Origin of the sequence: Paenarthrobacter sp. CAP02 (genome assembly GCF_040137855.1) — a bacterium.
GTDB lineage: Bacteria > Actinomycetota > Actinomycetes > Actinomycetales > Micrococcaceae > Arthrobacter.
The window spans coordinates 413719-529061 of sequence record NZ_JBEEII010000001.1 but is presented as its reverse complement, the minus strand read 5'-3'; the positions used below and the strand labels follow the sequence as shown (position 1 = coordinate 529061).

General features: G+C 62.7%; 101 protein-coding genes and 3 tRNA genes (1 of these 104 running past the window's edge). 58 read left to right on the top strand and 46 right to left on the bottom strand.

The annotated features are described in order from the left end of the window. The 3 genes from ABHM97_RS02650 to ABHM97_RS02640 all read right to left on the bottom strand — a co-directional run. Window positions 1-741, bottom strand: the 5' portion of a protein-coding gene (locus ABHM97_RS02650) for a D-2-hydroxyacid dehydrogenase family protein (protein ID WP_349469479.1). It extends 264 nt beyond the left edge of the window; the window shows 741 of its 1005 coding nt (coding positions 1-741); its start codon is at window positions 739-741; its stop codon lies off the left edge, out of view. A gap of 155 nt (window positions 742-896) precedes the next feature. Next, on the bottom strand, window positions 897-1694 hold the full coding sequence (locus ABHM97_RS02645) for a glycerophosphodiester phosphodiesterase family protein (RefSeq protein WP_349469537.1): 798 nt from the start codon (window positions 1692-1694) through the stop codon (window positions 897-899). 20 nt (window positions 1695-1714) lie between these two features. Next, a complete protein-coding gene (locus tag ABHM97_RS02640) occupies window positions 1715-1963 on the bottom strand; it encodes a hypothetical protein (protein WP_235518031.1) in 249 nt (82 codons plus the stop codon). A gap of 74 nt (window positions 1964-2037) precedes the next feature. Here ABHM97_RS02640 and ABHM97_RS02635 point away from each other — a divergent pair, with 74 nt between their 5' ends. Next, a complete protein-coding gene (locus ABHM97_RS02635; RefSeq protein ID WP_349469478.1) occupies window positions 2038-2952 on the top strand; it encodes an SDR family oxidoreductase in 915 nt (304 codons plus the stop codon). Beyond that, window positions 2949-3851 (top strand): methyltransferase family protein, encoded by a 903-nt coding sequence (locus ABHM97_RS02630; RefSeq protein ID WP_349469477.1) that lies wholly within the window; start codon window positions 2949-2951, stop codon window positions 3849-3851. Before ABHM97_RS02635 ends, ABHM97_RS02630 begins: the two co-directional genes overlap by 4 nt. On the opposite strand, the gene ABHM97_RS02625 is transcribed toward ABHM97_RS02630, so the two are convergent. Next, window positions 3848-4657, bottom strand: coding sequence for an HAD family hydrolase (locus tag ABHM97_RS02625; RefSeq protein ID WP_235518036.1), 810 nt, complete (start codon window positions 4655-4657; stop codon window positions 3848-3850). The two genes, ABHM97_RS02630 and ABHM97_RS02625, sit on opposite strands and share 4 nt — an antisense overlap. A gap of 51 nt (window positions 4658-4708) precedes the next feature. Here ABHM97_RS02625 and ABHM97_RS02620 point away from each other — a divergent pair, with 51 nt between their 5' ends. After that, window positions 4709-5770: a glutathione S-transferase family protein gene (locus ABHM97_RS02620; protein ID WP_349469476.1), complete on the top strand. Its 1062-nt coding sequence runs from the start codon at window positions 4709-4711 to the stop codon at window positions 5768-5770. Between the two features lie 3 nt (window positions 5771-5773). Here ABHM97_RS02620 and ABHM97_RS02615 read toward each other — a convergent pair whose 3' ends face one another. Beyond that, window positions 5774-6709 carry a carbohydrate kinase family protein gene (locus tag ABHM97_RS02615; RefSeq protein ID WP_257370011.1) on the bottom strand — a complete coding sequence of 312 codons (936 nt, stop codon included), beginning with the start codon at window positions 6707-6709 and terminating at the stop codon, window positions 5774-5776. Between the two features lie 40 nt (window positions 6710-6749). Next, the gene (locus ABHM97_RS02610; protein ID WP_211710383.1) at window positions 6750-7571 is read right to left on the bottom strand and encodes an alpha/beta hydrolase fold domain-containing protein; all 822 of its coding nucleotides are present in this window, start codon (window positions 7569-7571) and stop codon (window positions 6750-6752) included. A 110-nt stretch (window positions 7572-7681) separates the two neighbouring features. Here ABHM97_RS02610 and ABHM97_RS02605 point away from each other — a divergent pair, with 110 nt between their 5' ends. From ABHM97_RS02605 to ABHM97_RS02595, 3 genes are all read left to right on the top strand, one after another. Further along, on the top strand, window positions 7682-8788 hold the full coding sequence (locus ABHM97_RS02605; protein WP_144649037.1) for a GTP pyrophosphokinase: 1107 nt from the start codon (window positions 7682-7684) through the stop codon (window positions 8786-8788). Window positions 8789-8809: 21 nt separating this feature from the next. Next, window positions 8810-10306 carry a SulP family inorganic anion transporter gene (locus ABHM97_RS02600; RefSeq protein WP_349469474.1) on the top strand — a complete coding sequence of 499 codons (1497 nt, stop codon included), beginning with the start codon at window positions 8810-8812 and terminating at the stop codon, window positions 10304-10306. Between the two features lie 95 nt (window positions 10307-10401). Further along, on the top strand, window positions 10402-11388 hold the full coding sequence (locus ABHM97_RS02595; protein WP_349469473.1) for a bile acid:sodium symporter family protein: 987 nt from the start codon (window positions 10402-10404) through the stop codon (window positions 11386-11388). Here ABHM97_RS02595 and ABHM97_RS02590 read toward each other — a convergent pair. After that, complete coding sequence (locus tag ABHM97_RS02590; protein ID WP_349469471.1) at window positions 11385-12389, bottom strand: LacI family DNA-binding transcriptional regulator; 1005 nt, start codon at window positions 12387-12389, stop codon at window positions 11385-11387. The two genes, ABHM97_RS02595 and ABHM97_RS02590, sit on opposite strands and share 4 nt — an antisense overlap. A 130-nt stretch (window positions 12390-12519) precedes the next feature. Between ABHM97_RS02590 and ABHM97_RS02585 the strand changes: the two genes are divergently transcribed. After that, the gene (locus ABHM97_RS02585) at window positions 12520-13767 is read left to right on the top strand and encodes a D-arabinono-1,4-lactone oxidase (protein WP_349469470.1); all 1248 of its coding nucleotides are present in this window, start codon (window positions 12520-12522) and stop codon (window positions 13765-13767) included. Window positions 13768-13853: 86 nt separating this feature from the next. Here the strand turns inward: ABHM97_RS02585 and ABHM97_RS02580 are convergent, their stop codons facing one another. Genes ABHM97_RS02580 through ABHM97_RS02565 form a run of 4 tightly spaced genes read right to left on the bottom strand, consistent with a single transcriptional unit; the run spans window position 13854 to window position 19418 of the window. Beyond that, on the bottom strand, window positions 13854-15617 hold the full coding sequence (locus ABHM97_RS02580) for an acetyl/propionyl/methylcrotonyl-CoA carboxylase subunit alpha (protein WP_349469468.1): 1764 nt from the start codon (window positions 15615-15617) through the stop codon (window positions 13854-13856). Between the two features lie 7 nt (window positions 15618-15624). Then, window positions 15625-17256 carry a 5-oxoprolinase subunit B/C family protein gene (locus ABHM97_RS02575; protein WP_349469467.1) on the bottom strand — a complete coding sequence of 544 codons (1632 nt, stop codon included), beginning with the start codon at window positions 17254-17256 and terminating at the stop codon, window positions 15625-15627. A 6-nt stretch (window positions 17257-17262) separates the two neighbouring features. After that, window positions 17263-18612 carry an MFS transporter gene (locus ABHM97_RS02570; RefSeq protein ID WP_349469466.1) on the bottom strand — a complete coding sequence of 450 codons (1350 nt, stop codon included), beginning with the start codon at window positions 18610-18612 and terminating at the stop codon, window positions 17263-17265. 47 nt (window positions 18613-18659) lie between these two features. Then, window positions 18660-19418 (bottom strand): LamB/YcsF family protein, encoded by a 759-nt coding sequence (locus tag ABHM97_RS02565; protein ID WP_349469465.1) that lies wholly within the window; start codon window positions 19416-19418, stop codon window positions 18660-18662. A gap of 109 nt (window positions 19419-19527) precedes the next feature. Here ABHM97_RS02565 and ABHM97_RS02560 point away from each other — a divergent pair, with 109 nt between their 5' ends. Continuing rightward, window positions 19528-20226 carry a GntR family transcriptional regulator gene (locus ABHM97_RS02560; RefSeq protein WP_349469464.1) on the top strand — a complete coding sequence of 233 codons (699 nt, stop codon included), beginning with the start codon at window positions 19528-19530 and terminating at the stop codon, window positions 20224-20226. Here the strand turns inward: ABHM97_RS02560 and ABHM97_RS02555 are convergent, their stop codons facing one another. Next, complete coding sequence (locus ABHM97_RS02555) at window positions 20227-20952, bottom strand: LysR family substrate-binding domain-containing protein (protein WP_349469463.1); 726 nt, start codon at window positions 20950-20952, stop codon at window positions 20227-20229. It lies immediately after the preceding gene. Window positions 20953-20985: 33 nt separating this feature from the next. Here ABHM97_RS02555 and ABHM97_RS02550 point away from each other — a divergent pair, with 33 nt between their 5' ends. Continuing rightward, window positions 20986-21435 (top strand): DUF5997 family protein, encoded by a 450-nt coding sequence (locus ABHM97_RS02550; RefSeq protein ID WP_349469462.1) that lies wholly within the window; start codon window positions 20986-20988, stop codon window positions 21433-21435. Between the two features lie 56 nt (window positions 21436-21491). Here ABHM97_RS02550 and ABHM97_RS02545 read toward each other — a convergent pair whose 3' ends face one another. After that, a complete protein-coding gene (locus tag ABHM97_RS02545; RefSeq protein ID WP_349469461.1) occupies window positions 21492-21875 on the bottom strand; it encodes a VOC family protein in 384 nt (127 codons plus the stop codon). Between the two features lie 104 nt (window positions 21876-21979). On the opposite strand from ABHM97_RS02545, the gene ABHM97_RS02540 reads away from it, so the two are divergent. Beyond that, window positions 21980-22531 carry a hypothetical protein gene (locus ABHM97_RS02540; protein ID WP_349469460.1) on the top strand — a complete coding sequence of 184 codons (552 nt, stop codon included), beginning with the start codon at window positions 21980-21982 and terminating at the stop codon, window positions 22529-22531. Window positions 22532-22614: 83 nt separating this feature from the next. Here the strand turns inward: ABHM97_RS02540 and ABHM97_RS02535 are convergent, their stop codons facing one another. The 3 genes from ABHM97_RS02535 to ABHM97_RS02525 all read right to left on the bottom strand — a co-directional run bounded on the left by ABHM97_RS02535 (window position 22615) and on the right by ABHM97_RS02525 (window position 26473). After that, window positions 22615-24126, bottom strand: coding sequence for an APC family permease (locus ABHM97_RS02535; protein ID WP_349469459.1), 1512 nt, complete (start codon window positions 24124-24126; stop codon window positions 22615-22617). Between the two features lie 23 nt (window positions 24127-24149). Continuing rightward, complete coding sequence (locus ABHM97_RS02530; protein ID WP_235518064.1) at window positions 24150-25016, bottom strand: universal stress protein; 867 nt, start codon at window positions 25014-25016, stop codon at window positions 24150-24152. An 83-nt stretch (window positions 25017-25099) separates the two neighbouring features. Beyond that, entirely contained in the window at window positions 25100-26473 is a 1374-nt protein-coding gene (locus tag ABHM97_RS02525) for a flavin monoamine oxidase family protein (RefSeq protein WP_349469458.1), read from the bottom strand. 108 nt (window positions 26474-26581) lie between these two features. On the opposite strand from ABHM97_RS02525, the gene ABHM97_RS02520 reads away from it, so the two are divergent. From ABHM97_RS02520 to ABHM97_RS02500, 5 genes are all read left to right on the top strand, one after another. Continuing rightward, a complete protein-coding gene (locus ABHM97_RS02520; protein ID WP_349469457.1) occupies window positions 26582-27298 on the top strand; it encodes a TetR/AcrR family transcriptional regulator in 717 nt (238 codons plus the stop codon). A 76-nt stretch (window positions 27299-27374) separates the two neighbouring features. Next, complete coding sequence (locus ABHM97_RS02515) at window positions 27375-27980, top strand: helix-turn-helix domain-containing protein (protein ID WP_349469456.1); 606 nt, start codon at window positions 27375-27377, stop codon at window positions 27978-27980. Beyond that, entirely contained in the window at window positions 27973-28881 is a 909-nt protein-coding gene (locus ABHM97_RS02510) for an EamA family transporter (RefSeq protein WP_349469455.1), read from the top strand. The genes ABHM97_RS02515 and ABHM97_RS02510 overlap by 8 nt, the downstream gene beginning before the upstream one ends. Before the next feature lie 109 nt (window positions 28882-28990). After that, window positions 28991-30118, top strand: coding sequence for an L-talarate/galactarate dehydratase (locus tag ABHM97_RS02505; RefSeq protein ID WP_349469454.1), 1128 nt, complete (start codon window positions 28991-28993; stop codon window positions 30116-30118). Window positions 30119-30128: 10 nt separating this feature from the next. Continuing rightward, window positions 30129-30827, top strand: a complete 699-nt coding sequence (locus ABHM97_RS02500; protein WP_349469453.1) for a FadR/GntR family transcriptional regulator — start codon at window positions 30129-30131, stop codon at window positions 30825-30827. A 216-nt stretch (window positions 30828-31043) separates the two neighbouring features. Here ABHM97_RS02500 and ABHM97_RS02495 read toward each other — a convergent pair. Continuing rightward, window positions 31044-31126: transfer RNA gene (locus ABHM97_RS02495), tRNA-Leu, on the bottom strand. 372 nt (window positions 31127-31498) lie between these two features. On the opposite strand from ABHM97_RS02495, the gene ABHM97_RS02490 reads away from it, so the two are divergent. Genes ABHM97_RS02490 through pknB form a run of 7 tightly spaced genes read left to right on the top strand, consistent with a single transcriptional unit; the run spans window position 31499 to window position 41077 of the window. Then, a complete protein-coding gene (locus ABHM97_RS02490) occupies window positions 31499-32248 on the top strand; it encodes an FHA domain-containing protein (protein ID WP_349469452.1) in 750 nt (249 codons plus the stop codon). A gap of 5 nt (window positions 32249-32253) precedes the next feature. Further along, a complete protein-coding gene (locus ABHM97_RS02485) occupies window positions 32254-32733 on the top strand; it encodes an FHA domain-containing protein FhaB/FipA (RefSeq protein WP_235518677.1) in 480 nt (159 codons plus the stop codon). A 3-nt stretch (window positions 32734-32736) separates the two neighbouring features. Further along, window positions 32737-34425, top strand: coding sequence for a PP2C family protein-serine/threonine phosphatase (locus ABHM97_RS02480; protein ID WP_349469451.1), 1689 nt, complete (start codon window positions 32737-32739; stop codon window positions 34423-34425). Continuing rightward, window positions 34422-35852 carry an FtsW/RodA/SpoVE family cell cycle protein gene (locus ABHM97_RS02475; protein WP_257369989.1) on the top strand — a complete coding sequence of 477 codons (1431 nt, stop codon included), beginning with the start codon at window positions 34422-34424 and terminating at the stop codon, window positions 35850-35852. The genes ABHM97_RS02480 and ABHM97_RS02475 overlap by 4 nt, the downstream gene beginning before the upstream one ends. Next, a complete protein-coding gene (locus ABHM97_RS02470) occupies window positions 35849-37306 on the top strand; it encodes a penicillin-binding transpeptidase domain-containing protein (protein WP_349469450.1) in 1458 nt (485 codons plus the stop codon). Before ABHM97_RS02475 ends, ABHM97_RS02470 begins: the two co-directional genes overlap by 4 nt. Then, a complete protein-coding gene (locus tag ABHM97_RS02465) occupies window positions 37303-39156 on the top strand; it encodes a protein kinase domain-containing protein (protein ID WP_349469449.1) in 1854 nt (617 codons plus the stop codon). The genes ABHM97_RS02470 and ABHM97_RS02465 overlap by 4 nt, the downstream gene beginning before the upstream one ends. Window positions 39157-39166: 10 nt before the next feature. Then, the gene (pknB, locus tag ABHM97_RS02460) at window positions 39167-41077 is read left to right on the top strand and encodes a Stk1 family PASTA domain-containing Ser/Thr kinase (protein WP_349469448.1); all 1911 of its coding nucleotides are present in this window, start codon (window positions 39167-39169) and stop codon (window positions 41075-41077) included. 96 nt (window positions 41078-41173) lie between these two features. Here the strand turns inward: pknB and ABHM97_RS02455 are convergent, their stop codons facing one another. Together ABHM97_RS02455 and ABHM97_RS02450 are read right to left on the bottom strand one after the other, a co-directional pair. Continuing rightward, window positions 41174-41815, bottom strand: a complete 642-nt coding sequence (locus ABHM97_RS02455; protein ID WP_349469447.1) for an aminodeoxychorismate/anthranilate synthase component II — start codon at window positions 41813-41815, stop codon at window positions 41174-41176. 170 nt (window positions 41816-41985) lie between these two features. After that, window positions 41986-42813, bottom strand: coding sequence for a class E sortase (locus ABHM97_RS02450; RefSeq protein WP_349469536.1), 828 nt, complete (start codon window positions 42811-42813; stop codon window positions 41986-41988). Between the two features lie 156 nt (window positions 42814-42969). Between ABHM97_RS02450 and ABHM97_RS02445 the strand changes: the two genes are divergently transcribed. The 6 genes from ABHM97_RS02445 to ABHM97_RS02420 all read left to right on the top strand — a co-directional run bounded on the left by ABHM97_RS02445 (window position 42970) and on the right by ABHM97_RS02420 (window position 46348). Then, a complete protein-coding gene (locus tag ABHM97_RS02445; RefSeq protein ID WP_235518085.1) occupies window positions 42970-43224 on the top strand; it encodes a cell division protein CrgA in 255 nt (84 codons plus the stop codon). A gap of 44 nt (window positions 43225-43268) precedes the next feature. After that, the gene (locus tag ABHM97_RS02440; protein ID WP_349469446.1) at window positions 43269-43778 is read left to right on the top strand and encodes a methylated-DNA--[protein]-cysteine S-methyltransferase; all 510 of its coding nucleotides are present in this window, start codon (window positions 43269-43271) and stop codon (window positions 43776-43778) included. Then, window positions 43778-44308, top strand: coding sequence for an RNA polymerase sigma factor (locus ABHM97_RS02435; RefSeq protein WP_235518088.1), 531 nt, complete (start codon window positions 43778-43780; stop codon window positions 44306-44308). The genes ABHM97_RS02440 and ABHM97_RS02435 overlap by 1 nt, the downstream gene beginning before the upstream one ends. Continuing rightward, the gene (locus tag ABHM97_RS02430) at window positions 44305-44931 is read left to right on the top strand and encodes a methylated-DNA--[protein]-cysteine S-methyltransferase (RefSeq protein WP_349469445.1); all 627 of its coding nucleotides are present in this window, start codon (window positions 44305-44307) and stop codon (window positions 44929-44931) included. Before ABHM97_RS02435 ends, ABHM97_RS02430 begins: the two co-directional genes overlap by 4 nt. Window positions 44932-44954: 23 nt before the next feature. Continuing rightward, entirely contained in the window at window positions 44955-45641 is a 687-nt protein-coding gene (locus ABHM97_RS02425; protein ID WP_349469535.1) for an alpha-ketoglutarate-dependent dioxygenase AlkB family protein, read from the top strand. A gap of 107 nt (window positions 45642-45748) precedes the next feature. Continuing rightward, window positions 45749-46348 (top strand): DNA-3-methyladenine glycosylase I, encoded by a 600-nt coding sequence (locus tag ABHM97_RS02420; RefSeq protein ID WP_349469444.1) that lies wholly within the window; start codon window positions 45749-45751, stop codon window positions 46346-46348. A gap of 1050 nt (window positions 46349-47398) precedes the next feature. On the opposite strand, the gene ABHM97_RS02415 is transcribed toward ABHM97_RS02420, so the two are convergent. Both ABHM97_RS02415 and ABHM97_RS02410 read right to left on the bottom strand, forming a co-directional pair. Beyond that, complete coding sequence (locus ABHM97_RS02415) at window positions 47399-48253, bottom strand: rhomboid family intramembrane serine protease (protein WP_349469443.1); 855 nt, start codon at window positions 48251-48253, stop codon at window positions 47399-47401. Window positions 48254-48262: 9 nt separating this feature from the next. Then, entirely contained in the window at window positions 48263-48805 is a 543-nt protein-coding gene (locus tag ABHM97_RS02410) for a peptidylprolyl isomerase (protein ID WP_235518095.1), read from the bottom strand. A 153-nt stretch (window positions 48806-48958) separates the two neighbouring features. On the opposite strand from ABHM97_RS02410, the gene ABHM97_RS02405 reads away from it, so the two are divergent. Both ABHM97_RS02405 and ABHM97_RS02400 read left to right on the top strand, forming a co-directional pair. After that, a complete protein-coding gene (locus ABHM97_RS02405) occupies window positions 48959-49903 on the top strand; it encodes a hypothetical protein (RefSeq protein ID WP_349469442.1) in 945 nt (314 codons plus the stop codon). Between the two features lie 121 nt (window positions 49904-50024). Beyond that, window positions 50025-50900 carry a glycosyltransferase family 2 protein gene (locus tag ABHM97_RS02400; protein ID WP_235518098.1) on the top strand — a complete coding sequence of 292 codons (876 nt, stop codon included), beginning with the start codon at window positions 50025-50027 and terminating at the stop codon, window positions 50898-50900. A 17-nt stretch (window positions 50901-50917) separates the two neighbouring features. Here the strand turns inward: ABHM97_RS02400 and ABHM97_RS02395 are convergent, their stop codons facing one another. The 12 genes from ABHM97_RS02395 to dnaA form a co-directional block, all read right to left on the bottom strand. Then, window positions 50918-51826, bottom strand: a complete 909-nt coding sequence (locus ABHM97_RS02395) for a DMT family transporter (protein ID WP_349469441.1) — start codon at window positions 51824-51826, stop codon at window positions 50918-50920. Window positions 51827-51970: 144 nt separating this feature from the next. Beyond that, a tRNA-Ala gene (locus ABHM97_RS02390) sits at window positions 51971-52046 on the bottom strand. Between the two features lie 70 nt (window positions 52047-52116). Next, window positions 52117-52272 carry a DLW-39 family protein gene (locus ABHM97_RS02385; protein ID WP_235518101.1) on the bottom strand — a complete coding sequence of 52 codons (156 nt, stop codon included), beginning with the start codon at window positions 52270-52272 and terminating at the stop codon, window positions 52117-52119. Window positions 52273-52283: 11 nt separating this feature from the next. Continuing rightward, window positions 52284-52357, bottom strand: a tRNA-Ile gene (locus tag ABHM97_RS02380). Window positions 52358-52470: 113 nt separating this feature from the next. Next, a complete protein-coding gene (locus tag ABHM97_RS02375; protein WP_235518102.1) occupies window positions 52471-53190 on the bottom strand; it encodes a DUF3566 domain-containing protein in 720 nt (239 codons plus the stop codon). After that, the gene (gene gyrA / locus ABHM97_RS02370; RefSeq protein WP_349469440.1) at window positions 53187-55856 is read right to left on the bottom strand and encodes a DNA gyrase subunit A; all 2670 of its coding nucleotides are present in this window, start codon (window positions 55854-55856) and stop codon (window positions 53187-53189) included. Before gyrA ends, ABHM97_RS02375 begins: the two co-directional genes overlap by 4 nt. 61 nt (window positions 55857-55917) lie before the next feature. Continuing rightward, window positions 55918-57996, bottom strand: coding sequence for a DNA topoisomerase (ATP-hydrolyzing) subunit B (gene gyrB / locus ABHM97_RS02365; protein WP_349469438.1), 2079 nt, complete (start codon window positions 57994-57996; stop codon window positions 55918-55920). Window positions 57997-58333: 337 nt separating this feature from the next. Then, window positions 58334-58888: a DciA family protein gene (locus ABHM97_RS02360; RefSeq protein WP_309993366.1), complete on the bottom strand. Its 555-nt coding sequence runs from the start codon at window positions 58886-58888 to the stop codon at window positions 58334-58336. Beyond that, window positions 58875-60068: a DNA replication/repair protein RecF gene (gene recF / locus ABHM97_RS02355; RefSeq protein ID WP_349469437.1), complete on the bottom strand. Its 1194-nt coding sequence runs from the start codon at window positions 60066-60068 to the stop codon at window positions 58875-58877. Before recF ends, ABHM97_RS02360 begins: the two co-directional genes overlap by 14 nt. A gap of 23 nt (window positions 60069-60091) precedes the next feature. Next, entirely contained in the window at window positions 60092-61009 is a 918-nt protein-coding gene (gnd, locus tag ABHM97_RS02350; protein ID WP_257370076.1) for a phosphogluconate dehydrogenase (NAD(+)-dependent, decarboxylating), read from the bottom strand. A 16-nt stretch (window positions 61010-61025) separates the two neighbouring features. Further along, window positions 61026-62150: a DNA polymerase III subunit beta gene (gene dnaN / locus ABHM97_RS02345; RefSeq protein WP_167268168.1), complete on the bottom strand. Its 1125-nt coding sequence runs from the start codon at window positions 62148-62150 to the stop codon at window positions 61026-61028. 563 nt (window positions 62151-62713) lie between these two features. Continuing rightward, window positions 62714-64132: a chromosomal replication initiator protein DnaA gene (gene dnaA / locus ABHM97_RS02340; protein ID WP_211710336.1), complete on the bottom strand. Its 1419-nt coding sequence runs from the start codon at window positions 64130-64132 to the stop codon at window positions 62714-62716. A gap of 465 nt (window positions 64133-64597) precedes the next feature. On the opposite strand from dnaA, the gene rpmH reads away from it, so the two are divergent. The 8 genes from rpmH (at window position 64598) to ABHM97_RS02300 (ending at window position 70210) form a co-directional block, all read left to right on the top strand. Further along, window positions 64598-64735, top strand: a complete 138-nt coding sequence (rpmH, locus tag ABHM97_RS02335) for a 50S ribosomal protein L34 (protein WP_011776797.1) — start codon at window positions 64598-64600, stop codon at window positions 64733-64735. A gap of 41 nt (window positions 64736-64776) precedes the next feature. After that, window positions 64777-65187, top strand: a complete 411-nt coding sequence (rnpA, locus tag ABHM97_RS02330; RefSeq protein ID WP_211710335.1) for a ribonuclease P protein component — start codon at window positions 64777-64779, stop codon at window positions 65185-65187. Next, window positions 65117-65590, top strand: a complete 474-nt coding sequence (gene yidD, locus ABHM97_RS02325) for a membrane protein insertion efficiency factor YidD (RefSeq protein WP_235518110.1) — start codon at window positions 65117-65119, stop codon at window positions 65588-65590. The genes rnpA and yidD overlap by 71 nt, the downstream gene beginning before the upstream one ends. 16 nt (window positions 65591-65606) lie before the next feature. Further along, on the top strand, window positions 65607-66587 hold the full coding sequence (yidC, locus tag ABHM97_RS02320) for a membrane protein insertase YidC (RefSeq protein ID WP_257369971.1): 981 nt from the start codon (window positions 65607-65609) through the stop codon (window positions 66585-66587). Continuing rightward, window positions 66587-67138: a Jag family protein gene (locus tag ABHM97_RS02315; RefSeq protein ID WP_349469436.1), complete on the top strand. Its 552-nt coding sequence runs from the start codon at window positions 66587-66589 to the stop codon at window positions 67136-67138. The genes yidC and ABHM97_RS02315 overlap by 1 nt, the downstream gene beginning before the upstream one ends. 6 nt (window positions 67139-67144) lie before the next feature. Then, window positions 67145-67795 carry a 16S rRNA (guanine(527)-N(7))-methyltransferase RsmG gene (gene rsmG, locus ABHM97_RS02310; RefSeq protein ID WP_257369970.1) on the top strand — a complete coding sequence of 217 codons (651 nt, stop codon included), beginning with the start codon at window positions 67145-67147 and terminating at the stop codon, window positions 67793-67795. Window positions 67796-67882: 87 nt separating this feature from the next. Continuing rightward, window positions 67883-68935, top strand: a complete 1053-nt coding sequence (locus tag ABHM97_RS02305) for a ParA family protein (protein ID WP_235518116.1) — start codon at window positions 67883-67885, stop codon at window positions 68933-68935. A 66-nt stretch (window positions 68936-69001) separates the two neighbouring features. After that, the gene (locus ABHM97_RS02300; RefSeq protein ID WP_349469435.1) at window positions 69002-70210 is read left to right on the top strand and encodes a ParB/RepB/Spo0J family partition protein; all 1209 of its coding nucleotides are present in this window, start codon (window positions 69002-69004) and stop codon (window positions 70208-70210) included. A gap of 5246 nt (window positions 70211-75456) precedes the next feature. Here ABHM97_RS02300 and trxA read toward each other — a convergent pair. From trxA to ABHM97_RS02275, 5 genes are all read right to left on the bottom strand, one after another. After that, entirely contained in the window at window positions 75457-75783 is a 327-nt protein-coding gene (trxA, locus tag ABHM97_RS02295; RefSeq protein ID WP_235518120.1) for a thioredoxin, read from the bottom strand. 23 nt (window positions 75784-75806) lie between these two features. After that, window positions 75807-76763 (bottom strand): thioredoxin-disulfide reductase, encoded by a 957-nt coding sequence (gene trxB / locus ABHM97_RS02290; RefSeq protein ID WP_257369967.1) that lies wholly within the window; start codon window positions 76761-76763, stop codon window positions 75807-75809. A 228-nt stretch (window positions 76764-76991) separates the two neighbouring features. Then, window positions 76992-78674 (bottom strand): ABC transporter substrate-binding protein, encoded by a 1683-nt coding sequence (locus tag ABHM97_RS02285; protein ID WP_349469434.1) that lies wholly within the window; start codon window positions 78672-78674, stop codon window positions 76992-76994. Window positions 78675-78814: 140 nt separating this feature from the next. Beyond that, window positions 78815-80821, bottom strand: a complete 2007-nt coding sequence (murJ, locus tag ABHM97_RS02280; protein ID WP_349469433.1) for a murein biosynthesis integral membrane protein MurJ — start codon at window positions 80819-80821, stop codon at window positions 78815-78817. 26 nt (window positions 80822-80847) lie between these two features. Continuing rightward, window positions 80848-81351 (bottom strand): NUDIX hydrolase, encoded by a 504-nt coding sequence (locus ABHM97_RS02275; protein WP_090822121.1) that lies wholly within the window; start codon window positions 81349-81351, stop codon window positions 80848-80850. A gap of 196 nt (window positions 81352-81547) precedes the next feature. On the opposite strand from ABHM97_RS02275, the gene ABHM97_RS02270 reads away from it, so the two are divergent. The 5 genes from ABHM97_RS02270 to ABHM97_RS02250 all read left to right on the top strand — a co-directional run bounded on the left by ABHM97_RS02270 (window position 81548) and on the right by ABHM97_RS02250 (window position 87451). Continuing rightward, on the top strand, window positions 81548-83017 hold the full coding sequence (locus ABHM97_RS02270) for a CCA tRNA nucleotidyltransferase (RefSeq protein ID WP_349469431.1): 1470 nt from the start codon (window positions 81548-81550) through the stop codon (window positions 83015-83017). After that, entirely contained in the window at window positions 83014-83595 is a 582-nt protein-coding gene (locus tag ABHM97_RS02265) for a histidine phosphatase family protein (protein ID WP_257369963.1), read from the top strand. The genes ABHM97_RS02270 and ABHM97_RS02265 overlap by 4 nt, the downstream gene beginning before the upstream one ends. Window positions 83596-84204: 609 nt before the next feature. Then, entirely contained in the window at window positions 84205-84345 is a 141-nt protein-coding gene (locus ABHM97_RS02260; RefSeq protein WP_235518131.1) for a hypothetical protein, read from the top strand. A gap of 168 nt (window positions 84346-84513) precedes the next feature. Beyond that, the gene (locus tag ABHM97_RS02255) at window positions 84514-86019 is read left to right on the top strand and encodes a glycosyltransferase family 87 protein (RefSeq protein ID WP_349469429.1); all 1506 of its coding nucleotides are present in this window, start codon (window positions 84514-84516) and stop codon (window positions 86017-86019) included. After that, window positions 86012-87451 carry a phytoene desaturase family protein gene (locus ABHM97_RS02250; RefSeq protein WP_349469428.1) on the top strand — a complete coding sequence of 480 codons (1440 nt, stop codon included), beginning with the start codon at window positions 86012-86014 and terminating at the stop codon, window positions 87449-87451. The genes ABHM97_RS02255 and ABHM97_RS02250 overlap by 8 nt, the downstream gene beginning before the upstream one ends. Window positions 87452-87460: 9 nt before the next feature. Here the strand turns inward: ABHM97_RS02250 and ABHM97_RS02245 are convergent, their stop codons facing one another. Then, window positions 87461-88066, bottom strand: coding sequence for an NAD(P)-dependent oxidoreductase (locus ABHM97_RS02245; RefSeq protein WP_349469427.1), 606 nt, complete (start codon window positions 88064-88066; stop codon window positions 87461-87463). 83 nt (window positions 88067-88149) lie between these two features. Here ABHM97_RS02245 and ABHM97_RS02240 point away from each other — a divergent pair, with 83 nt between their 5' ends. Then, a complete protein-coding gene (locus ABHM97_RS02240) occupies window positions 88150-88545 on the top strand; it encodes a winged helix-turn-helix transcriptional regulator (protein ID WP_235518135.1) in 396 nt (131 codons plus the stop codon). Here ABHM97_RS02240 and ABHM97_RS02235 read toward each other — a convergent pair. Together ABHM97_RS02235 and ABHM97_RS02230 are read right to left on the bottom strand one after the other, a co-directional pair. Continuing rightward, window positions 88542-89240 carry an ABC transporter ATP-binding protein gene (locus ABHM97_RS02235; RefSeq protein WP_349469425.1) on the bottom strand — a complete coding sequence of 233 codons (699 nt, stop codon included), beginning with the start codon at window positions 89238-89240 and terminating at the stop codon, window positions 88542-88544. The two genes, ABHM97_RS02240 and ABHM97_RS02235, sit on opposite strands and share 4 nt — an antisense overlap. A gap of 29 nt (window positions 89241-89269) precedes the next feature. Continuing rightward, window positions 89270-90349: an ABC transporter permease gene (locus ABHM97_RS02230; RefSeq protein WP_349469424.1), complete on the bottom strand. Its 1080-nt coding sequence runs from the start codon at window positions 90347-90349 to the stop codon at window positions 89270-89272. A gap of 193 nt (window positions 90350-90542) precedes the next feature. On the opposite strand from ABHM97_RS02230, the gene ABHM97_RS02225 reads away from it, so the two are divergent. From ABHM97_RS02225 to ABHM97_RS02195, 7 genes are all read left to right on the top strand, one after another. Then, on the top strand, window positions 90543-91823 hold the full coding sequence (locus ABHM97_RS02225) for a sensor histidine kinase (protein WP_349469423.1): 1281 nt from the start codon (window positions 90543-90545) through the stop codon (window positions 91821-91823). Then, window positions 91820-92476 (top strand): response regulator, encoded by a 657-nt coding sequence (locus ABHM97_RS02220; protein WP_349469422.1) that lies wholly within the window; start codon window positions 91820-91822, stop codon window positions 92474-92476. The genes ABHM97_RS02225 and ABHM97_RS02220 overlap by 4 nt, the downstream gene beginning before the upstream one ends. Before the next feature lie 180 nt (window positions 92477-92656). Then, a complete protein-coding gene (locus tag ABHM97_RS02215) occupies window positions 92657-96508 on the top strand; it encodes an NPCBM/NEW2 domain-containing protein (RefSeq protein WP_349469420.1) in 3852 nt (1283 codons plus the stop codon). Between the two features lie 169 nt (window positions 96509-96677). Continuing rightward, on the top strand, window positions 96678-98606 hold the full coding sequence (locus ABHM97_RS02210; protein WP_349469419.1) for a penicillin-binding transpeptidase domain-containing protein: 1929 nt from the start codon (window positions 96678-96680) through the stop codon (window positions 98604-98606). Between the two features lie 68 nt (window positions 98607-98674). Then, on the top strand, window positions 98675-100357 hold the full coding sequence (locus ABHM97_RS02205) for an ABC-F family ATP-binding cassette domain-containing protein (protein ID WP_211710299.1): 1683 nt from the start codon (window positions 98675-98677) through the stop codon (window positions 100355-100357). A gap of 187 nt (window positions 100358-100544) precedes the next feature. Next, window positions 100545-101312 (top strand): DeoR/GlpR family DNA-binding transcription regulator, encoded by a 768-nt coding sequence (locus ABHM97_RS02200; protein ID WP_349469418.1) that lies wholly within the window; start codon window positions 100545-100547, stop codon window positions 101310-101312. Then, entirely contained in the window at window positions 101309-102496 is a 1188-nt protein-coding gene (locus tag ABHM97_RS02195; RefSeq protein ID WP_235518147.1) for an MFS transporter, read from the top strand. Before ABHM97_RS02200 ends, ABHM97_RS02195 begins: the two co-directional genes overlap by 4 nt. Before the next feature lies 1 nt (window position 102497). On the opposite strand, the gene ABHM97_RS02190 is transcribed toward ABHM97_RS02195, so the two are convergent. Continuing rightward, window positions 102498-103145 (bottom strand): phosphatase PAP2 family protein, encoded by a 648-nt coding sequence (locus ABHM97_RS02190; protein WP_349469417.1) that lies wholly within the window; start codon window positions 103143-103145, stop codon window positions 102498-102500. 60 nt (window positions 103146-103205) lie between these two features. Between ABHM97_RS02190 and ABHM97_RS02185 the strand changes: the two genes are divergently transcribed. From ABHM97_RS02185 to ABHM97_RS02165, 5 genes are all read left to right on the top strand, one after another. Continuing rightward, window positions 103206-104708 (top strand): bifunctional phosphatase PAP2/diacylglycerol kinase family protein, encoded by a 1503-nt coding sequence (locus ABHM97_RS02185; protein ID WP_349469416.1) that lies wholly within the window; start codon window positions 103206-103208, stop codon window positions 104706-104708. Window positions 104709-104859: 151 nt separating this feature from the next. Further along, window positions 104860-105804 carry an ABC transporter ATP-binding protein gene (locus ABHM97_RS02180; RefSeq protein ID WP_349469415.1) on the top strand — a complete coding sequence of 315 codons (945 nt, stop codon included), beginning with the start codon at window positions 104860-104862 and terminating at the stop codon, window positions 105802-105804. Between the two features lie 2 nt (window positions 105805-105806). Beyond that, complete coding sequence (locus tag ABHM97_RS02175) at window positions 105807-106658, top strand: ABC transporter permease (protein ID WP_349469414.1); 852 nt, start codon at window positions 105807-105809, stop codon at window positions 106656-106658. A 9-nt stretch (window positions 106659-106667) separates the two neighbouring features. Continuing rightward, on the top strand, window positions 106668-107957 hold the full coding sequence (locus ABHM97_RS02170) for a sensor histidine kinase (RefSeq protein WP_235518156.1): 1290 nt from the start codon (window positions 106668-106670) through the stop codon (window positions 107955-107957). Further along, entirely contained in the window at window positions 107954-108646 is a 693-nt protein-coding gene (locus tag ABHM97_RS02165; protein ID WP_235518157.1) for a response regulator, read from the top strand. The genes ABHM97_RS02170 and ABHM97_RS02165 overlap by 4 nt, the downstream gene beginning before the upstream one ends. Here ABHM97_RS02165 and ABHM97_RS02160 read toward each other — a convergent pair. After that, window positions 108640-108822, bottom strand: coding sequence for an HAD hydrolase-like protein (locus tag ABHM97_RS02160; RefSeq protein WP_349469534.1), 183 nt, complete (start codon window positions 108820-108822; stop codon window positions 108640-108642). The genes ABHM97_RS02165 and ABHM97_RS02160 overlap by 7 nt on opposite strands. Before the next feature lie 434 nt (window positions 108823-109256). Between ABHM97_RS02160 and ABHM97_RS02155 the strand changes: the two genes are divergently transcribed. Then, window positions 109257-109706 (top strand): Lrp/AsnC family transcriptional regulator, encoded by a 450-nt coding sequence (locus ABHM97_RS02155; protein WP_235518158.1) that lies wholly within the window; start codon window positions 109257-109259, stop codon window positions 109704-109706. Window position 109707: 1 nt separating this feature from the next. Here the strand turns inward: ABHM97_RS02155 and ABHM97_RS02150 are convergent, their stop codons facing one another. Genes ABHM97_RS02150 through ABHM97_RS02140 form a run of 3 tightly spaced genes read right to left on the bottom strand, consistent with a single transcriptional unit; the run spans window position 109708 to window position 113562 of the window. Next, a complete protein-coding gene (locus ABHM97_RS02150; protein WP_502921244.1) occupies window positions 109708-111060 on the bottom strand; it encodes an aspartate ammonia-lyase in 1353 nt (450 codons plus the stop codon). A 32-nt stretch (window positions 111061-111092) separates the two neighbouring features. Continuing rightward, window positions 111093-112523, bottom strand: coding sequence for an aldehyde dehydrogenase family protein (locus ABHM97_RS02145; protein ID WP_349469412.1), 1431 nt, complete (start codon window positions 112521-112523; stop codon window positions 111093-111095). Next, window positions 112516-113562 carry a homoserine dehydrogenase gene (locus tag ABHM97_RS02140; RefSeq protein ID WP_349469411.1) on the bottom strand — a complete coding sequence of 349 codons (1047 nt, stop codon included), beginning with the start codon at window positions 113560-113562 and terminating at the stop codon, window positions 112516-112518. The genes ABHM97_RS02145 and ABHM97_RS02140 overlap by 8 nt, the downstream gene beginning before the upstream one ends. Before the next feature lie 287 nt (window positions 113563-113849). On the opposite strand from ABHM97_RS02140, the gene ABHM97_RS02135 reads away from it, so the two are divergent. Continuing rightward, window positions 113850-115292 carry an amino acid permease gene (locus ABHM97_RS02135; protein WP_349469410.1) on the top strand — a complete coding sequence of 481 codons (1443 nt, stop codon included), beginning with the start codon at window positions 113850-113852 and terminating at the stop codon, window positions 115290-115292. Window positions 115293-115343 lie beyond the last annotated feature (51 nt).

Genomic DNA, 115343 nt, shown 5'->3' with positions numbered 1-115343 from the left:
CAACAGTCCCTCCGGGCCCAGAAGCCGGAGTTCCTTGGCTCCCACAATGCCCTCCGTACGCTCCGACAACCGGAGGTGCAGCGTGACCACGTCGGACTCGCGGAACAGCTCCTCTTTTGTCACCTTCCGGGCACCCGCAGCTTCGGCTGCTTCGGCAGTGAGGTTTTGGCTCCACGCCAGGACGTCCATCCCAAAGGCCTTGGCGTAGCGGGCCATCCGGGAACCGATCTTACCCAAGCCCACAATGCCGAGCGTCTTCCCTTCGAGTTCGAATCCGACGCCCGTTTGCCACTCCCCTGCCCTGAGCGAGTTCTCCTCCACAGGAAGGTTCCGGGCAAATGCCAACAGGAGCGCCCATGCCAACTCCGGTGCCGCCGCCGGCGAACCAGCCGTACCGCACACCACAATCCCGCGCTCCTTTGCCGCTTCCATATCAATGGCGGCGTTGGCCATGCCCGTAGTCACCAGGAGCTTGAGGTTCGGCAGGGCATCCAAGGCACTCTGCGGGAAACGGGTGCGTTCGCGCATCGCCACAATGATGTCGAAAGGCGCCAAGGCGGCCACGGCCTGCTCCTCCGAAACGAAAGGTGCGCTGAAGACGCTGACCTTCACGTCGTCGTCGAGCAGTGACTCCCACGGGGCGTAATCCCCGGAGACCTGCTGGTAGTCATCAAGGATCGCTAAACGGAACAGGGTCACGCCAATCTCCCTCGCGCTGTGGCTGCTGGTACTGACCACCATCTCACGTAGGTTTTTGGGTGTCAGCCCAACCCGTAGGGCACGGTCGAAACGGTAGGAATGTGAGCGAGGGTCCACGGGAAACGGTAGGGATGTGAGCGAGGGTCCGGTTTCCCCGACGCTCGCTCACATCCCACCCGCTTCAACCCAACGCTCGCTCACACCCACTCGCCGCGACGGACCAGGACTTCCTTGAGGAGGTCGAGCCGGTCGGACACGATGCCGTCCACCCCGAGATCCAGCAGCCGGTCCATTTCCGCGGGCTCGTTGATGGTCCACACATGCACCTGCAGGCCCAGCCGATGGGCGCGTCGGACGAAACCCGGAGTCACCACGGGCAGCCTTCCGTAACGGACGGGCACTTGGAAAACGTCGACGCCGGCAAGCAGCTTGCGTGCCAAAGTGGCGGGCAGGACAGGGCCAAGAAGAACAAAAAGCGCCGTCAGAGTGCTGCCGGCCGAGGAGACCACACGCCGTGATAACAGCCGAAGGACGGCCCGGCGGCGCTTGTCCGAAAAGCTCGTGACCAGGACCCGATCATGGACCCCGTGTTTCTCAATGGCCTCAGCCAAGGGGCGCACCGAGTTCCAGTCCTTGACATCCAGGTTCAGCCGGGCGTCCGGCAACGAGGTAACCAGCTCGTCGAACGTTGGCACCGGCTCCACCCCGCCAATGCGCGCCTTGGCAACTTCTGCGGCGGTCAGTGAGGAGACGGTGCCCACGGAATCGGTCACCCGGTCCAGGGACGAGTCGTGGAAAACCAAGACCACGCCATCACGGGTGGTGTGCACGTCCGTTTCCAGGTGCGCCGTTCCCAATTCCACGGCAGCTTTGAAGGCTGGCATGGAATTTTCCAGGCCGTCCAACGAGAAACCCCGGTGCGCGAAGGCCAAAGGGCCAGCGGAACCGTCCTTGCGGAGGAAATAGGGCAGCGTCACACCCGTAGCGTAGCCGATGTCCGCCCCGAAGAACTGCGTCAGGCCTCCTGCGGAACGATCGCGACGCCGTCGCTGACGTGCACCAGCGTCCGGCCGCGACCGCCGTCGAGCTCCACCCAAACTGCTGTGGCGTCTCCGGTGACGGCGTCCACCACACCTGCGGACTCGTAACCGGGGGTGAGCGTGACTTTGACCCGGTCACCCTGCCGCAGCGAGCGCCAGTGATGGTCCGGTTCGATGCGCCGCAACGGCGCAGTGGTGAAATCGTTGATCCTACGCTTTGCCATGGTTCCCCTGCACCTTCGACGAGCTAACAAGTCCGTGGCTGAAAGCCTACGGGTGCCACGTGAACGCCGGTTGTATGGAGGCTGGGAACTCGGTGACAGCTGCGGCCTGCGAAACTAGGGGCATGACTGTATTGATTGCCGGGTGCGGCGACCTCGGAGCCGAAGCCGGGCTTCGCTTTGCCGCCGCCGGCCGTGAGGTTGTCGGCCTGCGGCGGTCGCCCGAAAAGCTGCCGCCCCAGATCCGTGGAATGTACGCGGACCTCGCCAAGGACCTGCCGGAGTTGCCCTCGGATGTGGACATTGTGGTGATTGCCGTGGCAGCCGATACCTCCACCGAGGAGGCCTACCGCGCGGCCTACCTGGACGGTACCGGCAACGTGCTGAACGCACTGGAGCGGCAAGGATTGGAGCCGCGCCGCATCCTCTTCGTCTCCTCCACGGCTGTGTACAAGGATTCCGGCGGGGCTGTGGTGGACGAGTCCACGGCCACGGAGCCGACGCGCTTCAGCGGAAAAGTGCTGGTGGAGGCCGAGGAATTGCTGTTCTCCCGGACCCGAGGCACCAGCACAGAGGCCATCTCGTTGCGCCTGGGCGGCATCTACGGACCGGGACGCACGCGGCTGATTGACCAGGTCCGCACAGGACAAGCGGTCATTCCCGCCCGGCCCCGGCACACCAACCGCATCCACAGGGACGACGCCGCAGCCATGATCGTCCACCTCACCACCATGGACCAGGCTCCGGATCCGGTTTACATAGGCGTTGACGATCACGCGGCAGAAATGGGCGAGGTCATGCGGTTTCTCGCTGCTGAACTGGGCTGCCCGGAACCCCCGACGGCGGCACCCGGCGACGCGTCCGACGCCGGCCCTGGCGACAAACGCTGTTCGAACAAGCGTGTACGGGCCACCGGGGTCGAACTCACCTTCCCCACATACAAGGAGGGCTACCGCGCCCTGCTGGCGGGCGAGGGCGTGCGGCACCCGTGACCGGGCCTGCGTGGGGGCGGGCCTACTTTGCCGCGCAGGCCGTGGCGGGGGCTGCCTGGTGGATCTCAGTTTTTGCCCTGCCATTGATCCGTGAATCAACGCTTGGACGGTTGGATCCTGTCATGGTTGCCTGTGTGGATATCCCGCTGTTCGTTGTGGCATCGGCCGCGGCAGCCTGTGGCAGCAAGGCAGCGGCTGTCATCGCCACCGCCTGGACCTGCTTGGTCACCGTAGCGTTGGCAGGCTACGCCACCATCAGCACCGAAGCAGGGTGGGGCGTTGTGGCCATGGCCGCCGCGTCCGCATGTTCCATCGTGGCGCTCTGCCTCGTTGCCTACGGACGCGTGCCATCTGAGTGGGTTCTCCGCGGTCCGTTCGCGTTCCGCCCAGCAGCGCAACGCCCCACGGCAGCTCCTCATGTCGCTACGACGTTCGTGCAACTCGCGCTCTTCTGGAGCTTCTTCCTGGGAGTGATTCCCCTCGCGATCTCGGCACTGGAGAACCGCTGGGCTGTTGACCTTCCGATCCCTGCCATCGCTGGCGTGATAGGCGCGGTCCTCCTGGTACTTGCCAGCGCACTGGGCATCTGTTCAGCACTGGCCATGTCCACCCTTGGACAGGGCACGCCGCTGCCTTCCGCGATGCCCAACCGCTTGGTCATCTCCGGGCCGTACCGCTGGATCAGGAACCCGATGGCTCTCGCAGGAATCGTGCAGGGCGCTGCCATCGGACTCATGCTGGGATCGTGGCTGGTGGTCGCTTACGCGGTGATTGGCTCGCTGGTGTGGAATTACGCAGTGAGGCCCCACGAAGAAGCTGATCTCCGCCGACGGTTCGGCACAGACTTTGACCGCTACTGCGACAACGTCCGTTGTTGGGTCCCGCGGTTCGGAAACTAAACCCGCTGTTCGGTGAGTTTCGCCTCAAGAACCTGGGCCACGCCGTCGTCGTCGAAGTGGGGAGCCTGCTGGCCGGCGGCAAGAATGGCCTCCGGGTGTCCGCTGGCCATCGCGTAGCCGTGGCCTGCCCATCGGAGCATTTCAATGTCGTTGGGCATGTCTCCGAACGCCACAACGTCTGCGGCCTCGATCCCCAGCGACTCGGCGTACTTGGCCAGGGTGACGGCCTTGTTGATGCCTTGGACGGACATTTCCAGCATCGCCGTGCGTGGAGCCGAATGCGTCGTGCTCACCAAATGGGCGACTGCCGGCTGCACCTCGGCAAGGAAATCGTCAGGGGTGCCCTTCCGGGTGATCGCCAGGAACTTTACGACGGCGTCATCCGCCGTCAGCGTCTCGTCCAGCGGCCGGGGGGTGAACTCGGCAAGCAGCTCACTGGTTTCGTTCTCGATGAAGCCCGGCTCCAGTTGGAAACCTGTCAGGGTTTCGACCGCGAACAGGGCATCGGGCCTGATGGACTTGATGATGCGGCGGGCCTCAAAGACTGACGCGGCGTCCAGGACGCACGAGGAAAGTGCTTTTTCGGTTTCCAAATCCCACACGACCGCGCCGTTGGAACAGATCACGATTCCGCTGTGGCCGAGCTGCTCTTGGAGCGGGTAAAGCCACCGCGGCGGCCGGCCCGTAACGAAGACCAGTTCCACCCCTGCGTCACGGCACGCCTGGAATGCCTTGATGGTCCGGTCACTGATTTTGCCGTCGTGACCGAGGATGGTGCCGTCAATATCGCTTGCTACGAGCCGCATCAATCCAGTCTACGTGGGCGCGAACACGCGAAGGCAGCATAGTCTGGGGCAATGACTGAGAAGACCAGCGAAGTCGAAGAACACAGCACACGCGGCGCGTATGTCACCGGCGGTGAGTTCAACCGGGACACGAATTACATTGAGGACCGCATCACCCGCGATGGCGCACCCGGACCTGACGGAGAACCGGGCTGGCCTGTCGAACCGGGACGGTATCGCCTCATCGCAGCGCGGGCATGTCCGTGGGCCAACCGAACTGTGATTGTCCGCAGGCTCCTTGGGCTCGAAGACGTCATCAGCCTCGGCCAGCCAGGACCCACGCACGACGCCCGCTCCTGGACGTTCGACCTCGATCCGGACGGCAAGGATCCCGTGCTGGGCATTGAGCGGCTGCAGGAGGCGTTCTTCCGCCGCTTCCCGGATTACCCCCGAGGCATCACTGTTCCGGCCATTGTCGATGTCCCCAGCGGATCAGTGGTCACCAACAACTTCCCCCAGATCACTCTGGACTTCTCCACGGAATGGACGGAATTCCACCGGCCCGGCGCCCCGCAGCTCTATCCGGAACACCTGCGCGAGGAGATCGACCTGGTCAACAGGCGCGTCTTTACCGAGGTCAACAACGGCGTGTACAGGTGCGGGTTCGCGGGCTCACAGGAGGCCTACGACGCCGCCTACGAACGGTTGTGGACGGCCTTGGATTGGCTGGAGGAACGGTTGACGACCCAGCGCTACCTGGTGGGCGACACCATCACGGAGGCCGACGTCAGGCTCTTCACCACCTTGGCCCGCTTCGATGCCGTCTACCACGGACACTTCAAGTGCAACCGGAACAAGCTCAGCGAAATGCCTGCCTTGTGGGGCTACGCCCGGGACTTGTTCCAGACGCCGGGCTTCGGCGACACCATCGATTTCGTGCAGATTAAGCAGCACTACTACATAGTGCACGAGGACATTAACCCCACGCAGATCGTTCCTGCCGGCCCGGACCTGTCCGGGTGGCTTACCGACCACGGACGCGAGGCCCTGGGCGGCAACCCCTTTGGTGAGGGCACCCCACCGGGCCCGGTCAAGGCCGGTGAAGAGGTAGCCGCAGGGCACGGGGCCGGCTAGCTCCTAAGCCGCACCCTGGTTGAGCTCGGCGCGGGTCGGGGGGTTGGCCCCGGCCCGCGAGACCGTGACAGCGGCAGCACGCGTTGCATGATCCAGGATCGCGGCGAGTGTCTCCGCAGGCATGGCCCGGAGCGCGTCCCTGTTCTGCGCCCCGTCCAGCCCGTGGTCCACAATCGCGGACAGCAGCCCGGCCATGAACGAGTCCCCCGCACCCACAGTGTCCACGACGTTCACGGAGGGCGCGGCCACTTCCGTTTCCCCGGCCCGTGTGATCCCCCATGGCCCGCGTGATCCACGGGTCACCACCACCAACGCAGGTCCTTCGTCGCCGCCCAGGGCCAGCCAACGGCGCGCGGATTCCGTCGGATCGACGCCGGGATACAGCCATTCGAGGTCCTCGTCAGAGGCCTTTACGACGTCGGACAGCACCACGAAGCGTTCGGCTTGCCTACGTGCGTAGTCGACGTCCGTGATGATGCTTGGACGGCAGTTGGGATCGAAGCTGATGGTGCTGGCCGGGTGGGCATGCTCGACGGCGGCAAGCACCTCCGCAGCGCCGGGCTCCAAAGCTGTGGCGATGGAACCTGTGTGGAGCAGGGTGGTGCCCTGCAGCATGAGCGGCAGCCGCGGGGCGAGCCCAGGCAACTCCCAGGCGAGGTCGAACGCGTAGGTGGCGGCGCCGTCGTCGTCGATTTCAGCGGTGGCGACGCTGCTTGGTTTGTCGTCCGGCGGCAGCGGCACCATCACCGAACTTGAACGCAGGTGCGCGGCGATCGAGTCGCCGTAAGCGTCGCGGCCGTACCGCCCGATGAACTGGACGGGGTGGTCCAGGCGCGCCAACCCGACTGCCACGTTGAGCGGGCTCCCGCCCACATGCGCCTCGATTCCAGAGGAGCGTTGAACGACGTCCACCAGGGCTTCACCAATGACAGTCAGCATGGGACCACTCTGCCAGAGCGCGGCCTCCGCAGCCCAACAATTACGAGAGCAATCGCTGCACCAGCTCGCGGCACTTCTTGTAAGCCACTGCCTTGGGATCGATCAGGTCGAAATGGTCGCCGGGCACGCGCAACAGTTGGGCCGCGCTACCGGCAGCCGTGGCCGCAGCAACGTAGGCCTCGGACTGGCTTGCAGGAACGTCCTCGTCTTCCGTGGCGTGCACGGCATAGACGGGGACGTTGATGGGCAGCAAACTCATGGGATCCGCGTATTTATGCCGTTTGGGGAATCTGGCCGAATCACCGCCCATGAGGTTGCAGACTGCGCCGTTGCTGAGGTTGAGCTTCTCCGCGGCCGCAAGGTTGAGCAGGCCGGACTGGCTCACCACGCCTGTCAGGTGGACCGCGTTGTCCTCGGGTGAGCGCACCAGTTGGCGGTCGGCGTCGGGAGTTCCTATGGCCGAAAGCCGCTCACGACCGGCGGCCCAGACAGCAAGGTGACCGCCGGCCGAATGCCCGAGTGCCACCACTTTGCCCAACTGGAGGTCGTGGTCGCCCGCGATTTCGGACAGATGGTCGATGCCGGCCAGGATGTCCTCGAAAGTATGGGGCCAACCACCGCCGTTCCCTGCCCGCCGGTATTCAAGGTTCCAGGCCGTGATGCCATGCGCTGCAAGGTCCCGCGCAAGGGGCTCACCGAGCTCCGCACCGTACTGCGAGCGCCAGTAGCCGCCATGGATCACAACGGCGACTCCACCGGCAGCTGCTGATGCGCCGCGATGGTTCCCGTTGTTCGGTTCAGGTATGAAGAGTTCGCCCCACTGACTGGGGTGTTCGCCGTAGCTGTACTTGTGCCGCAACATTGCGCCCTCCTTTGTACTGAGCCTATCGTGACGATCCGGAAGTTTGGCTAGGGGCACCCCGACGGCGAGTGGCCGGGTTCAGTGTCGGACCCGACCCGTAAGCTGGGGGCATGGCAAGCAATTGGGACAGCCTGGACCAGGACCAGCGCGACGCAGTGGACGCGAACGTGGCCCTCTACGAGCGGGTTCGTCCCGCCCTCAAGCGCGTTACCCGCGATGTCCTGCTCACGTTGAGGGACATGCTGAACGACGCCGAAGTCACGCCGTTGTTCGTCACGGGACGGACAAAGACCGTGGAGTCGTTCCGGGAAAAGATTTCCCGGACGGATGATCCCTTGGAGCCGGGCGGTCCGCGGGTCCTCAAGTTCCCGGACCCTTTCCGCACGTTGAACGACATGGTGGGCATCCGCGTCATCACCAAGCTGCCCGCCGAAAACGCTGCGGTAGCCAACATCATCAAGCGGCAGCGCCAGCTCTTTGATTGCCGTGGCGACCGCGAGAAGGACATCGGCTCCATCGAGTCCGGGACCTACGGCTACTCCAGCCGCCACCTGATCCTTCGTACTATCCAGAACGAGGCCGTCAAGGAGTACCAGCACGTCTTCAATCCGGACATGCCGGCCAACGGCAGCTATTTCTTCGAATGCCAGATCCGTACCGTGTTCGCGCACGCCTGGAGCGAGATTGAGCACGACATCCGTTTCAAGGCCGAAGATCCACGCGCCTGGACACCCCATTTCGACCGTCAGTTCACAGCAACCGCGGCAATGTTGGAAACGGTGGAGAGCGCCTTCGCCGACCTCCATGAGCGCTACGAGGAAGTCCGCAGCTACTGGGACCTGGAGGGTGAGGGCGGTTCGCCCCTGACTCCCAACCGGGTTCGTGATGTCTGGCGGACGCTCCTTCCCCACGTTGACCGTAAAGTTGATGACGACTGGGGATGGGCCGCCGAGTTGCTTGCCGCCCACGGACTGACCAAGACCGTGGAACTGGCTGGGCTGCTCAGCGCCAACCGGATCACCGAGGTCCGCAAGGCCCTGGACCACCGCTACTCCCCCGGCCCCGACCGCCTCCTGGATGACCTCCTGCTGTGGCAGTACGGAACCGAACACATCGATCTCACCGCCGAGGCGCCCGACGTCGTTCCGCACCCGCGGCGCGACAGCCTCCAGCGGCGTCTTAAGCAGATTGAGCGCTACCGTCAGACTGCTTTGTAAAGACCGCCCCTGTAAGGACCCATGACTCCCGAGCAACTCATGTCACTGCGGGTGACGTTCCGTTCGCCCCGCCGCCTGCTGACGGAATCCCTAGCGGGACTCGTGGTGGCTTTGGCACTCATCCCCGAGGCCATTGCGTTCTCCGTGATTGCCGGGGTGGATCCGCGGATCGGGCTGTTTGCCTCGTTCACCATGGGCGTGGTGACCGCACTGGTGGGAGGCCGTCCCGCCATGATCTCCGCGGCAACCGGGGCGGTGGCACTGGTGATCGCTCCGGTGATGAAGGAACACGGACTCGACTACCTGATTGCCACGATCATCCTGGCCGGGGTTTTCCAGATCATCCTGGCGGTGCTGGGGGTGACACGGCTGATGCGTTTCATCCCGCGTTCGGTGATGATCGGTTTCGTGAATGCACTGGCCATCCTGGTGTTCATGTCGCAAATGCCGGAACTCTTCAACGTCCCTTGGGCGGTGTATCCGATCGTCATCGTGGGATTGGTGATCGTGTTCCTTCTGCCGCGCTTCACCAAGGCTGTTCCTGCTCCCTTGGTGGCGATTGTGCTCATCACCTTGGTCACTGTGCTTGGTGGAATCGACGTTCCGACCGTGAGCGAGAAGGGCGAACTCCCGGACAGCCTCCCGGGCTTCTTCCTGCCCAACGTCCCCTTGAACCTGGAGACGTTCCGGATCATCGCACCCTTCGCCTTGTCCATGGCCTTGGTGGGTCTGCTGGAATCGCTCATGACCGCCAAGCTGGTGGACGACATCACGGACACCCGTTCAAACAAGACACGGGTCTCGTGGGGCCAAGGTACGGCAAACATCGTGACCGGGTTCCTGGGCGGCCTGGGCGGATGCGCCGTCATCGGGCAGACCATGATCAACGTCAAAGGCTCGGGGGCACGCAGCCGGCTGTCCACGTTCCTTGCAGGCGTTTTCCTCCTGGTGTTGGTGGTCGTCTTGGGTGACGTTGTGGGAATGATCCCCATGGCAGCCTTGGTGGCCGTCATGATCTTCGTTTCCCTGATCACCTTCGACTGGCACTCCGTGCGGCTTTCAACCCTGAAGCGCCTCCCGAAATCCGAGACTGCGGTGATGCTGTTGACCGTTGCCGCTGTGGTGGCGACACACAATCTGGCGGTGGGAGTCGGCGTCGGCGTTCTGACCGCAATGGTGCTGTTTGCGCGGCGGGTGGCCCATTTTGCGACAGTCGAGCGGACCGAACTGGAGCTTAACGGAGAGACCGTGGCGACGTACACGGTAGACGGTGAACTCTTCTTCGCCTCATCCAACGATCTCTACACCCAATTCGACTACGCAAAGGATTCCTCAGAAGGCATAGATCGCGTAGTTATCGATCTCCACGGCTCGCACATCTGGGATGCGTCTACGGTGGCCGTGCTCGATTCAGTGACTGAGAAGTATCGCAACCACGGGCGCGAGGTCGAATTCATCGGACTCAACGAGGCCAGCGTGCGCATGCGGGAGCGCCTGGCAGGGAAGCTCAACTCCTGACCCAACCGGGGATGAGACGACGGTCATCTGACATATACACGGCCGCGAATGTAACGAAGTCGTCCCTGCCGCGCGCCAAGTGTGAGCATGGATGAATGCTTGAGGCAACCAATACCCCGTCAAAGACCCAAGAACCCGCGAACGCAGCCCTTGCCGCTGAGGCCAAGATTGCGCGTATTGCCGTGACGGTGTTCCCGCTGCTGGTGGTGGCAGCAGGTGTCCTCGGGTTCCTGCTGCCGGATGTCTTCAAACCCATGGGCCCCGCAGTCCCCTACCTGCTCGGCACCATTATGTTCTGCATGGGCCTGACGTTGACCCCACCGGACTTTGCCTCGGTTGCCCGCCGCCCCTGGGCCGTGGCACTGGGTATTGTGGCGCACTACGTGATCATGCCCGGCGCCGGCTGGCTCATCGCCGTTCTTCTGCAATTGCCGCCGGAACTGGCCGTGGGCCTCATCCTGGTGGGCTGCGCTCCGTCGGGTACTGCTTCGAACGTCATGGCCTTCCTTGCCAAGGGCGACGTTGCCCTCTCTGTGGCCGTCGCCTCGGTTTCGACGCTGATCGCACCCCTTGTGACACCGGCACTGACGCTGTTCCTGGCGGGCTCCTTCCTGCACATCGACGCCGGCGCCATGGTCCTGGACATCGTAAAAACCGTCTTGCTGCCGGTCATCGCAGGCCTGCTGGCCCGCTTGTTCCTTTCCAAGCTGGTCGCAAAGGTCCTTCCGGTACTCCCCTGGGCGTCCGCCGTCGTGATTTCCCTGATCGTGGCGATCGTCGTGGCGGGCAGCGCCAGCAAGATCGTTGCTGCCGGCGGAATTGTCTTCCTGGCAGTCGTCCTCCACAACGGCTTTGGCCTGGGGTTGGGCTACCTGGCCGGCAAACTCGGCCGCTTGGACGACAAAGCCCGCCGTGCCCTCGCATTCGAGGTGGGCATGCAGAACTCGGGGCTGGCTGCCACGCTGGCTACCGCCCACTTCGGCGCACTGGCTGCGCTGCCGTCGGCGGTGTTCTCCCTGTGGCACAACATTTCAGGTGCGATCGTTGCAGCTTGGTTGGCCCGCCGTCCGCTGAAGGACTAGTTCCGGGTGGTGCCGCGCCGGTGCAGTTTCCACGGCGAGGCCACCCGGACGCCGGCTGCGGGAGTGGTGCCAGACAGGCGATCCAGGAGCATATGGACCACCTTTTCGAAGATCGGGTCCGGTCCCACGGTGGTCAACGCGGGATCGTATTCCTGGCCCTCCGTTGAGTTGCCCACACCGAGTATTTGGATATCTTCAGGCACCCGAAGGCCCAGCCTGTAGGCGGCTCGGATGGCCTGCAACGCCTCCATGTCGTCGGTGCAGAGCATGGCGGTGGGGCGGTTAGGCATCTGGAGCAGCTCGAGCGCCGACCGGTACGCGGTAGCCGGGTGATGGTTCGATGTCCTGACCAGCGATTCGTCGATCGGAATTCCGGCCCTCTCGAGCCCGGCAGCGTATGCGGCATAGCGGCTCTTCCTGCGGCCCGCCGGATCGGCCCTGCGGATGCAGGCGATCCTGCGGTGGGACGCGGTGAGGAACTCCATGCACTCCCTCAGCCCAGCCTCCGATTCAGGGGCCAGGACGTCGAATCCCTGCGGTTTCATGGTCCCCGAGATCACCACTTGGGCAACCCCGCGGCGGGCCAGCTCCGTGACCGTCTGGTCCTCGGACGTCGCCTCCGGGAAGTAACCGATGATCACACCGTCGGCACCGCCGGACATCATGAACTGACGCCAATCGTCGCCCAACAGGATTACGGGCTGAAACCCATGCACAGGCAGGATCCTTGCGGCCGTTGTTGCCAAGGCCCGGTCCCAAGGCCACTCGAGGTTCCCGATCGACACCGCCACGACGTCCGTCTTGCCCCGACGCATTCCCCGGGCAGCCTGATTTGGAACATAGCCCAGCTCTTTAACCGCTGCCAGCACCCGGTCCTGGGTGGGCTGGCTGATCCGGGTTGTGCCGCCGTGCCGGCCGGAGAGCACGTACGACACCGTGGTCAGCGATACGTCCGCCGCCATCGCAACGTCACGGATGGTGGGCTTGGATCCCTTGCTCACGGGGCAACTCCTGGTAGACGGCGCATTCCCTGAACTCTATCTTCAACCAGTTGGACTCCCCTTGACGCAATTAGTTGAGAGCGTTAACAATTACGGGAGTTATCTGTATCCCAAGCTGGAAGATCATTCAATGAAGAACTGGGCAGGAAACCTCGAGTACTCCTCCACGGAAGTGCACCGCCCCACATCGGTTGGCGAGCTGCAGGAGCTCGTCGCCAATGCGTCCCGCATCAAGGCTCTCGGCTCCCGGCATTCCTTCAACACCGTCGCCGACACGGACGGGACCCACATCCTGCTCGACGCCTTGCCTCAGGAAGTTGTCCTCAACAAAGACAAGGGGACCGTCAAGGTCAGCGGCGGGATCAGCTACGGCGCGCTGGGACGCGCGCTGGAGGAACAGGGATACGCCATCCACAACCTCGCATCGCTTCCCCACATCTCCGTCGCCGGCGCCATCCAAACAGGCACGCACGGCAGTGGGGTCAACAACCCCTCCCTGGCTGCCGCCGTCGTGGGCGTTGACATTGTGCGCGCCTCCGGCGAGCTGGTGACACTCACCGCGGACGACGACGAATTCCTCGCCAGCGTGGTGGGCGTGGGTGCCCTGGGCATTGTGACGGGATTGGAGCTTGCTGTCAGGCCCAGCTACGAGGTCCGCCAGCGTGTCCTCACTGATCTCTCCTGGGACGGCGCCCTGGCGAACTTCCACACCATCGCGGCCAGCGCCTACAGCGTCAGCTTCTTCACGAATTACACCGGAGACACGATCCCGCAGGTGTGGTTCAAGGCGCTGGACACCGAAGCTCCCCTCGCGGACCTGTTCGGCGGGACGCCTGCGACCGCGGCACTGCACCCCCTGCCTGATATGTCCGCCGAGAACTGCACCGAGCAGCTGGACGTCCCCGGAAAGTGGCTTGACCGCCTGCCGCACTTCCGGCACGAATTCACGCCAAGCAATGGCGAGGAACTCCAGAGCGAATTCCTGCTGCGCCTGGACCAGGCGCCTGCGGCACTACAGGCTGTCCGAGGCCTGGCGGCCACGTTGGCACCGCTGTTGTTCATCTCCGAAATCCGCACAGTGGCCGCGGACGAGTTCTGGCTCAGCCCCTTCTACCAGCAGCAAAGCGTAGCGCTGCACTTCACGTGGAAGCCCCTGCAGGCCGAGGTGGAGGCGGTACTCCCCGAACTCGAGGAAGCGCTGCGTCCGTTCGGTGCCCGGCCGCACTGGGGCAAACTCTTCACCCCCAGCCAGTACGACTTTGCCGCTCTCTACCCCCGTTTCGAGGACTTCCGTGCGCTCGTCCAAGCGAACGACCCCACGGGCAAGTTCCGCAACGGTCTCCTGGACAGCGTGCTGGGCGTAGCCGTCACGTCCTAGCTGTACACCTGGCCCGTTGCCGGCCCGCTGTTCCGTTGCTGGCCAGCGACGGAACAGCGGGTTGGCAACGCGATAGGCGAGGGCTCCTACTCGATGTGGGCCAGGACAGCGCCCGCCGTAACAACTCCGCCAGCGGCCGACACTACCTCTGACAGGGTGCCCGTCCGGTGCGCGGGCACCTGGGTTTCCATCTTCATGGCTTCCAGGACAACCAACGGATCACCGGCGGTAACCTCGGCTCCCGGGTCGACGAGCCACTTCACCACTGTGCCCGCCATGCTGGAGACCAAGGCCGATTCGGCGGGTGAGTCGCCGACACTTGAAACAGAACCAGGCGTATCGGTCGATGTGGAGAAGGCCGGAACGCCCTGCCCTGACCGGGCCCAACCGTCCAACAAATCGGCTGGAAGACCCACGGCGAGCCTCTTGCCATCAACGTCAACGGTGATCGTTCGCCGTTCTCCGTCCGGGGCCACCACGTTGTACTCGGGATCCACGGGGATTTTGTCGGCAAAGTCGGTTTCGATCCACCGCGTGTGCACCCTGAGTCCGGCAGCGGAGGCGAAGTCCTCGGACTCCAGGACGGCCCGGTGGAACGGCAAAACGGTGGCCAGACCGGTGATGGTGATTTCGCCGAGGGCACGGCGGGCACGGCGCAGAGCCTGCTGCCGGTCGGCTCCGGTGACGATCAGCTTGGCCAACAGCGAATCAAACTGCGGCGCAACGAACGAACCGGAGCGTACACCGCTGTCCAGACGGATGCCCGGTCCGGTGGGTGCCTCGAAGAGAGCCACTGTGCCCGGTGAGGGCAGGAAGCCTCGGCCCACGTCCTCCGCGTTGATGCGGAACTCAAAGGAGTGTCCGCGTGCCACGGGATCCTCGGTAATGCTCAACGGCAACCCTGCAGCGATCCGGAACTGTTCCTGCACAAGATCAATTCCAGCGGTTTCTTCCGTGATGGGGTGCTCAACCTGGAGGCGGGTGTTGACCTCGAGGAAAGCTACGGCGCCATCTGCTGAGACCAGGAATTCCACCGTTCCGGCACCGTAGTAGCCGGCTTCGCGGACGATTGCCTTGGCGGCGCTGTAGATACTGCTTCGCTGGGTGTCGCTCAGGAAGGGCGCTGGAGCTTCCTCCACGAGTTTCTGGTGTCGACGCTGAAGGGAGCAGTCACGTGTGCCCACCACCACCACGTTGCCATGGACGTCCGCAATGATTTGGGCCTCGACGTGGCGCGGCCGGTCCAGATACTGCTCCACGAAGCATTCGCCGCGACCGAATGCGGCCACGGCTTCACGGACGGCGGAATCGAAGGCTTCCTCCACTTCGGCGAGTTCGCGAACCACCTTCAGTCCGCGGCCGCCACCACCAAAGGCAGCCTTGATGGCGATGGGAAGTCCGTGTTCCTCAGCGAACGCCCGAGCCTCGGCGGCCGAAGAAACCGGGCCGTCGCTGCCGGCAACAAGGGGAGCTCCGGCGCGGACGGCGATTTCGCGGGCCGTGATCTTGTTGCCCAACTGCCGAATCGACTCCGGCGAGGGACCGATCCACTCGAGTCCGGCGTCGAGCACTGCCTGTGCGAAATCGGCGTTCTCGGAGAGGAAACCGTATCCGGGGTGGACGGCGTCCGCGCCGGACTGCTCCGCCACCGCGAGCAGCTTCCCGATGTTCAGGTAGGTCTCTGCGGGAGAGTTTCCGCCCAGGCTGTAGGCTTCGTCCGCAGTGGCAACGTGCAGGGCATCGGCGTCGATGTCCGCGTAAACGGCCACCGAGGCGATGCCGGCGTCGTCGCAAGCACGGGCGACGCGGACGGCGATTTCGCCACGGTTCGCGATCAGGACCTTGCGCATCAAATACTCACTTCTCTGGGGTGTTCGTAAAAGTCGTTGAATCCGGAACGAACCGGAATCGGATTCGTCCGCCGATGGGCACCTGCGCGGCGCGGTCCAGGTGTTCATCGCGCACCACTCCGATCACCGGATAGCCGCCGGTAATGGGATGGTCCGCCAGGAACAGCACGGGCAGTCCGGCGGGCGGGATCTGGAGGGCTCCGGCCATGGTGCCTTCGCTGGGCAGTTCACCTTCGCGGCTACGCTCCAGCGGGGTGCCGTCCAAACGCATGCCCACCCTGTTGGACTGCGGCGTGACCACCCATTCCTGGGAGCACAGCGAATCAAGCGCCTCCTGGTCGAACCAGTCGGCCCGGGGTCCGGGAACTACGTCCAGCTCCGTGACGCCGGTGCCCGGGAATTCGGGTTGCAGTTCGGGGCTGCCAACAGCAGTGGAAACGGTAGCTTCGCCCACCGGGAGCATCTGCCCAATAACCAAAGGAGCCGGGCCGATCCCGGACATCGTGTCCGCCGAACGGCTACCCAGGACCTCGGGAACGTCTACTCCGCCCCGGATGGCCACGTAATTTCGAAAGCCGGACTCGGGGGCACCCAGGGTGAGTACTTCGCCGTCGAGCAGCGCGAACGGCGTGGACATTGCGACGGTGCGCGCGGCGGCGCCCTCAGATTCAACCCACGACGGCGGCTGGATGGCCAGCGTCGTCGGCGCACCTGTCACGGCAATCACTTGGTCGCCGACTGCCTCGATAGTCAGCCCGCCGTTGACGCTTTCAATGCCGGCGGCCGAGGAACCATTCCCCACCAAGCGGTTGGCCCGTCGCAGTGAAGCCCTGTCCAAGGCACCGGCAGCAGAGACACCCAGCGGACCGAAGCCGCGGCGCCCCAGGTCCTGGATGAGGCTCTGCGCACCCGGGTTGAGGATCCTCAGTCCCGATTCCGCGTGGCGCTCCGCTTCGGGCTCAGGCAACGTCGAAGCACTGCTCGTGACAATTTCGCGGACGGCCCGGTACTGCACCCGGTCGCCGGGACGAACCAAGGCAGGCTGGGACCTTTCCAGGTCCCACATCCTGGCACCGGTCCGGCCAATCAACTGCCACCCACCGGGCGAACGGCGGGGGTAAACGGCGGAATACTGCCCGCCCAGGGCCACGGATCCCGCGGGAACCGCTGTGCGTGGTGACGGACGACGAGGAACCGTGAGTGCCTCGTTCTCGCCCACCATGTAGCCAAAACCGGGCGCGAAGCCAGCGAAGGCCACGGTCCAGATCTGGCCCGTGTGGGCGGCAATAACACCATCCACGCTCAGGCCGGTCAGCTCCGCGACATCGGCGAGGTCGTCGCCGTCGTACACGGTGTCGATGACCACCAGTCCGGAATCTGCAATCCCGGGCGCGCTGAGTTCCAACTCCAGGAGCCGGGCGCCGATAGCGCGGGTGGCCGCAGCGGATTCGCCTACCACCATCACCGTTTCCGCGGCGGCCAGCACATCAACCTGGCCCGGCAAGGGTGCCTTGTAGAGCATGTCTTGCAGGGCAAGGACATCCTGCAGGCCATCGAGCTCGGCCAGGACTGCACGGGTGCCGACCGGCCTGACCGAGCGAACCCTTTTTGCGGTGGTGGTGTGCATTACGGTTTCCATCTTTCGCTACGCCGCCGGCTGAGCGTGCGTCCCCTGCATCAAGCGAACGTCTTCTTCAGGCTTGGGGTCCCGGCCCAGGAGCATGCCCACGATCGTGACGACTGCCGCGACGAGGATGTAGACGGCGATCAAATACCAGCCACCGCCCGCAGCACCATAGAGCGCCGTGAAGATGATGGGGGCGACGGCTCCGCCGATCACACCGGCCAGGGTGTAAGCCAGCGAGCTGCCGGCGTAACGCAGCCGGGCCGGGAACTGCTCGGTGATGAAGGCCGCCTGGGGTCCGTACATGAAGGCGTGAAGAGCCAGGCCGATCACGGTTCCAATGGTCAGCATGGCGACAGACTTGCCCTGGATCATCAGGAAGAACAGCGGGATGTAGGCTGCGGTTGCCGCTGCTGCAATGCCGTACACCCAGCGTCGGTTGAAGCGGTCAGTAAGAGCCCCGGCCAGCGGGATCAGGAAGAGCTGGAAAGCGGAACCGATAAGGATGGCGGACAGGACATTTCCTGTGGTCATGCCCAGCTGCTTGGTGGCGTAGACGGCCACGAACACCGTGAAGAGCGCGTACAGGATGTCGGGGCAGACGCGTGAGAGTGCTGCTGCCACCAATGCCTTGGGCTCCGTGGTGAAGACTTCCTTGATGGGGGCCTTGGGGCGGTCCCCCTGAGCCTGGATGGCCTTGAACACCGGGGTTTCCTCAAGCTTGAGGCGAATGATCAGGCCGAACACCACCAAGAGTGCTGAGGCGAGGAAGGCCACACGCCAGCCCCAGGAAAGGAAGGCTTGGTCGCTGAGGGTAGCGGCGAGAACGGCGAGGACGCCATTGGCCATCAGGTTGCCCGCCGGCGGGCCGATCTGCGCTGCCGAGGACCAGAAACCACGCTTGTTGGGGTCACCGAACTCGCTCGACAAGAGGACTGCGCCGCCCCATTCGCCACCGACGCCGATGCCCTGGGCCAGGCGCAGCAGCACAAGGATTGTTGGAGCTGCCACGCCGATCACGGAGTAGTCTGGCAATGCTCCGATGAGGACGGTGGCCACCCCGATCAGGACAAGGGTGAAAACAAGGACGTACTTGCGGCCGATCTTGTCTCCCAGGCGGCCAAAGATGACACCGCCAATCGGACGGGCCAGGTAGCCAACCGCGAAGGCTGAGAACGAGAGCAACAGCGCCACGAATTCGTCATTGCCCGGGAAGAAGATCTTCGGGAAGACGAGTGCAGACGCCACAGAGTAGATGGCGAAGTCGTAGTACTCCAGCGAGGTGCCGGTGAGGCTGGCGACGTACGCCTTAAGCGCACCTGGCGGCGGCTTCCTTGTCGCTGCCTTGGCTGCGTTGTTGGTGCTGGTCATGATGACCTCCGGGGGGATGAGGGATGGTGCGGGGCGCCCGGGGTGGGCTAAAGGAACGAGCCGACAGTCACGCCGGCACCGCTGAGGGCGGATTTCACTGCGGTAGCCATGGCAACGGCTCCGGGTGAGTCACCGTGGACGCAGATGCTTTCTGCGCGGATGTTCAGGATGGAACCGTCCGTGGTCCTGACGGACTGTTCGGTGGCCATCCGCAGGACGTGCTCCGCAACGTCGGCGGGATCGTGCAGAACAGCACCTGGCTGATTGCGCGAAACGAGCGTTCCGTCGGGGTTGTAGGCGCGGTCCGCGAATGCTTCGGCCACGCCACGCAGCCCGGCGTCTTCAGCGAGGCGGAGGACTTCGGAGCCTGGGAGGCCGAGGATCGGAAGGTTGGGGTCTACCGATTTCACGGCTTCGACGACGGCGCGCGCCTGGGCGGTGTGTTTGACGATCGCGTTGTAGAGACCGCCGTGGGGCTTCACGTACTGGACGCGGGCTCCGGTGGTGGCGGCCAGCGCTTGCAGCGCTCCGATTTGGTACACAACGTCGTCTGCCAGCTCCACTGGATTGATGTCCATGAACCGCCGACCGAAGCCTGCGAGGTCGCGGTACCCAACGTGGGCGCCAATTACGACGCCGGCCCGCACCGCCTTCTCGCACGTGCTGCGGATGACGCTGGGATCGCCAGCGTGGAATCCGCAGGCGACGTTGGCGCTGGAGACCGACTCAAACATGGCCGCGTCATCGCCCAGCGTCCAGCGGCCGAAGGATTCGCCGACGTCGCTGTTCAAATCGATGATTGCCATGATGTGATCCCTGCCTCGTGATGCGCGTTACATCAAGGATGCACCAAACCGCTGGATTGTTCAACAATCCAGCGATCCTGATTTTCGGCAATCGTGTAATTTTGGTTTCATGGCCAGTGCAGATCAGGAATCAAGCGAACAAGCTGGCTTTGATGGCGCCCGCGCCAGGATGCGGCTCCGGGTTCCGTCCGTGGCTGAACGCGTCGCCGAAGAACTGCGTTATCAACTGGCCGAGGGCTTCCTCGTACCGGGCGCCAAGCTCACCGAAGCCACCATCGCCGAGGACCTGGGCGTCTCCCGCAACACTGTCCGTGAAGCGTTCGCCGAACTGGCCGCTGAACGGCTCCTCCTCCGCCAGCCCAACAAAGGCGTCTACGTCGCCACCCTTGAGGCCGGCGATATCCACGACGTCTACACCGTCCGCCGCGCCATCGAGGTCAGCTCCATCCGGGCGGGTGGCTCGCCGGAGCGCATCGCTGCCGTCAGGGCCGCCGTCGACGAGGGAAAGCGCGCGGCAGCGGCCAACGACAACGAAGGCCTGGGCAGCGCCAACCAGCATTTCCACGGAGCGATCGTTGCCCTGGCCGAAAGCAACAGGCTGGACACGATCATGGCCCAGATCCTGGCGGAAATGCGGCTCTACTTTCACAAAGCCACCATGAACGCCCACTTCTACAGCGACTGGCTGGCCGAAAACGAGCAGATCTGCGCAGCGCTGGAAGCCGGCCACTTGGAAGAGGCCGGGGACCTGCTCCTGGCCTACCTCAACCGCTCCGAGCAGCAGCAGACCGCAATCCACGGGGACTAGTCAGCGCTTGCCCTTCTTGCGCGAACCCTTGCCGCGGCCCTTGTCCGGATTCGGGGCATAGCGCTGCGCGACAGCGGGCTTCTTGGGACCGCCACCGCGGCGATCCGGCTTGGGAACCTTCTTGGGCTTCTCTTGCTGGGCAGACGGCTGCCTGGAGCTTTGCGCCGTACGGCCGCGCACGATCCCGATGAATTCCTCGATGACCGGATTATCCGTGCCCACCAGCCACGCAAGGCCGATCTGGGTTCCGGGAGCACCAGTAAGGCGGCGCATCACCGTGTCCTTCTGGTTCAGGTGCCTGGCCACGGACATCGGCAGGATCGCCAATCCGGCCCCTGACGCGACAACCTGCAGCGCCATGTCAGGGCCGCCCATTTCGTCGATGTCCAGGAAGTTTTCCTCGGCAAGGTCGTCCAGGGCGACTTCCTCGAACACAGAGATCTCGTGTCCCTTGGGAGCTACCACCACCGGCTGCTCTTCGTACAGGGGGATGACGTTGAGGCCTTCCCGGTCCACGGGCAACCGGACAAAGCTAAGGTCCGCTGAACCATCACGCAGCACCGAAAGCTGGGCGGCGTCGTCGGACATGAACGCGCGCAAGGGGTAGTCCGGCATCCGCTCTTCCCACCGGCGGATCCATTTCCCAGGCGTCACCCCTGCAACATAGGCGAACCGGAGGCCCGGTTGGGTTTCGGCGGATTCGTGGGATTCTTCAGCGGCTGGCACACACTCACAGTACCGGCCAGATACCCTTGAAGCATGACTCCCAAAGACTCCCAGTCCATGAAGCCGGCCACCGTTGCCAAGAAACTCGGCATCTACCTGCCGGCGACACCGCAGGAGTTCCAGGATTCATCGATCTCCCGCGACGAATTCGCCGAACTCCAGGCCAACCCGCCGGAGTGGCTCGCCGAACTGCGCCGCAACGGCCCCCACCCGCGGCCGGTTGTAGCGCAGAAGCTGAACATCTCCATCAGTGGCCTCGCCCGCGGCGGCGTGGAAGAAGCGCTCACGACGGCGGAAATCACCGAGCTGCTCCAGACCCTCCCGCAGTGGCTGGTCACCGAAAGGGCCACGCAGGCCGCGGTCCGCAGCGAAGCCCAGCGCGTTAAGGACGAGGCCCACAAGAAAGCCGCGACTAAGGAAGCCAGGGAGAACGCCGCCGCCAAGCGCGACGCCCCCAAGTCTTCCAAGCGGGACCACGCGTAGCCTTCAGCAGTGCGTGGCCGGGACCTAGGGTCCCGGCCACTGCTTTTTAAGCGGTGCTAATCCTGATGAAGCTGGACGAAGTTGCCGCAGCCGTCGTCAAATACTGCGCTGACGCCGGAGGGGTCCTCAGCGGGCTCACTCTTGAAGGTGACCCCAGCGGCGAGCAAGCGCTGGTACTCGGCCCGCACATCGGGCACGCCCAAAACCACTGCGGGCATCCCTGCCTGGTAGACGGCGTTCATGTAGTTGGCACCAATGGGGTTGTCACTCGGTTCCAGCAACAACCCGGGCGAGCTGTTGTTGTCCGCCCCAGGATCCTTAATGATGAACAGGTTGTACTCTGGCATGGCCATAAGCGTCTCAAAGCCCAAAATCTCCGTGTAGAACGCGTGAGCTGCTGCGGGGTCCTTGACATGGATGCTGCACATTTTCAGTCTCATGCGCCAAGGCTACGCCCCGGGTCCGACACCACAGCCCTCGCGCCCACCGAGGCACTGGCGCATACTGAAATCAAAGCCATGTGATGTCGCCTGGAGGTGGTCCGATGCCCGCCATGATGCTCCTTTGGGGTGCTGCCCTGGTTCTGGCAAGCGCAGCAACCACGTACGCGCTGCACAGGAAGGCGGTGCATGGTCGCGGCCCGGAGCCTGATGGGATCTTCTGGGACCTCTTCGGAGGATCGGTGGTGATCCTTCCCGCCATCCTGGTCCCGGCAGTCCAGTGGTCCCCCGCCGGCCTCATCATGGTCCTGGTGGGAGTGGCTACCGTTGGCGGAACCCTGGCGAGTATCCGCAAAGTGGAGCGTATCCACGCAGCCGAACCCCGGCGTCGTGCTGGTTTTGTCCAGGACACCGCCCGCCACCAGAACCTCCTCCGGCAGTGGCAGAGCTACGAGCTTGACCCGGGCCGGACCATCGACTTTCCGGCGATGTCGGACGTCAGGATCACCGAAACGGCGATGCTCGCCCGGGCCCTGCGCGAGGCGGAATACTGCAAGGTGACCGCCGGCACGGACTACAGGTCCGCCGTCGAGCGCCTGGCCGAAGCCCTGACGGCGGCAGAACGGGCTGCGGGAGTCCCAGAACCTACGTTGTGAGGCCCACTCTGCGCCCCAAAGCGTGGATTTAGCGCGCAGAGCGGGCCCCACAACGCGCACCTAGAGGCGGGCGCGCCCCAGGTTTACGCCCGGGTCAGCACCTTGCCCTTGAAAAACTCGGGCCGCAGCCGGTACATCACCAGCATGATCGCCACGCCCAGCAGGATCACGCCCATCCCCAGGATGAACACCAGGCCCACCCCGCCAACGGATGATCCGGAGCCATATTCCGGGTCCATCGAGTCCATGGCGGTCTTCACGAACATGACCAGCAGGATCACCCCGCCCACCAGAGGCGCAAGGAACTTGAAGAAGAAGGCGCGCACGCTGCTGAAAGCCACGGCCCGGAAGAACCAGACGCAGGCCAGGGCCGTGATGCCGTAGTAGAAGCAGATCATCATGCCCAGCGCCGTGATGGTGTCCCAAAGGGCGTTTTCCGAGACCGTCCGGGTGATCACGTAGAACGCCGCTGCGGCGATTGCAGCGGCAATCGTGGCGAAGCTGGGCGACTTGTACGTGGGGCTGATTCGCCCGAACCGCGGCGAGATGGCGCGGTAGTGGCCCATGGCCAGCATGGTCCGGGCCGGGGAAACAAACGTGGACTGCAGGGACGCCGCCGAACTGCTCAGGATGGCCAACGACATGAGGATCGCGAACGGCCCCATCACCGGACCCGCCAGGACAGCGAAGATGCTGGACTGGTTTTCGGGGTTCCCGGCGCCCAGACCGGTGTCACCGACGCCCGCGAAAGACAGGGTGGCCAGCGCAACGGTCATGTAGATGATGACGATGACGAGCACCGTGATGGTTGCGGCACGGCCCGGGGTCTTCTCCGGGTTCTTGGTTTCCTCATTCATGGTCAGGGTGACGTCCCAGCCCCAGTAAATGAAGATCGAGAGCGACACACCTGCTGCGAACTGCGAGAACGAGTCCACCGCGAAAGGGTTGAACCAGTCGGGCGAAATGGCTGTGGCATCAAACGCGGTTCCGTTGGCAACGTGCGCGAACGCCGATACTGCGAACCAGCCCAGGACCAGCAGCTGGAAGGCCACCAGCACGTACTGCACGCCCTTGGTGGTCTCCATTCCACGATAGGAAATCCAACACGCAATGGCGATGAACACCAACGTGGTGGCGATATTCAGGGGCAGAATCTTGCTCAGGTCCGCTAGGGACGGATTACTGAAAAGCTGGCCGAGCATCAGGTAGAAGAAGTCCACTGCAACGGCCGCAAGGTTGGACAACACGATGATGGTCGCTGCGATCAGCCCCCAACCACCCATCCACCCGATCCACGGCCCGAAGGCGCGCGTCGCCCACGTGAAGGAGGTGCCGGCGTCGGGCATTGCGTTGTTCAGTTCGCGGTAACCGAGCGCCACCAGCAGCATGGGGCTGAAGCCCACCAGGAAGATGGCGGGAAGATGCACGCCCACTTCCGAGACCGTGGGGCCCAACGCTGCGGTGAGGGTATAGGCGGGCGCGATGCAGGAAACACCGATCACGACGGCGCCGATCAGGCCCACCGATCCGGCTTTCAGTCCCTTTTCACTCAGGGAAGATTCTTTCGACTGGACCGTCTTTGGTGCAGTTGACATGGGTATTGCCTCTCAGGCGATTGCTATGAGCTTTGTCGCGTGTAGTCGCGGGGGACCACAATCATGGGAACGGGTAGGGCACGCAGGATCCGGTTTGCGGTGGTGCCAAGGAAAGTGGCCCGGTGCTGGGCGAGGCGGCTGGAGCCGATCAACAGGATTTCGCCGTCTTCCCAGTCAAGCCGGTCCACAGCTTCCTCGATGGTTCGGCCCTTGGCCACCACGATCTCGGGTTCAGTCAGCAGCTCATCCGCGGATGAACTTTCGACGGCGGCAATCCGCTGGGCGGCATGCATCCATGCCGCGTCGAGCAGCTCAGGCGAGTCACCGCCGTCGAGTGCCAACAGGGAGACGAGCCGCAGCGGAAGGCCGCGATCACGCGCCGACTCCACAGCAAGGTCCAGGAGCTCATCGGCTCCGGGTCGCGTGCCGAAACCGCAGCTCATCCGGGTGATCGGTTCCGTGCGACGGTATCCGTGCGGTGCCAGGGCAACCGGCAACGGCGCCGAGTGGAGCAACGCACCAGCCACCGAGCCAATCGTGAAGCGCTTGAGCAGGCCACTGTTGGTGGCTCCGATCACCAGCGCCGCAGCATCCATCTCCACGGAGGCATCAATCAACGTCCGGGCTTCGGAATCGCCGCGGCGGATGTGGCCCCGCGCGGTAATGTCCGCCGGGACCAGGGCCAGGCCTTCGTCCAGCCAACGCTGCGCTTGCTCGTTGAGGATGTCGTCGTAGCCGGTTTCCGGCGGGTAGACGGCGTTGAAGGGAGAGTCCTCGGGGATCACCAGGACCAGGTCAAGGCTCACATCGTGGTTCCGGGCAAGCGCTACGGCGAGGTGGACGGCGTCGTGCCCCCTCGCGTTGGCGGTGTACCCCACTACGTAGCGCATGGCTCCCTTTCGATTCTTAAACAGTGCTGCCGACAGTCCGGGGACGGCACTTCCCCCGGACTGCCGGTTGCGTAACTCTGGGGCTAGACCGCTACCGAAGCGAGCTTGTTGGCTTCGACGATGCGCGCGGCGGTCGCCTGGCCCATCCGGACTGCGCCGTCGACGTGCTGGTAGCCCTCGGCTGCCAGGTCCGACGAGGACCAGTAGATCGGGCCGACGTTGGCGTGCTGGTCCTTGCCGTAGCGGTGCAGGCCGCCCAGGTCGTAGCTGGAGGCGTAGGCACCGCGGGTCCATTCCTCGGAGCCCCAGTCGGACTCGTAGTAGACCTCAGGGGTGAGGGCCTTGTCGCCCAGGAATCCGGCGATGGATTCGAGGATGGCCTTCTTGCGGTCCTCGGCGCTCAGCTCGAACACGGCGTCGGCCTTTTCGTCGGAGACGAAGCCCACCAGGGTGCCGCGGGTGTCACCGTGGTTGGTGTTGTCGTAGACCTCCTGGACCAGTGCGCCGGCGCTGAAGCCGGTGCCGGAGAGTCCGTCTTCACGCCAGAAGGGGGTCTCGTAGACGGCGTGCACCTTGATGACCAGGCCCAGCGACTGGTGCTGGTGCATCTGGTGCTGGCGGCGCGGCAGCGGCGGGTTGAAGGAGACACGCGAGTAGAGGTTCGGCGGAACAGCCATGATCACGTAGCGCGCGTTGACCGTGGCCTGCTCGGACACCACGGTGACCTTGTTGTCTTCCCAGTTGATGGTGCGCACAGGGCTGTTGAGGATGACGTCGGAACCCAGTTCTGCTGCCTGCAGCAACGAGACCTGCTGCATGCCGCCCACCACGCGCTTGTCCAGGATGAAGTCCTCATCCGTCAGGTGGCTGAAGCTGCCCGCAGAAGCAGCCATCAGTACTGCCTGAAGTGCGGAGAAGGCGTGGGCGGGCTTGGTGAGCATGCCCCCGGCGATGAAGAGGCCGATGTTGTTGCAGGCTTCCTCGTCGCTGGAGTTCTGGCGGAGCCAGTGGTGGAAGGAGATGGTGTCCAGCTCGCGTGCCTTGGGGTGGGCCCAGGGCTCGGTGGGGCCGATTTCGGCAGCCAGTTCGTCAAGGATGGCCACCAGCTTGTCCATTTCGACCTTGGTGGTGTCGTTGACCGGGAAGGAGTCGCCGGTGTACCGGGTGCGCTTGCCGTCGGCGCCGATGTAGACGGACTCGCCGTCGCGGTAGCGCGAGTACATCTCCAGTCCGAGCTCTTCCAGCAGGGCCATGAGGGCCGTCTGGTCCGGTGAAACCCACTGGCCGCCGATCTCCAGCATGGCGCCGTCGATGGTGTCGGTCCAGGTGCGGCCGCCCACGCGGTCGCGTGCTTCGAGCACTGCGACGCTGAGTCCGGCCTTCTTCAATTCGCGTGCCGCCGTCAACCCTGACGGTCCGGCACCGACGATTACAACGTCGCGATCAAGATTCTGCATGATGTCCTCTCCGTGGCCGTCCGGTGGCGGCTGACCAATAAATGAATGCCATTCATTTATATCCAATAGTAGCCGCCCTGACCCCGGCTGTGAAGACCCGGTGGAATAATGCTGGGGACACAGGCAGCAGAAAGGCTCCCGATGCCCGCACCGACTCCCGCAACGTCCGCCACTCCGGCGCGCCCTGTACGCCGCCGCGCCGGCAGGCCAACGGCGGCGGTCCTGGACCAGGGCGGCATCACGACGGCGGCCCTGGAGTTGATCGGAACCAAGGGTTACAACGGACTCACCATGGCCGCGTTGGCCCGCTCACTGGGTGTCGCACCATCCGCCCTGTACAACCACGTCTCCTCGAAGGACGACGTGCTCATCCTGCTCATGGACCACCTGGCCGCGATGGTGGACGTCTCGGCATTCGGCAGCGAACCATGGGAATCCGCCGTTCGTCGCTGGGCCTGGTCCTACCGCGATGTCTTCTCTGAGCACACTCCCCTGATTCCGATCATCGCGGTGCTGCCCGTTGCGAACGCCCCCAAGACACTCGCCATGTACGAGTCCGTCACTGCGGGCTTCCGCGAAGCCGGGTTCCCCGAGGACCGCATCATTTCCGCGATCGTAGCGCTTGAAGCGTTTGTGTTCGGCGCCGCGTACGACGTCACCGCTCCGGACGACATTTTCGACGCCGGCAGCCTCGCCAGCCAGGTCCCCAACTTCACCGCGGCCGTGGACCGACTGGCACTGGAACAGCATGCCCGCCCCACTGACGTTGCCTTCAGCCTGGGACTCGAGGCGCTGATCAGCGGCTTCGGGGCGTTGCGCGCCTGACGTTTGGCGAGGGGGCCGCCCCTTCAGATTCACCGCGGAATACTCATTGCCAAGATAGTGCACTATGCTGCACTTTGTGGAAGACAATGCAGAAACTTTGGCGCGGGCAATCGGCGAACGCGTAAAACAGGAACGCAAGGGCCGGGACTGGACACTCGACCAACTGGCGGAAATTGCGGGGGTCAGCCGCCGCATGGTGGTCAATGTGGAGCAGGGTGCGGTTAATCCGAGCATCGGAACCCTGCTGCGGCTCAGCGATGCCCTGGGTGTCGGGCTACCCGCCTTGGTTGAGCCTCCAGCATCGCGGTCGGCGAAAATCACCCGGTCCGGTGAGGGCACCGTGCTCTGGACCGGTCCCTCCGGAGGCCGCGGCGTCCTGGTCGCGGGCACCGAGTCTCCCGACGTCGTCGAGCTTTGGGACTGGACACTGGCGCCCGGCGAACGGCACGAAAGCGAAGCGCACTCCGCCGGTACCCGCGAGCTGCTGCAGGTTCTGGAAGGCTCGCTGACGGTGAGCGTCTCGGAGGAAATCCACGTACTCAGCATGGGCGACGCCTTAACCTTCTTTGGCGACGTCGGCCATGCGTACTCCAATGACTCCCAGCAGCGCACTCGGTTCACCCTGACCGTCCTGGAACCAGGGGTCGGCGCAGCACATCGGACGGAGACCCCGAATGCGTGACCGTTTGTCCGGCACCATCGGCGGCCTGCCGCCATGGTCAATGGCCGTTGCCGCGATGATGGCGGTGCAGCTCTCGAATGCCCTGTCTGTTGCAGTCATTCACCAGGTGGGACCCGCAGGCACGGCCTGGCTGCGCATGTGCTTTGGCGTCGTGTTTTTGTGGCTGGTGAGCCGTCCGGCCATCCGGTCACTGCGACGCCGCGACCTGCCCGCGTTGATCGCACTCGGAGTGGTCACGGGCTTCATGACCACATTCTTCCTTGCCGCCGTCGAGCGCATCCCACTGGGAACCGCCGTCGCCATCGAATTCCTGGGTCCCCTCACCGTGGCCGGCCTCATGAGCAAGCGCCGGAAGGCGCTTATCTGGCCACTCCTCGCCTTCATGGGTGTGGTGCTGCTGACGGAGCCGTGGCACGGCACCATCGACATGGCCGGCGTGGGATTCGCCCTTGCGGCCGGGACATGCTGGGGGCTGTACAACGTACTCACCCAACATGTTGGCGATCGTTTCGGTGGCATCAGCGGACTCTCGCTCACCATTCCGGTCGCCGCCCTGGCCACGCTGCCCATTGGCTTGCCGCAGGTCCTCGGAGGATCCCTTGAGTGGTGGGTGCTGCCTGTTGCAGCCGGGATTGCGCTGATAACTCCGGTGATTGCTTTCGGGCTGGAGATGCTTGCCCTCCGGCGCATGACACACACCGCTTTTGGCACGCTGCTGTCCATTGAACCGGCGTTTGGCGTGCTGATCGGTGTGCTCGTTCTGGCCCAGGCGCCCAGCGTCCTGCAGCTTGTTGGGGTCGCCCTGGTTGTGGTTGCGGGGACTGCGGCGCAGCAAGGTGGCCGCCGGTCTCCCACGCCGACGATGACGACTGACGTTCCGGCGTCGCCCGCGGCCCCCTAGGTCTTCGGGCTGCGCCTGCCCGGTGAAGGCGCAGTGGGTTTTGATCGGCAGAAAGGGTTGTAGAATAAGTAACCAACTTGTATTCTAAGTGAAACCACTTAGGAGAACCATGAGCACCGTAGATCTGATCCGCCACATCAAGCTATCCACCGCCACGCTTCCCCTCACCGTGCCGATCAGCGACGCCAAGGTCTTCACAGGCCGCCAGAAACCTATGACCGAAGTGGTGTTCCTTTTCGCCGAGATCACCACGGAACAGGGACACACCGGCCTGGGCTTCAGCTACTCCAAGCGTGCAGGCGGCCCTGCGCAGTATGCCCACGCCAAGGAAGTGGCGGAAGGAATCATCGGCGAGGACCCCAACGACATCGGCAGGATCTACACCAAGCTCCTCTGGGCCGGCGCCTCGGTGGGACGCTCGGGGGTGGCAACCCAGGCCCTTGCCGCCATTGACATCGCGCTCTACGACCTCAAAGCCAAGCGCGCCGGACTCCCTTTGGCCAAGCTGCTGGGTTCCTACCGCGACTCCGTCCAGACATACAACACCTCCGGCGGCTTCCTCAATGCCACCCTGGACGAGGTCAAGGAACGCGCCACGCAGTCCATCGATGAAGGCATCGGCGGCATCAAGATCAAGGTGGGCCTGCCCGATTCCAAGGAAGACCTGCGCCGCGTCGCTGGAATCCGCGAACACATTGGCTGGGACGTGCCACTCATGGTGGATGCCAACCAACAGTGGGACAGGGCCACCGCCCTGCGCATGGGCCGCCAGTTGGAGGAATTCAACCTGGTCTGGATTGAAGAACCCCTGGACGCCTACGACTTTGAAGGCCACGCACACTTGGCCCAGGTGCTGGACACCCCCATCGCCACGGGCGAAATGCTGGCCTCCGTGGCCGAACACAAGGGCCTTATCAACGCGAACAGCTGCGACATCATCCAGCCGGACGCGCCCAGGGTCGGAGGCATCACCCAGTTCCTCCGGCTCGCGGCCCTCGCGGATGAACGAGGCCTGGGCCTCGCGCCCCACTTTGCCATGGAAATCCACCTCCACTTGGCCGCGGCGTATCCCCGCGAGCCCTGGGTGGAACACTTCGACTGGCTGGACCCGCTGTTCGAGGAGCGCCTCGAAACCAAGAACGGCCGCATGATCGTCCCGGACCGTCCCGGACTGGGCGTCACACTCAGCGGGCAGGCCCGCGCCTGGACAAACGAAGCCGTGGAGTTCGGCGCGTAATCTTGAACCCATGAGCCGAAACCTGACCGCGGATCTCGCCGCCGACCTTCGAAACCGCATCGTCGACGGCGCCATCCAGCCAGGTGAGAAGCTCCCCAGCGAAAACACCCTCATCAGCGAATTCGGGGTGAGCAGGACCGTCGTCCGTTCGGCCCTGACCCGGCTGCAGGCCGAGGGACTTGTTGAAACCGAACGTGGGCGGGGCAGCTTTGCGCTGACTCCGCCCGCCGACGGTCCCTCGCCGGCGCCCGGAACCCGCCCGGTCTCCAGCATGGAGGACCGGTTGCAAATGCTGGACTTCCGCGTTGGGGTGGAAACAGAAGCCGCTTCCCTGGCCGCACGCAACCACAGCGAACGCCAGCTCAAGGCCGCGCACGGCGCCTTGGAGCAATTCATCGCCAGCGCAGGCCACCCGGCCCACTCCATGAAGGCCGACTTCGAATTCCACAGGGCCATTGCGGCCGCCACCGGCAACCCCTTTTATACGGACTGCATCTCAGCATTGGGACAAACCATGATCACGATGCCCCGCCCGCGCCTGGTCACCACCGAGGATCAGGACTCCCCGGAGCGCTTCGCGCAGGTGGTCCACGAGCACACCTCTATATACACATCAATCGCGGAGGGAGATCCGGTGGCTGCCGCGGCAGCGATGCGCCTGCACCTGAATAACTCACGACGCCGGTTCACGGGTTCCGCGCGCGGCTGACAGTTCCGCGCGGCTCACCCCGCGCACCCTTGGCCCACGTCGGACCGCCAAATCCGGCCCTTGTTCGAAATCCCTGCGCTGCATCCCCGTGGCTGGCCCGTATATCCGTTGTTGCCCAGCAACGGATGAGCGGGTTGCCAACGACCTTGTGGGCGTAAAGGTAAGAGGACAAAACAGAAGAGCCCCGATCCTAAGACCGGGGCTCTTTCCTTTGCGTGCGCGAGGGGGGATTTGAACCCCCACACCCTTTCGGATACTGGCACCTGAAGCCAGCGCGTCTGCCGTTCCGCCACTCGCGCGCAACTTCTTTTTCCGGACTTCAGCAGGTTTCCCAGCTTTGTTTCCTTCAAAAGCAGCGAGATCAAGCATAACGGACATTCGCTTGAAAACACCAATCGGGGCGCCAAGCGGGTCCCGCACACCACCTTCACCCGGCAAAATTCCCTCAACAACGGCTGAATCCCACGGAAATTTCTCGCCCCGGCAGCCGCGCCAGCAAGGGCCCGGAGAGAACTTTTCCGGGTCGTAGGGCGTTGTGGATTAAGGCCATTCCCAGTCAGTCCCAGTAGTATCGGGGAGTGGAAGGGCCGTCAGGCGCGCACTTCGCTGTGTGCGCACTCGGACTATCGGACAGGCACAACAGGTGCCGCGGCAAGGAAAGGAGAACGACCATGGGTTTGCTGGACAAAGTCGAGCGCGGCATTGAAAAAGCCGTCCGAAACGTCTTCTCCACGGGGTCGCGGGCACGTGTTGAACCGGTGGAGATCGCGAGCAAGCTAAGGCGCGAACTGGACAACAAGTCCATCACCATCGCCGCGGGCCGCACCCTGGCTCCCAATGTTTTCGATGTCCTCCTGAGCGATGAGGATTTCGCAAGGGCACAGGAGTGGGGAACTCCCCTGGCCGAGGAACTGTGCGATGTTGTGATCCAGCACGTCCGCAGCCAGGGCTACACGCTTCAGGGTGCTGTCCGGATTTCGTTCCGTCGTAACGATGAGGAGCGCGCCGGCCATTTTGAAATCACCTCCCGGACCGAGAAGCAGTCGAATGATGCAACGCCGGCCGTCCAGGCCCCTCGCAGCCATGTTCCCGCAGCTCCCGCCCGGCAGCCCACCCGTCTCCAGCCCGTCCTCGACATCGGTGGACAGCGATATTCCCTCAATGCCCGGTCAGTAGTGCTTGGCCGTTCATCGGAAGCCGACATTCTTGTGGATGACACCGGCGTTTCGCGGAAGCATCTTGAGATCCGCACCGAGAATGGCAGCACGTGGGCCGTCGATATGGGTTCCACCAATGGCAGCTACGTCAACGGACACAAGGTAAACGGCAGCGTAGAGCTTACTGACGGCTCAACCATCACGATGGGACGTACCAAGATCATTTTCCGCCTCCTCCCCCAAGCCCCGGGTGGCCACGCGTGAACGACATCAGCGAACTGACCATTACAGCGCTTCGCTTCGGGTTCCTCCTGCTGCTCTGGATCCTGATCTTCAGCATCGTGTCCACCATGCGCCGCGACTTCCAGATTGGCCGCAAAGCCGTGACGGGCGTTCCCACAGCCCGGGAAGTACGCAAGCACCCGGAACTGGCCGCGTCACCGCCGCCGCCAATCCAGCATGCACGCACTTTGGTGGTCACGGAAGGCCCCCTCAAGGGCACTACGGTCCCCTTGGCAGCGAGCCCCATTCTGCTCGGCCGTGCACAGGAAGCCACGTTGGTCCTCGAGGACGATTACGCCTCGGGGCGTCACGCCCGCCTCTTCCCGCAGGGCAGCCGCTGGTTCATCGAGGACCTTGGCTCCACCAACGGCACCTACCTGGCCGATCAACAGCTCACCCGCGCTTTGCCGGTTGAACTTGGCGTCCCCGTGAGGATCGGCAAGACGGTCATTGAATTGAGGCCGTAGTCCATGGCCGCCCCCGAGACCCCCGACGGCAAGGACACGCCCGCGGAGCGCCCGCTCATCATGCGCTACGCCGCGCGTTCGGATGTCGGTCGGATCCGCTCCAAGAATGACGACTCCGCATACGTGGGCCGCCATCTTGCTGTCGTGGCCGATGGCATGGGTGGCCACGCTGGTGGTGACGTCGCCTCAGCCTCAACGGTCCTGGACATGATCCACCTTGATCATGACAACTATCCGGAGGGCGCAGACAGTGTCCTGGCCGACGAGATCCAGACGGCAAACTCGCTGCTGTCCGAGCTCGTCCACCAAAACCCCAAGCTTTCCGGCATGGGCACCACGGTCACCGCCCTGCTGCTCGAGGACCGCAAGCTCCACTTCGCCCACATTGGCGACTCCCGCGCTTACCGCCTGCGCAACAAGAAATTTGAGCAAGTCAGCGTTGACCACACGTTTGTGCAGCGCCTCATCGATGAAGGCCGCCTTCGCCCCGAAGAAGCGGAAACACATCCCCACAAGAACGTCCTGATGCGCGTACTCGGCGACGTCGATGCCAGTCCCGAGCTGGATCTGGATGTCCTGGACGTCGAACCCGGCGAACGCTGGCTGCTGTGCTCCGATGGCCTCAATTACGTTGCGGGCCACGTGGTGGAGCGCATGGTGCGCGAGACCAAGGACCTGCGCGAATGCGCCGACATCCTGGTTGACCTCACGTTGGAAGCCGGCGCACCGGACAACGTCACCGTAGTGATGCTGGAAATAGCGGAAGAGACCGACGACGACGTCAGCACGGCCGCCGTCGACATCGTCCCGGCAGCGGCGCTTGCCTCGTTCGACGACGAAGCCGACTCAGTGACCGCCTCCAAGTCACCGGACGGTCCCGCCGCAAGCAAAGCTGCTGAGGACTCCCAGGACAGCCCCGCTGCGAAGGCTGCCCAGATCGCAGAGCCTGGATCGTCCTTCAGCGCGGGCGACCCGACCACGACGGACAAGGATGCGGAATCATCCGAATCGTCCGATTCGGGAGAACCCCCGGCCACTACCGACCCCCATCTTGGCGAGCATCTGTCCGCGGAGGTTTTGCGCGAGGAACTCGCCAGCCGCCCCCACGAGCTGGTTGGAGCAGCGGCCACGGCAGCGGAGACCGGATCAATTCCAACTGTCGCGGGCCGAACGGTGGCCCGTCGCGCGGCAACGGTCCTGACCCACAAAGCCGAGCAGGACCGTGCGGACGCTGAGGAGCCGCCTCGTCGTCGCGTTCGATGGCTGATGCCGGCGGTTGCCGCCGTCGTTGTCCTTGGCGTCGTAGTAGGCCTTTGGCTCGGCTATGCGTGGACCCAAACCCGGTACTACGTGGGCGAATACGACCAGCGGGTAGCCATCTTCAACGGAATTTCCCAGAGGCTCGGCCCCATTCAGCTTTCCCGGCTTGAAGCCGTCACAGATATCAGGGTGGATTCATTGCCGGAATACGGCCAGCAGAGCGTACGCCAGACCGTGCCCGCGGGCGACCTCCACGATGCCCAGGGCATTGTGGAGAACTTGAAGAATACGGGCAGTGCTTCAGCCAACTGCCCCACAAAGGGGCCCAAGCCGACGCCGTCGCCGACCATCAGCGTTCCCGTACCCAGTACCGCCGCAGTCGCGACCCCGAGCCCCTCGCCCATCCCCACATCCTGTGAGGCGGCCAAATGACGCAGGTTGAAACCGCCCCCAAGCCCCGCAGGAATGTTGAGCTGATCCTCCTCGTCCTGGCACTTTCCGTGGGTATCGGTGCCAGCGCCTTGGTAAGTATCAACTCGAAAGTTGGGCTGGACAGCGATTTCTGGTTCCAGTCCAGCCTTCTCGCGGTGGCCGCCCTGGCCTTCCACGTGGTGCTGAGGCTGCGCGCCCAATATGCAGACCCGGTAATACTTCCCATCGTCGTGGCCCTGAACGGCCTCGGCTTGGCCCTCATCCACCGGATGGACGGACCCGGGGATGACACTGGCAATAATCAACTGCGTTGGACCCTCATCGCGATGGCTGTGTCCATTGCCGTGATCTGGTTCCTTAAGGACCACCGTGTCCTGCGCCGCTTCACCTATATATCGCTGGCAGTGAGTGCGCTCTTGCTGCTTATGCCGTTGATCCCTGGCATTTCTGCCGGTGAGATCCTGGGCGCACGCGTTTGGATCCGGCTTGGACCCATGACCTTCCAGCCGGGTGAAATCGCCAAGATCACCTTGGCTATATTCTTCGCCGGGTATCTTTCGTCCAACCGTGACCTGATCCTCCTGGCCGGCCGGAAGATCGGTCCCATGCAGTTCCCGCGGTTCAAGGACCTCGGCCCCATGATTACCGCTTGGCTGGTGAGCATCGGCGTGTTGGTTTTCCAGCGCGACCTCGGTTCCTCCATCCTCTTCTTCGGCCTGTTCATCGTCATGATCTACGTGGCCACCAGCCGTATCTCCTGGGTGGTTATCGGCGTCCTGCTGATTCTGGGCGGCGGCTTCGTCGCCTCGCAGATTTTCTCCCACGTGGCATTCCGCATCGACAGCTGGATCAACGCATTCACCCCGGAAGTCTTCGGCAGATCGCCCGGCGGCAGTGGGCAGATTGTCCAAGGCCTCTTCGGCATGGCTGACGGCGGTCTGGTAGGCACAGGACTTGGACAGGGCCGACCGGATCTGGTGCCCTTCGCCAACAGCGACATGATCGTGGCGCTTATCGGCGAAGAACTCGGCTTGATCGGCCTGTTCGCCGTGGTGATGTTGTATCTCCTGCTCTTCACCCGCGGTTTCCGCGCCGCCTTGGGAACACGCGATGCCTTCGGAAAACTGCTGGCCTGCGGCTTGTCCTTTGCCATTGCCCTCCAGTGCTTCGTCGTCATCGGCGGCGTCACCCGCCTGATACCCCTGACGGGCCTCACCACGCCGTTCCTGGCTGCGGGTGGTTCCTCGTTGCTGGCCAACTGGATCATCGTCGGCTTGCTGCTGATGATCTCCAATACCGCCCGCGGCCCCGTGGATACAACCCCCATGGTCAACAAACCCCCAGCAACCGGCAGCAACCCAGTCGTCCGTAAACCGGCCACAGGCCAGACACCCAGCGCACCAACAGAGGCGGTGAAGCAACAATGAACCAGGCAATCCGCAGTTCCTGGATGGCCGCCGTCGCCATGTTCGCGCTGATCCTCGGTGCCATCAGCTACGTCCAGGTCATTGGGGCCGATGACCTCAACTCCAACCCGTGGAACCAGCGCGCCATCCTCGCATCGTTCTGCAATGACCGTGGTGCCATTATCGTGGGTGGAAAGCCGGTTGCGGAGTCTGTCCCCGGGACAGAGTCCTGCGCTTTCCAGCGCAAGTACAACCAGCCCGAGCTTTACGCAGGTGTCACCGGATACTTCTCCAAGTTCTACGGATCCACCGGCCTGGAGCAGTCCATGGGCGATACCCTTGCCGGAAACTCCGACCAGCTTTTCCTGGACCGCCTCAGCCAGATGTTCCTCGGCAATGAGCCCAAGGGTGCTTCCGTGGAGCTGACATTGGATCCGGAGATCCAAAAGCTGGCCTACGACCTCATTCCCGACGGCCAGCGCGGCTCAATCGTTGTCACTAACCCCAAAACTGGCGCGATCCTGGCCATGGTGTCCAAGCCGTCGTACGATCCCAACCTGATCGCGTCACACGACAGGGCAACTGCGGACGCCAGCTACGCCGCTGCGAACCAGATTCCAGGGATCAACCTGAACCAGAACGTCAGTGGGCCTACCGGCAACCTGCTCTCGCCCGGGTCCGTTTTCAAGCTCGTCGACACCGCAGCGGCACTGAACTCGGGCAAGTACAACAAGGACAGCGAACTTCCCAACCCCTCCAGCCTGCCGTTGCCGGGTTCCAGCGCGAGCCTCCCCAACTACGCCGGCGGTAACTGCAACGTCCGGGAGACGGCGTCGTTCGTTTTTGCTTTGGAGCAGTCCTGCAACACGCCATTCGCCAGCATCGCGCTGGACCTTGGCCAGGATGCCATCCGCGACCAAGCCAAGAAATTCGGCTTCGGCGAGAACTTCGGCGATCAACTCAAGCTCCAGATGGCACCCAGCATCTTCCCCCAGGACCTCGACCAGGCACAGCTCGCCCAGTCGGCTGTAGGTCAGCGTGACGTCAAGGCCACCCCGCTCCAGATCAACCTGATGACGGCGGCCATCGCCAACGGCGGGGTGCAGATGAAGCCGAGCCTGGTGAAGACTGTTCGCGCTCCGGACCTTCGCGTCATCAGCGAAACCAAACCTGAGGCCCTGCGCACCAGCACCACGGCCCCCATCGCCAGCCAGATCACTGAGTGGATGACCAGTGCGGTGGACAACGGCATTGCCAAGGGTGCAGCGGTTCCCGGTGTGAAGGTGGCCGGCAAGACCGGAACCGCGGAGCTGGGGGATTCAGGTTTGAACAACTCATGGTTTACCGGGTTCGCCCCGGCAAACGACCCGCAAGTGGCCGTCACCATCGTCATGGAAGGTGTGGATGTGCTCAGCGGTGCCAAGCTAACCAGTCCGAACGCAAAGAAGATTTTTGAGGCGGTGTTGAATAAGTGAGGCCTACTTCGGGAATCACACTCGGCGGCAGGTTCCAGCTGACCAGTCGCATTGCGATTGGCGGCATGGGCGAGGTCTGGAAGGCCAAGGACCAGATCCTGGGCAGGATCGTAGCCATCAAGGTGCTAAAAGAGGAGTACACGGGGGACCCCGGCTTCCTTCAGCGTTTCCGTGCCGAGGCGCGCCACACAGCCCTCCTCAACCACGTAGGCATCGCCAACGTCTTCGATTACGGCGAGGAGGCCGGTTCGGCGTATCTCGTCATGGAGCTCGTACCGGGCCACCCGTTGAGTGGCATCCTGGAACGCGAGCAGGTTCTGTCCCCGGACATGACTCTTTCGATCATCGCCCAGACTGCCCGCGCCCTCGCGGTTGCGCATGCCCAGGGCCTGGTTCACCGCGACATCAAGCCGGGCAACCTGCTGATCACCCCGGACAACCGAGTCAAAGTCACCGACTTCGGCATCGCGCGCCTGGCTGACCAGGTGCCGCTAACCCAGACCGGCCAGGTCATGGGTACCGCCCAGTACCTGGCTCCTGAACAGGCCACCGGCCAGACTGCCACCGGCTCCTCGGATATCTACTCGCTGGGTGTTATCGGTTACGAGTGCCTGACGGGTCACCGTCCGTTCTCCGGGGAATCACAGATCGCCATTGCCCTCGCCCAGGTCAACGACGCACCGCCGCCCCTGCCGGAGACGCTGCCGACGCCTGTCCGCGCACTCCTGATGTCCATGCTGGCCAAGGACCCCAAGAACCGCCCGGCCAACGCCATTAAGCTGGCTGAGGCGGCCGAGGCCATCCGCAACGGCGACATCGCCACCGCCCACGCTGCCGTTCCCGGGATGCTGCTCTTCGAAAGCACCACTGGCCCCATCACGGCGCCCGTCGATACCGCAACGGCACCCACCGGCGTCGTCACCTCGCCTTACGGCAAGGAGCAATCGTCGACGGCGACTTCCGCGCTTCCGGTGCTGGGCGCCGGCGCCGCCGGTGCTGCACTGGGGGCTGCTGCTGCATCCTCTGACAACGCCCTGACCCGTGCCAACGCGCTGGAAGCGGAACGCCAACTGAACGACGAAGAGGAAGTCATCTACACCGATGACGAAAACTTCGACGACCCCGAGCCGGAACGCAAGAAGCGCAGTCCGTGGACGTGGCCGCTCGTTGCCCTGATCCTGTTGGTACTTTTTGCGCTGGTTGGCTTCCTGATCTCACAGTCCGGATTCTTCTCTCCCAGCCCTGCACCCAGCGAGATCACCTCTACAAGCCCCAGCCGGAGTGCAAGTCCCACACCGACGTCGGCTTCCCCTAAGCCTTCGACTACGCCAACGTCCGAGGCGCCTTCACCCACGCAGTCAACGCCGCAGACCATCAACCTCATCCCTGCGGAATACCTCGGCAAGCCCTTCGACACGGTCAGTGCACAACTCGGTGCACTCGGACTGCAGGTCAGAGGGGAGCAGGTCTTCGATGACCAAGCTGCTGTAGGGATCGTGACCGGCATTGACCCTTCAGGTGCCGTTCAGCCGGGCGAGGTCATCACCGTCCAGTACTCGAAGGGTCCGCAGGCTCCGCCGACGGTTGCTGTTCCCACCATCGCTCCCGGTGCCAGCGAAGCACAGGTCAGGGCTACCTTGGAGGGCGCGGGCCTCAAGTGGATCCCGGGGGATCCCGTCAACGGCGCCGTGGGCCAGCAGCCTGGCACCTTCGTTCGGTCGTCCCCGGCGGCAGGAACCGAGGTTAATGCAGGTTCCACAGTCACGTACTTCCTGGCCAAGAACGTTGCTCCCACCAACCCCAACACCCCGAGCGCCAACCCCAGCGCTTCCGGAAACCCGAAGAACTAAGTAAGCCATCATGTCCACGCCCCGGCCCGGTCCTGCACATCGAGAGGAGAGCACACCTGTGTCTTCACAGCGCATCCTCAATTCCCGCTACGAGCTCGGTGAGCTCATAGGCCGGGGTGGCATGGCAGACGTCTATCGCGGCACGGACACTGTTCTGGGTCGGACCATTGCCGTGAAGGTGCTGCGTGCCGATCTTGCCCGCGATCCACAGTTCCAGGCTCGGTTCAAGCGCGAAGCCCAGGCTGTGGCGGCGCTCAACCATCCCTCCATCGTGGCCATCTTCGATACGGGCGAATACTCCGTGCCGGGCGGCCCCGGGGAGGACGTCCGGGTGCCCTACATCGTGATGGAGTTCGTCTCCGGACGGACCCTGCGCGACATGATCAAGGCGAACGAACTGGGTGTCGAGGACTCCATTGGCTACACGCTTGGAGTCCTCGGAGCGCTGGAGTACAGCCACCGGGCAGGAATCGTCCACCGGGACATCAAGCCGGCCAACGTCATGGTCTGTGCGGATACCGGGGATGTGAAGGTCATGGACTTCGGCATTGCCCGGGCCATGGCTGATTCTGCGGCAACCATGACGCAGACCCAGGCCGTGGTGGGGACAGCACAGTACCTTTCACCGGAACAGGCCCGTGGCGAGACGGTGGATGCCCGGAGCGATCTCTACTCGGCCGGGTGCCTCTTGTACGAGCTGCTGACCAGCAGGCCCCCTTTTGTCGGCGACAGTCCCGTATCCGTTGCCTACCAGCACGTCCGCGAAACCCCTGACCCTGCCAGCGCCCACAATCCTGACGTTTCCGAGGCACTGGACTCCGTCCTGGCCAAGGCCCTGCAGAAGAACCGGACAGACCGTTTCCAGGACGCCGCATCCTTCCGACGAGCACTGCGCGCAGCCAGCAACGGCATCCCCGTTCCGGTCCTGCCGGCCAGCGAGGCCCCCACGGACCCGAACGACCTCGTGGAACCGGAAGACCCTGCCACGCAGCTCTTGAGTGCCACGGCCGTGGGTTTCCTTGACGTGGACCAGTTCAAGGACCAACCCGTAGAGCAAGCCCAAGAGGAAGCACTGCCCCTGGGCCTCCCAGCAGAACGTGAGCCAACAGCACGGCAGAAGTCCCGCCGTCGGGCCTGGACCGCCACGTTGGTAATCTTCACGCTCCTGGTGCTTGCCGGCGGCGGCTTTTGGCTTTACAGCCTCATGAATATGCAGCCACCGCCCCCGGCAAAGATTTCTGTTCCTGCGGTGACCAACATGACCGAGTCCCAGGCAATCCAGGAGATCTACTCGGCAAAGCTGGTTCCCAAGAGTGTGCGCGAACCCAGCGACAGTGTCGCCAAGGACATGGCCATCGGGACTGCACCGGTAGCCGGAGCCATGCTGGACCAGAACGCCGAGGTGATCCTGAAGATCTCCAGTGGGCCCAGTTCGGTAACCATCCCAGCGAACATTGTGGGTCGCACCGAAGGCGACGCCCGGGAGGCCTTGCGCAAGCTGGGCATTACCGGAGACATCGTTTCGGTCCGCACACATAGCGCCACCGTTCCCGTGGGCCTGGTCATCAACACAGGACCAGCACCCGGCGGAGCCATCGCCGCGTCATCCAAGGTGGAACTGCAGATTTCTTCCGGCAAGGTCCTCATGCCCCAGCTGATCGGACTTCCGCTGGCAGAGGCAGAAGGCGCCCTCAAAGCCAACGGCTTGGTCATGCAGGTGGTGGAGCAGGAGAACTCCGAGGTGGCGGCCGGCACCGTAACGGGTCAGAGCGAAGCGTTCAATACCGAAGTGGACCAAGGCAAGACAGTCATCGTGACAGTAGCCAAGGCTCCGGTAGTGCCTACACCCACCCCGACGCCAACGCCGACTCCGACCGACACGGACAAAGCCACGCCGAAGCCGACGCCCACCAAGAAGTAGCGGCCGGCGCTGTCGCTATCCGCCGACCTCCGCGTGCTGCTCCTCCGTCGCTTTGACGCACGCTTCCGGTACCGAATGCGGCCGTACTTTACGTCCTTACTGCTTGATCAGCGGGCTCAGCTTGGCTGCGCGTTCCGCGGCTCCGGTCATGCCCAAGGACTCGAGCCAGTTGCCCAGCATCTGGTAGCCGCCTTCCGTCAGCACGGATTCCGGGTGGAACTGGACGCCGCACAGCGGAGCAGTCTTGTGCTGCAGGCCCATCACGACGCCATTGGTGGTTTCAGCGGTGATTTCCAGGACATCCGGGATGGAATCGCGCACAGCCGCCAGGGAGTGGTAGCGCGTTGCCGTGACGGGCGACGGGAGGCCGCTGAACACGCTTTTGCCTTCGTGCCGTACCGGAGAAGTCTTGCCGTGCATGAGCTCGGGCGCGTGCGTCACCACACCGCCGTAGGCCTCCGCGAGGGCCTGGTGTCCCAAGCACACGCCGAACATGGGTTTGCCGGCTTCCCCGCACCATTTAATGAGCTCGATGCAGACGCCGGCCTCAGCAGGGGTGCCGGGACCCGGCGAGACGAGGACGCCGTCGCGGGTAGAGGCGAGCTCGATTGCCTCAGCAAGTGTGACGTCGTCATTGCGGACAACCGTGGTCTCTGCCCCAAGCTCCTGCAGATATCCCACCAAGGTGTAAACGAAGCTGTCGTAGTTATCCACTACAAGGATTTTTGTTGTGCTCATGGTTGTTGCAGTAAACCAATCGTTGAGTCAGTCAAAGCGGTGAATTGGGAAAACCATGGAAAGAGGAACTCCACCATCAGTACCAGTGCTACGGCCACCAGTACCAAGCATGTCACGATCCTGACCCAGACGGGCCCGGGCAGATTACGGAAGATCCACGCGTACATCCGCTACCCCTTTCCGTTTGCCTTGGCTACTTGGGCGGCGATTTCCGACGGCGGACCGGCCGAGGCAGGTTGCCAGCTGTCCAGCAACGAGTAGGCGATGATTCTTTCCTGGGACCCGAAGCGGGGGTTGCAGCTGGTCATGGTGAGGATACTCTCCTTGGGCTGCGCACCCGGCTGGGTAGGGACAGGCATCAGGACATCCGTTCGGTCCGGCGTGACGATCTGGTTGTTCCGGAAAGCGTAGGTGTAGTACCCGTCGGCCGTTTGCACATAGATCTTGTCCCCGGGAACAAGGGTGTGGATGTTATCGAGGACGGCGCCGTGGGTTTGCCGGTGGCCCGCAACGGCGAAGTTGCCCAGGGCGCCGGGCATGCTGGTGCTTCCATAGTGGCCCAGCCCCAGCGTGTCCAACACACCGGAATCGGTTCCCTCGATGATGGGCCTCGTGTAGTCCGCGCCGAAACGGGGGACATACATGATGCCGATCGTCTTGCCGTATCCGGGCGCAGTTCCCACTACGGGTTGACCGAAATTCGCGGGATCAGCAGGAGCGGTGGGGGCCAGCGGACCCTTGAATTCCTGCGCGAAGTCGTGGATCGCTTCAGTCTGCTTGGCGTCAGCTTCCACGTTGGTCCACCATAGTTCCCAGCCAACGAACAGCAACAGGACGACCCCTGCCGTAATGAGGAGTTCGCCCAGGATCTGGCTGATCTTCCGGATAACATCGGAAGCGCGGAGCCGTTTTTTGGGATGGCTTCCCTTGTCGCTGCGGCGGGACGGCACGGCCGGGTCAGCCGTCATCTGCTGGTGCGCCACAGGGTCTCCTCGGATAGTGCACGGGCGGCGCGGGCTGCACCTGAGTTGCGGCTAGACTTGACAGCTAGAACGAACCCGGAACGCCGTGTGGCCGATAACCGCTGGAAATTTCCTTCCTGCAGGATACCAAGGCTGGCCGAAACGGGTGCCAACCGAACAGCAGGAGGATCCGTGCCCGAGTCCAAGCCCCGCAAGCGGCCCACCAGTCAGGCCCCGCAGACTTCGGCCGCGAAGCAGTACAAGCCCAACCCGGTTTGGTACAAGGCCGTGATGTTCGGACTCATGATCCTCGGACTTCTCTGGATCATCACTTTCTACATCACTCAGGGTCAGTTCCCGGTTCGGGACTGGGCGTCATGGAACATCGTGGCCGGCTTCGGTATTGCGATTGTGGGCTTCCTGATGACCACCCGCTGGCGCTCCTAGGAACCCGCACCTCACATTTCCGTGCCCGTGAACGTCTACAGGATATGAGTAACCGGCACACCACCATGGAGTCCCCGTTGGGGCAGTTGACCCTGACTGCACGCGGGGAGTTCCTGACGGGTATCTTCTACGAAGGGCACTGGCATATGCCCCCACAGGAGTACTTTGGCGTTCCCACTGGCGTCGAAGATCCAGTATTCGCCGAGGCCCGGGTAGAGCTCGAAGAATACCTTGGCGGCAGCCGAACGGATTTTGACATCCCTTACGACGCCGGCGGAAACGCCTTCCAGCAGAGGGTCTGGGACCGGTTGAAACATATACCTTTCGGGGAAACAGTGACCTACGGCGAGCTCGCGGCTGAGCTTGGCGACCCCCATCTTGCCCAAGCTGTTGGATCAGCTGTCGGCCGCAACCCCATAAGCATCATCATTCCGTGCCACCGGGTGGTGGGCCGGAATGGACAACTGACCGGATACGCCGGCGGTCTTCGCAACAAGCGTTACCTTTTGGACCTCGAGGAGCCGGCAGTGGTCAGGGAAGGCAAGCTTTTCTGATGCAGCCCCGGCAGTTGGCCACCAAGAAGCCGTTCGAAGCAGTCGTCCAGGAACAGGGCGCCACCGTACTCCGGGTGTGCCGCGCAGTCCTGGGTGTTCATGACGCTGACGACGCCTGGTCCGACACTTTCCTGGCAGCCCTTCAGTCCTATCCGGCACTCCCGGCGGGAGCCAATGTGCAGGCATGGCTGGTAACCATCGCACATCGCAAATGCGTCGACCACCTGCGGGCCGGTAACCGTCGTGCTTTGCCAACCGACAACCCTCCTGAGCAGTCGTCCCGCCTGGGCATTCCGGGTGGAGGCCACCCCGAACTCCTCGACGCCGTCGCCCACTTGCCCCCGAAACAACGGCAAGCAGTGGCCTACCACTACATAGCGGGGATGCCGTATAAGGACATCGCGGAACTCCTTGGCGTTACCCCTGAAGCCGCGCGCCGGTCCGGAGCGGATGGCGTGAAAGCCCTCCGCGCGGCGCTTGCCCCCAAACCAGTGCTGGCACATTCATCCCCGAAGGGAGACAGCAAATGACCCTGGATCCAAGCCCCGACCTTGCCGAGGTCAACCAGCTCCTGACACCCACGTTCGGAGACGTGGAGCCTGCCCTCGCCAGTCTTCACGCGAGATTGGCCCGCGATGCCCAGCTGCTCCACACCTTGGACGTTGCCTACCGGGTGGTTGATTCGCCGGTGGGAAAGCTCTTGCTGGCAGCAACAGACCGTGGAATCGTACGGGTGGCCTTCGAACGGGAAAACCATACTGACATCCTGCAGGTCCTCGCGAACACCATCAGTCCCCGCATCCTCGAGGCGCCGGCGCGCCTGGACAACGCTGCACGGCAACTCGACGAGTACTTCAGCGGAATCCGCAAGGAGTTTGACCTTGTGCTGGATTTCCGGCTGACCCGCGGGTTCCGCCTCAACGTGCTCCAGCACCTGCCCAGGATCGCGTACGGGGAGACTGAGAGCTACGCTGAGGTGGCCCGGGCCGCAGGCAGCCCCAACGCGGTGCGCGCCGTCGGAAGCGCGTGCGCTACCAACCCGTTGCCGGTGATTGTTCCGTGTCACCGCGTCGTGAAATCCGACGGCAGCTTTGGCGGCTACCTCGGGGGTTCGGAGGCCAAACGCGCACTGCTCTCCTTGGAGGCCGCGTGAACGACGACGACGCCCTGTTCCCCTTGGAGCTGGTACAGCCGGAAACGCACGACGCCGGTCCCCGCCTGGTCGCGCCGGGTGCAGTCCACGTCCCTGGCTGGCTTACGGAGGAACAGCAACGGTGGATAGTCGCGCGCTTCGCTGATTGGACCCAGGGACCGGTGCCCCTGCGCGCGGCCACCCTGCCCGGCGGTCACCAAATGTCCGTGCGTACCGTTTGCCTGGGTTGGCATTGGCAGCCCTACAAGTACACGCGGGAAGCTACTGACGTCAACGGTCGCCCTGTCCTCGACTTCCCGGACTGGATGGTGCGCTTGGGCCGTAAGGCGGTCGCTGCTGCCTATTCCACAGATGGCGTGGAGAACGGCTCGGCTCCTGCAGAGGCTTACGCTCCCGATGCGGCCTTGGTGAATTTCTACGATGACGGTGCTGCCATGGGCATGCACCAGGACAAGGACGAGCGTTCTGACGCTCCGGTGGTGTCCCTCAGCATTGGGGACTCGTGTATCTTCCGTTTCGGCAACACGAAAACACGCACCAAGCCCTACACCGACGTCGAACTTCGATCCGGGGATCTCTTCGTCTTTGGCGGTCCGTCCCGGTTCGCCTATCACGGCATACCCAAGGTCCTGCCTGGCACTGCGCCCGCGGATTGCGGCCTCACTCATGGCCGGATCAACATCACCATGCGGGTTACAGGATTGTCGTAAGCCCGGAGTAGGGACAACGCTTCAATGTCAGCGCGTAGGGGCAGAATATCCCGGGAAGCTAAATTACCTGCCGGCCGTGTGGCTGGCGCGGCCGCAGAGGAGCGTTCATGACCCCGGACACCGGCACCATCATCGGTGAGGACGGCCTGGCCCGTCCCCTGTGGGCTGCCTCGGATCCCCTCATGCAGGCCTACTACGACCATGAATGGGGTATGCCGGTCCGCGATGAACAAGGTTTGTATGAGCGGATCAGCCTCGAAGCTTTCCAGGCTGGTCTCTCGTGGGCCACTATCCTCCGGAAGCGGGATGCTTTCAGGAGGGCCTTCCTGGACTTCCACCCGGAGAGCGTGGCGGCCTTTACGGAAGCGGACGTCGAACGGCTCATGCTGGACGCAGGGATTGTCCGTAACAGGCTGAAGATCAAGGCTGCCATCACCAATGCAAAAGCCACTATCGCCTTACGCGAAGAAGGTGGCCTGGTGGACTTTGTTTGGTCCTTCCAACCGGCAAGTACCCCGGCGCCGCGTACCTTCGCCGATATCCCCACGACCTCCCCTGAGTCGATTGCCTTATCCAAGGCATTGAGGAAAAAGGGCTTCGCCTTCGTCGGCCCAACCACGATGTATGCACTCATGGAGGCGATAGGAATTATCGACACTCACCTGTTGGACAGTCACCGGCGGGGCACTTCCGGGGTGTGGTCCTAAAAGGCAGGCATGCCAGGACCACTGACAGCACCACGCCACACTGCTTTCCACAGAAGTGCGTAACTTTATCCACAGGCGTGGATAACTTCTGTGGACATCCAAGGACTTACGCTGCTTATCCCTGCGATGCTGCCGATCGGCGGTCGGCGGACTCCGGGGGACAGTTATACCCACTGTGCATCGAGCTGTGGATAGTGCTCCAAGCTTCACCGAAAGTTCAACGACTCCGCATTGCCTGCGTTGCCAAAACCAGGTTCGATGGCACGGCAAGTGAATGAGGCCGTCGTGTACGCCGACTGGTTGCCGCTGCCTCGGAGGGCGGGCCCGGATCCCATCACTGGAACACTTACCCACTTAACAACAGGCCAGTACCCACAAGTTATCCACAATTGGGGACAACGTGTGGGTTTCACCTAGGTTAGCCCCGGCATTCCGGGGTTTTCGCCGCCCCTTAAGGCCTGAACTACAGCCATGTAAGTTATTAACAGTGTTGATAAGCCTGTTGATAGATACAGCACCACGCCGCAATTAACAGGGTTGTCCACACCAGGCCTAAAACCCCTCTACTTTTCCACATATGCAGGACTATCGGGGACAAAGTTATCCACAGGTGTGGACAGATCCATGCCATTCGGGGGATATCTAGCGCATTCGCCGCCTGTTGAAAGCCTTTGATGTAGAACTACAGCCGTGTAAGTTACTCACAGTGTGGATAAGTCCTGTGGAAAACTAGCACCAAGCCCGCATCGGCCGTCCATGACAGACCACTCGTTGATGACCCATGATGAAAACGGACTTCAAGGCTTCCTTCACCGACGCTCGGGATAAGTCGCGGTGGGACTAGACACTGACGACCATGGTTCCGGACTGGCTCGGCGCGGAGCACATGGACACGGCTCAGGAAGCGCTCACCAGGAAGAGAGGCGGGGAAGCGCCGAAAGATAAAGAGGTACGCCTGGAAGCGATCTATCTAAGCGATCCACGGCGCTCTGCTCCGGGGAAGCTCAGGACGATCCTGCGGCAGCCAGTCGCCGTAATAGGACAGTGGTGTCAGCCGGCAGTGACCCGGACCAACGTTGCAATGGCCAACAGTGCCACCACGAGGACAAGTCCACCTGTTTGAAGCAGGGCCTGGTTTTTACCCCGCGGGGCGTACGCAATGACACCGGCGGCCAGACCTCCGGCGATCAAGCCGCCCAGGTGTGCCTGCCAGGCGATGGTGGGAACAAAGAACCCAATGGCTCCATTGATGGCGATCAGAACCCACAGTTGCTTGGTTTCGCCACCTCTGTGGCGTTGCACCACCAGCATGGCTCCGAAGAGTCCGAAGATGGCCCCGGATGCTCCGACCACGCCCACTACAGGAAAGCTTGGCGTGAGCAGCAGATAGCCCACGGAGCCACCAACTGCTGAGATGAGATACACCGCAAGGAATCGGATGCGCCCGAGCAAAGGCTCAAGGGCTTGCCCAAAGATCCAGAGCGTGTACATGTTCAGGACAATGTGCAGGAGGAATCCCTGCGAATGCAGGAATGCCGATGTCAGCATCCGCCAAGGTTCGGTGTCCGCGAAGATGTTGGCGAACGCGAAATTTTGGAAGATGACATCGCCCGGGAGCACCCACTGGAGGATGTAGACCAGCACGCACACACCGATGATCAGGTACGTCACCAGTGGGCGGCCAACGGCCAAGGTGCCGCCATAGGGCGACTTGTACTCCGGCGTCGAACGTTTTTGTTCGTTGACGCAGTCAACGCATTGGAACCCGACGGCGGCCGCCCGCTGGCACTCCGGGCACGCGGGGCGCCCGCAGCGCTGGCACCGCACGTAGGAGGGCCTGTCCGGGTGCCTGGGGCACACCGGAACATCAGCAGACGGCTCAGCCGACGGGATTCCGTAACTCATGAATGCAGGCTAGAGCTGTTCGATATCGATGCTGGTGATGACGACGTCCTCAACGGGGCGGTCGCCCATGCCCGTACGGACGGCTTCGATGGAGTCCACAACCTTGCGGGATTCTTCGTCCGTCACCTCGCCGAAGATGCTGTGCTTGCCAAACAGCCAGTCGGTGTTAACGGTGGTGATGAAGAACTGTGACCCGTTGGTGCCCTTGCCCATCTGGATTCCGGCGTTTGCCATGGCCAGCTTGTACGGCGCGTTGAAGGTCAGTTCCGGGTGGATTTCATCGTCGAACTGGTAGCCCGGTCCGCCGACGCCGCGGCCCAGGGGATCGCCACCCTGGATCATGAAGTCCTTGATGATGCGGTGGAAAATCGTGCCGTTGTACAGCGGCGTGCCGGTCTTGTCCTCGCCCGTTTCCGGGTGGTTCCAGGACTTTTCGCCCGTGGCCAAGCCAATGAAGTTGGCGACCGTCTTGGGCGCGTGGTTGCCGAAGAGGTCAACCTTGATATCGCCGAGGGTCGTGTGGATCGTTGCTTTTGCGGTTGCGATGGTCATGGCCCCATTCTTCCATGCAGGGTCAACGCCTTTGGAGTTGTAAAGCCGGTTCCGCGCTCGGTGAAATCCGTGCCTAATCCGGCAGATGAATAGCCGGTGTTCGCCAAGCGACGTAGGCTAGCAACAAACCAGCATGTGTATCGGGAGGTAGTTGTGAAGAAATCAGACCGTATTGCCCGCGACATCGAACAATCCGTAGCGGACGGTGTGGAAAACGCCCGCGACTGGGCCGCACCCCGCGTGGAGGCTGCCGTGAATTGGGCTGTTCCTCGCATCCAGCACGGCATTGATACCGCTTCCCCCAAGATCCAGGAGGGGCTGAAGACTGCTGCACACAAGGCCGCAGACGGGGTTGCTGTTGTGACGCCCCGGCTCCAGGACGGCCTTGCGCAGTTGGCGCCGAAGATCCATGACGCAGTGGAAGATGCCACTCCCAGGATTCAGGAAGCCCTCAACAAGGCAACCCCCGTTTTGGGCCAGGCCCGGGACAAAGTGGTGGATGAATACCTCCCCAAGTTGTCCGAGCAGCTCGGTCAAGCGTCTGTTGCCGTCCACCACGCCCTGGAGAACGCCCCTGCGCAGGTTGATGCCGTAGCCCAGAAGCTGGTGGACTCCGGAGTTGTCCACAGCGTGCAGGAGCAGGCCCAAGCCACTGGCAAGCAGATCAAGGCTGTCGCGGACGAAGCCGGCAAGGCTGTCAGCACCAAGCTGGGCAAGGAACCAAAGCCCAAGAAGCGTGGCTGGTTGATCGTCACGGTCATCGCTGCCGCTGCGGCTGCAGGCGTGGCTGCCTGGAAGGCTTCCAAGCCTGTTGAGGATCCGTGGAAGACGCCGTCACCGGTAACTCCTTCGCCCGTTCCCGCTGATGCTGCAGCTTCGGCCACCGCATCCACCGCGAGCGAGGCCAAGGCCCCGGAAACCAACTCCGAGGACGCCACTGCCGAGGCTGAGCAGGCCACCAAGGACGCCCTCGAGAACGTTGGGGACGCCAGCGCCAAGGTCGCAACCGACGCCAAGACTGCGGTCAAGAACATCGCTGCGAGCCTGCACAAGGACACTGACGCTTCGGACTCCCAAAGCAAGGGCGCCCACAGCTAACTCAAGCTGTTCGTACCCTCTCTAAGGGGATCCCGGCCAATGCCGGGGTCCCCTTAGTGTTTCCCCGCATGTCACCAAAGCCTCCTTCGGTGCACCTGCCGTGGGTGTTAGATTTGGAGGGATGTCAGCCGATAGACCCGTTGCGGGTTCCCTCAAGGATGCTCCGGAGCCGCCGGACGTATCCATTGTCATCCCGGCGTATAACGAGGAAAGCGTTATTCGCCAGTGCCTCATCGCGGCCATTTATCAATCAGTCCCGGCAGCCGAAATCATCGTCGTGGACAATCTGTCCACGGACCGAACGGCCAGGATCGTGCGGCAGATGCAGCAGGAGTACCCGGAAAGCCCCATCATCCTTCTCCAGCAGTCTGCCTCGCAGGGACTCATTCCCACCCGGAACTTTGGCCTTAATCACGCCACCGGAGAAGTAGTGGGACGGATCGATGCCGACTCCGTCCTCGAACCCGATTGGGTTGAGCAGGTCCAGAAAGCATTCACGGATCCGACCGTCGCCGCCGCCACCGGCCCCGTGGTCTACTACGACATGCCCATGCGGCGCTTCGGACTCAAAGCCGACGACAAGATGCGCCAACTCATGTTGCGGCTGGCCAAGCACCAGTACCATTTCCTCTTCGGTTCAAACATGGCCCTTCGCCGCTCCGCATGGGAAACCATCCGCGATGAGGCTTGCCTGGATCCGAAGGACGAGATGCACGAGGACATCGATCTGTCGCTGCATCTTTTCGATCACGACCTCAAAGTGCAGTACCTGCCGCAGATGGTCTCCGGCATGTCCGCACGCCGGCTTGAGGACTCGCCCCGCGACTATCGCTACTACGTCCAGCGGTTTGATCGCACGTACAAAGCCCACAATGTGAAGAAGATGGCCCTGAAAGCACCCATGGTGGTGTTCTTCTCCGTGTACTTCCCGGCCAAGCTGTTGCGCGCCATCCACACTGCCAACTCCGCCCAGGGCGTGCGGCGCGGCGGGATTTAACGCACGACGCCGGGAGGCTAGTCGGTGCCCAGCTCAGCTTCGCGCCGGTCTGCTTCGGGCCGTCCACGGCGCTGACCGGCCACCACCACTGCCAGTCCAACCAGAATCAGCGCCAATCCCGCGTATGTGCCGGCCGGCAGCGTTTCATTCAGGAAGACTGCTGCGAGGATCGCCGCACCCGGAATCTCCAACAGGATAATCATCGACACCAGCAACGGACTCATCGTGGCCAGCAGGTGGTTGAAGGCTGTGTGTCCCACCAGCTGCGCGCAGACGGTGATGGCAATAATCCCCAGCCAGCCTCCGGCGTCGAACCCTACAAGGGGCTGGCCGCTGACGGCAGCCAGCACCGCAACGATAGCGGCGCAGATGCCGTAGCAGAGGGTGGTGTAGGTGCCGATACCCATCGACTGGCGGGCTTTCCCGCCTGCCAGGGTGTAGAGGCCCGCCAGCGCGCCGCCAGCAAGCGCCAGGAGGTCGCCCAGCAGCGCCTCGGGCGAGGAACCCATGTCGAACCCAGTAATGGCCACCACGCCGCCAAACGCAATCCCCAGGCCCAGCAGCACAGGCCAGCGGTGCCTGGTGCCGCGGAACAACTGGAAAACGGCGATCCACGCCGATTGCAGGCATACCAAGGCCGTAGCCGCAGCAACCGACGTCAGTTGCAGGGCCGTGATGAAGCAGGCGAAGTGGAAGGCCAAAGCGACAGCGGCCGTCACGGACCAGCCAAGCTCCCTGCGTGTGATCTTCCCGAAAGCCTTGGGCTCGCGAACAACCACAGGGGTGGCCATGACCAAAGCCCCGATTGCGTTGCGCCAAAAAGCGATGGCCAAAGCGGTCACGGAGGTGGCCCCCAAGGTGCCGGCCATCAGCGGGCCGGAGGAGGCGACTCCCAGTACCCCGAGGGCGGCGATGAGAAGGGTCACGGATCAACCTTAGTGTGACGGCGACTCACCCGAGGGACGCCTTGTCCGTTGTGGAGCGAATACTGCCCCCGCCATGTTCCCGGTCGGGAAAGCAACGAGGTTAAATGCAAAAGTCCCGGTCATTTCTGACCGGGACTTTTCTTATGGTGGAGGCACGGGGACTCGAACCCCGAACCCCCTGCTTGCAAAGCAGGTGCGCTACCAATTGCGCCATGCCCCCATAAGAAGCAACCCGTCTATCATACCCTAAGTTTTGACTGTCAATTACCAGTCCAAACCGGGCTCTTCGGCTAATCGACCTTATCGGTCGACTGGCTCCAGACATTCTTCCGGGCTTCGGATTCCTGCGCCTTTTTATAGGCCAGAACACCTGCGACCGCTGCTGCCAGTACAACAAGCAACTTCTTCACAAGTACCTCATTCCAGTTCAGTTTTACCTGAACCACTTTTGGTTCCGTGGGCGTACCAGGACTTGAACCTGGGACCTCTTCGTTATCAGCGAAGCGCTCTAACCGCCTGAGCTATACGCCCCGATGCCTCATCGGGCCGAGATATGACTGTACAGCACATCCCGGCCCGATCTCAAATCGAGGCTTTCCCGCCACGGATATCAGCCTTTTTCAGCGTATTTCCGCGGTTTTTTGCTAGTCGTCGGTCAAGGTGACGCCGACGCCACCAACCAACGTTGCCGAAATGTTATACAGCACGGCGGAGAGCATGGAGAGGGCGGTCAGCAGGACCACGTTCACCACAGCAATGATGGTGGCGAAGGAGGCCACCTGTCCCAGGGAAGCGATTTTCTTCAATTCGAATCCGCTGCCTTCAGAACCGGCCAGGGTACCCAGGAGGCTATCCACCTGGTTGAAGATGCCAGTCAGGTCCAGGACGGTCCAGAGCACGATCGCGGCCACCACTGTGACAATGCCCAGTGCGACCGACAAAAGGAATGCCATCTTCAGGACCGACCAGGGGTCGACCTTGCTGACAAGCAACCGTGCGCGGCGAACCTTGGCCTTGGGCGCGGGCTTCACCAAACCGGGTCCGCCCTGGGCGGGGCGCTGGCCGCCTGCTGCTGCCGGACGCTGTCCAGCCTGTGCGGGCCGCTGTCCGGGAGCACCTGCGGGTCGCTGCCCGCCTGCTCCTGCGGGACGCTGGCCCGGCTGTGCAGGGCGCTGGCCGGGAGCTCCAGCGGGCCGCTGGGCTGAGTTGGCGCCGCCTGCAGGGCGTGCCCCCGTTTCGCCGGCTGCGGCGCCTGGACGCTGCTGTGGCCTTGCAGGGGTTCCTGCCTGCGCGCTGCCCGCGGGCTGCCGGAGTCCGCCGGGGACACCTGTGCTCGGCTTGGGATATGAGTCGGAATTACTCACTCGTTACCTCCGGTATTGTCTTCGTTCAGCTCCGCGCCCGTATCGGTTTCCGGGTCTGCGTCGTTTTCCGTTTCGGGCGTGACGGTCGCCTCAACGGCGCCGTCGTCTTCAGCCAACGTTACGTCATGGTCGAGTCCGTCCTCAGATTCTTCGACCTCCAAACCACGTTCGCTGTTGCGTGCCACTTCGATGATGCGGTCATTCTTGTCAGGTTTGGCAAAAATGACGCCCATGGTGTCGCGACCCTTTGCAGGGACTCCGGTGACGGCAGAGCGGACTACCTTGCCGCCCTCCATGACCACCAGGACTTCGTCTTCTTCCTGCACGATCAAGGCACCCACAAGGTCGCCACGGTCTTCGGCAAGCTTGGCCACCTTGATGCCCAGGCCGCCGCGGCCCTGAAGTCTGTATTCATCGACGGCGGTCCTCTTGGCGTAGCCGCCCTCCGTCACGATGAACACGAACGAGCCGTCCTGGACCACGTCAGCAGCCAAGAGCTCGTCGTCTTCACGGAACTTCATACCGGTCACACCCGACGTTGCACGGCCCATGGGGCGCAGAGCGTCATCTGTTGCCGTGAAGCGGATCGACTGGCCCTTGCGTGACACGAGGAGGAGGTCATCAGTTTCGCTCACCAGCTGGGCGGAAACGAGTTCGTCTTCGTCGCGCAGGTTGATGGCGATGACGCCGGCCGTGCGGTTGGTGTCGTAGTCCTCCAGCCTAGTCTTCTTGACCAGGCCGTTCTTGGTTGCAAGAACCAGGTACGGCGCTTGCTGGTAGTCGCGCAGATCCAGGACCTGCGCGATGTGCTCGTCCGGCTGGAAGGCAAGGAGGTTGGCAACGTGCTGGCCCTTGGCATCCCGGCCGGCTTCCGCCAGTTCGTAAGCCTTGGCACGGTAGACCCGTCCCAGGTTGGTGAAGAACAACAGCCAGTGGTGCGTGGTGGTCACAAAGAAATGCTCCACGACGTCGTCCCCGCGCAGTTGCGCACCCTTGATTCCCTTGCCGCCGCGTTGCTGCGAACGGTAGTTGTCGCTCCGGGTCCGCTTGACGTATCCGCCGCGGGTAATCGTGACGACCATTTCCTCTTCGGGGATCAGGTCCTCCATGGACATGTCGCCGTCGAAGCCCATCAGGATGTGGGTGCGGCGGTCGTCGCCGTGCTTGGCCACGATCTCGGCGAGTTCTTCGCTGATGATCTGACGCTGGCGTTCCTCGGAAGCCAGGATCGCGTTGTATTCCTGGATCATCGCTTCGAGCTCAGCATGGCGGTCCTGGATCTTCTGGCGTTCCAGGGCAGCCAAACGGCGCAACTGCATGTCCAGGATGGCCCGGGCCTGGAGCTCGTCGATCTCCAGAAGCTCCATGAGACCCTCGCGGGCAGCCTCCGTGGTGTTGGACGCGCGAATGAGGGCGATGACCTCGTCCAACATGTCCAGTGCCTTCAGGAGTGCACGCAGAATGTGTGCTTCTTCCTCGGCCTTGCGCAGGCGGTACCTGGTGCGACGCGCGATGACGTCCATCTGGTGCGCAACCCAGTGCCGGATGAATGCATCCAGGCTCAAGGTGCGCGGAACGCCGTCGACAATGGCAAGCATGTTCGCCGAGAAGTTGTCCTGCAGCTGCGTGTGCTTGTACAGGTTGTTCAGGACCACCTTGGCGACGGCATCGCGCTTCAGCACGATCACCAGGCGCTGGCCCGTGCGTCCAGAGGTTTCATCGCGGAGGTCCGCGATGCCCTGGATCTTGCCGTCCTTGACCAGTTCGGCAATCTTGATGGCCAGGTTGTCCGGGTTTGCCTGGTAGGGAAGCTCCGTGACTACCAGGCAGGTGCGGCCCTGGAGTTCCTCGACGTTAACCACTGCGCGCATGGTGATGGAGCCGCGGCCCGTGCGGTAAGCGTCTTCGATGCCCTTGTGGCCGAGGATCGTGGCACCCGTAGGGAAATCGGGTCCCTTGATACGAAGCAACAGCGCTTCAAGGAGCTCTTCCCGGGTAGCCGTGGGGTTATCCAGCGCCCACTGGACACCTTCGGCAACTTCGCGGAGGTTATGCGGCGGAATGTTGGTGGCCATACCGACGGCGATGCCTGAGGAGCCGTTGACCAGCAGGTTGGGGAACCTGGCCGGCAGGATGGTGGGTTCCTGGTTCTTGCCGTCGTAGTTGTCCTGGAAGTCGACGGTTTCCTCGTCGATATCCCGGACCATTTCCATGGCCAGCTGGGCCATTTTGGTTTCGGTGTAACGCGGCGCAGCGGCTCCATCGTTACCGGGGGAACCGAAGTTGCCCTGGCCAAGCGCCAGCGGGTAGCGCATGGTCCAGTCCTGGATGAGGCGGACCAAGGCGTCGTAGATCGCCATGTCACCGTGCGGGTGATAGGTACCCATGACATCGCCGACCACGCGGGCGCACTTGTTGAAAGAGCGGTCCGGGCGGTAGCCGCCGTCGAACATTGCGTACAGGACGCGGCGGTGAACCGGCTTGAGCCCGTCCCGGACGTCCGGGAGGGCACGGCCGACAATCACGGCCATTGCGTAGTCCAGGTAGGACCGCTGCATTTCCGTCTGCAGGTCCACCTGTTCGACGCGGTCAGTCAGCACATCACCCTCAAGAACTACATCCTCGGCGTCGTTCGAGGCCGGGACTTCGGGAGTTTCGTCACTCATAATCTAAGTTTCCGTTTCAGGTATATGTCGGTTCTGGAATATCTAAGTGGCCGGTGGGCCGCTAGATATCGAGGAACCTGACGTCCTTGGCGTTCTGCTGGATGAAGTTTCGCCGCGACTCCACGTCCTCGCCCATCAGGACGGAGAAGGTCTGGTCAGCGGCCAGCGCGTCGTCCATGGTGACCTGCAAAAGCGTGCGGCGCTCGGGATCCATGGTGGTGTCCCACAACTCCGTGTAGTCCATCTCGCCCAAACCCTTGTAGCGCTGGATGCCGTTGTCCTTGGGAAGCCGCTTGTTCATGGCAGCGCCCTTGCGGATGGTCTCGTCACGTTCTCGATCGCTGTAAACGTAGTCGTGAGCAGCGTTGGACCACTTGATCCTGTACAACGGCGGCTGAGCCAGGTAGACGTAACCGTTCTCGATGAGGGGACGCATGTAGCGGAACAGCAGCGTCATCAAGAGGGTGGTGATGTGCTGGCCGTCAACGTCGGCATCGGCCATCAGGACGATCTTGTGATAGCGGAGCTTGGCGATGTCGAAGTCCTCGCCAATGCCCGTACCGAAAGCCGTGATCATGGACTGGACTTCGGCGTTGCCCAAGGCCTTGTCCAGCCGGGCGCGCTCCACATTCAGGATCTTGCCGCGCAGGGGCAGGATGGCCTGGGTTTCCGGGTTGCGTCCACGCTTGGCCGAACCACCGGCCGAGTCACCCTCCACAAGGTAGACCTCGCAACGCGAAGGATCCTTGGAGGAGCAGTCCGACAACTTACCGGGCATACCGAACGATTCCAGCGGACTCTTGCGGCGGGCGTTATCGCGGGCCTTGCGTGCCGCCATACGTGCTTGGGCAGCCGAGATGGCCTTGCGGATGACGTCGCGGGCGGGGCCGGGGTTACGCTCCAACCAGTCACCCAACTGGTCGGTGACCACGCGCTGGACGAATCCCTTGACCTCGGAATTACCCAGTTTGGTCTTGGTCTGGCCTTCGAACTGTGGCTCGGAAAGCTTGACGGAAATAACGGCCGTCAGGCCTTCGCGGATGTCGTCACCGGTGAGGTTGTCATCCTTTTCCTTGATGATGCTCTTCTCCCGCGCATAGCGGTTGATCAGCGAGGTCATCGCAGCGCGGAAACCCTCTTCGTGGGTTCCGCCCTCGTGGGTGTTGATGGTGTTGGCGTAGGTGTGGACACTTTCCGAGTAGGCGGTTGTCCACTGCATGGCGACTTCGACGGCGATGTGCCGCTCAGTGTCTTCAGTTTCGAAGGCGATGACGTCCTCGTGGACGATTTCAACCTTTTTGTTCGAGTTCAGGTGCTTCACGTAGTCCAGCAGGCCGTCAGGGTACTGGTACACCACCGTGCGGTGCTCGGCGCTGACTTCACCCTCGGTCGCCACGGCGTCGAGGTCAAGGTCGTCGTCGCCGTCCCGCGTGACGGGGCGTTCGTCGGTCAGCGTGATCTTCAGGCCCTTGTTGAGGAAGGCCATCTGCTGGAAGCGGGCGCGCAGCGTCTCGAAGTCGAACTCAGTGGACTCGAAGATGGTGCCATCGGGGTAGAACGTCTGGGAAGTACCGGTCTCTTCCGTAGCCTCGCCTTTGACGAGTTCGCCCTGCGGTTTACCGCCATCGGCAAAGGTCATCCGCCAGACGTGGCCCTGGCGACGGACTTCCGTGTCCACACGACGCGACAATGCGTTGACCACGGAGATGCCCACACCGTGAAGGCCGCCCGAGACGGCGTATCCGCCGCCGCCGAACTTGCCGCCTGCGTGCAGGATGGTCATGACGACTTCGACCGTCGGCTTACCCTCGGTTGGGTGGATGTCAACGGGGATACCGCGGCCGTCATCCACCACCCGGACGCCGCCATCCGCGCGAAGAGTAACTTCGATGTGGCTGCAGTAGCCGGCCAGGGCTTCATCGACGGAGTTGTCCACCACTTCGTAAACAAGGTGGTGCAAACCACGGGGACCGGTGGAACCGATATACATACCCGGGCGTTTGCGCACGGCTTCGAGGCCCTCCAGCACGGTGATATCGCTGGCACCGTACTCCCTGGGCGCCTCGGCGGGCGTGTCAGGCGTGGGAACAGTCTCCTCTTCGGGCTCTACTGCCAAGGTCTCTGCATTGTCGTTAGCCACAGGCGCTTTCGACTCCTCTGTACTCGATGTCGGCCGTTCCCGGTGTTGTCCACGGCGAACCGAGGCCGTCAACGGGCACGTGACTGATTGCGCCGACTACTCCGACGAAGGGGTCCCCGAGACCACAAGAGTGGATTCAGGACCTGGACGACGTTTCACCGGCGCTCAGTGATCTACGCCAATTCTATCGTGGATACGCGCGAATCCTTGCAAATACGGGGGCAGCCGAGAGCTGAATATGCCCGTGGGAGGCCGCTGGCCCTATCTTCAATGGCCCTGCGGTGGTCCCGATGGGGGCCCATACGGCCCAGGGGCGTTGAATCGCCCTGCACGCCGTTCAGCCGTAGGTGTCCCTGGGGCCGCGCCCGTTGACACTCCGCCCGCCTTTTCGCCAACTTGGAGCCGACGGACCCAAAACGTGAATGCTCGTTACTACGCCTTCGCCGAGTTCATTCCGGAACATCTCGAGCAGGCTGGAACTGAGCAACCGCAGTTGGGTGGCCCATGCAGTGGAGTCGCAGCGGACGTGGAGCGTCGTGTCCGTGAAGCTCTCCGGAGTGCAGTGGGACGAGATATCCGGGCCAACCAACGTTTCCCATTCAGCCATGACGGACCCCACAGCCACAGGAGACGTCCATCCGCGCTCAGCAACCAGGCGTCCAACAACTTTGCCCAAGCCCAAAGGATCCCGGCCGCTGCCATGGAATTGGGTGAAACCCCTGGTATTGCGCAGGCCCTTGCGTTGGGGGGCTGATCCGGGGCGGGGAGCGCGTTGCCTTACTTCGCCACGGGCGGCAGCAGCCTCGCGCATGCGGTTCAGCGCTGCTTGGGCCGCGTCAATTTCGTCGGGATCCCGGCCGGGCTGGAGTCCGTCCGCGCTATCCTTCGCCATCGATGCCTCCCGGAACAACGGTAACGCGCCGTCCGGCCAGCTCCTCAGGGATATCGGCGTCGACGGCGGCCGTCACCAGCACCTGCTCGGCGCCGGCCACTATTGCAGCCAGTTTACGCCGCCGTTGAACATCAAGTTCGGCAAAGACATCGTCCAGGATAAGGATCGGGGCGGTCCCGCCCGTGCGGGAGTCGTCCAGCATGACGTAGTAGGAAGCAAGCCTCAGGGAAAGGCACATGGACCAGGTCTCGCCATGGGAGGCGTACCCCTTCGCGGGCGCTTGACCCAAAACGAGTTCCAGCTCGTCCCGGTGCGGCCCCACCAAGGAGATCCCCCGTTCCAGTTCCTTCTTCCGCGACGCAGCGAAGGCCTGGATGTACCGTTCGGTGAGCTCGTCCACGGACAGCACCCGAAGGTCCTCGGCCGACGACGACGGTTCCGTTGCGCGGTCTGCCGGGCCGCCGTCGTCGTCCAGGATGTCCTGGATAGTGGAACGGTAGACGGCACCGGCTTCCTTGGAACCATCGGTCAGCTGTGCGTAGGCATTGTTGAGGTGCGGACGCAGCCGCTCCACGAGCTCAAGGCGGGCGTGCAGGAGTTCAGCACCTGCCCGCGCCATGTGCTGGTCCCAAACATCCAGGGTTGCTTCATGGCCCGCGGTGAACTTACCTGTGCGTGCAGACTTCAGGAGCGCGTTGCGCTGCTTAAGGACACGATCGTAATCGCTGCGTGTGGCAGCATGCCGCGGAACCAGGCTTACCAGCAGCTCATCAAGGAATCGGCGACGGTTCGAAGGGTCACCCTTCACCAGCGCCAGGTCCTCCGGAGCGAAAAGCACTGTTTGGCAGATGCCCAGGATGTCCCGCGCCCGCACTGGGTTACTGCGGTTGATACGGCCTCGGTTCGCGCGGCCGGCATTGATTTCCAGCTCAATGACAGTCGACTGCTCGCCACGGACAAGCCGCGCCCGGACCATGGCGCGCTCGGTGCCAAAGCGAAGCAGCGGGCCGTCGGTGCTCACACGGTGCGAGCTCAGCGTGGCAAGATACCCGATGGCCTCCATCAGGTTGGTCTTGCCGATCCCGTTGGAACCCACCAGCACGGTCACACCTGGGCCAAGCTTCAGGTCAACCTGTGCATAACTGCGGAAATCCGTCAGTGAAAGATGTTCGAGGTACACGCCGTTCGCAGGACTCCTGCGGCCTAGCTGGCCGGACGGGTGGCGTGTCCACCGAACTGATGACGCAGGGCGGAGACCATTTTCATGGCCGGAGAGTTGTCCTCGCGGGAAGCGAACCGGGCAAACAATGCTGCAGTAATTGCCGGGGCCGGAACGGCGTTGGCGATTGCCTCTTCCACGGTCCAGCGTCCCTCGCCCGAATCCTCAACATAATCGTCAATGGATGCAAGGCCCGGATCCTCGTCCAATGCCTTGACCATGAGGTCCAGCAGCCAAGACCGGACCACGGTGCCCTTTTGCCAAGCACGGAAGGTACCTGGGAGGTCCTTCACAATGTCCTTGGCGGCGAGCAATTCGTAGCCCTCGGCGTATGCCTGCATGAGGCCGTACTCGATGCCGTTGTGGACCATTTTGGCGTAGTGACCTGCGCCGACACCGCCGACGTGGACGAAACTGTCGGCGCGCTCACCCTCAGGGCGGAGTGCGTCGAACACAGGCATTGCCAGTTCAATGTCCTCGTCCGCTCCGCCGGCCATCAGGCCGTAGCCGTTCTGCAGGCCCCACACGCCACCGGAAACGCCGCAGTCCGCAAAGCGAATGCTCTTTTCGGCGAGTGCCGCGGCGTGCTTCTGGTCCTCGGTGAAACGTGAGTTGCCGCCGTCGATGACCATGTCACCCGGGCTGAGCTTTTCACCAAGCTCTGTGATCACAGCGTCAGTGATGGCACCAGATGGGACCATCACCCAGACCAGCCTCGGGGTGGGCAGGGCCGCAATGAGTTCATCGACGGAAGAGACATCCGTGATGTCCGGATTCCGGTCGAAACCAGTGACCTCGATGCCGCCGTTCCGCATGCGTTCCCGCATGTTGAAACCCATTTTTCCGAGGCCGATCAGTCCGATGTGCACAGTGTGAACTCTTTTCTGGGAATGTGGGTTGATGTGTCCGTGGCGTCTGCTAGTTGGGCAGGCGGACCGGCATCACGAGGTACCGGTAGTCGTCCTGGTCTTCACCATCGGCGTCCGCCTGGGCAGTAATCATGGCCGGCTTGGGAGCTGTGGTGAACGAGAAGCGAACGTACTTGGTTTCGATAACGCTGAGACCCTCAACCAGGTAGTGCGGGTTGAACGCAACGGTGATGTCCTCACCGGAGAGCTGGGCTTCGAGCTCTTCCGAGGCCTGGGCGTCTTCGCCTGTTCCGGCGTCGAGGTTCAGCAGACCTTGGGTGAAGGCGAGGCGGACCGGAGTGTTCCGTTCAGCAACGAGCGATACACGGCGTACGGCCTCGACGAGTTCTTGGGTCTGGACTGTCGCGTGGATAGGGGTGGAGTCCGGGAACAGGGAACGGATCTTGGGGTAGTCGCCGTCCACCAGGAGTGACGTGGTGGTACGTCCTCCACTTTCGAAGCCGATCAGGCGGCTGTCATCGTCCGCGAGGGCGAGGTTGATGTCGCCGCTGCCACCGAGGGTCTTGGCAACCTCGTTCAGGGTTTTGGACTTAACCAGTGCGCTGGTGGAAATTCCCGGAGTAACAGGCTTCCAGGGAACTTCGCGCATCGCGAGGCGGTAACGGTCTGTGGCAAGGAGCGTGATCAGATCGTCTTCGATCTCCATACGTACGCCGGTGAGGATCGGCAGGGTGTCGTCCTTGCTTGCAGCGATGATGACCTGCGAAACGGCTTGCGCAAAAGCGTCACCAGGCAAGGTGCCGCTGATTGCCGGCAAAGCCGGCAAGGCCGGGTATTCGGATTCGGGCATGGTGGCCAGGTGGAAGCTGCTTCGGCGGCAGGTCAGTGTGACTTTGCTGCCATCGGTTTCCACCTCGACCGGTGCGGAGGGGAGGCTTCGGCAAATGTCAGCCAACAAGCGCCCGGATACCAGGATGGTGCCCTCAACAGCGATGTCTGCCGGGATTTCCAGGCGCGCCGACGTCTCGTAATCGAAGCTCGACAGACTTACCGTTCCCGCCTCGGCTTTGAGGAGGAGACCGGAAAGCACCGGAACAGGCGGCCGCGGAGACAACGATCGCGCGGTCCACGTAACGGCTTCTGCCAGGACGTCGCGGTCGACTCTGAACTTCACGGAGGGGTGCCGCCTTTCATTGCTGCTGCCATGTAGTAGCTGCGGATTCCTGCTTGGAAGCCGCTAAATCTCCGCACTCCCGCACCGGAACCTGCATGGTCCGCACTGAGCGAACTACAAACAGACCCGAGGATGGGAGCGCTGCTGACAGCTTAGCCGGAAGATCCGCGATTAACCCATCCCCGATCGGCCGGACCCCTCGTATGTGGACAGCCGCAGGCTGGCCTCGGCCTGGCCGTTGGCCGGGCTCGGAGTGTGGCAGAACGAGATTGTTATTTGAGGGATTTCAATTTTTTGGGATTCGTAGTGTTAATAACTGCTGTGGAAACTGTGGATAACCCCATCTCGCCGCGCAGTTCCGCGGTTAAGCCCTGTTCACGGAGTGTGCGTTAACTGGGTTTTAAACAGGGTGTGGATGGGGACAACTCCCAGGACCGTTTTTAACGATCCACAGGCGGCTTAAGGGTTTTAAGCCCATTAAGCACGCTTGTCCCCTTAACTATCCACAGGCTTATCCACATGCACCTGTTAATAAGGTATGTAGTTGCGGTCGCGATGTGGATTCAGGAGTCGCGCTGCTGCTGCTTGATGCGGTTGGTCAGTTCGGTGACTTGGTTGTAAATCACACGGCGCTCGGCCATCAGCTCACGGATCTTGCGGTCCGCGTGGATCACTGTGGTGTGATCGCGGCCCCCGAGCTCCTGGCCGATCTTGGGCAGGGACATGTCCGTCAGCTCGCGGCACAGGTACATGGCGATCTGGCGGGCCGTCACCAGCGTGCGGGTGCGGGACTTGCTGCAGAGCTCTTCCATGCTGAGCTTGAAATAGTCCGCTGTCTGGTCGAGGATCTGCTTCGCCGTGATTTCCTGGGCACCGTCATCCGTGATGAGGTCCTTGAGGACCATCTCGGCCAGGGCAACGTCCACCGGCTGGCGGTTGAGGCTCGCGAACGCAGTGACGCGGATGAGGGCGCCTTCAAGTTCGCGGATGTTGCTGGAAATCTTCGACGCGATGTACTCCAGTGCGTCATCCGGAGCTGACAGGCCCTCGCTGAGTCCCTTTTTGCGGAGGATGGCGATGCGGGTTTCGAGTTCCGGAGGCTGAATGTCCGTCAGCAGTCCCCACTCGAAGCGGCTTGTCATGCGGTCTTCGAATCCGGCCAGCATCTTGGGTGGCTGGTCGGAGGTGATAACCACCTGCTTGTTGGCGTTGTGCAGGGCGTTGAACGTGTGGAAGAACTCTTCCTGGGTACGGTCCTTGCCTGCCAGGAACTGGATGTCGTCGATCAGCAGCACATCCACGTTGCGGTACGTGGTCTTGAAACTCGTGCCTTCGTCGTCGCGGATGGAGTTGATGAAGTCATTGGTGAACTCTTCGGAGTTCACGTAGCGGACGCGGATGCCACTGTAGAGCCGGCGCGCATAGTGGCCGATTGCGTGCAACAGGTGGGTCTTGCCCAGTCCGGAGTCACCGTAGATGAAGAGCGGGTTGTATGCCTTGGCCGGCGCTTCCGCGACGGCAACCGCGGCCGCATGGGCGAAGCGGTTGGAGGAGCCGATCACGAACGTGTCGAAGATGTATTTCGGGTTCAGGCGGCCGAACTCGTGCGATGTGCTCGGCGGAGTTGGTTGGGGCTTCGGCTCCGCAAAGTCCGGTACTGCGGAAAGCTCGACGGCGGGTTCCGGCTCTGCATGGACCGGCACCAGATCGGTGTCTACGTCGATTGCACAGCGGATGTCGTCCGAAAAGACGCTCCGCAGGGCATCGTCGAGGGCATCCTTGACCTGCGTCTGCAGGACTTCGCGGGTGAGCTCGTTGGGAACTGCCACAAGGAGGGTCGAACCTATGAGGCCTTGTGCCTGGGCCAGGATGACGAAACCACGCTGACGGGGAGTGACCCGATCGTCCTGTTCCAGGAGGGTCAGCACCCTGCGCCAGGAACTTCCGACAGTGTTGGCGTGGTTGGCTTCGTCTACTGTCATCAATAAGTTCCTAAATACTTGCTTGCCGGCGTTGCTGGCAGCCGAAGTGTCTCCGGCGTTGCTTGTTCCGGGTGATAATCCACAGAGTTATGCACAGCGGGTGGACAATGGGCTACTGAGCCACTCTAGGGGATGCAATCGCCAGAAGATAGCTGGGAAGTTGCCTGTGGATAATTACACCGTTGTGGTTCCGGAATACGGCTTGTGAGCCACTTCATCCACAGGCTGCAAGCAGGGTCTGGACACAGCTGTGGATACGTGTGCGGCAGGCTGCCGGTTTGACTGTGGGTCCCTTTTTGCCCTAACGTTGTGAAGTCCTTTGTGTCCGCTTTTGAGATCAGTTGTAACTCCGTACGTTCATCGTGCGGGAGGCAACGGCGGCGGCACATACAAAACTTAGCGTCGGCCAGTTCTTCCCCTTTTTTGATCGGGTGGGCGCACCTTTGATCCACTGGAGTAACTAACGTGAGCAAGCGGACTTTTCAGCCGAATAACCGCCGTCGGGCCAAGAAGCACGGCTTCCGCCTTCGTATGCGCACCCGTGCCGGCCGCGCCATCCTGGCTGCCCGTCGCGGCAAGGGCCGCGTCGAACTGTCGGCGTAAATAACTGACTTGTCGGTCAGGGTCTTTTTGCGGATTCGACGGTGCTAGCCACCCCTAACCGTCTGCGGACGTCTACCGACTTTTCAACAACTGTACGTTCCGGCGTCCGCAATGGACGCCGGAACTTAGTGTTATATACGGCCTCTATCGGGGCCGGGGAGCCGAGTCGAATCGGCTTCATTGTCTCCAAAGCCGTCGGGAACGCCGTGACCAGGAACCTCGTTAAGAGGAGACTGAGAGAAGCAGGCGCACTTTCCTTGCACACGCATGGAACTGGCCTGGCGGTGGTGGTCCGGGCTCTGCCCGCAGCTGCATCTGCCAGCTGGGAGCAGTTGCTCTCCGACTACAACGCCGCATTGGCAGTGACGACGAAGCGACTGGGTGGCTCCAATCCACGCAACGCTTCGCCGGACCGCAACGGCACCACTACGGAAGGGACACCGCGTGCATGACATAAGCACCGCCGTCGTTCCTTCCTCAAGTGTGCCCTCCAACAGGACCCTGCCCGCAGCGGTGGGTATCTTCATGTGGGAGCTGCCGCGGAATATCCTCATCCTTTTGCTGAAGGCGTACCGCAAGGTCGTCTCGCCCCTGTACGGCCAGGTTTGCCGTTTCTTTCCCTCCTGCTCGGCTTACGCCTTGGAAGCAGTCACGGTGCACGGCGCTGTGAAGGGTAGCTGGCTCGCAGCCAAGAGGCTCGCCAAATGCCACCCGTGGAACGCCGGCGGAGTGGACCATGTCCCCGCCGGACATCGTCATTGGCCTGAAGGCCGGACGCCCACAATTGTTGTACTGAACAACCCGGACCAGTTCCTGGCTGCTCAGGCTGATGAAGAAGGCCGCACGGCGGCCTAACGAATAGGGATAACTAATGGATGACTTCTTTGGGACAATCATGTTCCCGTTCAAGTGGCTGGTGTCGATCATCATGGTCGGCTTCCACGAGGGACTGAGCTTCATTGGCCTGCCCGCCGCAAATGGCTGGACATGGACTCTGTCCATCATTGGCCTCGTGCTGGTGATCCGTGCAGCCCTGATTCCTGTGTTCGTCAAGCAGATCAAGGCCCAGCGCGGCATGCAGCTCCTGCAGCCGGATCTGAAGAAGCTGCAGGCGAAGTACAAAGGCAAAACCGACCAACTCTCCCGCCAGGCCATGGCGCAGGAGCAGATGGCGATGTACAAGAAGCACGGGACCAACCCGTTCTCGGCATGTTTGCCGATGCTGATCCAGATGCCGTTCTTCTTCGCCCTGTTCCAGGTGCTTTCCGGTATCTCCAACGCGAAGAATGCCGGCAACGGTATCGGGGCCATGAGTGCCCAGCAAGTCGTGGAGTTCGATGAGTCGAGCATCTTCGGTGCCCCGTTGTCCTCCGCGCTCCTTCACGGTGGCGCGGGAAACGTCTCCGTCGTGGTCCTGAGCATCATCATGATCGTTGCCATGACGGCCTCGCAGTTCATCACCCAGAAGCAAATCATGGCCAAGAACATGTCCGAAGAGGCCATGGCCAGCCCGTTCATGCGTCAACAGAAGATGATGCTGTACATCCTGCCCCTCGTGTTCGGCATCGGTGGCATCAACTTCCCGATCGGTGTCCTTATCTACTGGACCACCACCAACCTCTGGACCATGGGCCAGCAGTTCTTCGTCATCCGCCGCATGCCTACGCCGGGTTCACCCGCTGCAAAGGCGCTGGAGGAGCGCCGTGCTGCGAAGGGCCTCCCGCCGCTTTTGGGTGGAAAAAAGACTTCAGCCGCTGATGCCGCTGCCGAGGCCGAAGCTGCGGCGGTTGCAGCCGCTGAAGCCCGTGCCCAGCGCGTCCAGCCACAACGTAAGAACAGGAAGAAGAAGTAATGTCTGCCGAGAGCACCGAAGAAGTTACCAGCGCCGTAACTGAAGACCAGGACGACTCCAAGGAAGAAACCCAGTCCAAGACGGCCAGCCGCTTGGAAGAGGAAGGCGACATCGCTGCCGACTACCTCGAGGAGCTCCTGGACATCGCCGACATCGACGGCGACATCGACATTGAGGTACGCAACGGGCGCACCTACATCTCCATCGGTGCAGACGAGGAGTCCGCAGCCCTGGACAGCCTCGTAGGCCGCGACGGCGAGGTGCTGGAAGCATTGCAGGAGCTGGCACGCCTTTCGGTGCTGTCCGCTACCGAGAACCGGTCCCGCCTGGTGCTGGACATCAACGGATACCGCAAGGAGCGCGCAGGCGTACTCCAGCAGATTGCCGAGGATGCCGTGGCCAAGGTCAAGGCGGATGGCGGAACGGTAGCCCTGGAACCCATGAGCGCCTACGAACGCAAGATTGTCCACGACGTCGTCGCTGATCTCGGGCTGGTTTCAGAATCCGAGGGCGAAGGCGCCGGCCGCCACATCGTCGTCTCGGCTGACTAGAAGCTCATGGTTGATATCACCGCAGCTGAACAGGAAGCGGCAGAGAAGATCTTTGGGGAGCGCTTGGATCTTGCCAAGCGCTATGTTGAACACCTGGCTACGTCCGGTACTGAACGAGGATTGATCGGTCCGCGCGAGATCCCTCGCTTGTGGAGCCGTCACGTCCTGAACTGCGCGGTCATCGAATCGGCCATCGCCATGGACAGCCACGTTGCGGACGTAGGGTCCGGCGCGGGCCTTCCGGGCTTGTGCCTGGCAATCGCGCGGCCGGATCTTGAACTTACCTTGATTGAGCCCTTGGAACGCCGCGTCATTTGGCTCCAGGAGGTCGTGGATGACCTTGGGCTGGACAACGTCACCATCATGCGGACCCGGGCTGAACTGGCAGTGGGCCTGGTTGATGCCGACGTTGTAACGGCACGGGCAGTCTCGGCACTGACCAACCTTGCCGGGCTGACCATTCCACTCTTGAATGGCCGTGGTGAAGTGGTGGCCATTAAGGGCCGAAGCGCAGGCGAAGAGATTGAGAAGGCCAAGAAAGTTATCCGCAAGCTCGGGGGCGTGGAAACGTCCGTTGTGGTTTGTGGACAGGAACTTTTGGAGGAACCCACCACCGTGGTGCGGATCATCGTCAACAAGCCGGGAAAGAGCGCGTAGCTACCGCCCTGTTTCCCGCGTGTCGGCGGCCGAGCGGTTAGGCTAGAGATCGGCAGCAAGCGCCAAATGAGAGTGAGAGTGTGACCAGTGGGCAGTAGTGAAACCTCCACGCAGCGGATCCCGCCGTTTATGTCTTTGGGTTCCGCGCGGGCAATGGCCACACCCTCTGCGTCCCTTCAATCCGCCATAGTGCGCCCTCATTCGGTTGAGAACGCCGTTTCACGTGAAACTGTCACAGATGGAGGGCGAAACGTCATGGATTCCATTGATGATTCCAGCCCCATTGCTCGCCAGCTGGCCAATGAAACGCGCCGGCGCGAGCGTCTTATTGGACGCGAACTGCCTAAGCCCGAAGGAACCCGTATCTTCACGGTATCCAATCAAAAGGGTGGCGTTGGCAAGACCACAACCACAGTCAACATCGCAGCGGCCTTGGCCTCGGCAGGACTCAATGTCCTGGTCATCGATATCGACCCCCAGGGCAATGCCTCCACGGCGCTCGGCATTGAACACCATGCCGACGTCGACAGCATCTATGACGTCCTGATCAACGACCTGCCCCTCAAGGATGTCGTGGCCCCGTGCCCGGACATCCCCAACCTCATCTGCGCCCCCGCCACAATTCACCTGGCCGGGGCCGAGATTGAGCTGGTCTCTTTGGTAGCTCGCGAGCAGCGCCTCCGCCGTGCCATCGATGTATACGCCAAGGAACGGGAAAAGAACGGTGAAGGTCGCCTCGACTTCATCTTTATCGACTGCCCTCCAAGCCTCGGCCTGCTGACAGTCAATGCATTCTGTGCTGCCAGTGAAGTGCTCATCCCGATCCAGTGCGAGTACTACGCCCTTGAGGGCTTGAGCCAGCTGCTCAAGAACATCGAAATGATCCAGAAGCACCTGAACGCCGACCTCGTCGTGTCCACCATCCTGTTGACCATGTACGACGGACGCACCAACCTCGCCGCCCAGGTAGCTTCTGAGGTGCGACAGCACTTCCCCGAGCAAGTACTCAGTGCCGTGGTACCCCGGTCGGTCCGCATCTCCGAGGCTCCGAGTTATCAGCAGACAGTTATGACCTACGATCCTTCGTCGAGCGGCGCGTTGTCTTACATGGAAGCCGCCGCCGAAATCGCCGAACGCTAGAATTTTTGAAACACTGCAACAGCCTGAGCCGGACCGTGCTTGGCTATCCATCGGAGGGATGAATCAATGAGCGAAAAGCGAAGGGGCCTCGGCAGGGGTCTTGGGGCTCTCATTCCCAGCGCGCCTGGTGCCGCCCAGGGAAATGGTGCCGCAGCTTCCCGTCCGGTGGACCTATTCTTTCCGGAGGCACGGAAGGCTGCAGAACCTGAGGCTGCCACCTCACACGCCGACGTACCCGTTGATGAGCCAAAAGCGTCCGGCGCCAGGTCTTCCGCCACAGCACGGACAAAGCCGGCTGCTAAGCCCGCTGCTAAGGCGACTTCGTCGACAGCCAAGTCTTCGCCCAGCAATCCGGCTACGAAACGCCCAGCTGCTTCCGATGCGGTCGAGGTTGAAGAAAGCTCGACGGCGGACGCGCCTTCAGCTGCTGTCTCGTCGAACGTTGAGCTGGTAGAGGTTCCCGGTGCGCGTTTCGCCGAAATTCCGGTTGGCGACATTCATCCAAACCGCAAACAGCCCCGATCCGTCTTCGATGAGGACGACATGGCTGAGCTCGTTCACTCCGTCAAGGAAATAGGCGTCCTCCAGCCAATTGTCGTACGGACTTCAACCGAAAAGGGTGGAGAACCGTATGAATTGGTTATGGGCGAGCGTCGTTGGCGTGCTGTGCAGGCCGCGGGACTCGAGACAATCCCTGCAATTGTCCGTGACACCACGGATGACGACCTTCTCCGCGATGCGCTACTCGAAAACCTGCACCGCAGCCAACTGAACCCGTTGGAAGAAGCGGCGGCCTACCAGCAACTCCTTGAAGACTTCGGTACCACCCACGAACAGTTGGCAGATCGCATTGGCCGGTCCCGTCCGCAGGTCTCCAACACTCTTCGTCTGCTGAAGCTGCCCCCGCTGGTACAGCGTCGTGTTGCTGCCAGTGTTCTTTCTGCCGGCCACGCACGCGCCTTGCTGTCCCTTCCTGATGCAGCAGCAATGGAGCGCCTGGCGCAGAAGATCGTCGCGGAGGGAATGTCGGTACGTGCTACGGAAGAAGCCGTGGCGCTGTATCAGGACCCCGCCGCGCCAGCGAAGAATTCCATTCCCAAGCCAAATGCTCGCCACGAACGCTTGGATTACCTGGCTTCGTCGCTCTCGGATCGTTTGGACACGAACGTGAAGATTACTTTGGGTGCCCGCAAGGGTCGAGTCAGTATCGAATTTGCGAGTGTTGAAGATTTGAACCGAATTATGGATGTTCTGGGACCTGGATCTGAGGATTAGCACTGTGCCACCCAACTGATGGGGTCTGCTCTTTGAGCAGGCCCCACTTTTGTTGAGTGCAGCTTGAGGCTCCGATTGCGTCTGCTGAGGGTCGCAGCAGGGCCTTGGAGGTTCTGTGTTTCACGTGAAACAGAGGCCTTGAGAGCCTATTCACTGCGTCTGGGCCTCTGCGCTAGCCATACATGTGGATGTGTCTTCGGGAGCTCGATATTGCCCGTGCCCAGTCTGATTGGCTGGGATGGTATGTACTACAGCAGTCTCTGTCTTCCCCCCGCGGCCCTGCTTTTCGCAGCGGGACGCCGGTGGGCCACCTTTCGGTATTTTCACCTCTCTTTGGTCTCCGTTTTACTCGCTGATCGTTCGTACTCTTGACCTCAAACTACTCGCACCCTGCGTGGCCAGTATGTCCCCGGCGCTGGATAGTGAGTGGGAGTGCCAAATATCCGAGTTGTTTCACGTGAAACAAAAGATACACGCCCGTTGAAGCGGGGCTTCAACGAGCCCAACCATTGAACCAATGGCGCCCTCAAATCGAGCCGGCAGGTCTCCATATGTGGTCGGTCCCCCAGAGGGTAGGTAGGTGCCGAGGCAAGATGGCCATCGCAATGGCGGCTTCGCCCCTCCATCCGCGATAAAGACGGAGATGACCGTTCCGCCTGGAGCTGAGCCTGTGGAACTCATCGATGATGTTTCACGTGAAACGGCCCTCTACCAATTCGAGTCTGCGTAAAGGGCCCGTTCGATATGCAGAAGCCCCTATATGGACCCACCATTCCAGTATCGGTCCCCTATAACCTCGCTGCATTCCTTTTGGCGGCCATACGTTCTGCCGGGGCCGCTCGACATGTTTCACGTGAAACGCTGGCACTAGTCGACTATTTCGTGTTCGTTTAGGTCGTGTTTGTCCGAGTCGGCCTCGCTGCTGATAGGTCTTCAAGGAGAATCGGCCAGTCTCCAAGCCCGTCAAGGCTGCAGCGAATACGGTGCTCCAACGCCAGGTGGGCAGTCTTCGGCAATGTCCCCTAGGAGGGGTCAATCTGGCACGCAAGCCTTAGTGGGGCAAGCCGCTGCGTCTGTTCGCACCAGCTTCTCTTGTAAGGGTCACCAACACCACTGCATGTAGGGGCTTCCCGCTTTTGAGACCCGTGGGGGCGGACAGCACTGAGACCAAATGTGAGGGGCGCTCCGAAGGGACTATAGATGGGCAGAAGTGCACGGCCGGGAAGGCTGGGCATGATGTCCAAGAGTCGTCCAAGGGGCACCAGAGTCGCCGGGGGCTGCGTAGATGGAAGCAACGTAGACGACTCCGCGACGTGGCACTAAGGCATCAATCAAGGGCATTTCCGGTCTCGGCAGGTGAAAAAGATAGTTAGCTATTGAATCCCCACGCATCGGTGAAGTTCGAAGCTGAAAGCGGCTCGGTAGGACTGGCGCCGACGTAAAAGGCCCCAAGTTCGGGCGCTAGTCAGTGTAACGACTGTGGACTGCGTATGTGCCCGCATGAGGGGCACGCGGGGCCGGCGCCGTTCGAGGTCCGGGCAACTCAACGATTGAGCAACCGACTCTTCGGCCTTCGGATTAGAGTCGAGGGTGGGGATCTAAAGGGACTGAGGCGCCGTGGAGCCTATTGTGGTGCCCGTACCTGACAGATCTTGTTCGCCTCTCCAGCAGACCTCATGACTGCCTGCCTATGAATGTGATACATCGCGGTTAGCCGCGTGTGCGTTTGATCTGATGCTGGGGACGATGGCCTGCGAAGTGCAGCTTCTCGGTCCTGTGGGGCGTCGAGTAGCAATGACTCCCGTAGTGGAACCCTGAACGTGCCTGCTTATCCAGGCATGAGACCAAAATTCACCGTACCTCTGGCCGGACAGATCTGTCTGGCGAGGCCACTGCTCGTAGATTTCAAGCAACTAGCTGACGCTCCCCTGCCCTAGCCCACCGACCGATTGATCCGATGTTGGGTTCCGTTCCAGTCAGCATTCTTCTAACCGCACTGCCACCGTCAGGGGACCCTGAACCCACGGCCAGATGAGATGGCGTGCCCTAGAAGCTCAGTGCGGCAAGCAAGTGCCCGGACCATGCTGGTCGACCGTCATGTTTCACGTGAAACAGTGGCTATGAGTGGTCGAAGTCTACGGCCAAAGAAGGTCAAACCGGGGAATACAGCTTGTGGAAAAGCCGGTGGATATCGCTGTGGATAACCATGGGGATAACTTACTCATTCAAGTGCAGCACTAGCAGCCCAGGAGCCTGGGCTCCGGGCGTTGACGTTAAACTCGCAGTGCGATTAGACCCTTACACTCGCCAGAACCGCGAAGTGCCCTTTTGCTGGACCAGATGTTTCCCTACAGCGGTTCAAAATGTCCCAATTCCTATTGAATCTGCGGAATTCTGACTGAGACTCAGACCCGCGAAGGCGGCAGCGGAGGGTCGTCTGCTTCTCCTGGTACGAGGCGCTTTCCGCCAACGTCCAGCATGCGTTTCCTAGCATTCTGTGGGCAATCTCATGGGCGGTGGAAAAGCCTGTGGATAACCTTGTGAACAACTTCAGCCTCGACGCAAACCTGCGAGGCCCCCGGTGCAGCTCCATAGCCTTTGAGAGAGCATAAGGCGAACGGACGTTCCGTTTCGAAGGCCCCGGCGCCTGGCTGCTTGAGAGACACTGTGCGCGGCAAGGGGCTCACGTGAGACCGGATGTTAGTTCTCGCAATTGGTGCAAACGTTCCAGGTGCATCAATTCTCCACCTTCGAGGACGGATCCTTTGGGCCAAGATCGGAGCCTATTGATCGGATGTCTTGAGGGGTACAGAATTTGCCTTGAGTTCCTGCTCCAGGCCCCGGTGGCGGGCAGCGTATTTGGCTTCTGGCCGGTAGCACTGAAATCAGTCAGTAGTGAGGTAAGTGAACCGCTAGCCGGTTTGTGGACCTGATAGGGCGTTGCCTGTCGGTATGCGTTAGGGCGCAGCGCAGGTCCTGCAGGGCTCACGGCATGACCTTGCGGCAAGGCCCTATACGGAGAGGGACCTCCTAAGCGGCCACGGTGTGAAGACAGATGCTCTAGAGTGGCGGTGCTCGACGGAAGGTCTTACGCGGCCCGACCAAAGGAACCTTGCTCGGGGCCTAGCTCGGTAGCGGAGCAGCTGCCGGCTCTTCCTAGGCTGCACGTGCCATGCGCACTTGGGCTGTTCCGTTTCACGTGAAACAGTCACATTATCGTCGCGTTCATCCCCTGACGGGAAGCCGTCTTGAGAGAAACAACGGGCACTTTCTGACCGGAAGACCTACGTTAGTCGACTGTAACTGGACTGCCTGGTGGACGGATCACCAAGAACGAGCCATCGTGACTATTGTTCCCGGTGCCTGAGGGACCGACTTGCCGTCTAGGCTGGGAGGGCGTCCCGTGTGGTACCTGACCGGCCCCCATGGCTGCTGTGCATACCTGCTGAGAGCTGGCGTGACTGATTTTGGTAAGAAGGACGAATCGTGGAAGGACACGATGTTGATCTCCGAGCGCATGTTCGAAGGTGCTTAGTGGCTTCGAATTGGCGGTGATGCCAAAGAGTTGGTGGAGGATCGATGCGTCCGCTGCAATCCTTCCGGACCGTACCGACCGGAGCAGATCCGCTGATCCAACTTTCTCCCCTATATCTATTGTTGTGGACCTTCCGCCGCTGAGTACGTACCGCAGCTCTCCAGTCATGGGCACGGAGCCCTAAGCCGAGGGTCAAGGGCAAGAGGGCACACGACGCAGGGGTCTGCCTCCTGTGGCGGCATTCCGACGGTGCCCAAATCCGATGAGGCTTGCGAGTCAAGTGCACTGGGGCCGTGTATGCCACGCCGGTGGTCCAGGAGCTGGAACTGTCGCGCAAGGCTCGACATCGCATCAGAAACTTCGAGAGCCGGCCTGTAGGTGACATGCACGATGCGTGGCCTTTGGGAGCTTTCCTGTTGCGCAAATGAGCTTTCGATACACGCAGGAGTACGGGGAGATCGCCGTAGCTGCTCTGCGAAAGGCCCGCTGAAGCCTCACCAAGGGTCCGTTTCACGTGAAACATGGATGTTTGACGGTGTTTTGTTCTTGGACGTCCGCCTGGAAAGGAACTGCTGATGCTCTGCGATGGTCTGTGAAGGGTGGGGAGGGCCGCGGCAGGTAAGTGCTGCGAGGGGTCAACAACCATCCAGGAGTAGGTTCACGGGCCATCACTGTTTTATGGGCGGCCTTGAGGTCAGGGCACACCCTGCCCATGTCTGCGGTAGGTGGTGTCCCGTGGGTGGGCGGTCCCTGGAGCCTTGCGGTTACAGACCTAACAGACTAATAGAGTCACGTTGTACCGGAGGCGTGTAGGTCGTCGGATTCCCCTTCCGGTGTGTGACTCGTTCTGCGGGTCGCAACGCCTAAGCAGTTCTGAAGGAACACAAACGCCGAGAGTTGACCGAAGCCTCGCTGAGGCACTTGGTGATAGCAGAGTGACTCCACTGTCAGGGTGTTGTTGTTTCGAAGCAACGAGCGCGGTTGCAGGGTTCCCAAGTGCAGGAACCCGGCACTACTTTCTAGCTACCAACCACAAGACGCAGCTTAGTGTGCTTGCCGGCGCGCTGGTCACCCTCTTCGCTGGTTCTTGGGTCACGTCGGCGGTATCCAGTCGACTCGAGTCGAATGCCTGAAACAGGGTCTCGGGAGCACCGCCGGCGAGATCTGGCCCCGACGGGTTCTGCCCCGAGCCACGGATGGATGGATCGGTTTCACGTGAAACATCCTTCGACGCCGAGGACAACGGACAGACGATCGCGAGATTGCCAGGCTCGTACCGTTCTGCCACCAGCACTCTCAGCAATCCCCCACACGACCTACGCTAACCCTTGGTTGTGCCTACATCGGGTGCGTCAAACAGGAGAGAAGCGGAAGCAGAAGAAGTTGCCTCTGGGTCCACAGCAGTCATCACCCTTCCAGTGGCGGCATCGCATCCTTGGGGGCCGGGATGTGAGCGAGCGTCGGGTTGAAGGGGCGGGGATGTGAGTGAGGGTTGGGTTGAAGGGGCTGGGATGTGAGCGAGGGTTGAGTTTGCCCCTACCCCAGTGAGCGGGAAGCCGCATTACCGTTCAGGAGCGCACCGGACGTCCCCACACGCACATAAGCCACCAATGCATCCTTGGAAGGTTCATTTCCAAGAAAAGAACACAAAGCCGGCGGCTCCCGCTCCGTGAGGAGCAGAAACCGCCGGCCTTAGACCTTGAGCGGAAGGTTAGGACAGTACGTCCGAGAATTCCTTTTCGAAGAACTGCTTCGGCTTGGCACCGATGACGGTGTTCTTCACTTCTCCCCCGCTGAACAGGTAGACGGCAGGGATGGAAGTGATGCCGTACTCAGCTGCGATGGCAGGGTTGTCGTCAACGTTGAGTTTCACGACCTCAACCTTGTCGCTGTACTCGACCGAGATCTCGTCGAGGATGGGGCCGAGCTTGCGGCAGGGGCCACACCACTCTGCCCAGAAGTCCACGATGACCGGCTTCTCGGAAGCCAGGACATCCGTGCTGAAGCTTGCGTCAGTTACGTCTTTTGCGTTGCTCATAACTTTTCCCTTCGTATGGTTGCTTAGGAGTTCAGGTCCGCGAGGTAGTGCTCTACGTCAAGAGCAGCTACACAGCCGGAGCCCGAAGCCGTGATGGCTTGGCGGTAGGTGGGGTCGATAACGTCGCCTGCGGCGAAGACACCCTTGATGTTCGTCTTGGAGCTGCGGCCCTCAACGGCGATGGTTCCTTCGGGGGTAAGTTCCACCTTGCCCTTGACGAGGTCTGTGCGGGGATCGTTGCCAATGGCCACGAAGACACCGGTGACTGCGAGCTCGGACTCAGTGCCGTCCACCAGGTTCTTCAACTTCAGGCCCGTGACCTTGTCCTCGCCGAGGACGTCTTCAACGGCCGTGTTCCAGACAAACTTGATCTTTTCGTGTGCCTGGGCGCGGTCGCCCATGATCTTCGATGCCTTCAGGGTGTCGCGGCGGTGGACGACAGTGACGGACTTGGCGAACTTGGTGAGGAAGAGTGCTTCTTCCATTGCAGAGTCGCCGCCGCCGATAACAGCGATGTCCTGGTCCTTGAAGAAGAAACCGTCGCAGGTTGCACACCAGCTAACGCCGTGGCCTGAGAGCCTCTTTTCGTTAGCCAAACCGAGTTCGCGGTATGCCGATCCGGTGGACAGAATGATGGCCTTCGCCTGGAAGGTCTCCCCCGTACCAATGGTGACCGTCTTGATGTCGCCGTCGAGGTCCAGTTCGGTGACGTCCTCGAACTGGATCTCAGTGCCGAATCGGGCGGCCTGCTTTTCGAAGTTCTCCATCAGGTCCGGACCCATGATGCCTTCCGGGAATCCCGGGTAGTTCTCAACGTCCGTGGTGTTCATCAATTCGCCACCAGCGGTGACAGAACCGGCAATGAGCAGAGGATTCATGTTGGCACGGGCGGTGTAAACAGCGGCTGTGTAGCCAGCGGGGCCTGAACCTACGATGATGACGTCGCGCACCTGCGATGCGCCGTTTTCTGCAATGCTCACGTGGCGTGAACCTCTTCCTTAGTCGATGCTGCGGCTTTCGGGGCAGCCACCTGACTCAACCCCAGTTAAGCCCCAAATATTCCGTTGGAGTTTGTCGGCCCTAAAAGCCACCAACATTCAGGGTACCTTCTGGACGCGGGCCACATCGAAGTGGTGACGCCCGCGCACAAAACAGTAGGGGCCGCCCTGACAAGTCAGAACGGCCCCTACTCTCATGGCTGGTGCGGACTACTGGACCCCAACCTCGGCCAAGCGCAGACCGAAACCGAACCGCGTCTTCGGGGCGGCCAGCTTGGGGAGCGTCTTGATATCCACAATGATGTACTGAGTCTGCGTCGGCGCTGCCAGGGGCAGCGTCAATTCAGGCGAGGTAAAGCTGTTGGTACCAACGAGCTTCGCTCCGTCCATGGCAGGACGGTCGTTGGTGTAGACGCTGATGCTGCCACCCGATCCACCCAGCTGGTTCAGCACAATGGACTTGACCTCGGTCTTTTCCTTGAGCTTGATGACCAGCGGCATGTTCGTGACCAGGCCACCCCAGTCTGCGGTCGCAAATTCCATGTCTGACCAGTAACTTGCAGCGTTGCCATCGAAGGCTCGTGCAAGGTCCTTGTCGTAGGTGGCTGCGAAGGGGAAATCTCCCAGCCGCGTGATGCTGTCGATCGCCGGCGGCGTGGCGGGCGGCGGAGCCTGCGTGGGGGCCGGTTCTTCAGTTTTGGTTTCGGTGGCCGGCGGGGCCGGCGTGCTCTGGCTTGCCGCGGGCGCGCTGCTCGGGAAGAGGCTGCCAAGGTTGGTAACAGCCAGGACCAGGCCTACCACCAGGACCACAGCCAGCAGGCCACCAACCAGCCAGCGAAGCGAGCGGGGCTCCTTCTCGGGAGCCTCGTCTTCGTATACCTCGTCGTCCTCGTAGTTTTCCTGGACTGCGGCCGACGCCGGGAAGCTGGTGGGGGCGCGGTCGTAACCAGTGTCTGAGGTACTGCCCGCAGCGGCAGCTCCCCCGGCAGCGGCGCCGGCTCCTGCAAAGCCGTAATCTTCTTCGGACCAGAGCGAGACCTTGGGTTCAGTGGACTCGGCGGGTTTGGCCGGTTCGCTGACGGGTGCTGGCTGGGAACTCACGGCCTGGGTAGGCGGTTGCGTCGGAGCGGCGGGCCGGGCCTGCGGCGGAGTCGGTTGGGAAGTAACAGCCTGGGTGGGCGGCTGGGCGGATGCCGCAGGCGACGCTCCCCCGGAAGCAGCAGGGGCGGCAGCGTCGGCGTCGTGATTCCTTGAACCCTGGTTCTTCAACGCTGCAGCGGCAGCGAGACCCGCTGCACCGGCTCCGGCAGCAGCTGCAGCCAGCTTGCCGGCGATGCCACTCTTGGCGGATGAGGGGTTCGAGGCAGGCCGCGGAGGTACGTTCCCCGCTTCGGAACCAGCGGTTGTCTGCTCGGTATCAGCCTCGGACGGGATGGGGTAGCCGTTTTCGTCGTACTGGATGTACTCGGCGTCGTGCTCGTCATCCTCGTAGAGGCCGTCGTAGGTTTCGGGCTCGTACGTGCGCGGCTGCCCAAAGATCTCGCTGCCAAGCGTCTCCGTGAAGAACGGCTCGATGTACGGCGGGTTTGTGGCAACAACGAGGTCCAGCAGGTCCGGTGCGGAGCTGTGGTTGGTGATGAGGTACGTGGTGTTGTCGCTGATGCCGAGGTCCAAAATCTGGACGTGGCCGGGGCGCTCCCCTGTGGCCACTTCGCGGGCGCTCTGCGCAACCTGCTCGGCATTTCCGGGTCCGGCGACGAGGATGCTCACGGGACGGTTGAGGACCTGGTCCACGCCGTCGAGCACCTGATCTTGGTCATGCGAGGTCAACACATTGGCCGTGACCTTGTAGCGGCCGCCAAGTACTGATCCGACGTCGATCGGGTGGGACACGTGTTCCTCCTAGGCTGTCCGGGAGTTGCGGGTCCTGCACACGGCTGGCCCGGCGAGCCGGACTAACCGCTTTTGCAACTACCTATATTCGTTTCTAGCCTAGCCGATTGGTTCCATCCGCCCGTGTTGGCGGCACCGGCTTACTTCTTGTTTTGCCTGCTCGGGAAGTATGGATTGCGACCCGCGTCGCCTTGATATGTTCGCCGGCCCGGCAACGGGACCTGCGGGCGGAACCTGCCACCCAGGGCTGTGCTGGGCACTTCTTCGTCGGGCAGGTAGGACTTTGGAGCGTCCGCGGCGGGCGCTGGAGCGGTGCGCTGAGCCCCGACTGCCGGCCCGGCCCTGAACGAGGCGGCGTCGAACTCGCCCGAGATGCGAGGGATTAAACCGGTGTCGTCCGAGACTGTGGCGCGTTCCGGCGTCGTGGTTTCTGAGGTTCCTTCGACCACCGGTTCCGGCGCCCCACGGCCCAAGCGGCCCATGAGCGGGCGTAGGAGATCGCGAAGTTCGGTGACGTGGAAGACGCGCAGCAGGACCAGGTAGGCGAGCAACATGACGGGCCCGACGACGACCACCGTCACCAGGGCGGCCGGGCGGCTGCTCCATGCGAAGCCGTCGGCGCGGTAGCTCCCCAACAGCCAAAGGGCCGCAGCGCCGGCCAGTGCGGAGCCGAGACCGGCGTAGCCCATGCGGATGTAAGAGTTCGCGATTCGTGGTCCGTCGAGGTGGCCCAGCAAGCGACGCAGGAACACCACGCTGATGACCACGGAAAGGATATTGCCCAGAGTGTAGAGGATCGCGATGGCGTAAATGATCTGGCCGACAGGGAGGAACTGGATGAAGAACGCGCCCACCACGTAGATCACCGCCAGCCACAGCTGCACATACAGGGGCGTGCGTGCGTCCTCGTTGGCGTAGAACACGCGGGACATCATGAAGTTGGCGCTCAGGAACGGGGTGCTCAAAGCCAGGATGGTGAGCGTCTGTGCGAGCATGACGCCGTCCTGCGAGTTGCCGCCCGAGAAGAACATGCCCAGCGGGCCGGCCAAGGCAAACAGCGCCAAGGCACCGAAGACCGTAGCAACAGCCATGGTCCGGAGACCATGGGACAGGGCATCGCGAAGCTCGGCTTTGTTGCCGTCCTGCGACGCGCGCGTCATGCGGTTAAAGAGGACGGTTGCCAAGGACAAAGCAATGATCGAGTGGGGCAGCAGGTACAGCTGGCTGGCGACTTCCAGGACGGCGTTACCGGGCAGGACAGCAGCAGCGGCCGTGTCCCCCGCATTGTTCAGCCGGAGCCGCTCGGCGCCGGGAATCGTCGCGATCCTCATGATGTAGAGGAAGGCCAACTGCCCGACGGCGGCAGTCGCCAGGGTCCAGACGCTCAGCTTGGCAGCCTGGCCCAGTCCGACCCCGCGCCACCCGAAACGGGGACGGAGGCCAAGGCGCAGCCGGAAGACGGGAACCAACAGGATGGCTGTCTGCGCAATGACGCCAAAGGTTGAGAACCCTGCGATCAGCAACGTCTGGGTGGGACCCCAGTTGTCCAGGGTGTGGGGGTTGCTGAGGTTCTCTCCGAGGATCCAAATGAACATCCCCAGGCCGGCGATGGCCACCAGGTTGTTCAGGATGGGGGCCCACATGGCGGGGCCAAACGCTCCGTGGGCGTTCAACACCTGGGTCAGAAGGGCGTAGAGCCCGTAGAAGAAGATCTGTGGGAGGCACCAGAAGGCAAAGGTGACCGCCAGGGCCTTTTGTTGCTCGGAATACCCCTGCGTGGTGAGGTCGATGACCAGTGGTGCTGCAAGGGTTACCAACGCGGTCAGGGCAAAGAGCACCAACACGGCAAGGGTCAGCAGCCGACTGAGGTAGTCAGCTCCGCGGTCCGGGGCTTTACTCGCCTTGATGATCTGCGGCACCAGGACGGCGTTGAACACGCCACCGGCCACCAGCAGGAAGATCAGGTTCGGCAGGTTGTTGGCATTAATGAAGGTGTCATTAATGGTCGAACCAAGCCCGAGTGCTGTACCGAGCATCCACGTTTTGGCGAAGCCAAGGAACCGGGAAACGAGCGTCCCTGCGGCCATGATGGCGCTGGAACGTGCTTCTCCGGATTGAACGGACTGGGTTGTTTTGGCTTCAGACATCGCCTTTATCGTCCCATGTACCCGGGTCAGAGGTGTTCGGGCAGCACTTCCCGTGCCAGATCGGCGATGCGGCGTTCATTCGGGAAGGACAGTTTGCGGGCCAGTTCCTGGATGGGAACCCACGCGGCATCCACGGCCTCCTGGTCAGGATCGTTCTCGATGGTCAGCTCACCGCCCGTTGCCTGGAGCAGGAAGTGGTGGACGGTTTTATGGACGCGGTGGCCGCTCACTGTGAACCAGTAGTCAATGCTGCCCAGGGGTGCAAGGATGCTGCCTTCGATGCCGGTTTCCTCGGCGATCTCGCGGACAGCTGCTTCCTCGTTGTTTTCGCGGCCCTCGGGATGGCCCTTCGGCAGGCACCATTCGAGCCGGCCCCCCCTATTAAGGCGGGCGATAATCGCAACCCGGAGTTCGCCGTCGGACGTGTCCACAACAACGCCGCCGGCTGACACTTCCTCAACCGTGGGAAGTGAGGCCTGTACCGGGTGCTGCGGAGCAGGCGCGACGTGGGCACCGATTGCCGACGGCAACGGTGCGTTTGTCCTCCTGCCAGGAGCGCTCGGGATCGGGTTGGCCATGAGGTCCACTCTAACGACTCTTGCCCTCGAGTGATGACCGGGACATGGCTACAAGATGGACTGCAGGAGACGGTCCGCGGACGCATGCCTGATATTGCATGGAACAGTGGCCCACTCCCGGGTAAAAATCTGCCAAGCTTAAGGGACTATGGCGCACGTATTGGACAGCTCTTCAGTTAACTTCACCATCGATCCGGTGGTGCTCGACCTCGGGCAGCGCTTTGTCGACGCCGGCTATGAGCTGTCCTTGGTGGGTGGGCCTGTCCGCGACCTCTTCCTCGGGAGGACCTCCCCGGACCTCGACTTCACCACGGACGCCACGCCGGACCAGACCATCGCGGTCATCAAGAAGTGGGCTGACAACTTCTGGGAAATCGGCCGTGCTTTCGGCACCATCGGGATGCGTAAGAGTGGCTTCCAGATCGAAATCACCACGTACCGCGCCGAGGCGTACGACCCCGATTCGCGAAAGCCCGTGGTGGCCTTCGGGAACTCCTTGACGGATGACCTGCTCCGCCGCGACTTCACCATCAACGCCATGGCCCTCCGGCTGCCCAGCCTTGAACTCGTGGATCCCTTCGGTGGCGTCCGCGACCTCCACGCTTCCGAACTGGCAACACCCGGCGCCCCCGAGGCGTCATTCTCGGATGACCCCCTGCGCATGATGCGCGCGGCCCGGTTCGCGTCGCAGCTCGGCGTGTCGGTTCACGACGACGTTCGGCTCGCCATGACCCAGATGGCCGACCGCATCAAGATCATTTCCGCCGAGCGCGTCCGCGAGGAGCTGGTCAAACTCATCAACGGAGCCCACCCGCGAGTGGGCATCGACCTCCTGGTGGATACAGGACTGGCTGAGTTCGTGCTCCCCGAGGTCTCCGCGTTGCGCCTGGAAGCCGACGAACACCACCGTCACAAGGACGTGTACCAGCATTCCCTCCAGGTCCTGGAACAGGCCGCCGCACTCGAAACGGGTCCCGATGGCCCCGTACCCGGGCCGGACTTCGTGCTGCGGTTCGCTGCGTTGATGCACGACGTCGGCAAGCCGGCTACGCGCCGTTTTGAACCGGGCGGCGCGGTGAGCTTCCGCCACCATGACGTGGTGGGCGCCAAGCTGGTGGCCAAGCGCATGAAAGCCCTGCGCTTCGACAACGACTCGATCAAGGCCGTTGCCCGCCTGGTGGAACTCCACATGCGCTTCTACGGCTACGGTGATGCTGGCTGGAGTGACTCGGCTGTCCGCCGGTACGTTACCGACGCCGGTCCCCTGCTGGAACGCCTGCATCGGCTCACCCGCTCCGATGTCACCACGCGTAACCAGCGCAAGGCTGACCGCTTGTCTTTCGCCTACGATGACCTTGAGCACCGCATCGCGGCGCTCTTGGAGCAGGAATCGCTGGCTGCCGTCCGGCCTGACCTCGATGGAGCGCAGATCATGGCCCTTTTGGGACTCAAGCCGGGACCGGTGGTGGGCAAGGCCTACAAGTTCCTCCTGGAAGAGCGCATGGAACACGGACCGCTGTCCCCGGAGGAAGCCGAGCAGAAGCTGTTGGCGTGGTGGGCCACGCAACCCGAGTCCGCCGTCGTCGAGCCTTTGACTGAAACTGAGGAGCCCTCATGAATGCTGCGACTTCCCCGCGCCCGCAACTCTGGATCCTTCGCCACGGCGAGACGGAGTGGTCCAAGAGCGGCCAGTACACGGGCCTGACCGATCTGCCCCTCACTGTTGAGGGTGAGCAGCAGGCTGTTGAAGCACGAAAGGTCCTGGAGGGCATCGACTTCGACCTGGTGCTGACCTCCCCGCTGCGACGTGCCCGCCGTACAGCCGAACTGGCCGGCTACCCTGAAGCGGTGCACGAGCCGCTCGCCGTCGAATGGAACTATGGCGACTACGAAGGCATCAGCTCGGACCTGATCCGTAAGGACAACCCGGATTACCTCATCTGGACGGATGGTGTTCCCAACGGGGAGACCCTGGATGAGGTGGCTGCCCGTGCCGACAAGATCATTGGGCGCGTCCTGGAATCCGGAATGGACAACGTCCTGGTGGTGGCACACGGGCATTTCTCCCGAATCCTCACCGCACGTTGGCTGGAAATGGACGCCCGGGAAGGCCGGCATTTCGTCCTCGGAACAGCTAAAGTCTGCACGCTCGGATGGGATAAGCGCACGCCCGCAATTGTGCGCTGGGGTCTCTAGAAACATTCATTAAGAAAAAGTTTTGGCGAAACAGTGAATTGTGCTGGCCAAACTCCCTGTTCATGGGGTAGCTTATATCTTGTTCCCAGAGCGATCCGCCGGGAACAAGGCGCGCATTCTTCCGATTAGTCACCCGGGTGAATGCCACAGCAGGCTGTAAAGGCCGGAAGGAGGTTGGGAAAAATGATTACTTTGACTAGCGGACGGAAGTTGACCGTCAATGCTGCCCCGGCCTCTGCTGATGATCGACGCCTTTTTTACTCTCTGACCCACTCCTGATCCACCGGACCGGCCTGTTGCCGGCGGTGTTCATGACAGCCTTCATTTCCTTGGATGGCTGAGTAGTCAGTTGTAGGCGCGGACCCACGCAGCATGCCGCGGGTGCGCAGTTTTCCCAAAGTTCGGAACCAGCTTCTTGTTGGGTCGACTGCCGGAAGCCCGCGCAATGATGCAATGACGTTTCAGGAATTCCTGATTCGGTCCGCTAATTACCCTTAAACCAGCCTCGGTTTTTCGCACCCTTTTTGGCCCTTTGAATTCTTTATCTTCAAATGGCCCTAATTGTTGCGCCTAAATTCCCGGCATAATCCCCCTGAAAGGAGGTGAACCATGCGAAAGCGCCCAGAAGACATGCGTTTCTTCAAGAGCGTCACAGCGCCCAAGGACCGCACCCTGTTCAACGGCCAGCTGCTGGACCAACGCCGTGAAGACGTTTACGTTGCCCTGCACCAGATGGGACTGATCCGCTGATGTCCTTCAGCCTGTCCGAAGGAGACACGGATGCCACACGACTTTGTTGAACCTCCGGGAGCCCGCGCGGCTACGCGTGGGCTTCCGCCTTTTAAGCGCATTGGCTCATCCAGGGAGTCGGGGCGGAACCTGATGCCCTGTTCCAAGTAGTGACTGTAAGCTCGAGCCATGCAGGAGACGAAGCCGCACCGGCCTCAGAAACGTGCCCGCGTGGTGGTTCCCAGCCGCAGTGACAGCCTGCTCCGGAACTTCACAGAGCTCATAGGCGGTCCGCTGGGCAGGCACTCATCGCCAGGCGAAGCTTCTTCCGGCGCGTTCACTGTGGAACGGGTCCTGATCCTCCTCACCGTGCTGGCGGCGCTGCTGGCCGTGCTCGCCAAGGACTACTGCCGGGTCAACGGTTGGGAAACTCCCGGCCAGTTCTACTCCACCTGCTACTCCGACTTCCCCGAACTTTTTAAGAACCGCGGACTCGGCGACGGAGTCATCCCCCTGTTCACCCAAGGCAGCCAGTTTGAATACCCCGTGCTGATGGGGATCATCGCTGGGATCACTGCCCTGCTGGTGCCCGGCCAGGGGGTCAACAATGATCGGGTACTGGGCTACTTCGATGTGAACGCGACGTTGATTGTGGCCATGTGGATCGTTACCGTCCTCCTCACCGCCAGAATCAACAAGCGTCGCCCTTGGGATGCCGCCATGGTGGCCTTGGCACCCGGGATTATCCTGGCCGGCCTGATCAACTGGGACATGTGGGCGGTGGCTCTGCTCGCCTTGGGAATGTACTTCTTCTCCAGGGACAAACTGATCTTCGCCGGTGTCTGCATCGGGCTGGGCACTGCCACCAAGCTCTACCCGGTCCTGTTCCTCGGTGCCGTGCTACTGCTGGCCCTTCGGACCGGAAAGTTCCGGCCGTTCCTTGTCACCGCAGGAGCTGCCCTGGTGTCCTGGCTGGTAGTCAACCTTCCGTTCGCGGCCCTGAACCCTACTGGCTGGCAGTACTTCTTCGAGTTCACCCAGGACCGGCCCGCCGGCTACAGCTCGCCGTGGTTTTCCTACAACCTGGTAGCGGACAGGCTGCACTGGATGCAGATGGATGCGGCCAGCATCAACGTGATTGCGTTGGCCCTGTTTGCCCTGGCGTGCATCCTCATTGCCGTGGTGGCCCTGTGCGCGCCGCGGCGGCCACGGATCGCCCAGCTTGTCTTCCTGATTGTCGGCGCGTTCATCCTCACCAACAAGGTCTACTCGCCCCAGTTCGTTCTCTGGCTGATCCCGCTCCTTGCCCTGGCGCGGCCCCGCTGGCGCGACTTCCTCCTGTGGCAGGCTGCCGAAGGCCTGCATTGGGCGGCAATTTGGATGTACCTTGGCCAGGCGACCAGTGGCGGACCTGTCCAGCACAACATTGACATGTCCTATTACGTGATGGCGGTGGTCCTGCACATGGCCGCCACGGCCTACCTGATGGCGAGGGTTGTTATGGATATCTGGGATCCGGTCCAGGACCCCGTGCGCATCCACGGCGACGATGACCCACATGGCGGTCCCTTCGACGGCGCCACGGACTGGCTCAGGATCGACCTCTTCCACCGGGCCGGGTCGGTCCTGCCCGGAGGGCATCGGGTAGCCGAAGCTCAAGCAGCCCGCGCGGTGGAGGGAGGCAGCGATGGGTGATGTCGCCGTCGTCGGCGCGGGCCCCAACGGTCTGGCGGCAGCAGTGGTCATGGCCCGTGCGGGCCTGAAGGTACACGTTTACGAGGCCGCGAACGCCATTGGCGGAGGTTCGCGCACCAGTGAGCTGATGGAACCCGGGCATTTCTACGACATCTGCTCCGCGGTACACCCCATGGCATTGGCGTCGCCGTTCTTCCGTGCCTTCGAGCTGTCCAAACGAATTGAACTGCGGGTCCCGGAAGTTCAGCACGGAACACCCCTGGACGTGGGCGGTGCCGCGTTGGCTTACCAGTCGCTGGACAGGACTGTCCAGGGCTTGGGCGTGGATGGACCGGCATACCGCCGGCTCATGGAACCCCTGCTGGAGCGGGTCTCCGGGGTGGTGGAATTTACGTCCAACCAGCTGCTGCGCATACCCAAAGACCCGTTGGCCGCCATGGGCTTTGGTCTTGCCACGCTGGATCAGGGCACGCCCATGTGGGGCCGCCGCTTCCGGGAGGAGGCAGCGCCCGCGCTCCTGACCGGGGTGATGTCGCACGCGCTGGGTTCGCAACCGTCCCTGAGCTCAACCGGCGCCGGGCTCCTGCTCGGGGTCCTTGCCCATGCCGGCGGTTGGCCGATTCCCGTAGGGGGGTCAATGTCCATTGCCCAGGCGATGGCGGATGACGTGACCGCCCACGGAGGAACCATCCACGTAGGTGAACGAGTGGACTCCCTGGACCAGGTTCGGCCCGCGGACGCCATCCTGTTGGATGTTGCTCCCCCGACCCTGGCCCGGATCGGCGGCGCGGAAGTACCCGACCGCTACCGCCGGGCACTGGAAGCATTCCGATTCGGGAATGCAGCATGCAAAGTGGACTTTATTCTCTCCCGGCCTGTGCCTTGGTTGGATCCAGGCCTGGCCAAGGCAGGCACGGTCCACGTGGGAGGTTCACGGCTTGCCATGGCCGAATCCGAGAATCTGGTAGCGATGGGCAAGTATCCACCGCAGCCCTACGTCCTGGTTTCCCAGCCGTCCCTGCTGGACCCGACCCGCGCACCTGAAGGCCGCCACATCCTGTGGTCCTACTGCCACGTCCCTGCCAACTCCACCGTGGATATGGCGGAGGCGGTAACGGCCCGCATCGAGCGATATGCGCCCGGCTTCAGGGACGTCGTGGTGGCGTCAAAGACCACGACGGCGGCAGAACTGGCTGCGTACAACGAAAACTATGTGGGTGGCGACTTCAGCGCAGGCATCCTGGATCTCCGTGGGCTGGTGCAGCGGCCCGTGGTGTCCAATGTGCCTTGGCGGACGCCGATGCCGGGTGTCTATCTGTGTTCGTCCTCAACGCCGCCAGGTCCCGGAGTGACAGGAATGCCCGGGTACCACGCGGCTAAACATGCCCTTAAGGACATATTCAAATTGCGGGTACCCGGGCTGGGCGTTTAGCCCGCCGTCCTAGTTGGCGGCGGTAAAGCGTGCGCGGCGGTGGGCCGGGCTTTCGATCTCGTCCAGCATGGCTACGGCGTAGTCCTGCGTGGAGATGGTGTTGCCCGCCGGCGAATCCTTTGCCACGGAGTACTCGCCAGTGCGCTCACCGGGCTGGATAACCGGTGCGGGGGCCAGGACGGTCCAGTCGAGGGACTCGGGGGCCTGCTTGACGGCCTCCAGGGCCTTGGCCGCGGTGGTGGCCTCAGCCTTGTAGGCCTCAGGGAAGTCCGGGGAGTCGAGCAGGCGGACACCGTCGATTTCCAGAGTCCCGGCGCCGCCGACAATCATTAGGCGGGTTCCTTCTGCGTTGCTGTAAGCGGTGGACATGGCTTCGAGCCACTCGGAGTGGTCGCCGCCGGTGCGGCTGGGGCCCGTAGCCAGCACAACGACGTCGTGGTCCTTGGCAATGGACGCAAAGGTCTGCGCGTCAGCCTGGTCTGCAGCCTGAGTGGCTGCGCCGGGGACTTCAGCGCCCTTGCGGGAGATGGCCGTGACCTGGTGGCCGCGGGTGATGGATTCGTTGACGATCTGGCTGCCGACCATGCCTGTTGCGCCGTAGACTGCGATTTTCATTGCTCTCCTTGGGGTTGCTATCCTTGCAATACACCAAAGGTATCCATTGGATACTGATAGCTTCAAAGGAACCTAGTTACCCGATGGAAACCAATAGCCTCCCCGCGAACATTCTGGACCCCAACTGTCCCTCCCGCGTGATCTTCCAACGAATCGGCGACAAATGGGCCTCGCTGGTCATCCAGGTGTTGGGCGCCGGTCCGGTGCGGTTCTCCGAGTTGCGGAAGATGGTCAACGTCGTGACGCCCAAAGTCCTGACCCAGACGCTGAGGGCGCTGGAGCGTGACGGCCTGATCACGCGGACTGTCCATGCCCAGGTCCCCCCACGCGTGGACTATGAACTGACGGCGATGGGCGAATCCCTGTTGCAGCCGTTGTCCCTGCTCCGTGAATGGGCCGAAAGCCACGTGCCCACCATTCTGGAAGCCCGCGAAGCCTACGACGACGCGCAGGACTCCGCGATACTCTCAGCTACCTAGGGTTGCGGCGACGGGATGAGGGCGCGGCTGATTCGCCCGTCCCGCATGGTCGCGACGGCATCCGTCAGGGGCAGGAACTCGGTATCGTGCGTGACCATGACGGTGGCCGTGTTGAACTCGTCCGTCACCCGACGGAGCAGCCGGACCACGGATTCGCTGCGTTCGTGGTCAAGCGCCGCTGTGGGCTCGTCCACCAGCAGCACCGAAGGGCTGCCCATCAATGCCCTCGCTATGTTCACCCGCTGGCGCTGGCCGCCGGAGAGCTGGTGCGGCCGCTTGTGTTCGGCGCCGGACAAACCAACTACATCCAGCAGCTCGACGGCTTTCCGGCGGGCTTCCTTCAGCGGGTTGCCACGCAGGTGCTCACGGATCACCAACTGCTCGACGGCGGTCAACGCCGGCAGCAGGTTGGGTTGCTGGAAGATGATGCCCACGCTGTCCCGGCGCAGCGCAGTTCGTTCGGCTTCCGGAAGTGCGGCGACATCCTGCCCGTTGATGACCACTACGCCGGATGTTGGCCGGATGAGGGTGGCCGCCACGGCGAGCAGTGACGACTTCCCTGAGCCTGACGGGCCTACCAAGGAGAGGAATTCCCCTTTGCTGACCGCGAGGTTCACGGAGTCCAGGGCCTTCAGGGTGGAGCCGCCATCGGGATATTCGAGCGAGACGTTGACGAGGTTGAGTGCAGTAGTCACGGTGTATGCCTTTCGAAGAATGTACGGAATCAGTTGCCGCCGAGGGCCAGCAAGGGGTCCACTGTGGTGACTTTGCGGACGGCAAGCACCGCACCGGCGAGCCCGAGCAGGACAATTCCAGCCACTGGGAGCAGCGTGGTCAGGGGAGTGATCAAGAAGGGTGCAGCCTGGGCTGCGAAGGCTCCCCCGGCAAGGCCCAGCAAACCGCCCACCGCGGCTCCGGACACCAGCACCAAGGCCGCTTGGGCGAGGGCATCGCGCAGGACGTAACCGGAGGAAGCACCAAGTGCTTTAAGTACCGCGATATCGCGCGTCCGCTGTACCGTCCACACGGTCAGGAATGCGACGATCACCAATGCGGAGATGCCGTAGAGGAACGCCTGCATGAGCATGAGGGAGCCGTTTTCGCTCTTGTACGAGGCCAAGGCCTGGAACGAACCCACGGGATCCGTGCTGACTGTGCCAGCCGATGCGTTGGCGGCGTCGACGTCCAAGGAGGTTCCGGCGTCGTACTGCACGGCGAGGACGGTGGCCGTGCCGGGGGCCGCGTGGGCGATGGACCGCCAGGTGTCCAGGGTGGTCCAGACGACGCCCGTGTGGGAGTACCACTGGTCCCCCACAATGGACGAGACAGTGAGGTCGGTGCCGCCTACGCTCACCCGGCTGCCGGCGGTCAAGGACAGGTCCTTCGCCAAGGTTTCGCCGACAACCACCGCCCCGTCCTCCACGGCTTGGGGAGCGACGGATCCGCCAAAGACGGCGACGTTCGCTGTACCACTTGGAGTGCCACCAGCACCCAGTGACTGGAAACGCGACTGGCTGATTCCCACTGCCTGCGCAGAACTGACCCCCGGCTGCTCGCGCCACGTCTGGAGCTGGGCCGAGGAAATCTCAGACTCGGCGTAGGACGCTTTGGCGTCACTTCCCGCGGGAGCCCCAAAGACGACCTGCTGCGCCGGCAATGCGGCAATGGCCGACGTCGACTGGTTTCCCAGTCCGGCTGTCAGCCCGGACAACATCACGAGCAGCAAGGTGATCAAGGCGACGACACTGCCCATGAGCGCAAAACGGCCCTTGGCGAAGCGGATGTCGCGGATGGCGAGAAACATCGGATTCCTTCGGTAGGTGCGGGCTTGTTCCCGGCACTACCAACTCTTCCGGCGAAGGCCCTCCCGGACATCGGGAGGTGGATGGATTGGCGGACTCCGTGGGGTTGAGCGGCCAGTCATCCAAATGGTTGATTCCGGCTGTGCGGCGCGGAATACGGCGGAATGCGGCAGGGCCGGAGATACGCTGGAAAGCATGCAATCCCCCACCGGAGCCGTCACGATCCTCCGCGTCCTGCGCGTGAGTTTGCACGTCGGTTTCGCCGTGCTGCTGCTGGTCGCCGTCATTCGCCTGCTGACCGGAGTCGGCACTTCCGGATCACCGTCATCCACGGCGTTGGCTGCCGGTTTGGGCCTGTCTGCCCTCCTGGCGATGGTGTACCTGGCGGGAACCATCCTGGAAAAACGGCACGCAAGCGACCCTTCCCGTTTCAACCCCACGCGCTACGCAGCGTGGTGGCTGGGTGCAGTGATGTTCCTGTGGCTGCTGCTCCTTCTGGTCAGCGGCGATTTCGCCTGGGTGGCCTTCCCCCTCTTCTTCCTGCAGCTTCACCTGCTTCCCCGGCGCCTGGCGTTGCCTTTGATTGCGTTGAGCACGGTCCTGCTGATCGGTGCGCTGTGGTTCCATAGCCGCGGCACGTCCGACGGCGGCCTGCAGCTCGCGATGGTCCTGGGCCCGGTGTTTGGGGCCGGTTTCGCCGTGGTCACCGGGCTGGCCTACCAGGCCTTGTTCCTTGAGGCCGAAAACCAGCGGGTGGTGGCCGAGGACCTGCGTCGGACGCGGGCTGAACTGGCCAAAACACAGCACGACGCCGGGATCACGGCCGAGCGCGAACGGCTCGCCCGGGAAATCCACGACACCCTGGCACAGGGCTTCTCCAGCATCGTCCTGATGGGGCGGTCGGCGGAGAAAGCCCTGGATGACGGGGATACAGGGGCTGCAAGGGAGCGACTGCGGATCGTCCAGGAAACAGCTTCGGCGAACCTGGCCGAAGCCCGTAGCTTTGTTCGTGGCCTCCGTTCCCCTGACCTGGAACAAGCCGGCTTGGTGGATACTTTGCGCCGCCTCTGTGAGAAAACCGAGACTGAAGCCGCCGCCCGTGGTACCGCGCTGCGCTGCCGTTTCGAGTTGGTGGGTTCCCCCGTTGAGCTGCCCAATACCTACCAGACCACCCTGCTCCGGGCCGCCCAGGCCTCCCTCGCGAACGTGTGGGCACACGCAAAGGCGCGGGCCGCCGTCGTGACCCTGTCCTTCCTCGGCTCCGAGGTGACGTTGGACGTTTTTGACGACGGTATTGGTTTTGAGCCGTCGACGGCGGTGGCCACCGTGCGCGGTGACGGCACCGGCGTCGGGCTGTTGAGTTTGCGCGAACGGCTGGCCGCGCTGGAGGGCAGCCTGGAGATCGAGTCGGCTCCTGGCGAGGGAACGGTGGTTGCCATCCGGGTGCCCTTGCCTGTGGGAGAAGATGAGGCATGAGCGATATCCGCATTCTGTTGGTGGATGACCACCCGGTGGTCAGGGCAGGCCTGCGAGCCATGTTGGCGGACTTCCCGGGCGTCACGGTGGTGGCCGAGGCGGCGGATGGTGATGCTGCGTTGGCCGAGCTGCGCAGGCTGCACACGCTCGGCGAGCCGGTGGACCTGGTCCTCATGGACCTGCAGATGGGGGCCGGCATGGATGGCGTGGCCGCGACGGAAAAGATCAAAGCCGGCGAGGCCGGGAGCCCCCCGCCCCCGGTTCTGATCCTCACCACCTATGACACCGACGCCGATATCCTCGCTGCCGTTGAAGCCGGCGCCAGCGGTTACATGCTGAAAGACGCCCCGCCCGAGCAAATCCGGCAAGCTGTCCTTTCCGCGGCTGCAGGGCAGACCGCGCTGGCACCGGAGGTCGCGGCGCGGCTCATGGGGCGGATCCGAAACCCGTCGCCCGCGTTGAGCGCCAGGGAGGTGGAGCTGCTGGAGTTGCTGGCTACTGGCATGAGCAACCGCGCCATGGCGAAGCAGCTCTTCATTTCGGAGGCCACGGTAAAGACGCATCTGGTACACATCTACTCGAAGTTGGGGGTCGACAACCGGACGGCGGCGATTGCTGCGGCGACCCAGCGACGAATCATCCGCGGGCACTGAACCTCGCGGATCAGGCCCACAGCAAACGTCGCGCTGGACCCCTCTGGGCGGACGGGTGAGGCTCATTTTGCTTGTTAATTTTGGTTAAACGGTTGACCTTTGGCCTCGCAGCAGTGACGATTAGTGCACGTTTCGCTATGAGTTAGATCACAAAAAGTCACTCGTCGAAAGTTGGCCCCCATGTCCGCACCCTCCTTGGGCCTGTCCAGTGCTGCTCCCCACAGCCCCGGACGAGCCACAAAGATAGCCAGGAAGGCCGCATCCCTCGGCCTTGCCTCGCTCCTCCTCGCAGGGACCATCCCCGCACTGACCTTCGCATCGGCGGCATCGGCCGCGAATTCCGCGCCCGGCGACCCGGCCCCCGTCAAAGCCGTCACCCCCGAGGTACCTGTCGACGCCGCGGGAGTACCCCTCGGCGCGGTGACCGGATACACCCAGTCCGGCAACGTCGTCGGCCTTTCCACCGCTAAAGGCGCAGCCCGGGTTACGTTCCTGGATGGCGGCACCTTCCGCCTCGAAGCCGATCCAAGCGGCACCTTCACGGATCCCGCCAACACCGACCAAGGCGACCCGGCCAGGACCGCCAACATCGTGGTGGGCAAAGACAAATTTCCCGGCACCACACCCACCATCGTCGACGGCGACTGGCTGACGTTGAAAACGGACAAGATCAGCGTCGCGATCAACAAGACCACTACCCAACTCCGCGTGACCCGGGCTGACGGATCACTGGTGCTGGAAGAGTCGGCACCCATCACGTTCGGCTCCAACTCGGCCACGCAGCACCTTGCCCATCAGGACGGCGAGCAGTTCATCGGCGGCGGCATGCAAAACGGCCGCTCCGTGCACACCGGCGCGCTGATCAACATCGCCAAGAACTTCGACTGGGACGACGACGGCTACCCCAATGCCGTGCCGTACTACATGTCATCCAAGGGCTACGGTGTCCTCCGCGACACGTTCGCCCGCGGCTCCTACGACTTCAAGGACCAGCCCACCACCACGCATGAGGAAAAGCGGTTCGACGCCTACTACTTCGTGGGCGACTACAAACAGTCCCTTGGCGCGTACACAACGCTGACCGGAAAGCCGATCATGCCCCCGGTCTACGCCCTGGAATACGGCGACGCGGACTGCTACAACCGTTCCAACCCGGGCTATTCTTCCTCCGGCTATGGTGATCCCGACGGCGCGAAGCAGCGCACACCGGACGCCATCAAAACCGCACGGAAGTTCGTTGAAAACGACATGCCGGCCGGCTGGATGCTGGTCAACGACGGTTACGGCTGTGAATACCAGCAACTCCCGGAAACCGTGAGCAACATCGAGAAAGAAACCGACCTCAAAGTTGGCCTGTGGACCCAGCGCTCCCTGACCAACCAGGAATACGAAGTAGGCGAGGCCGGAGTCCGGCTCCGCAAGCTCGACGTTGCCTGGGTTGGGCAGGGCTACCGGCAGGCACTCACCGGTTGCGAGGCCGCACACGGCGGCATCGAGCAGTACTCGAACGCGCGGGGCACCTCGCTGATGGTGGAAGGGTGGGCCGGCGCCCAGCGTTGCGGCATGCAGTGGACCGGTGACCACTCCGGAAACCTCGACGCCGTTCGCTGGCAGGTCTCGGCCCTCACCGGTGCGGGCAACTCGGGTTTGGCGTTCACCACCGGCGATGTTGACGGGATCTTCGGCGGCTCGGCCGAATCGTATGTCCGCGACCTCCAGTGGAAGGCCTTCGCCCCGGCGCTGTACTCCATGTCCGGCTGGGCCGCGACGGACAAGCGCCCGTGGCTCTACGGCGACCAAGCCACGGCCATCAACCGCCAATATCTGCAGCTTCGGCAGCAACTCATGCCCTTCATCTACACCCTCGCCCAGGAATCTTCCACCAGCGGTGTTTCGATGATGCGATCCATGGCCCTGGAGTTCCCTGACCAGCAGTGGTCCTACGGTGCCGAGGCCAACAACCAGTTCATGCTCGGCTCCGACTTCCTGGTGGCACCGGTCTTCACCCAGACAGATGTCCGAAACGGCATATTTCTTCCCGCGGGCCAGCAGTGGGTGGATTATTGGACCGGCAAGCTCTACCAGGGCGGCCAGATCCTCAACGGTTACAACGCACCCCTGGACAAACTGCCGGTGTTCGTTCGGGCCGGTGCGGTGATCCCGCAAGGCATCGTGGCCCGCAACGCCTCCTTGGTACCCGAAGATTCCATGATCACCTTGGACGTTTACGCCCAAGGCCAGGACACCTTCACGCTCTATGAGGACGACAAGGTCACCCGTGAATTCAAGGATGGAAAGTCCTCCAGCCAGATCTTCGCAGTGGATGCGCCCGGCAAGGGCAACAGCAGCGTCAAGGTATCCATCGGTGAGCGGAAGGGCGAGTACACCGGCAAGGCCGCTGCCCGACCCTACGAGCTGAAAGTCCACGCCGGCGCGGCCCCCAAGGACGTGAAAATCGGCGGCACCAAGCTCACCCAACAACCAACCCAGGCCGCCTACGCCGCTGCGAACACGGGCTGGTTCTTCGATGAGGCCAACAACGGCACCATCTGGGTCAAGACGGGATCCATCGCCTCCAACCAGTCAGCGACGGTTCAGCTCCAGCAGGCAGGTCCGCTGGGTGGGAAAAGCCAGGAAGACACCGCCGCCGAAGTCCGCGTGACCACCGGCCAACAGGTCTTCCAGGACCAGGAAACAACAGTCACCGCTGCTTTCGTGAACACCGGTACCAAGGCCAAGACCAACGTGGTCCTCACTCCCGTCCTTCCCGAGGGGTGGACCGTGGTTTCGTCCTTGGGCGCAACCGCAGCCAAGGTGGACGGTGGAGCGAGCGCCACTGCCACCTTCGTCATCAAACCCGGCTCCAGCGCGAAGGCGGGCCAACAGACCGTGCGGGTGTCGGCGTCGTACGCTGCTTCCGACTCCAACCAGTCGGTGACCGGCGGCAACCAGATCTACGTCGCCTACGGTTCGCTGGCTGCGGCCTACAACACCGTTTCGGTCACCACCGTGGCCGGCAAGGCGCTCGGAAACTTCGACGGCGGCGGGGCCACCTTCGCTGCCGAGCAGCTGGCTGCCGCCACGGTTCCGGCCGGCGGTGTCCGGCCAGGCAGCACGGTGACGGTCGATGCCGGGAAGCCTACACAGGTGGATTACACGTGGCCGGCCGTGGGACCTGATGTCCCCAACTCCGTGGCCTTGTCCGCGCAAACCATCTCGGTCAAGGGCAAGGGCACGCATCTTGCGGTCCTCGGATCTGCCGCTGTGGGTAATGGAACCAGCCCGACGCTGACCTTGACCTACGCGGACGGTTCTTCAGAGCAGCAGTCCATCTTCTTCCCCAACTGGCTGCAGCCCTCGGTCCTCAACGGAGCCGTCCTGGCGGTTTCGGAACAGGGCCGCAACAACGCCTCAGGCCCGTCCCCCGAGTACACGCAGTACAAGTACCAAGCGTTCTCCAACACGGTGCGGCTCAATCCCACCAAGGAGCTGGCATCCGTCACGCTGCCCACGGATACACGGGTGAAGTTCTTCGACTGGAAGGTGACCTCGCAGCCTCTTCCAGCTGTCCCTGTCGGCTCCGTGTATGCCTCTGAAACCCCGTGGGTCCAGGCGCTGAACGGCTACGGTGTGATCGGCAAGAACGTGGCCAACAAGGACTCGGCGTCGTCCCCGGACAAGCCGCTGGCAGTGAATTACACGGATCCCGCCACAGGCAAGGAGCCCGTGTTCAGCAAGGGCCTTGGTGTGCACGCAGCGTCCAAAATCACCTACTACCTGGGTGGAAAGTGTTCGAAATTCACTTCTCAGGTGGGCCTTGAGAGTGGCTTCGGCGGCAACATTATCTTCAAGGTCAACGCCGACGGCGTGAACAAGTACCAGTCGCGCACGTACACGCCGGGGTTCGCTCCCGAATCCGTGACGGTTGACCTCACCGGAGCGGCCTACGTGGAGTTGGTGGTGGATCCCTCCGGATCCATCAACGGTGCCCACGGGGTGTGGGGTGACGCCAAGTTCACCTGCGCTCCGTAGCGCCAACGTCCTGACGGCCGCCGTTTGCCGCCTCTCCCCGGGGTGGCAGGCGGCGGCTGTCCGCTGACCGGGCACAACAAGAAACTGTCGGTGGAACGGGGCATAATGTCGCAAATGGGGGAAACTGAAAAAGAAGCAGGGTTTTGTCGTTGGACTCGTCAGTTTAGTGATGGCTGGCTCGCTGGCCGCCTGTGATGATGGCCGATCCGGCGCGGAAGGTGCCGCAAAGCAGCTGGCGTCTTCCTTGGAAGCGCTCGACGTCGGGTCTCTCGCCGTCGAGGGCAAGGACGCTGCCGCGGCCAACGATGAACTCAAGGCTGTTTTCGAAGGCCTCGGCGCCAAACCCTCGGTGCAGTCCGGCGACGTGAAGCTCGACGGCGATACCGCCACGTTCCCCCTGAACTACAGCTGGAACGTCGGCTCTGCCAAGTGGGAGTACACCTCGGATGCCACGCTGAAGAAGTCCTCCGGAAAATGGGCGGTTCAGTGGAGCCCTGCCCTCCTGGCACCACAGCTCTCCGATGGCGAGACCCTCTCCGTTAAGACAGTCCCTGCCCAACGCGGCCAGATCCTGGGTGCCGGCGACGCCCCGATCGTTGAAGACAGGCCCGTGTTCCGGGTTGGCATCGACAAGACCAAGGTTCCCGCAGAGCAAGCCGACGCCTCGGCCCGGGCCATGGCGGCCCTGCTGGGGCTGGACGTCGAGGAGTACGCCAAGCAGGTTGCTGCATCCGGCCCGCAGGCGTTTGTGGAGGGACTCGTCCTCCGCGCCTACACAGCCGACATCAACGAAGCCAAGATCAACGCCATCCCGGGTGGTGTGAGCATCCTGGACTCCATGGCCCTGGCTCCCACCAGGACGTTCGCCCGTGCCCTGTTGGGCAGCGTTGGACAAGCCAGCGCAGAACAGATCGAAAAGTCCAACGGCGCGCTGCGTGCCGGGGACACCACGGGAACGGGTGGCCTGCAGCAGAAATACGACTCCCTTCTGCGCGGCAAGGACGGCGTGGAAGTCATTGCCAGCGCCAAGTCCCAGGGTGAAACCCCCGGTACCAAAGTCTTCTTCTCGTCCCTCCCCGCACCGGGCACCACCCTCAAGACCACGCTTGACCTGAAACTCCAGCAATTGGCGGAGGATACGCTGGCTAAAGTGGGGCCGGCCTCGGCTATCGTGGCGCTGAAACCCTCAACCGGTGCCGTTCTCGCCGCCGCCTCAGGACCGGGCAGTAACGGGTACAACACCGCCATGTTGGGACAGTACGCACCGGGCTCAACGTTCAAGATCGTTGATTCGCTGGCGATGTTCCGGAACGGTGCCACGCCCGATTCCAAGGTTGAGTGCACTCCGACGGTCACCGTTGATGGGCGCACATTCAAGAACGCCGAAGGGTACCCGGCCGGTTCGCTGGGCAGCGTTGCCTTGCGGGACGCCTTCGCGCACTCGTGCAACACCGCCTTCATCAATGCACGCGATACCGTCAGCCAGGACCAACTCGAGTCGGCCGCCCAGGCCCTCGGAGTCGCCGTGGAAGCCCCCAAACTTGGCGCCGACGCGTTCCTGGGATCGGTTCCCGGTGCTGCCGAAGGCACTGAGCACGCCGCCTCCATGATCGGCCAGGGCAAGGTACTTTTCTCGCCGCTCTCAGCCGCAGTCATGGCGGCTTCCGTGGCCAACGGGGCTCCCGTGTCACCCCAACTGGTCCTCAACGCTGATGCTGCCCAGAACCCCAGTGCCACTGCTTCCCCGACCGAAAGTGGCAGCGCATCGCCGTCGCCGGATTCCACCACGGCCAGTGCTCTCCCTGCGTCTCCGGCATCTACCAAACCGATTACCAAGGAAGAAGCCGCTTCGTTGGCGGACATGATGCGTGCCGTGGTGACCTCCGGGCACGCCGGCTTCCTGGCACAGGTACCCGGCCTCCCGGTCGGGGCCAAGACCGGCACGGCGGAGTTCGGCAACGAGGATCCGCCCAAGACGCACGCGTGGATCGTGGCTACTCACGGAGACCTGGCCGTCGCCGTGTTCGTCGAGGACGGTGGGCTTGGTGCGACCACCAGCGGCCCACTCTTGAAGTCCTTCCTCACCGCAGCAGGCTGAGACGGCAGACGCTCGACGGCGGCAGGCCGCCGTCGAGCGTTAATACCGTGCCATGGGAGGATTGAAACGTGGCCCATATTGACGTTTCAGGCATTGACTACTTCCTCTCCGACGGCACCCAATTGCTTAACGGGGTGACGTTCAAGGTGCCCGACGGCACCAAGACTGCGTTGATCGGACCCAACGGAACGGGCAAGACCACGCTGTTTAAGATCATCTCCGGCGATCTCACGCCGGATGAGGGAGCCGTGGGCCGGTCCGGGAACATGGGCATCATGCGCCAGTTCGTGGGCCAGGTTCGCGATGAATCCACTGTCCGCGATCTCCTGGTCTCTACCGCACAAGCAGGCCTCGCGGCCGCGGCCAAGGCCGTGGAGGAAGCCGAGCTCGCCATGATGGAACACGACGACGAGCCCACCCAAATGAAGTACGCCCAAGCGATCGTCGACTGGGGCGACGCGGGCGGATACGACGTGGAGACCGTCTGGGACGAAGTCTGCATGGCCGCCCTGGGGATTTCATTCGACAAAGCCCAGTTCCGGCGAGCTTCCACCCTGTCCGGCGGCGAGCAGAAGCGCCTTGTCCTCGAAGCACTGTTTGCCGGGCCTGATGAATTGCTGCTCCTCGATGAGCCTGACAACTACCTGGACGTGCCCGGCAAGCGCTGGTTGGAAAGCAAGCTCAACGAGTCCAAGAAGACCGTGCTGTTCATCAGCCACGACCGCGAGCTGCTCAACAACGCCGCCGGGCGCATCGTCACGCTCGAACCGGGCATCAACGGTGCGGGTGCCTGGATCCACGGCGGAGGTTTCGGCTCCTATGTCGAGGCCCGGGCAGACCGCAATGCGCGTTTCGAGGAACTGCGGAAGCGTTGGGACGAGGAGCACATCAAGCTCAAGGAACTCGTCAATATGTACAAGAACAAGGCTGCGTTCCGCTCTGACATGGCCAACAGGTACCAGGCAGCGCAGACCCGTCTGGCCAAGTTCCTTGAGGCTGGGCCGCCCGAAGCCCTGCCGATCGAGCAGAACGTCAAGATGCGACTCAAGGGTGGGCGTACCGCCAAGCGCGCAGTCGTTGCCGAGAAGCTTGAGCTGACCGGGCTGATGAAGCCGTTCTCCACGGAGATCTGGTTCGGAGACCGTGTGGGTGTCCTGGGCTCCAATGGTTCGGGCAAAAGCCACTTCCTCCGCCTGCTCGCCACCGGTGGCACGGATCCGGAGCGGGAACACCTGCCGGTGTCCGACGTCGTCATCGCTGAGGTCCCGCACGAGGGCGTGGTGAAACTCGGCGCCCGAATCCGCCCGGGTTTCTTCGCGCAGACACATGTCCGCCCTGACCTCCTGGGCCGGACCTTGCTGGAGATCCTGCACCGCGGCGATGAGCACCGGAGCGGACTTCCACGTGAGGCAGCTGCCGGAGCTTTGGACTCCTACGGATTAGCCGGCCAGTCCGAGCAGAAGTACGAGTCACTCTCCGGTGGCCAGCAAGCACGTTTCCAGATCCTGCTCCTGCAGCTCTCCGGTGCCACGCTCCTGCTGCTCGACGAGCCTACGGACAACCTGGACCTGCATTCCGGGGAAGCTTTGGAGCGGGCCATCGATGCTTTCGAGGGAACGGTCCTCGCCGTGACGCACGACCGCTGGTTCGCCAAGTCCTTTGACCGCTTCCTCATTTTTGGTTCCGACGGCAAGGTCTACGAGTCCGAGGAACCCGTGTGGGACGAGAAGCGCGTAGAGCGGGCCCGCTGACCCCGGACGCTCTCTCACATCCCGCCCCCTTCACCCGAACGCTCCTGCAGCAGCTGCAGGAGCGTTCGGGTTTAACGGGTGGGATGTGAGAGAGCGTTGGGGTTTAACGGGTGGGGTGTGAGAGAGGGTTTGTGTTCAAATGATCACTCGGGGTGATTAAATGCGCACTCCTTGCTACGGTTGATGAATGGGAACTGCCGACCGCCACCGGCTCATCGGTGAACTGCTGCGCACACGCGAAGAAGCCACAGTCGATGAGCTCGTGGAGGCCACAGGGGCGTCGGGCGCCACGATCCGCCGCGACCTGGAGATTCTCGCAGCCAACGGTGTCCTGAAGCGCGTCCACGGCGGAGCCCGCAGCTTGCTGGCGCGCGGAGACAACCCCGGCTACGGGCAACGCGAACTGGAAGACCACGACGCCAAGATACGCATCGCCGCAGCAGTGGACGCACTCCTGAAGGACAGGGAGCACGTGTGGCTGGACAGCGGCTCGACAGCCACGGAGATCGCACGCAGCCTCAGCACGCGCGAGCTTACTGTCATGCCCATGTCCCTTCACGGTGTTGACGCTCTGACCCGCGTCAAGGATGGCCGCTCACCCCAGCTGATCCTCCCCGGCGGAAGTCTTGTCCCGGGTGAGCAATCCTTCCGGGGACCCATGACGGAAGCCAACATCCGCTCGCTGAGGTTCGACACCGCCGTCGTAACCCCGTGTGCCCTCAACCTCAAGGACGGCCTCCTGGCCCACGACCTTGACGATGCCGCCGTGAAACGTGCCGGCCTGGAGTCGGCGGCGCGTGTGATCGTGGCGTCGGCCGGCAGCAAATGGAATGCCAGCGCGGTTGCCCTGGTGTCGGCCATGGACACCGTGGATGTCATCGTCACAGACTTTGCACCATCCCCCGAAGATCTTGCCCGGCTCAACAAACTCTCCGTGGAAGTTGTGATTGCATGACCACCAGCATCAAAAGCTCCAAAAGCGTCAACGCCGCCGCGGTGGCGACGTTCCTGATCTTCGGCATGAACGGCCTGGTCTTTGCCAGTTGGGCCGCCCGCATTCCGGCCGTTACCGAAGCCCTCAGCCTCACATCGGGCCAGATGGGAACCTTGCTGCTCTGCACCGCCGTCGGATCCTTGCTTGCGCTGCCCTCCGCGGGCTGGGTGGTGGGCAGGATCGGTACAGCGAATACGGTCCGGGTGGCCGGCATCGTGGCTGGCGCCGCGGGAGCGGCCATCGCTTTCTCGCTGATGGCCGCCTCGGTCCCGGCCACCGCCATTGCGCTGTTCTTTTTCGGCATCGGAATCGGCCTCTGGGACGTCGCCCAGAACATTGAAGGCGCAGATGTCGAGCACAGGCTCAAGCGCACCATCATGCCCCAGTTCCATGCCGCCTTCAGCGGCGGCGCGTTCGTGGGGGCGTTGATTGGGGCAGGTTTGTCGAAGCTGGGTGTCGGGCTTCCGGAACACCTGCTGGTTATCGCGGCCATCGCCGTCGCCCTCGCGCTGACGGTCCCCAAGTTCTTCCTGCCGCACGAGGTCGCGGAAACGCACGACGACGGCGCTCCCCTTGAGAAGGGACCCTCGGCTTGGCGGGATGGCAGGACGCTGCTCATAGGCATCGTGGTCCTGGGTGCGACGCTGACCGAAGGCGCCGGCAACGACTGGATCGCCAAGGCAACCGTGGACGGTCTGGGAGCTACCGAATCAACCGGAGCACTCCTCTTCGCCCTCTTCGTGGCGGCAATGACACTGATGCGGTTCCTCGGCGGGAAAGCGATCGACAAATTCGGCCGGGTTGCTGTCCTTCGTGCAAGCATGGCTGCAGCCGCAGCAGGCCTGGCGTTGTTTGTTTTCGCGGACAACGTGTTCCTCGCAGGCGTCGGGGCGGCGTTGTGGGGTGTCGGTGCGGCACTGGCCTTCCCCATGGGAATGTCCGCGGCAGCTGACGACCCCAAGCATGCCGCCGCCCGTGTTTCCGTGGTGTCCACCATCGGGTACGTCGCATTCCTCGCCGGACCACCGCTCCTTGGTTACCTCGGCGACCATACGGGAATCCATCTGGCCCTCCTGGCCATCGGAGCACCTATTCTGCTTGCCCTGCTCCTGGCTGGCGTCGCAAAGCCCCTGCGGACCAAATAGCTTACCCGTCCGATCCTGCGTTCTCGGCAATGCATGAACGGCCGAACCGCCACCACAAAAGGAGCACCACCCCAGAGGCCAGGCAGGCTGCACCAAGCACATCACTGAGCCAGTGGGCGGAGAGGTAGGTCCGGCTGATCATCATGGCGATCACCCCGACCATGGCCAGCAGGGTCACCCACCAGCGTCCGAGCAGGATCACCACAACCACCAGGAGCGCGGTGGTCGCCGATACATGCCCGGAAGGGTATGAACCCGTATCTGTCAGGACTCTGGCGCCCTCCGGACGCTGCCTGCCCACAAGGACCTTGGCCAGTTGGGTGAGTGCCAGCGCAGCTACGCCTGAGGTCAGGGCGAAAGTGGCCGTCAGCGGCCGGCGCCACACCAGGAGTGCTGCGGCCAGCAGCGCGTGGAGCACCAACATGCCCACATATCCGATGCTGTTGAGGAAGGCGTTGAGTCCGTCCCAAAACGGCGAGTGAAGCGTCGAGACGAAGGCCTGCCACCAGACGTCCACGGGTTTAAAAATGGGCTCAGCGTGCCCAACCAGGAGCATGATCCCAAGGACGGTGAAGGCGCTGAAGAGAAGGGCGCCAGTGAGGGCCGGTTGCCAGCCCGGCCGCTCGCTTGGGTGAAGGACACGGATCATGCCTAATGGTAGTCATCGCACCGTTCCCCTTTCGGGCGGATAGGGCGTTAGTGTGTTGGGATGCGAGGCTTCGTGGGCAAAGGCCCCAAAAAGGTGGCACTGTTGGACCGCTTCCTGGTGGGGGCTGTGTCCCGGCAACCCCAAGGCGATCACGACGTCTTCTTCCGGCGGCTCTCAGCGGCGGCGACCAAGGGCAAGCTGTGGTTTGGTATTGCGGGAGTCATGGCCGCGTTTCCCGGTAAACCACGCAGGGCAGCCCTTCATGGCGTGCTTGCCTTGGGCGTTGCTTCCGGCGTCACCAACGTGATCTTCAAGCGGCTACTCCCCCGGAGGCGCCCGCTTCCTGAGCACCTGCCGCTCTTCCGTTTCGTGAACCCGCAGCCGACCAGTTCATCGATGCCGTCCGGCCACTCTGCGTCCGCGGTAGCCTTCGCTGTCGGTGCCGGCATTGTGTCTCCTGCCTTTGGACTTGGCTTGGCCCCGATCGCAGCAGGGGTGGCGTACTCCCGCGTTCACACAGGTGCCCACTGGCCCTCCGATGTGGTGCTGGGTTCCGCCTTGGGGGCAGGCGCCGCATGGGCAACCCGCAAATGGTGGCCGGCGCGGCCTGCCGAACCGACCCCCCACCGCACGCCGGTTGAGGCCCCCGCAATCAGCGACGGCGAGGGGCTCAGCATCGGGGTCAACGTCATGGGCGGTTCGTACACCCCTGAAACGGGAGAACTCCTAAGGGAAATATTCCCCAAAGCTTATATACAGGAAATTTCCGAAGGTGAGGACATAGCTGCCGAGATGGAAGCCGCGGCCACCCGGCCCGGCACCGTAGCGCTGGGTGTCTGGGGCGGAGACGGAACGGTGGGCACTGCGGCCGCTGTCGCCGTCGAGCATTCACTCCCACTCCTGGTACTCCCCGGCGGAACCCTGAACCACTTCGCCAGGGACCTCGGAACCAGCTCGATCGATGACGCCCTTGAAGCCGTGACCAAAGGGCAGGCAGCAGCCGTCGACCTTGGGCACGTGGTGGTCCAGCGCGGCTTGCCCGACACGCCGGAGACCTCCGAGGTGGCCATGCTGAACACCGCCAGCGTAGGCGTCTATCCCAACCTTGTGCGCCGCAGGGAGCGGCTCGAACCGGCCATGGGAAAGCCCTTGGCCGGTGTGGTGGCGTCACTGCGCACGTTCGGCGTGAACTCGCCAACCACCCTCACTGTGGACGGCGTGAAACACAAACTCTGGATTCTCTACATGGGCCGGGGAAGGTTCTACCCCAGGGACCATGCACCACTTCGCAGGCCGGTGCTGGATGACGGGGTATTCGACCTGCGTATGATCACAGCGGACGAGCCCTTCGCCCGGGCGCGACTGCTGTGGGCGGTCGTGACCGGCACAGTCTCCGCCTCAAAGGTCACCCACCTCACCGAAGCCACCGACGTCACAGTGGAAGCAATTGGACAGCCGCTGGTCCTGGCGGTCGACGGCGAACCCAAACCGGGCGTTCGCAGCGCCACGTTCAGCGTCAAGCAGCGGGAACTCCGGGTGTACTCACCGCTGCCTGCAGAGTAGCGCTGTCAGGAGTCATCCGGGAGGACTACCCTGACTGGACCCTGAATCATCCCTGAGACAGGCGATTTGCGCTCCCTTCGTGAGTAGCGTGGTGAGTACATTCAAAACTCATCTGCACACAAGTGTTGTGCTCCGAGGAGGGAACGCTTCCATGATCGAAGCAAAAGGCCTGACCAAGGTCTACGGCGAGAAGACCGCCGTCGGCGGTGTCAGTTTCACTGTCCAGGCCGGACGTGTGACGGGCTTCCTGGGCCCGAACGGTGCCGGCAAGTCCACCACCATGCGCATGATCATGGGACTGGATGCTCCGACGTCGGGTTCCGTGACGGTGAACGGTGAGCCGTTCGTACAGCACAAGGCACCATTGCGTGAGATCGGTGCCCTCCTGGACGCCAAGGCAGTCCACACCAGCCGCACCGCCTACAACCACCTGCTTGCGATGGCCGCGACGCACAGCATTCCGAAAAGCCGGGTGCGCGAAGTCATCGAAATGACCGGTTTGGGTGACGTTGCCAAGAAGAAGGTCAAGGGTTTCTCGCTTGGAATGGGTCAGCGCCTCGGGATCGCCGCCGCGCTGCTGGGCGATCCGCAGACCATCATCCTGGATGAGCCGGTGAACGGCCTCGATCCAGAAGGCGTGGTCTGGGTCCGTAACCTGGTCAAGTACCTGGCCTCGGAAGGCCGCACAGTCTTCCTGTCCAGCCACCTCATGAGTGAAATGGCGCTCACGGCAGACCACCTGATCGTCATCGGCCGCGGCAAAATCATTGCCGACGCCCCCATCGCAGACATCATCTCGGGCAAGGGCCAGGTACGGACACGTGTCCGTACCGACCAGCCGGAACGGCTCATGCAGCTGCTCGCCGGAACCGGAGTCTCCGTGGAAGTCCACGAACGCGAGCTTCTGGAAGTTTCCGGCCTGGATCCCCGTGGGATCGCCCGGGCGGCCCTGGACAACCAGGTCATGGTCTACGAGCTGACCCCGCTCCAGGCGAGCCTGGAAGAGGCTTACATGGAACTGACCAAGGACGAGGTCGAATACCACTCGCACATCAGCGCCGGGGCCTCGGTTCCCGCTCAGGCCGGAGGGAAATAGACATGAGCACCACCACTTTGGACCGTAAGTCCATCCGCAACTCCGTGGGTCCGGGACCGGCCTTCCACCGCGTCCTCAACTCGGAATTCATCAAGTTCCGCACTTTGATGTCCACGCTGATCCTGCTGGCTTCCACCGCAGTGGTGATGGTGGGCTTCTCCGCCCTTGGCGCGTGGGGAACCGGCCAAATCACCAAGCAGGCGGCGGAGGATCCCCAGGCCGCTGCAGCGATCGCCGCACAGGGTGGGGACCTGGCTGTGACGGTACCTACGTCCGGCATCGTGTTTGCCCAGTTGATTCTTGGTTCCCTGGGCGTGCTGCTCATGAGCTCCGAATTCACCACGGGGATGGCCCGCTCCACCTTCGCAGCTGTACCCCGGCGGCTGTCTCCGTTCCTGGCAAAGCTCGTTGTGGTGATGGTGAGCGCTTTCGTCCTCACCGCAGTGGCGACCTACGTTGCCGGACTTGTGGCGCTGCCCATCCTGAACAACTACGATCTCAAACTTGACCTCGCCAGCTCACAATCGGTCAAGCTCCTGCTGGTCAACAGCATCTACGTGGCGGCCGTGGCAGCCATCGGCATGGCCCTGGGCACCCTGGTCCGGAACTCGGCCGGCGGCATCATGAGCCTGGTGGGACTGTTCTTCGTGGCGCCCATCGCCTTCCAGCTGATACCCGGCGATTTCTTCAAAGAGGCCAGCAAGTACCTTCCCGGCAACACCATCAGCCCGCTGACCGCCGTCGAGCACGTCCCGGACACGCTTGAGGCGTGGCAGGCCGGACTGGTCCTGGGCGCTTGGGTAGTGGTGCCGGTGGCCCTGGCCATGATCCTGCTGAAGAAGCGGGACGTCTAGGCTCGATCCATGACTGAAGCTCTGCAGGCGAAGGACGCGTCGGCCACCCTGGCTGACGCGTCCTTCGCTGAAATCGCCCAGCGCCGCAGGGGCAGGCTCCGCCGGTACTTCTACAAGCACCCACTGGCGATGGATGCCGTGGTGGTGCTCTGCTACGTGTTGCTTGCCCTCCCCACCATCATCACCTCGGTCATCGACTCCAAATGGTTCGTGGTGGCGCTGTTGCTGATGATCGCCGTGGCCTTGGTCTTCAGGCGCCGATACCCCGTGCCGGTGGTAGCCGCCGTCGCACTTCTGGAAGTTGCGGCAGCCATCGTGAACCCGTGGGGTTCGAACGTCTCGGTGGGGCTATGGTTCGCCCTTTATGCGCTGGCCTCGCTCAAGCGCCGGGCGGTTGCGCTGGTGGTTTTTGCCGTTGCCAGCCTGCCGCTCAGCCTGCTCTACCTGTTCATGTGGACAAGTCCGAGCCAGATGAACACGCTGCAGGAAGTCCCCGAGAACTTCCACCTGATCAACAACATTGCCACGGCAATAACCATCATGCTCTCCAACCTCCTGGCTACCGGGATCGGCATTTCAGTGCGCCAACGCAGGGAACATGAGGGAGAGATTGCCGCCTGGGCTGCAAGGACCACCCAGTTGGGCAAAGTTACTGAACGAAACCGGATTGCGCGCGAGATGCACGACGTCGTGGCCCACTCCCTGACGGTGATGATCAGCCTGTCCGACGGCGCAGCCGTAGTGGTCAAGAAAGACCCGGAACGGGCGGGCGAAGTCCTGAACGAACTGTCGCGGACCGGTCGGGCGGCCCTGGCTGACATGCGTCGCGTGTTGGGCGTACTGCGTGACGATTCGGGGCGGCCGGCGCCCCTCGCGCCTCTGGAGTCGGGTCATAACCTGGCAAACCTCCTGGAGGGATTCCGGACCGCCGGGCTCCCGCTGCATTACGCGCACACGGGTCCGGGATTGCCGTCCGATCCGGCGTTCCAGATCACCGTCTACAGGATCGTGCAGGAGTCGCTCACCAACGTCCTGCGATACGGCCGCTCGCTCAGCCGGGTTGACGTGCAGGTGGCGCGCGACGGCGATTTGGTCACCATCGACGTCAACGACGACGGCCGCGGAACCCGCGACGGCGGCAGCGAACCCGCAGGCAGCCTGGGCACTGGGCAGGGAATCGCCGGAATGAATGAACGCGCCGGAATCTATGCTGGAATCGTTACTGCCGGTCCAGGAAAAAGGGGTGGTTGGGCGGTCCACGCCGAGCTCCGCTGGAACGGCGACAAGGGGGAATCATGACAGGTGACATCATCAAAGTGCTGCTGGTGGACGATCAGCCGCTGCTGCGGATGGGCTTCCGGCTCATCCTGGAAGGCGAAGCCGACTTCACGGTAGTGGGCGAGGCTTCGGATGGCTTGGAGGCCGTCCGGCAGGTTGAGGCGCTTCAGCCCGACGTTGTGCTGATGGATGTCCGCATGCCCGCCATGGACGGGATTGAGGCGACACGTCGCATCTCCAGTTCGGGGTCGGATGCGCGGGTCATCATCCTCACCACTTTCGATCTCGACGAGTACGCCTTCAGCGGCTTGCAGGCCGGGGCATCGGCATTCCTGCTCAAGGACGTGGCCCCGGCTGAGTTGGTCCACGCTGTGCGCCTCGTAGCCAGCGGCGATGCCGTGGTGGCCCCGCGGGTGACCCAGAGACTCTTGGAAACGTACGTCCGTGGAGGAGCCCTGCCCGGCCATTCAGCCAGCCCGCACCGGGATCCGCTCCTGGACGAGCTCACCCCGCGCGAAACCGAGATCCTTACTACCATCGCCGAGGGCCTGTCCAATGCGGAGATCGCCCACAAGTTCTTCCTCTCCGAGGCCACCGTCAAAACCCACGTCCGCCGGATCCTGAGCAAGCTGCAACTGCGGGATCGGGTGCAGGTCGTGGTCTATGCCTACGAAACCGGCCTGGTGGTGCCGAGCAACCCGGACTACTGACCCGTTGTCGAATCCTGCATGGTTCCTTGGAGCAACGGTAAGAGCCCACTGGGAGACGAAGCTGCAGCAATGGCGTTCGCGGATTCGTGTGGCTCGCCGTAGCCCCAGAGCGCAAAAACGGTTGGCATCCCGAGTGTGGCCGCTCCCTCGACGTCGTATATGCGGTCGCCCACCATGACCGGCCGCGAGGTGTCGACGCCGCGTGAGCGGAGCCTCCGCACGACTCCGCGATCACAGCGTCCTTCCGAGACCGCACCAAGGCATCCGAGGCGCCGCAGACATCCGTAAAGTAATGGTCCACGCCGAAATGCCGGGTGAGCCGGATGGCTTGATCTCCCACTTTTGACGTAGCCACGGCCATCGGCATGCCCAGTGAGTGCAACTGGTCCGGACCCGGGACGGTTGCTCCTACGGACGCCAGCGCTTCCGCCGCACTTGCCGTGACGCCCCTGGCCGAGTCCACCAGTGTTCCATCCATGTCGAACAAGACGCATGAGTAGCGTTCCGGCAGTGGTTTGTGGTGCTCGGGACGTATCATCTTCTTCGTGGCCTTTCGGTCAAAAGACAGGAGCCTCGGGGCTCCTGTCGGGTTATTTTTTGGAAGGGATTCATGGAGCGAGCGGGCCTCGACGGCATCGATCAGAGGATCCTTTCAGAACTCACCAGGAACGCCCGCGTACCGCACGCGGAGCTGGCAGGGAAGGTCCTGCTTTCCAGGAACGCTGTCCGTCAGCGGATCGAGCGCATGGAGCGGCAGGGTTACATCCAGGGCTATACCATCGTCGCCGGAGCCGAGACCCAGGATCTTGTGTCCGCATTCCTTATGGTCTACCGCAAGGACCGCATGCGGGGGGCCGATGTCCTGAGTGAGCTCAGGGCGATCCCCGAAGTCGTTCTCTGTGATGTCCTCAGCGGTGACTTTGATTTGATGGTTCGCGTCGAAGCCCGCTCCCACGGCAGGGTGCAGGAAATTTGGGAACAGATTTCTTCCCTCCCCGGTGTCACGGACACCGTCACGGCCATGACGTTATCGAATGTGATCCGGCGGGTGTCGCAGTAACTCAGCGTGCACGCGTGGAAGCTCCCTCCAGAATCAGTGCGGCAGCGTCCCGTTCCATGAGTCCCATCGACGTGACGGCGTCGATCACCGTTACGCGTCCCGTCAGCGCCCTGTTGGCCACCTCCGCCGCGGCGGCGTAGCCCAGGGCGGGTATCAGCGCGGTGGCCAGACCCGCCGATCCCGCGGCCCGCCCGCCAAGCAGGTCCTCGTTTGCCGTGATGCCCTGGATGCAGTGGGTCCTGAGGATCCGCGCGCCGTTGGTGAGCCAGGAAAAGCCCTGCAGCAACGCGTGAGCCATGACGGGTTCAAAGGCATTTAGTTGCAATTGGCCGTTGTCCGCGGCCATGGTGACCGTGGTGTCCGCACCCGCGACAGCAAAGGCGATCTGGTTCAGGGTCTCGGGAATAACCGGATTTACCTTGCCGGGCATGATCGATGATCCAGCCTGACGGGGTGGCAGTTGGATCTCCCCGAAGCCATTTTGCGGTCCGCTGGACAGCAACCTCAGGTCGCTGCTGATTTTGGAGATCTTGATGGCGGAGCGCTTCAGCATCCCGGACACATGCATGAAAACCCCGACGTCGGATGTCGCCTCGAGCAGGTCGGCCGCCGGTACCAGGGGCAGCCCGGTAATTTCGGTGAGGGCTTCCATAGCCCGCTCCCGGTAACCGGGCTCGGCAGTAATCCCTGTGCCGATCGCGGTGGCTCCCAGACTGCATTCGAGCATGAGCGCCGCGGACTCCCGCAACCTGCATCTGTCTTCTTCAATCGTGGCGGCGAAGGCCCCAAACTCTTGACCCAACGTCATGGGGACGGCGTCCTGCAGTTGGGTGCGCCCTATTTTGGCCACGTGGGCGAATGCTGCTCCCTTCTCCCGAATGGACTCCGTCAAGTGGCCGAGTTCGTGGTCGAGCTCCTGGACGGCGGTGATCAGTGCGAGCTTGATGGCCGTGGGGTAGACATCGTTGGTTGACTGGCATTTGTTCACGTGGTCGATGGGGTGCAGATGCTGGTAGCTGCCACGGGGATGCCCCATGGTTTCCAGCGCCAGGTTTGCGATCACTTCGTTGGCGTTCATGTTGGTGCTGGTACCCGCGCCGCCCTGGATCATGTCTACGCAGAAGTGCTGGTGGTGGTGCCCTTCTTCGATGTCCTGGCAGGCAAGGCCGATCGCGTCGGCCACGGCGGGTTCCAGCACCCCGAGGCTGGAGTTGGCGCGTGCCGCTGCCCGTTTTACCTGCGCCAGGGCCACGACCAGCCCGGGATACCGTGAGACAGGGGTCCCGCTGATGGGGAAATTGTCCAGGGCCCGGGCAGTGTGCACTCCCCACAGGGCGTCGGCGGGTATGCGCATGGACCCAAGGGAATCTGATTCGATTCGATACGTCATAGCCGGGCCGTGCTGTTCTTGATGCAGATGACCTTGGGCTGGGTCATCTCCTCGTAGGCGAAGTGAACGCCTTCACGGCCCAGGCTTCCGTACTTGAACCCGCCAAAGGGCATGCCGTCGAAGCGGTAGTCCGACGAGTCGTTGATCATGACACCACCGGCCTGGATCTCCTTGGCTGCCTTCATCGCGTCCCCAAGGGATGCAGTGAAGATTCCGGCATGGAGACTGAACTCGATGGAGTTGGCGATCCCGATCGCTTCCTCGAGGCTGTCCACAGGGCGGAGCATCACCAGAGGGCCGAATACTTCCTCAGACCACAACCGGCTGTCTTCCGGCACCTCCTCAAGAACCGTGGGGTGGAGGATGTTCCCGGTAGCCACGTTGCCTGTCAAGACAACGGCGCCGTGCTCCACTGCCTCGTGGACTTTCACCTGCACATCCTGCAGGGACCGGGGGGTGATCATGGGCCCTACGTCCGTCAGTTCATCGGACGGGTCGCCAACCACCAGTTCCTTGGTCGCGGCGATGAAGAGCTCCCGGAATTCGTCGTACACGAGTTTGTCCACCAGGATCCGTTGAACACCGACGCAGTTCTGGCCGGCGGCCCAGAAGGCACCGGAAACGCAGGATGCCACCGCTTCCTGGAGGTCTGCGTCCGCCATGATGATGACCGGTGCGTTGCCGCCCAGGTCCATGGAGAGCTTCTTGAGTCCGGCTGTCGAGGCGATGGCCTCTCCAGTGGAGAAGCCGCCGGTGAATGACACCATGCGCACGTCCCGGGCAGCGATGATCTTCTGGGCAATGTCGCGGTCCCCATGAACAACTGTGAGGACTTCCTGCGGGAGTCCGGCCTCCAGGAGTGCCTCGGTCAGCAGCTGTGCCGAAAGGGGCGTAAGGGCCGAGGGCTTGAGGATGACGGCGTTTCCGCCCGCGATGGCGGGTCCGATCTTGTGGGCTACAAGGTTGAGGGGGTCGTTGAAGGGCGTGATTGCAAGAATGATGCCCAGCGGCTCGCGCGAGAACCAACCAAGTCGGTCCTCTGATCCTTCGTAGGCGTCGAAAGGAACGACTTCACCGGCGTTGCGGCGCGTTTCTGCCGCCGACAGCCGCAGTGTGTTGACTGCGCGCAGAACCTCCTTGCGGGCCTGCCTTATGGTCTTGCCGGCCTCAGCGACGATGGTTTCGGCAAAGAGTTCGCCACGGTCTTCCACCAGGTTGGCAGCCCGATCGAGTATTTTTCCGCGCGCGTCACGGGACAGGCCCGCTGCCACTTTGGCACCCGCACGGGCAGCGTCCAGGACACTGTCGACGGCGGTGGCGTCGGTCAGCGGAACGGCGCCAACAACGCGCTGGTCGTAGGGGCTGGTGACGTTCTGGAACATTGGCAGGGCTGATGCCTCGACGGTGCTGGGTGCGGACTTAGGCATGGGAGAGAACCTCCGAGGTGTGGTGCATGGCGATGATGTCAGAGAGCAAGGCATAGGCAGTTTCGACGCGTCCGGCCCCGGGCCCGGAAACCATCACAGGGCCCAAAAGATCGGTGTTGAACGAAACCGCGTTGGTGGCGCCGGAGATTCCGGCAAGTTCATGGGTCAAGGGCACAGCTACGGCCTTCACGCCGGCTGTCACTGCCCCGTTCGCGGACCTCTTCGCGGAGCCGATGAGCTTCCAGCGGAGTCCTTGGCTGGCAGCATGCTCAATGTCATCGCGGCTAAGGGAGGAGATGCCCTCGCAGGAGACGTCCTGCAAGGTGATGTCTGCCCCGAGCAGTTGGTTGGCCAGGATGAGCACTTTGAGCCGGACATCGTAGCCCTCGATGTCTGCCGCAGGGTTGGCTTCTGCGTACCCCAGGTCCTGGGCTTCCCGAATAGCGGCGTCCAGGTCGAGGCCTGATTCCATGCGACCGAGCACGTAGTTGCTGGTTCCGTTCAGGATTCCTTCGAAGCCGTCGATCTTCAGGCCGGCAAACACCTTCTTGGCGAGGCGGATGACCGGGGTGCCACTCATGACTGCGCCTTCGAACTCGAAGTGGACCCCCTTGCTGGCGGCCAGCGCAGCAAGTTCAGGGCCTCGGAGTGCGACGGGTCCCTTGTTGGTTGTGCAGACGCTTTTGCCTGATTCCAGGGCCCATCGGACGTGCGAGACGGCAGGTTCGCCGTCGTCGGGATTTGTGAAGGTGGCTTCGCAGACGATATCTGCCGTGCAGGAACGGATCACGGCTTCGTTGTTGGTATCCCGGGAGCCGCCGTGGTCTGCAAACGTTTCGTTGGCGCCAAGGTTGAGTGCCATCTCAATGTCGATACCTTCGGCCTGGACCAGGGAGCCGAGCCTGAGATCGGTGATGGCCACAACCCTGAGGCCGAATCCCAATTCCGAGCGGAGGGCATCTCCGCGGGTGGCGATGATTTCGGCGAGTGTCCGGTTGACGCCGCCAAAGCCGATCAGCGCGAGGTCGTAGGTTTTCATGGTGCTCCTCAGGTTGGTGGAGGGGTGATGCTTCAATCCTGCGGGCCCCTGATATCCGTCCAGCCATGCTGAATCGCCCTAAAGAATGGGCAATCTGACCATTTGACTGCCGATCTGACTGCGGCCTCGGGCGGGATCTATGTGCGCTATACGCATTAACAAATGTTTTTAATGACCACTCAGCGGGATTCTGTGTTACCTTCATCACTACAAACGCCATCCCGGCACCCCGACCCCGGACTTCAAGGCGTACCGTTCGCATCCGACTCATATCCCGGAGACACCACATGGAATCTTCAGCACCCGTGCAACTTGACCATCAACCTGAGGCGCTCGACGCCCCGGCCGAAACCGGACTGCGCCGATCGATGGGGCCACGACACCTCATCATGATCGCGATGGGAGGTGTCATTGGATCCGGTTTGTTCCTGAGCTCCGGCTACACGATCTCCCAGGCCGGTCCCCTCGGGGCTGTCATCGCCTACTTGGTGGGTGCATTCGTGGTCTACCTCGTGATGGCATGCCTTGGCGAGTTGGCCATCGCCTACCCCGTCTCAGGTGCCTTCCACATTTACGCGTCCCGATCCATCGGCCCAGCCACCGGCTTTGCCACGGCTTGGCTCTACTGGCTCTGCTGGGCAGTGGCCATCGGCTCGGAATTCACGGCATCAGGGCTCCTCATGCAGCGCTGGTTTCCGGACGTCGAGGTGTGGGTGTGGTGCCTCGTCTTCGCAGCCATGCTGTTCGGATTCAATGCCGTATCTTCCAAGTTCTTCGGGGAATCCGAGTTCTGGTTCGCCATCATCAAAGTGGGCGCGATCATTGCCCTGATCGTGTTGGGTGGCGCAGCCCTTTTTGGATTCCATCCCCTCTCCGATTCCGGCAACCATCCCTTCCTGCTTGAGAACTTCAACACCTCCGGGGGATTGTTCCCCAACGGCTTTACCGGAGTCCTGGTGACAGCCCTGGCGGTCTTCTACGCCTTCTCCGGATCTGAACTCATTGGCGTGGCGGCCGGGGAGACAACTGATCCCGCGCGGAACATTCCCAAGGCAATGCGCAGCACAGTCATCCGGCTGCTGATCTTCTTTGTTGGTGCCATCGCGGTCATTGCCGCAACCGTCCCGTTTGACCAGGTGGGACTGGACGAGAGCCCCTTCGTGACAGTGTTCTCGTCCGTTGGAATTCCCTACGCCGCTGACATCATGAACTTCGTCATCATCACGGCCCTGCTGTCGGCCGGGAACAGCGGATTATTCTCCTGTGCCCGGATGCTCTACTCCTTGGCAGACGAGGGACATGCGCCGAAGGCCTTGAAAAGGCTCACCCGCCGGGGCATACCGCTTGTAGCTCTCTCGGTCAGCATGGTTGGCGGCCTTGCATCGCTGATCAGCAGCGTGGTTGCACCGGAAACCGTGTACCTCGCCTTGGTCTCCGTGGCCGGTTTCGCGGTCGTCGGTGTGTGGATGTCCATCACTGCGTCCCACTTCTTCCACCGCCGGGCCTTTGTGCGCAACGGCGGAAGCGTGAAGGACCTCGCCTACAAGGCACCCCTCTTCCCGTTGGTCCCGATCCTGGCCTTCGCGCTCTGCTTGTTTTCGCTGGTGGGCATTGCGTTTGACCCACAGCAGGTCGCCGCCCTGTACTTTGGTGTTCCTTTTGTCGGGGCTTGCTACGCCTACTTCCACTTCAGGTACCGCCGCCCCGCGAAGTCCAGTCCGGCGTCGTGAATCCACATCCACTGAGCCTTGGGGGAGGGGGCTCGAACCAAACGCAAAAGG

What these genes read in the sequence shown, in the direction of transcription:
- ABHM97_RS02640 (WP_235518031.1), bottom strand. Translation starts at nt 1,963, where the DNA reads ATGGCAAAGCGTAGGATCAACGATTTCACCACTGCGCCGTTGCGGCGC.
- ABHM97_RS02635 (WP_349469478.1), top strand. Translation starts at nt 2,038, where the DNA reads ATGGAGGCTGGGAACTCGGTGACAGCTGCGGCCTGCGAAACTAGGGGC.
- ABHM97_RS02625 (WP_235518036.1), bottom strand. Translation starts at nt 4,657, where the DNA reads ATGCGGCTCGTAGCAAGCGATATTGACGGCACCATCCTCGGTCACGAC.
- ABHM97_RS02620 (WP_349469476.1), top strand. Translation starts at nt 4,709, where the DNA reads ATGACTGAGAAGACCAGCGAAGTCGAAGAACACAGCACACGCGGCGCG.
- ABHM97_RS02615 (WP_257370011.1), bottom strand. Translation starts at nt 6,709, where the DNA reads ATGCTGACTGTCATTGGTGAAGCCCTGGTGGACGTCGTTCAACGCTCC.
- ABHM97_RS02610 (WP_211710383.1), bottom strand. Translation starts at nt 7,571, where the DNA reads ATGTTGCGGCACAAGTACAGCTACGGCGAACACCCCAGTCAGTGGGGC.
- ABHM97_RS02605 (WP_144649037.1), top strand. Translation starts at nt 7,682, where the DNA reads ATGGCAAGCAATTGGGACAGCCTGGACCAGGACCAGCGCGACGCAGTG.
- ABHM97_RS02600 (WP_349469474.1), top strand. Translation starts at nt 8,810, where the DNA reads ATGACTCCCGAGCAACTCATGTCACTGCGGGTGACGTTCCGTTCGCCC.
- ABHM97_RS02595 (WP_349469473.1), top strand. Translation starts at nt 10,402, where the DNA reads ATGCTTGAGGCAACCAATACCCCGTCAAAGACCCAAGAACCCGCGAAC.
- ABHM97_RS02585 (WP_349469470.1), top strand. Translation starts at nt 12,520, where the DNA reads ATGAAGAACTGGGCAGGAAACCTCGAGTACTCCTCCACGGAAGTGCAC.
- ABHM97_RS02580 (WP_349469468.1), bottom strand. Translation starts at nt 15,617, where the DNA reads ATGCGCAAGGTCCTGATCGCGAACCGTGGCGAAATCGCCGTCCGCGTC.
- ABHM97_RS02575 (WP_349469467.1), bottom strand. Translation starts at nt 17,256, where the DNA reads ATGGAAACCGTAATGCACACCACCACCGCAAAAAGGGTTCGCTCGGTC.
- ABHM97_RS02570 (WP_349469466.1), bottom strand. Translation starts at nt 18,612, where the DNA reads ATGACCAGCACCAACAACGCAGCCAAGGCAGCGACAAGGAAGCCGCCG.
- ABHM97_RS02565 (WP_349469465.1), bottom strand. Translation starts at nt 19,418, where the DNA reads ATGGCAATCATCGATTTGAACAGCGACGTCGGCGAATCCTTCGGCCGC.
- ABHM97_RS02560 (WP_349469464.1), top strand. Translation starts at nt 19,528, where the DNA reads ATGGCCAGTGCAGATCAGGAATCAAGCGAACAAGCTGGCTTTGATGGC.
- ABHM97_RS02550 (WP_349469462.1), top strand. Translation starts at nt 20,986, where the DNA reads ATGACTCCCAAAGACTCCCAGTCCATGAAGCCGGCCACCGTTGCCAAG.
- ABHM97_RS02545 (WP_349469461.1), bottom strand. Translation starts at nt 21,875, where the DNA reads ATGAGACTGAAAATGTGCAGCATCCATGTCAAGGACCCCGCAGCAGCT.
- ABHM97_RS02540 (WP_349469460.1), top strand. Translation starts at nt 21,980, where the DNA reads ATGCCCGCCATGATGCTCCTTTGGGGTGCTGCCCTGGTTCTGGCAAGC.
- ABHM97_RS02535 (WP_349469459.1), bottom strand. Translation starts at nt 24,126, where the DNA reads ATGTCAACTGCACCAAAGACGGTCCAGTCGAAAGAATCTTCCCTGAGT.
- ABHM97_RS02530 (WP_235518064.1), bottom strand. Translation starts at nt 25,016, where the DNA reads ATGCGCTACGTAGTGGGGTACACCGCCAACGCGAGGGGGCACGACGCC.
- ABHM97_RS02525 (WP_349469458.1), bottom strand. Translation starts at nt 26,473, where the DNA reads ATGCAGAATCTTGATCGCGACGTTGTAATCGTCGGTGCCGGACCGTCA.
- ABHM97_RS02520 (WP_349469457.1), top strand. Translation starts at nt 26,582, where the DNA reads ATGCTGGGGACACAGGCAGCAGAAAGGCTCCCGATGCCCGCACCGACT.
- ABHM97_RS02510 (WP_349469455.1), top strand. Translation starts at nt 27,973, where the DNA reads ATGCGTGACCGTTTGTCCGGCACCATCGGCGGCCTGCCGCCATGGTCA.
- ABHM97_RS02505 (WP_349469454.1), top strand. Translation starts at nt 28,991, where the DNA reads ATGAGCACCGTAGATCTGATCCGCCACATCAAGCTATCCACCGCCACG.
- ABHM97_RS02500 (WP_349469453.1), top strand. Translation starts at nt 30,129, where the DNA reads ATGAGCCGAAACCTGACCGCGGATCTCGCCGCCGACCTTCGAAACCGC.
- ABHM97_RS02490 (WP_349469452.1), top strand. Translation starts at nt 31,499, where the DNA reads ATGGGTTTGCTGGACAAAGTCGAGCGCGGCATTGAAAAAGCCGTCCGA.
- ABHM97_RS02480 (WP_349469451.1), top strand. Translation starts at nt 32,737, where the DNA reads ATGGCCGCCCCCGAGACCCCCGACGGCAAGGACACGCCCGCGGAGCGC.
- ABHM97_RS02475 (WP_257369989.1), top strand. Translation starts at nt 34,422, where the DNA reads ATGACGCAGGTTGAAACCGCCCCCAAGCCCCGCAGGAATGTTGAGCTG.
- ABHM97_RS02470 (WP_349469450.1), top strand. Translation starts at nt 35,849, where the DNA reads ATGAACCAGGCAATCCGCAGTTCCTGGATGGCCGCCGTCGCCATGTTC.
- pknB (WP_349469448.1), top strand. Translation starts at nt 39,167, where the DNA reads ATGTCCACGCCCCGGCCCGGTCCTGCACATCGAGAGGAGAGCACACCT.
- ABHM97_RS02455 (WP_349469447.1), bottom strand. Translation starts at nt 41,815, where the DNA reads ATGAGCACAACAAAAATCCTTGTAGTGGATAACTACGACAGCTTCGTT.
- ABHM97_RS02440 (WP_349469446.1), top strand. Translation starts at nt 43,269, where the DNA reads ATGAGTAACCGGCACACCACCATGGAGTCCCCGTTGGGGCAGTTGACC.
- ABHM97_RS02435 (WP_235518088.1), top strand. Translation starts at nt 43,778, where the DNA reads ATGCAGCCCCGGCAGTTGGCCACCAAGAAGCCGTTCGAAGCAGTCGTC.
- ABHM97_RS02430 (WP_349469445.1), top strand. Translation starts at nt 44,305, where the DNA reads ATGACCCTGGATCCAAGCCCCGACCTTGCCGAGGTCAACCAGCTCCTG.
- ABHM97_RS02420 (WP_349469444.1), top strand. Translation starts at nt 45,749, where the DNA reads ATGACCCCGGACACCGGCACCATCATCGGTGAGGACGGCCTGGCCCGT.
- ABHM97_RS02415 (WP_349469443.1), bottom strand. Translation starts at nt 48,253, where the DNA reads ATGAGTTACGGAATCCCGTCGGCTGAGCCGTCTGCTGATGTTCCGGTG.
- ABHM97_RS02410 (WP_235518095.1), bottom strand. Translation starts at nt 48,805, where the DNA reads ATGACCATCGCAACCGCAAAAGCAACGATCCACACGACCCTCGGCGAT.
- ABHM97_RS02400 (WP_235518098.1), top strand. Translation starts at nt 50,025, where the DNA reads ATGTCAGCCGATAGACCCGTTGCGGGTTCCCTCAAGGATGCTCCGGAG.
- gyrA (WP_349469440.1), bottom strand. Translation starts at nt 55,856, where the DNA reads ATGAGTGACGAAACTCCCGAAGTCCCGGCCTCGAACGACGCCGAGGAT.
- ABHM97_RS02360 (WP_309993366.1), bottom strand. Translation starts at nt 58,888, where the DNA reads ATGGCGAAGGATAGCGCGGACGGACTCCAGCCCGGCCGGGATCCCGAC.
- dnaA (WP_211710336.1), bottom strand. Translation starts at nt 64,132, where the DNA reads ATGACAGTAGACGAAGCCAACCACGCCAACACTGTCGGAAGTTCCTGG.
- yidC (WP_257369971.1), top strand. Translation starts at nt 65,607, where the DNA reads ATGGATGACTTCTTTGGGACAATCATGTTCCCGTTCAAGTGGCTGGTG.
- ABHM97_RS02315 (WP_349469436.1), top strand. Translation starts at nt 66,587, where the DNA reads ATGTCTGCCGAGAGCACCGAAGAAGTTACCAGCGCCGTAACTGAAGAC.
- rsmG (WP_257369970.1), top strand. Translation starts at nt 67,145, where the DNA reads ATGGTTGATATCACCGCAGCTGAACAGGAAGCGGCAGAGAAGATCTTT.
- ABHM97_RS02300 (WP_349469435.1), top strand. Translation starts at nt 69,002, where the DNA reads ATGAGCGAAAAGCGAAGGGGCCTCGGCAGGGGTCTTGGGGCTCTCATT.
- trxA (WP_235518120.1), bottom strand. Translation starts at nt 75,783, where the DNA reads ATGAGCAACGCAAAAGACGTAACTGACGCAAGCTTCAGCACGGATGTC.
- murJ (WP_349469433.1), bottom strand. Translation starts at nt 80,821, where the DNA reads ATGTCTGAAGCCAAAACAACCCAGTCCGTTCAATCCGGAGAAGCACGT.
- ABHM97_RS02270 (WP_349469431.1), top strand. Translation starts at nt 81,548, where the DNA reads ATGGCGCACGTATTGGACAGCTCTTCAGTTAACTTCACCATCGATCCG.
- ABHM97_RS02265 (WP_257369963.1), top strand. Translation starts at nt 83,014, where the DNA reads ATGAATGCTGCGACTTCCCCGCGCCCGCAACTCTGGATCCTTCGCCAC.
- ABHM97_RS02260 (WP_235518131.1), top strand. Translation starts at nt 84,205, where the DNA reads ATGCGAAAGCGCCCAGAAGACATGCGTTTCTTCAAGAGCGTCACAGCG.
- ABHM97_RS02255 (WP_349469429.1), top strand. Translation starts at nt 84,514, where the DNA reads ATGCAGGAGACGAAGCCGCACCGGCCTCAGAAACGTGCCCGCGTGGTG.
- ABHM97_RS02250 (WP_349469428.1), top strand. Translation starts at nt 86,012, where the DNA reads ATGGGTGATGTCGCCGTCGTCGGCGCGGGCCCCAACGGTCTGGCGGCA.
- ABHM97_RS02245 (WP_349469427.1), bottom strand. Translation starts at nt 88,066, where the DNA reads ATGAAAATCGCAGTCTACGGCGCAACAGGCATGGTCGGCAGCCAGATC.
- ABHM97_RS02240 (WP_235518135.1), top strand. Translation starts at nt 88,150, where the DNA reads ATGGAAACCAATAGCCTCCCCGCGAACATTCTGGACCCCAACTGTCCC.
- ABHM97_RS02230 (WP_349469424.1), bottom strand. Translation starts at nt 90,349, where the DNA reads ATGTTTCTCGCCATCCGCGACATCCGCTTCGCCAAGGGCCGTTTTGCG.
- ABHM97_RS02225 (WP_349469423.1), top strand. Translation starts at nt 90,543, where the DNA reads ATGCAATCCCCCACCGGAGCCGTCACGATCCTCCGCGTCCTGCGCGTG.
- ABHM97_RS02220 (WP_349469422.1), top strand. Translation starts at nt 91,820, where the DNA reads ATGAGCGATATCCGCATTCTGTTGGTGGATGACCACCCGGTGGTCAGG.
- ABHM97_RS02215 (WP_349469420.1), top strand. Translation starts at nt 92,657, where the DNA reads ATGTCCGCACCCTCCTTGGGCCTGTCCAGTGCTGCTCCCCACAGCCCC.
- ABHM97_RS02210 (WP_349469419.1), top strand. Translation starts at nt 96,678, where the DNA reads ATGGCTGGCTCGCTGGCCGCCTGTGATGATGGCCGATCCGGCGCGGAA.
- ABHM97_RS02200 (WP_349469418.1), top strand. Translation starts at nt 100,545, where the DNA reads ATGGGAACTGCCGACCGCCACCGGCTCATCGGTGAACTGCTGCGCACA.
- ABHM97_RS02195 (WP_235518147.1), top strand. Translation starts at nt 101,309, where the DNA reads ATGACCACCAGCATCAAAAGCTCCAAAAGCGTCAACGCCGCCGCGGTG.
- ABHM97_RS02190 (WP_349469417.1), bottom strand. Translation starts at nt 103,145, where the DNA reads ATGATCCGTGTCCTTCACCCAAGCGAGCGGCCGGGCTGGCAACCGGCC.
- ABHM97_RS02185 (WP_349469416.1), top strand. Translation starts at nt 103,206, where the DNA reads ATGCGAGGCTTCGTGGGCAAAGGCCCCAAAAAGGTGGCACTGTTGGAC.
- ABHM97_RS02180 (WP_349469415.1), top strand. Translation starts at nt 104,860, where the DNA reads ATGATCGAAGCAAAAGGCCTGACCAAGGTCTACGGCGAGAAGACCGCC.
- ABHM97_RS02175 (WP_349469414.1), top strand. Translation starts at nt 105,807, where the DNA reads ATGAGCACCACCACTTTGGACCGTAAGTCCATCCGCAACTCCGTGGGT.
- ABHM97_RS02170 (WP_235518156.1), top strand. Translation starts at nt 106,668, where the DNA reads ATGACTGAAGCTCTGCAGGCGAAGGACGCGTCGGCCACCCTGGCTGAC.
- ABHM97_RS02165 (WP_235518157.1), top strand. Translation starts at nt 107,954, where the DNA reads ATGACAGGTGACATCATCAAAGTGCTGCTGGTGGACGATCAGCCGCTG.
- ABHM97_RS02160 (WP_349469534.1), bottom strand. Translation starts at nt 108,822, where the DNA reads ATGGTGGGCGACCGCATATACGACGTCGAGGGAGCGGCCACACTCGGG.
- ABHM97_RS02155 (WP_235518158.1), top strand. Translation starts at nt 109,257, where the DNA reads ATGGAGCGAGCGGGCCTCGACGGCATCGATCAGAGGATCCTTTCAGAA.
- ABHM97_RS02150 (WP_502921244.1), bottom strand. Translation starts at nt 111,060, where the DNA reads ATGCGCATACCCGCCGACGCCCTGTGGGGAGTGCACACTGCCCGGGCC.
- ABHM97_RS02145 (WP_349469412.1), bottom strand. Translation starts at nt 112,523, where the DNA reads ATGCCTAAGTCCGCACCCAGCACCGTCGAGGCATCAGCCCTGCCAATG.
- ABHM97_RS02140 (WP_349469411.1), bottom strand. Translation starts at nt 113,562, where the DNA reads ATGAAAACCTACGACCTCGCGCTGATCGGCTTTGGCGGCGTCAACCGG.
- ABHM97_RS02135 (WP_349469410.1), top strand. Translation starts at nt 113,850, where the DNA reads ATGGAATCTTCAGCACCCGTGCAACTTGACCATCAACCTGAGGCGCTC.